The sequence below is a fragment of the Chitinophaga fulva genome, from assembly GCF_012927205.1.
Classification (GTDB): Bacteria; Bacteroidota; Bacteroidia; order Chitinophagales; family Chitinophagaceae; genus Chitinophaga; species Chitinophaga fulva.
Map to the genome: position 1 here is coordinate 403,700 of NZ_JABBGC010000004.1, position 115,343 is coordinate 519,042.

General features: G+C 48.8%; 79 protein-coding genes and 3 tRNA genes (1 of these 82 cut by a window edge). 62 read left to right on the forward strand and 20 right to left on the reverse strand.

Going from position 1 to position 115,343, the window contains the following annotated elements; translation table 11 throughout:
- Positions 1 to 76: 76 nt before the first annotated feature.
- From rplL to HHL17_RS30180, 9 genes are all read left to right on the forward strand, one after another.
- Positions 77 to 448: a 50S ribosomal protein L7/L12 gene (gene rplL / locus HHL17_RS30140; protein ID WP_113617224.1), complete on the forward strand. Its 372-nt coding sequence runs from the start codon at positions 77 to 79 to the stop codon at positions 446 to 448.
- A gap of 220 nt (positions 449 to 668) precedes the next feature.
- Positions 669 to 4,478, forward strand: a complete 3,810-nt coding sequence (gene rpoB / locus HHL17_RS30145; protein ID WP_169228538.1) for a DNA-directed RNA polymerase subunit beta — start codon at positions 669 to 671, stop codon at positions 4,476 to 4,478.
- 120 nt (positions 4,479 to 4,598) lie between these two features.
- A complete protein-coding gene (gene rpoC / locus HHL17_RS30150; RefSeq protein WP_169228539.1) occupies positions 4,599 to 8,894 on the forward strand; it encodes a DNA-directed RNA polymerase subunit beta' in 4,296 nt (1,431 codons plus the stop codon).
- Positions 8,895 to 9,219: 325 nt separating this feature from the next.
- Complete coding sequence (locus HHL17_RS30155; protein ID WP_169228540.1) at positions 9,220 to 9,909, forward strand: DUF4397 domain-containing protein; 690 nt, start codon at positions 9,220 to 9,222, stop codon at positions 9,907 to 9,909.
- A gap of 138 nt (positions 9,910 to 10,047) precedes the next feature.
- Entirely contained in the window at positions 10,048 to 10,662 is a 615-nt protein-coding gene (locus HHL17_RS30160) for an OmpH family outer membrane protein (RefSeq protein ID WP_169228541.1), read from the forward strand.
- A gap of 87 nt (positions 10,663 to 10,749) precedes the next feature.
- Positions 10,750 to 12,195 carry an APC family permease gene (locus tag HHL17_RS30165; RefSeq protein WP_169228542.1) on the forward strand — a complete coding sequence of 482 codons (1,446 nt, stop codon included), beginning with the start codon at positions 10,750 to 10,752 and terminating at the stop codon, positions 12,193 to 12,195.
- A gap of 655 nt (positions 12,196 to 12,850) precedes the next feature.
- Complete coding sequence (locus tag HHL17_RS30170) at positions 12,851 to 13,456, forward strand: DUF4254 domain-containing protein (protein ID WP_169228543.1); 606 nt, start codon at positions 12,851 to 12,853, stop codon at positions 13,454 to 13,456.
- A gap of 9 nt (positions 13,457 to 13,465) precedes the next feature.
- On the forward strand, positions 13,466 to 14,506 hold the full coding sequence (locus tag HHL17_RS30175) for a glycosyltransferase family 9 protein (protein WP_206156223.1): 1,041 nt from the start codon (positions 13,466 to 13,468) through the stop codon (positions 14,504 to 14,506).
- A 106-nt stretch (positions 14,507 to 14,612) separates the two neighbouring features.
- Positions 14,613 to 14,683 (forward strand) — tRNA-Gln (locus HHL17_RS30180).
- 82 nt (positions 14,684 to 14,765) lie between these two features.
- Here the strand turns inward: HHL17_RS30180 and HHL17_RS30185 are convergent.
- Positions 14,766 to 15,110: a winged helix-turn-helix transcriptional regulator gene (locus HHL17_RS30185; protein ID WP_169228544.1), complete on the reverse strand. Its 345-nt coding sequence runs from the start codon at positions 15,108 to 15,110 to the stop codon at positions 14,766 to 14,768.
- A 119-nt stretch (positions 15,111 to 15,229) separates the two neighbouring features.
- Here HHL17_RS30185 and HHL17_RS30190 point away from each other — a divergent pair, with 119 nt between their 5' ends.
- The 3 genes from HHL17_RS30190 (at position 15,230) to HHL17_RS30200 (ending at position 18,728) form a co-directional block, all read left to right on the forward strand.
- On the forward strand, positions 15,230 to 15,982 hold the full coding sequence (locus HHL17_RS30190; RefSeq protein ID WP_169228545.1) for an SDR family NAD(P)-dependent oxidoreductase: 753 nt from the start codon (positions 15,230 to 15,232) through the stop codon (positions 15,980 to 15,982).
- A gap of 73 nt (positions 15,983 to 16,055) precedes the next feature.
- Positions 16,056 to 16,454 (forward strand): acyl-CoA thioesterase, encoded by a 399-nt coding sequence (locus HHL17_RS30195; protein ID WP_169228546.1) that lies wholly within the window; start codon positions 16,056 to 16,058, stop codon positions 16,452 to 16,454.
- 309 nt (positions 16,455 to 16,763) lie between these two features.
- Positions 16,764 to 18,728, forward strand: a complete 1,965-nt coding sequence (locus tag HHL17_RS30200) for a LuxR C-terminal-related transcriptional regulator (protein WP_169228547.1) — start codon at positions 16,764 to 16,766, stop codon at positions 18,726 to 18,728.
- A gap of 118 nt (positions 18,729 to 18,846) precedes the next feature.
- On the opposite strand, the gene HHL17_RS30205 is transcribed toward HHL17_RS30200, so the two are convergent.
- Positions 18,847 to 19,176, reverse strand: coding sequence for a DUF4870 domain-containing protein (locus tag HHL17_RS30205; RefSeq protein ID WP_240976002.1), 330 nt, complete (start codon positions 19,174 to 19,176; stop codon positions 18,847 to 18,849).
- A 355-nt stretch (positions 19,177 to 19,531) separates the two neighbouring features.
- On the opposite strand from HHL17_RS30205, the gene HHL17_RS30210 reads away from it, so the two are divergent.
- The 9 genes from HHL17_RS30210 (at position 19,532) to HHL17_RS30250 (ending at position 31,973) form a co-directional block, all read left to right on the forward strand.
- Complete coding sequence (locus HHL17_RS30210; protein ID WP_169228548.1) at positions 19,532 to 20,698, forward strand: MFS transporter; 1,167 nt, start codon at positions 19,532 to 19,534, stop codon at positions 20,696 to 20,698.
- A 16-nt stretch (positions 20,699 to 20,714) separates the two neighbouring features.
- The gene (locus tag HHL17_RS30215; protein ID WP_169228549.1) at positions 20,715 to 21,200 is read left to right on the forward strand and encodes a DUF4126 family protein; all 486 of its coding nucleotides are present in this window, start codon (positions 20,715 to 20,717) and stop codon (positions 21,198 to 21,200) included.
- A gap of 159 nt (positions 21,201 to 21,359) precedes the next feature.
- Positions 21,360 to 21,935 carry an RNA polymerase sigma-70 factor gene (locus HHL17_RS30220; protein ID WP_169228550.1) on the forward strand — a complete coding sequence of 192 codons (576 nt, stop codon included), beginning with the start codon at positions 21,360 to 21,362 and terminating at the stop codon, positions 21,933 to 21,935.
- Positions 21,936 to 22,015: 80 nt separating this feature from the next.
- Positions 22,016 to 23,152: a FecR family protein gene (locus HHL17_RS30225; protein ID WP_169228551.1), complete on the forward strand. Its 1,137-nt coding sequence runs from the start codon at positions 22,016 to 22,018 to the stop codon at positions 23,150 to 23,152.
- A 73-nt stretch (positions 23,153 to 23,225) separates the two neighbouring features.
- On the forward strand, positions 23,226 to 26,588 hold the full coding sequence (locus HHL17_RS30230) for a SusC/RagA family TonB-linked outer membrane protein (protein ID WP_169228552.1): 3,363 nt from the start codon (positions 23,226 to 23,228) through the stop codon (positions 26,586 to 26,588).
- 25 nt (positions 26,589 to 26,613) lie between these two features.
- Entirely contained in the window at positions 26,614 to 28,035 is a 1,422-nt protein-coding gene (locus HHL17_RS30235; protein WP_169228553.1) for a RagB/SusD family nutrient uptake outer membrane protein, read from the forward strand.
- Between the two features lie 8 nt (positions 28,036 to 28,043).
- Positions 28,044 to 29,165, forward strand: coding sequence for a TlpA disulfide reductase family protein (locus tag HHL17_RS30240; protein WP_169228554.1), 1,122 nt, complete (start codon positions 28,044 to 28,046; stop codon positions 29,163 to 29,165).
- Positions 29,166 to 29,285: 120 nt separating this feature from the next.
- Positions 29,286 to 29,356: transfer RNA gene (locus tag HHL17_RS30245), tRNA-Gln, on the forward strand.
- Between the two features lie 241 nt (positions 29,357 to 29,597).
- On the forward strand, positions 29,598 to 31,973 hold the full coding sequence (locus HHL17_RS30250; protein WP_169228555.1) for an ABC transporter permease: 2,376 nt from the start codon (positions 29,598 to 29,600) through the stop codon (positions 31,971 to 31,973).
- 13 nt (positions 31,974 to 31,986) lie between these two features.
- Here HHL17_RS30250 and HHL17_RS30255 read toward each other — a convergent pair whose 3' ends face one another.
- Positions 31,987 to 33,678, reverse strand: a complete 1,692-nt coding sequence (locus HHL17_RS30255; protein ID WP_169228556.1) for an ATP-binding response regulator — start codon at positions 33,676 to 33,678, stop codon at positions 31,987 to 31,989.
- Between the two features lie 150 nt (positions 33,679 to 33,828).
- Here HHL17_RS30255 and HHL17_RS30260 point away from each other — a divergent pair, with 150 nt between their 5' ends.
- The 4 genes from HHL17_RS30260 to gap all read left to right on the forward strand — a co-directional run bounded on the left by HHL17_RS30260 (position 33,829) and on the right by gap (position 40,158).
- The gene (locus HHL17_RS30260) at positions 33,829 to 35,175 is read left to right on the forward strand and encodes an SWIM zinc finger family protein (protein ID WP_169228557.1); all 1,347 of its coding nucleotides are present in this window, start codon (positions 33,829 to 33,831) and stop codon (positions 35,173 to 35,175) included.
- A gap of 22 nt (positions 35,176 to 35,197) precedes the next feature.
- Positions 35,198 to 38,032, forward strand: a complete 2,835-nt coding sequence (locus HHL17_RS30265; protein WP_169228558.1) for a DUF6493 family protein — start codon at positions 35,198 to 35,200, stop codon at positions 38,030 to 38,032.
- A gap of 35 nt (positions 38,033 to 38,067) precedes the next feature.
- The gene (locus HHL17_RS30270; RefSeq protein ID WP_169228559.1) at positions 38,068 to 39,066 is read left to right on the forward strand and encodes a GlxA family transcriptional regulator; all 999 of its coding nucleotides are present in this window, start codon (positions 38,068 to 38,070) and stop codon (positions 39,064 to 39,066) included.
- Between the two features lie 84 nt (positions 39,067 to 39,150).
- Positions 39,151 to 40,158 (forward strand): type I glyceraldehyde-3-phosphate dehydrogenase, encoded by a 1,008-nt coding sequence (gap, locus tag HHL17_RS30275; RefSeq protein ID WP_206156224.1) that lies wholly within the window; start codon positions 39,151 to 39,153, stop codon positions 40,156 to 40,158.
- Positions 40,159 to 40,239: 81 nt separating this feature from the next.
- Here gap and HHL17_RS30280 read toward each other — a convergent pair whose 3' ends face one another.
- The 6 genes from HHL17_RS30280 to HHL17_RS30305 all read right to left on the reverse strand — a co-directional run bounded on the left by HHL17_RS30280 (position 40,240) and on the right by HHL17_RS30305 (position 50,705).
- Positions 40,240 to 41,979, reverse strand: a complete 1,740-nt coding sequence (locus HHL17_RS30280; RefSeq protein ID WP_169228560.1) for a SusD/RagB family nutrient-binding outer membrane lipoprotein — start codon at positions 41,977 to 41,979, stop codon at positions 40,240 to 40,242.
- An 18-nt stretch (positions 41,980 to 41,997) separates the two neighbouring features.
- The gene (locus tag HHL17_RS30285; protein ID WP_240976003.1) at positions 41,998 to 45,672 is read right to left on the reverse strand and encodes a SusC/RagA family TonB-linked outer membrane protein; all 3,675 of its coding nucleotides are present in this window, start codon (positions 45,670 to 45,672) and stop codon (positions 41,998 to 42,000) included.
- Positions 45,673 to 45,862: 190 nt separating this feature from the next.
- Positions 45,863 to 47,026: a FecR family protein gene (locus HHL17_RS30290; RefSeq protein WP_169228561.1), complete on the reverse strand. Its 1,164-nt coding sequence runs from the start codon at positions 47,024 to 47,026 to the stop codon at positions 45,863 to 45,865.
- Positions 47,027 to 47,185: 159 nt separating this feature from the next.
- The gene (locus HHL17_RS30295; RefSeq protein WP_169228562.1) at positions 47,186 to 47,776 is read right to left on the reverse strand and encodes an RNA polymerase sigma factor; all 591 of its coding nucleotides are present in this window, start codon (positions 47,774 to 47,776) and stop codon (positions 47,186 to 47,188) included.
- Positions 47,777 to 47,931: 155 nt separating this feature from the next.
- The gene (locus HHL17_RS30300; protein ID WP_169228563.1) at positions 47,932 to 49,533 is read right to left on the reverse strand and encodes an NAD(P)/FAD-dependent oxidoreductase; all 1,602 of its coding nucleotides are present in this window, start codon (positions 49,531 to 49,533) and stop codon (positions 47,932 to 47,934) included.
- 299 nt (positions 49,534 to 49,832) lie between these two features.
- Entirely contained in the window at positions 49,833 to 50,705 is an 873-nt protein-coding gene (locus tag HHL17_RS30305) for a hypothetical protein (protein ID WP_169228564.1), read from the reverse strand.
- Positions 50,706 to 50,799: 94 nt separating this feature from the next.
- Here HHL17_RS30305 and HHL17_RS30310 point away from each other — a divergent pair, with 94 nt between their 5' ends.
- Both HHL17_RS30310 and HHL17_RS30315 read left to right on the forward strand, forming a co-directional pair.
- Positions 50,800 to 52,491 carry a hypothetical protein gene (locus HHL17_RS30310; RefSeq protein ID WP_169228565.1) on the forward strand — a complete coding sequence of 564 codons (1,692 nt, stop codon included), beginning with the start codon at positions 50,800 to 50,802 and terminating at the stop codon, positions 52,489 to 52,491.
- A gap of 62 nt (positions 52,492 to 52,553) precedes the next feature.
- Positions 52,554 to 52,624: transfer RNA gene (locus tag HHL17_RS30315), tRNA-Gln, on the forward strand.
- A gap of 224 nt (positions 52,625 to 52,848) precedes the next feature.
- Here the strand turns inward: HHL17_RS30315 and HHL17_RS30320 are convergent.
- The 4 genes from HHL17_RS30320 to HHL17_RS30335 form a co-directional block, all read right to left on the reverse strand.
- Entirely contained in the window at positions 52,849 to 53,958 is a 1,110-nt protein-coding gene (locus HHL17_RS30320; protein ID WP_169228566.1) for a serine hydrolase domain-containing protein, read from the reverse strand.
- Between the two features lie 179 nt (positions 53,959 to 54,137).
- Positions 54,138 to 54,356 (reverse strand): hypothetical protein, encoded by a 219-nt coding sequence (locus HHL17_RS30325; RefSeq protein WP_169228567.1) that lies wholly within the window; start codon positions 54,354 to 54,356, stop codon positions 54,138 to 54,140.
- A 177-nt stretch (positions 54,357 to 54,533) separates the two neighbouring features.
- Positions 54,534 to 55,142 carry a hypothetical protein gene (locus HHL17_RS30330; protein WP_169228568.1) on the reverse strand — a complete coding sequence of 203 codons (609 nt, stop codon included), beginning with the start codon at positions 55,140 to 55,142 and terminating at the stop codon, positions 54,534 to 54,536.
- On the reverse strand, positions 55,118 to 55,312 hold the full coding sequence (locus tag HHL17_RS30335; RefSeq protein WP_169228569.1) for a hypothetical protein: 195 nt from the start codon (positions 55,310 to 55,312) through the stop codon (positions 55,118 to 55,120). Before HHL17_RS30335 ends, HHL17_RS30330 begins: the two co-directional genes overlap by 25 nt.
- A 312-nt stretch (positions 55,313 to 55,624) precedes the next feature.
- Here HHL17_RS30335 and HHL17_RS30340 point away from each other — a divergent pair, with 312 nt between their 5' ends.
- Complete coding sequence (locus HHL17_RS30340) at positions 55,625 to 56,425, forward strand: ATP-grasp domain-containing protein (protein WP_169228570.1); 801 nt, start codon at positions 55,625 to 55,627, stop codon at positions 56,423 to 56,425.
- 36 nt (positions 56,426 to 56,461) lie between these two features.
- Here HHL17_RS30340 and HHL17_RS30345 read toward each other — a convergent pair whose 3' ends face one another.
- Positions 56,462 to 56,827, reverse strand: coding sequence for a DUF779 domain-containing protein (locus HHL17_RS30345; RefSeq protein WP_169228571.1), 366 nt, complete (start codon positions 56,825 to 56,827; stop codon positions 56,462 to 56,464).
- A gap of 36 nt (positions 56,828 to 56,863) precedes the next feature.
- Entirely contained in the window at positions 56,864 to 58,399 is a 1,536-nt protein-coding gene (locus HHL17_RS30350) for an aldehyde dehydrogenase family protein (protein WP_169228572.1), read from the reverse strand.
- Between the two features lie 156 nt (positions 58,400 to 58,555).
- On the opposite strand from HHL17_RS30350, the gene HHL17_RS30355 reads away from it, so the two are divergent.
- The 5 genes from HHL17_RS30355 to HHL17_RS30375 all read left to right on the forward strand — a co-directional run bounded on the left by HHL17_RS30355 (position 58,556) and on the right by HHL17_RS30375 (position 66,303).
- A complete protein-coding gene (locus tag HHL17_RS30355) occupies positions 58,556 to 59,476 on the forward strand; it encodes an AraC family transcriptional regulator (RefSeq protein ID WP_317166643.1) in 921 nt (306 codons plus the stop codon).
- Between the two features lie 88 nt (positions 59,477 to 59,564).
- Entirely contained in the window at positions 59,565 to 60,122 is a 558-nt protein-coding gene (locus HHL17_RS30360; protein ID WP_169228573.1) for an RNA polymerase sigma-70 factor, read from the forward strand.
- A gap of 44 nt (positions 60,123 to 60,166) precedes the next feature.
- The gene (locus HHL17_RS30365; protein WP_169228574.1) at positions 60,167 to 61,138 is read left to right on the forward strand and encodes a FecR family protein; all 972 of its coding nucleotides are present in this window, start codon (positions 60,167 to 60,169) and stop codon (positions 61,136 to 61,138) included.
- A 184-nt stretch (positions 61,139 to 61,322) separates the two neighbouring features.
- The gene (locus HHL17_RS30370; RefSeq protein ID WP_169228575.1) at positions 61,323 to 64,766 is read left to right on the forward strand and encodes a SusC/RagA family TonB-linked outer membrane protein; all 3,444 of its coding nucleotides are present in this window, start codon (positions 61,323 to 61,325) and stop codon (positions 64,764 to 64,766) included.
- A 10-nt stretch (positions 64,767 to 64,776) separates the two neighbouring features.
- Positions 64,777 to 66,303, forward strand: a complete 1,527-nt coding sequence (locus HHL17_RS30375) for a SusD/RagB family nutrient-binding outer membrane lipoprotein (protein WP_169228576.1) — start codon at positions 64,777 to 64,779, stop codon at positions 66,301 to 66,303.
- A 45-nt stretch (positions 66,304 to 66,348) separates the two neighbouring features.
- On the opposite strand, the gene bla is transcribed toward HHL17_RS30375, so the two are convergent.
- Together bla and HHL17_RS30385 are read right to left on the reverse strand one after the other, a co-directional pair.
- On the reverse strand, positions 66,349 to 67,227 hold the full coding sequence (gene bla, locus HHL17_RS30380; RefSeq protein ID WP_169228577.1) for a subclass B3 metallo-beta-lactamase: 879 nt from the start codon (positions 67,225 to 67,227) through the stop codon (positions 66,349 to 66,351).
- Positions 67,228 to 67,275: 48 nt separating this feature from the next.
- Positions 67,276 to 67,671, reverse strand: a complete 396-nt coding sequence (locus tag HHL17_RS30385) for a winged helix-turn-helix transcriptional regulator (RefSeq protein ID WP_169228578.1) — start codon at positions 67,669 to 67,671, stop codon at positions 67,276 to 67,278.
- A 79-nt stretch (positions 67,672 to 67,750) separates the two neighbouring features.
- Here HHL17_RS30385 and HHL17_RS30390 point away from each other — a divergent pair, with 79 nt between their 5' ends.
- Positions 67,751 to 68,635 carry an NAD(P)H-binding protein gene (locus tag HHL17_RS30390; RefSeq protein WP_169228579.1) on the forward strand — a complete coding sequence of 295 codons (885 nt, stop codon included), beginning with the start codon at positions 67,751 to 67,753 and terminating at the stop codon, positions 68,633 to 68,635.
- 55 nt (positions 68,636 to 68,690) lie between these two features.
- On the opposite strand, the gene HHL17_RS30395 is transcribed toward HHL17_RS30390, so the two are convergent.
- Positions 68,691 to 71,405, reverse strand: a complete 2,715-nt coding sequence (locus HHL17_RS30395; RefSeq protein WP_169228580.1) for a T9SS type B sorting domain-containing protein — start codon at positions 71,403 to 71,405, stop codon at positions 68,691 to 68,693.
- A 150-nt stretch (positions 71,406 to 71,555) separates the two neighbouring features.
- On the opposite strand from HHL17_RS30395, the gene HHL17_RS30400 reads away from it, so the two are divergent.
- The 15 genes from HHL17_RS30400 (at position 71,556) to HHL17_RS30470 (ending at position 92,726) form a co-directional block, all read left to right on the forward strand.
- A complete protein-coding gene (locus tag HHL17_RS30400; RefSeq protein ID WP_168871883.1) occupies positions 71,556 to 71,936 on the forward strand; it encodes a PH domain-containing protein in 381 nt (126 codons plus the stop codon).
- A 365-nt stretch (positions 71,937 to 72,301) separates the two neighbouring features.
- Positions 72,302 to 72,856, forward strand: coding sequence for an RNA polymerase sigma factor (locus HHL17_RS30405; protein WP_169228581.1), 555 nt, complete (start codon positions 72,302 to 72,304; stop codon positions 72,854 to 72,856).
- Positions 72,857 to 72,921: 65 nt separating this feature from the next.
- On the forward strand, positions 72,922 to 74,013 hold the full coding sequence (locus tag HHL17_RS30410; RefSeq protein ID WP_169228582.1) for a FecR family protein: 1,092 nt from the start codon (positions 72,922 to 72,924) through the stop codon (positions 74,011 to 74,013).
- 111 nt (positions 74,014 to 74,124) lie between these two features.
- The gene (locus HHL17_RS30415; protein ID WP_206156225.1) at positions 74,125 to 77,484 is read left to right on the forward strand and encodes a TonB-dependent receptor; all 3,360 of its coding nucleotides are present in this window, start codon (positions 74,125 to 74,127) and stop codon (positions 77,482 to 77,484) included.
- A 12-nt stretch (positions 77,485 to 77,496) separates the two neighbouring features.
- Positions 77,497 to 78,900: a RagB/SusD family nutrient uptake outer membrane protein gene (locus tag HHL17_RS30420; protein ID WP_169228583.1), complete on the forward strand. Its 1,404-nt coding sequence runs from the start codon at positions 77,497 to 77,499 to the stop codon at positions 78,898 to 78,900.
- A gap of 24 nt (positions 78,901 to 78,924) precedes the next feature.
- Positions 78,925 to 79,968 carry a cyanophycinase gene (locus HHL17_RS30425; protein ID WP_169228584.1) on the forward strand — a complete coding sequence of 348 codons (1,044 nt, stop codon included), beginning with the start codon at positions 78,925 to 78,927 and terminating at the stop codon, positions 79,966 to 79,968.
- 72 nt (positions 79,969 to 80,040) lie between these two features.
- The gene (locus HHL17_RS30430) at positions 80,041 to 81,078 is read left to right on the forward strand and encodes an isoaspartyl peptidase/L-asparaginase family protein (protein ID WP_169228585.1); all 1,038 of its coding nucleotides are present in this window, start codon (positions 80,041 to 80,043) and stop codon (positions 81,076 to 81,078) included.
- Positions 81,079 to 81,424: 346 nt separating this feature from the next.
- Positions 81,425 to 82,024, forward strand: coding sequence for an RNA polymerase sigma factor (locus tag HHL17_RS30435; protein ID WP_169228586.1), 600 nt, complete (start codon positions 81,425 to 81,427; stop codon positions 82,022 to 82,024).
- A gap of 85 nt (positions 82,025 to 82,109) precedes the next feature.
- Positions 82,110 to 83,258, forward strand: a complete 1,149-nt coding sequence (locus tag HHL17_RS30440) for a FecR family protein (protein WP_169228587.1) — start codon at positions 82,110 to 82,112, stop codon at positions 83,256 to 83,258.
- Between the two features lie 97 nt (positions 83,259 to 83,355).
- Positions 83,356 to 86,805: a TonB-dependent receptor gene (locus HHL17_RS30445; protein ID WP_169228588.1), complete on the forward strand. Its 3,450-nt coding sequence runs from the start codon at positions 83,356 to 83,358 to the stop codon at positions 86,803 to 86,805.
- Positions 86,806 to 86,815: 10 nt separating this feature from the next.
- A complete protein-coding gene (locus tag HHL17_RS30450; RefSeq protein ID WP_169228589.1) occupies positions 86,816 to 88,324 on the forward strand; it encodes a RagB/SusD family nutrient uptake outer membrane protein in 1,509 nt (502 codons plus the stop codon).
- 8 nt (positions 88,325 to 88,332) lie between these two features.
- The gene (locus HHL17_RS30455) at positions 88,333 to 89,172 is read left to right on the forward strand and encodes an endonuclease/exonuclease/phosphatase family protein (protein WP_169228590.1); all 840 of its coding nucleotides are present in this window, start codon (positions 88,333 to 88,335) and stop codon (positions 89,170 to 89,172) included.
- An 8-nt stretch (positions 89,173 to 89,180) separates the two neighbouring features.
- A complete protein-coding gene (locus HHL17_RS30460; RefSeq protein WP_169228591.1) occupies positions 89,181 to 91,229 on the forward strand; it encodes a DUF5689 domain-containing protein in 2,049 nt (682 codons plus the stop codon).
- Between the two features lie 112 nt (positions 91,230 to 91,341).
- Complete coding sequence (locus tag HHL17_RS30465) at positions 91,342 to 92,292, forward strand: ankyrin repeat domain-containing protein (protein ID WP_169228592.1); 951 nt, start codon at positions 91,342 to 91,344, stop codon at positions 92,290 to 92,292.
- Between the two features lie 95 nt (positions 92,293 to 92,387).
- Positions 92,388 to 92,726, forward strand: a complete 339-nt coding sequence (locus tag HHL17_RS30470; protein WP_169228593.1) for a TfoX/Sxy family protein — start codon at positions 92,388 to 92,390, stop codon at positions 92,724 to 92,726.
- Between the two features lie 2 nt (positions 92,727 to 92,728).
- Here the strand turns inward: HHL17_RS30470 and HHL17_RS30475 are convergent, their stop codons facing one another.
- On the reverse strand, positions 92,729 to 93,190 hold the full coding sequence (locus tag HHL17_RS30475) for an Lrp/AsnC family transcriptional regulator (RefSeq protein ID WP_169228594.1): 462 nt from the start codon (positions 93,188 to 93,190) through the stop codon (positions 92,729 to 92,731).
- Positions 93,191 to 93,342: 152 nt separating this feature from the next.
- Here HHL17_RS30475 and HHL17_RS30480 point away from each other — a divergent pair, with 152 nt between their 5' ends.
- From HHL17_RS30480 to HHL17_RS30505, 6 genes are all read left to right on the forward strand, one after another.
- Positions 93,343 to 94,548: an aminotransferase class V-fold PLP-dependent enzyme gene (locus HHL17_RS30480; RefSeq protein ID WP_206156226.1), complete on the forward strand. Its 1,206-nt coding sequence runs from the start codon at positions 93,343 to 93,345 to the stop codon at positions 94,546 to 94,548.
- Positions 94,549 to 95,189: 641 nt separating this feature from the next.
- Positions 95,190 to 98,387, forward strand: a complete 3,198-nt coding sequence (locus HHL17_RS30485; RefSeq protein WP_169228596.1) for a SusC/RagA family TonB-linked outer membrane protein — start codon at positions 95,190 to 95,192, stop codon at positions 98,385 to 98,387.
- Between the two features lie 20 nt (positions 98,388 to 98,407).
- Positions 98,408 to 100,327: a RagB/SusD family nutrient uptake outer membrane protein gene (locus HHL17_RS30490; protein WP_169228597.1), complete on the forward strand. Its 1,920-nt coding sequence runs from the start codon at positions 98,408 to 98,410 to the stop codon at positions 100,325 to 100,327.
- Between the two features lie 28 nt (positions 100,328 to 100,355).
- Complete coding sequence (locus tag HHL17_RS30495; protein ID WP_169228598.1) at positions 100,356 to 101,576, forward strand: DUF5000 domain-containing lipoprotein; 1,221 nt, start codon at positions 100,356 to 100,358, stop codon at positions 101,574 to 101,576.
- A 14-nt stretch (positions 101,577 to 101,590) separates the two neighbouring features.
- The gene (locus tag HHL17_RS30500) at positions 101,591 to 102,313 is read left to right on the forward strand and encodes a DUF4998 domain-containing protein (RefSeq protein WP_169228599.1); all 723 of its coding nucleotides are present in this window, start codon (positions 101,591 to 101,593) and stop codon (positions 102,311 to 102,313) included.
- Between the two features lie 367 nt (positions 102,314 to 102,680).
- Positions 102,681 to 103,820, forward strand: coding sequence for a glycoside hydrolase family 88/105 protein (locus HHL17_RS30505; protein ID WP_317166645.1), 1,140 nt, complete (start codon positions 102,681 to 102,683; stop codon positions 103,818 to 103,820).
- A 91-nt stretch (positions 103,821 to 103,911) separates the two neighbouring features.
- Here the strand turns inward: HHL17_RS30505 and HHL17_RS30510 are convergent, their stop codons facing one another.
- Positions 103,912 to 104,214 (reverse strand): hypothetical protein, encoded by a 303-nt coding sequence (locus tag HHL17_RS30510; RefSeq protein ID WP_169228600.1) that lies wholly within the window; start codon positions 104,212 to 104,214, stop codon positions 103,912 to 103,914.
- A gap of 242 nt (positions 104,215 to 104,456) precedes the next feature.
- On the opposite strand from HHL17_RS30510, the gene HHL17_RS30515 reads away from it, so the two are divergent.
- The 7 genes from HHL17_RS30515 to HHL17_RS30545 all read left to right on the forward strand — a co-directional run.
- Positions 104,457 to 105,056 carry an RNA polymerase sigma factor gene (locus HHL17_RS30515; RefSeq protein WP_169228601.1) on the forward strand — a complete coding sequence of 200 codons (600 nt, stop codon included), beginning with the start codon at positions 104,457 to 104,459 and terminating at the stop codon, positions 105,054 to 105,056.
- Between the two features lie 105 nt (positions 105,057 to 105,161).
- Positions 105,162 to 106,160, forward strand: coding sequence for a FecR family protein (locus tag HHL17_RS30520; RefSeq protein ID WP_169228602.1), 999 nt, complete (start codon positions 105,162 to 105,164; stop codon positions 106,158 to 106,160).
- 416 nt (positions 106,161 to 106,576) lie between these two features.
- The gene (locus HHL17_RS30525) at positions 106,577 to 110,221 is read left to right on the forward strand and encodes a SusC/RagA family TonB-linked outer membrane protein (protein ID WP_169228603.1); all 3,645 of its coding nucleotides are present in this window, start codon (positions 106,577 to 106,579) and stop codon (positions 110,219 to 110,221) included.
- A gap of 10 nt (positions 110,222 to 110,231) precedes the next feature.
- The gene (locus HHL17_RS30530; protein ID WP_169228604.1) at positions 110,232 to 111,719 is read left to right on the forward strand and encodes a RagB/SusD family nutrient uptake outer membrane protein; all 1,488 of its coding nucleotides are present in this window, start codon (positions 110,232 to 110,234) and stop codon (positions 111,717 to 111,719) included.
- Between the two features lie 26 nt (positions 111,720 to 111,745).
- Positions 111,746 to 112,645, forward strand: coding sequence for a zinc-binding metallopeptidase (locus tag HHL17_RS30535; RefSeq protein ID WP_169228605.1), 900 nt, complete (start codon positions 111,746 to 111,748; stop codon positions 112,643 to 112,645).
- 12 nt (positions 112,646 to 112,657) lie between these two features.
- Positions 112,658 to 113,959 carry a DUF4302 domain-containing protein gene (locus HHL17_RS30540; protein ID WP_169228606.1) on the forward strand — a complete coding sequence of 434 codons (1,302 nt, stop codon included), beginning with the start codon at positions 112,658 to 112,660 and terminating at the stop codon, positions 113,957 to 113,959.
- 38 nt (positions 113,960 to 113,997) lie between these two features.
- Positions 113,998 to 115,343, forward strand: partial view of an Ig-like domain-containing protein gene (locus tag HHL17_RS30545; RefSeq protein WP_169228607.1) — the 5' end (the start) only. Its footprint extends 7,591 nt past the window's final position; 1,346 of the gene's 8,937 nt are visible here — the first part of the coding sequence; the start codon lies at positions 113,998 to 114,000; its stop codon lies beyond the right edge, outside the window.

A 115,343-nucleotide genomic window follows, 5' to 3' on the forward strand; every position in this document is an offset into this window, starting at 1 on the left:
TTTCACAATAACAATGGCTTCCAAGTCACAATATAATTAACAAACATTACAAACATTACATTAAAACATTATAAAAATGGCAGACGTAAAAGCATTAGCCGAACAATTAGTAGGTTTAACTGTTAAGGAAGTACAAGAACTCGCAGACGTACTGAAAAATGAGTACGGCATTGAACCAGCTGCTGCTGCAGTTGTAGTTGCTGCAGGTGGTGGTGAAGCTGCTGCTGCTGAAGAAAAAACTGCATTCAACGTAGTTCTGAAATCTGCAGGTGCTTCCAAACTGAACGTTGTTAAGGTTGTAAAAGACCTGACCGGTCTGGGTCTGAAAGAAGCGAAAGAACTGGTTGACGGCGCTCCTAAATCTGTGAAAGAAGGCGTTAGCAAAGCAGAAGCAGAAGATCTGAAAGCTAAGCTGACTGAAGCAGGTGCTGAAGTTGAAATTCAGTAATTCTTTGCTTAGTATACATCTTTTAAAGGTCAAAAGTGCCCATGGTACTTTTGGCCTTCTTCCCTTTGGGAAAGTGTCTTTTTCAGAGAGTCAAAACGGGGAAATCACCCAAGGTGACTTTGACCATGTGCAGAAGGCATATCTTAAATTAGGATGGATATTGGTAAAGAAATCTTAATTTCCCTAATTCTTACAAGTCATATAACTGCTAACTTCGAATATGTCTCTAAAAAAAGCCCAAACAAGCGAAAGAGTAAATTTTGGAAAGATCAAACAAGTTACTGAGACACCGGATCTGTTGGCTATCCAAATCCAATCTTTCAAGGATTTCTTCCAATTAGAAACCACACCAGACAAACGAAATAACGAAGGCCTTTTTAAAGTATTTAAGGAGAACTTCCCGATTACGGATACCCGCAATATCTTCAATCTGGAGTTCCTTGATTATTTCGTAGACCCTCCGCGCTATACCATTGAGGAGTGTATTGAACGTGGGCTTACCTACTCTGTACCGTTGAAGGCGAAACTGCGTCTCAGCTGTAATGATGAGGAGCATGTGGATTTCCAGACAATTGTGCAGGATGTGTTCTTAGGTAACATTCCCTACATGACCCCAAGAGGTACTTTCGTTATTAATGGTGCTGAGCGCGTAGTTGTTTCCCAACTGCACCGCTCTCCTGGTGTATTCTTTGGTCAATCTGTTCACCCGAACGGAACGAAGATCTACTCTGCAAGGGTGATCCCGTTCAAAGGGGCCTGGATGGAGTTTGCAACCGACATCAACAACGTGATGTACGCTTACATTGACCGTAAGAAGAAGTTCCCTGTTACCACCCTGCTGCGTGCCATCGGTTATGAAACCGATAAGGACATCCTGCAGCTGTTTGGTATGGCTGATGAAGTAAAAGCAGACAAAAAAAGTCTTGATAAATATGCCGGCAAAAAGCTGGCTGCCCGTGTTTTAAGAAGCTGGGTGGAAGACTTTGTGGATGAAGACACCGGTGAAGTGGTAAGTATCGAGCGTAATGAAATTATGCTCGAGCGTGACAGCATTCTGGACGAAGCAAACATCGAGACCATCGTAGATATGGGCCTGAAGAGCGTTTTCGTACAGAAAGAAGAGGTGAGCGGCGATTTCTCCATCATCTACAATACATTAAATAAGGATACATCCAACTCCGAGCTGGAAGCCGTTCAGCACATCTACCGCCAACTGCGTGGTGCCGATGCGCCGGATGATGAAACAGCAAGGGGTATCATCGATAAATTATTCTTCTCCGACAAACGTTATGACCTCGGAGACGTAGGCCGTTACAAAATCAACCGGAAACTGGGTCTGTCTACTCCGCTGGACATGAAAGTGCTGACGAAAGACGACATCATTTCCATCATCAAATACCTGGTACAGCTGACCAACGGTAAAGCAGAGATCGACGATATCGATCACCTGAGCAACCGTCGTGTACGTACCGTGGGTGAGCAGTTGTACGCTCAGTTCGGCGTAGGTCTGGCCCGTATGGCCCGTACCATCCGCGAACGTATGAACGTACGCGACAACGAGGTGTTTACACCGGTAGACCTGATCAATGCGAGGACCCTGTCTTCCGTGATCAACTCCTTCTTCGGTACCTCCCAGCTGTCACAGTTCCTCGACCAAACCAACCCGCTGTCTGAGATCACGCACAAACGTCGTATCTCCGCCCTCGGTCCCGGTGGTCTGAGCCGTGAAAGAGCAGGCTTTGAGGTGCGTGACGTTCACTATAGCCACTATGGCCGTCTGTGTACGATCGAAACACCGGAAGGTCCGAACATCGGTCTGATTTCCACCCTTTGCGTACACGCGAAGGTGAATGAAATGGGCTTCATCGAAACACCTTACCGTAAAGTAAACGCGGGCAAGGTAGACATGGTGAAAGTAGAGTTCCTGAGCGCTGAAGAAGAAGATACCGTGAAGATCGCACAGGCTAACGCTCCGCTCGATGACAAAGGCAACTTCCTCAACGATAAAGTAAAATCCCGCGAAACCGGTGACTTCCCGATCCTGGACAAACAGGAAGTGGAATTCATGGACGTAGCGCCTAACCAGATCGTAGGTCTGAGTGCTTCCCTGATTCCGTTCCTCGAACATGATGACGCCAACCGTGCGTTGATGGGATCAAACATGCAACGTCAGGCCGTGCCGCTGCTGAATCCGGAAGTGCCCATCGTGGGTACCGGCCTCGAAGCAAAGGCAGCACGCGACTCCCGCCTGCAAATCACTGCAGAAGGCAAGGGCGTGATCGAATTCGTAGACGCCAAAGAAATCCATGTTCGTTACGAGCGTGACGAGCTGCAGAAACTGGTGAGCTTCGAAGATGATCTGGTGATCTATAACCTGACCAAATTCGTTAAAACCAACCAGAGCACCTGTATCAACCTCAGACCTTGCGTGAAGAAAGGTCAGCGCGTGGAAATCGGAGACTTCCTCACAGAAGGCTACGCTACCCGCGGTGGTGAACTGGCACTGGGCCGTAACATGAAAGTGGCGTTCATGCCATGGAAAGGTTACAACTTTGAGGATGCGATCGTAATCTCTGAGCGTGTAGCACGTGAAGACCTCTTTACCTCCATCCACATTGACGAATACGAACTGGAAGTACGTGACACCAAACTGGGTGAAGAAGAACTGACCCCGGATATCCCGAACGTGAGCGAAGAGGCTACCAAAGACCTCGACCAGAACGGTATCATCCGTGTGGGCGCCCACATCAAGGAAGGTGACATCCTGATCGGTAAAATCACACCGCGTGGTGAATCTGATCCTTCTCCGGAAGAAAAACTCCTCAGAGCGATCTTCGGTGACAAGGCATCTGATGCGAAAGACGCTTCCCTGAAAGCACCTCCGTCTACAGAAGGCGTGGTGATTGACAAGAAGCTGTTCAGCCGCGCTAAGAAAGATAAAAACTCCAAGACCCGTGAAAAAGCGGCGATCGAAAAACTGGAGAAAATACACCAGAAGAATACAGAAGACCTGCTGGAAGTGCTGATGAGCAAACTGCTGGTATTGCTGAAAGACAAAACATCTCAGGGCATTACCAACACTTACGGTGAAGTACTGATCTCCAAAGGTTCCAAGTTCTCTCAGAAAAACCTGGTGAATATTGATTTCATGAACGTGAACCCGCTGGGTTGGACTACCGACGAGGTAACCAACGACCAGATCAATACCCTGCTGCACAACTACAACATCAAGTACAACGAAGAGCTGGGCCGTTACAAACGTGAGAAATTCAACATCTCCATTGGTGACGAACTGCCTGCCGGCGTACTGAAACTGGCGAAGGTATACCTGGCCAGCAAACGTAAGCTGAAAGTAGGGGATAAGATGGCGGGCCGCCACGGTAACAAGGGTATCGTAGCAAGGATCGTGCGTGATGAAGATATGCCGTTCCTGGCAGATGGTACACCACTGGACATCGTACTGAACCCGTTGGGCGTACCTTCCCGTATGAACCTCGGACAGATCTACGAAACCGTACTGGGCTGGGCTGGGCTGAAACTGGGTATGCGTTTCGCTACTCCGATCTTTGACGGTGCTACTACTGAAGAAATAGCCGGATATATCAACGAAGCAGGCCTGCCAAGCTTTGGCCACACTTACCTGTATGATGGTGAGACCGGTGACCGTTTCCACCAGAAAGCTACCGTGGGCGTGATCTACATGCTCAAACTGAGCCACATGGTGGACGACAAAATGCACGCCCGTTCTATCGGACCGTACAGCCTCATCACGCAACAGCCGCTGGGTGGTAAAGCCCAATTCGGTGGTCAGCGTTTTGGTGAGATGGAGGTGTGGGCACTGGAAGCTTACGGTGCAGCCAACATTCTGCAGGAACTGCTTACTATCAAATCCGATGATATCGTTGGTCGTGCCAAAGCCTATGAATCCATCGTTAAAGGTGACAACATCCCGAAAGCCGGTGTGCCTGAATCCTTCAACGTATTGATCCATGAATTGCGTGGTCTGGGTCTTGATCTGAAATTTGACTAAGAGCTTTTAGCTACCAGCCATTAGCCCCGGGCTAATGGCTGATAGCTTGGATATTTCGCAGGAATAAAATTTTTGTCGCTGGCTTAACACCAACGGCTAACAGCTAAAAGCTAATAACAGATGGCTATCAAAAAAGAAAATCGTCCTAAATCAAATTTTAACAGCATCACCATTAGTCTGGCTTCTCCTGATGTAATTCTGGAGCGTTCATACGGTGAGGTGCTGAAACCTGAAACCATCAACTACCGTACTTACAAGCCGGAACGTGATGGTTTGTTCTGCGAAAGAATATTCGGGCCTGTAAAGGACTACGAATGCTATTGCGGAAAATATAAGCGTATCCGTTATAAAGGTATCGTATGTGACCGCTGTGGTGTGGAAGTAACGGAGAAAAAAGTACGTCGCGAAAGAATGGGCCACATCCGTCTGGTAGTGCCTGTTGTACATATATGGTATTTCAAATCCCTCCCTAACAAGATCGGTTACCTGCTGGGAATGTCTTCCAAAAAGCTGGAAACCATCGTTTACTACGAAAGATACGTAGTAATCCAGGCGGGTGCGAAACAGGAAAAAGGCATGAACTATGGTGACCTGCTCACTGAAGAAGAATACCTCGACATCCTGGATACCCTGCCAAAAGACAATCAGCTGTTGCCGGATGAAGATCCCAACAAGTTCATTGCCAAAATGGGTGCTGAAGCGGTGGAAATGATGCTGGCCCGTATTGATCTGGACAGCCTTTCTTACCAGCTGCGTAACCAGGCTGCTACTGAAACGTCCCAGCAACGTAAAGCGGAAGCGCTGAAACGTCTGAGCGTAGTGGAAGCTTTCCGTGAAGCCAATACCCGCGTAGAAAACCGTCCTGAATGGATGGTCATGCAATATATCCCTGTAGTACCGCCTGAACTGCGTCCGTTAGTGCCGCTGGATGGTGGCCGTTTTGCGTCTTCTGACCTGAACGATCTGTACCGCAGGGTGATCATTCGTAACAACCGTCTGAAACGTCTGATCGAAATTAAAGCACCGGAAGTGATCCTGCGTAACGAAAAACGTATGCTGCAGGAAGCGGTGGATTCCCTGTTCGACAACTCCCGTAAATCCAATGCGGTGAAAGCGGAAGGTGGTCGTGCACTGAAATCCCTCTCCGACGTGCTGAAAGGTAAACAAGGCCGTTTCCGTCAGAACCTCCTCGGTAAACGTGTGGACTACTCCGGTCGTTCCGTTATCGTGGTAGGCCCTGAACTGAAACTGCATGAGTGCGGTCTGCCGAAAGATATGGCTGCCGAGCTGTTCAAACCGTTTATCATCCGTAAGCTGATAGAAAGAGGCATCGTGAAAACCGTGAAATCAGCGAAAAAGCTGGTTGACCGGAAAGAAGCGGTGGTTTGGGACATCCTGGAAAACGTGCTGAAAGGTCACCCGGTATTGTTAAACCGTGCTCCGACCCTGCACCGTCTGTCTATTCAGGCGTTCCAGCCTAAACTGGTGGAAGGTAAAGCGATCCAGTTGCACCCGCTCGTGTGTTCTGCGTTCAACGCCGACTTCGATGGTGACCAGATGGCGGTACACGTGCCGTTGAGCAACGCTGCTATTCTGGAAGCCCAACTGCTGATGCTGTCTTCCCACAACATCCTCAACCCGCAAAACGGTACGCCGATCACCCTGCCTTCTCAGGACATGGTTCTCGGTCTGTATTACATCACCAAGGGTAAGAAAACTATGGGCGATGTAGTGGTAAGAGGTGAAGGCAAAGCGTTCTACTCTGCTGAAGAGGTGATCATTGCACTGAACGAAGACAGAATTGACCTGCACGCTCACATCCGTGTAAAAACAACTGTGAGAACTGCTGAAGGCAACCTGGAAAACAAACTCATAGAAACTACCGTAGGCCGCGTACTGTTCAACCAGTTCGTACCGAAGGAAGCAGGTTATGTAAATGCCCTTCTGACGAAGAAATCACTGCGTGAAATCATCGGTGATATCATCAAATACACAGATATTCCAAAAACTGCCAAATTCCTGGACGACATCAAACAATTAGGTTTCCGCATGGCGTTCCGCGGTGGTCTGTCATTTAACATCAATGACTTGATCATTCCGGAAGTTAAGCAGGAAATGATTGATGCTGCTGCCGGTGAGGTGGATGAAGTTTGGGACAACTATAACATGGGTCTGATCACCAACAACGAACGTTACAACCAGATTATCGATATCTGGTCCCGCGTGGATACGAAGGTGACTGAAACCCTGATCCGTGAGCTGGCAACAGACAAACAGGGCTTCAACTCTGTGTACATGATGCTTGATTCCGGTGCGCGTGGTTCCAAACAGCAGATCAAACAGCTGGCTGGTATCAGGGGTCTGATGGCCAAGCCGCGTAAGAGTGGTTCTACCGGTTCAGAGATCATCGAAAACCCGGTATTGTCCAACTTTAAGGATGGTCTTAACGTATTGGAATACTTCATCTCTACCCACGGTGCCCGTAAGGGTCTTGCGGATACGGCGTTGAAAACGGCGGATGCGGGTTACCTGACCCGTCGTCTGGTGGACGTTGCGCAGGACGTGGTGATCAATGAAGAGGATTGCGGCACCCTGCGTGGTATTGCAACTTCAGCGTTGAAAGACAACGAAGAGGTGATCGAAACACTGTACGACCGTATCCTTGGCCGTACTTCCCTGCACGACGTGTTTGAGCCTCATACCGAGGAGCTGCTGGTGTCTGCTGGTGAACAAATCACCGAGGATATTGCCCATAAAATTGAATCCAGCGCGATCGAAACTGTAGAGATCCGTTCCGTACTGACTTGCGAAAGCCGTCGTGGCGTATGCGTAAGATGTTATGGTAAGAACCTCGCTACCGGTTACACTGCACAGCGTGGTGATGCTGTAGGTATCATCGCTGCACAGTCCATCGGTGAGCCTGGTACACAGTTGACACTGCGTACGTTCCACGTGGGTGGTGTTGCGGGTTCCACTTCCGTTGAATCCGGCCTACTGGCTAAATTTGACGGTACTATCCAGTTCGATGGCTTACGTACTACCACCTACGAAAACAACGAAGGTGAGAAAGTACAGGTGGTTATCGGCCGTACCGGTGAGTTGCGTATCATGGACGTGAAAAATGACCGTCTGCTGGTAACCAACAACATTCCTTACGGTTCTACCCTGCTGGTGAAAGACGGACAGAAAGTGGCGAAAGGTGACCAGATTTGTACCTGGGATCCGTTCAACGCCGTTATCGTGTCTGAAATACCGGGTAACATTCGTTTCGACAGCATCATTGAAGGTATCACCTTCCGTGAAGAAGCGGACGAACAAACCGGTCACCGTGAGAAAGTGGTTATCGAGACCAAAGACAAAAACAAGATCCCGTCTATTTATGTAGATGGTAATAAAGAGGTGAAATCCTACAACCTGCCGGTAGGTTCCCACATTGTGATCTCTGAAGGTGATCATGTGAGAGCTGGTCAGGTAATCGTAAAAATACCGCGTATTATCGGTAAACTGCGAGACATCACCGGTGGTCTGCCACGTGTAACTGAGCTGTTTGAAGCACGTAACCCGAGCAACCCTGCCATCGTTTCTGAAATCGACGGTGTGGTAGCCTTTGGTAACATCAAACGTGGTAACCGTGAGATCATCATCGAAAGCCGTGAAGGTCAGATCAAGAAATACCTCGTGCCTTTGACCCGTCACATCCTGGTACAGGACGGTGACTTCGTGAAGGCCGGTACTTCCCTGTCTGACGGTTCTACTACTCCTGCAGACATCCTGGCTATTAAAGGTCCGTTTGCCGTACAGGAATACCTGGTAAATGAAATCCAGGAAGTATACCGTTTACAGGGTGTAAAGATCAACGACAAACACATCGAGGTGATTGTTCGTCAGATGATGCGCAAAGTAAACATCGAAGATCCTGGAGATACCCGCTTCCTCGAAGGCGATACCGAAGACAGGTTCGACTTCTTCGAAGAGAACGATATGATCTTTGATAAGAAAGTGGTAACCGAAGCTGGTGAATCCGCTGTACTGAAAGCTGGTCAGATCGTGACCCTGCGTCAGGTACGTGAAGAAAACTCCCTGCTGCGCCGCGCCGACAAGAAACTGGTAGAATTCCGTGATGCACAACCGGCTACATCCAGCCCGCTGCTCCAGGGTATTACCAAAGCGTCTCTCGGTACTCGTAGCTGGATTTCCGCTGCGTCCTTCCAGGAAACTACGAAAGTACTGTCTCAGGCAGCGATCAACGGTAAGATCGACGATATGACCGGTCTGAAAGAAAATATCGTTACTGGTCACCTGATCCCTGCTGGTACAGGTCTGCGTGAATTTGAAAACATGATCGTAGGTTCCAAAGAAGAATACGACATCCTGGCATCTTCCAAAGAAGTGTTCCAGTTTGACGAAGAAGAATAACTGTGATGGTCATGATTACTGCTGATTCGCCTGATTTGCGAAGACCGGTAATACCTGATCAGCGTAAATAAAAGAGGAAACCCTCATTGATGAAAATCGATGAGGGTTTCCTCTTTTTTATCTTTGATCGGGCCGGAGAAATGAGTCAGGATAAGATGCAAACGGTAAAATGCAAACGGTAAAATACATCTGGCAAACCAAATCGTGTAGCATACACAAGGTAAAATGTATGTGGTAAAATGCATCAGGGGAATCAGCAGTAATCATGGCCATCACAGTTCTTTTTAGTACTTTACATCCGGTTTTAAAAACGATCCGGAAATTCATGAAAAAACTGCTTATTGTAGTATTGGGATGGCTGATAGTGATGACGGCTTGTAAGAAAAATAGTGATTCTGCCATTCCTGTGACCTCTTCCAGCTTTATGTTTTTTAATGGTGTCCCGGATAAAGCCTATGATATCTGGCTGGACACCACACAAGTAGCTACAGCGGTTACTTTCGGAAAGAACTCTCCCTACCGGTCCATGCGGGCGCAATTGTATACCATGTACATGGTGGACACGAGTGCCCCGGGTAATAAAAGGCGGATCGGGCAAATCAATCTGCGTAATAATCGTTTTTTCTCGGCCTATCTGGGGTATGACTCTGCCAACAAGATACTTGTATTCAATACCCTGGAAGATGACCTGACCGCTCCGAAGCCAGACAGTATGAAACTCCGGATAATAAGCCTCAGCTATGCTTTCAAGTCTAATGGACAGGCTGTGGGTATGGACCTGTTTTCCCAGAACAACAAGATCTTCAGGGGGATTGGATTTACGCAGTTCACCCCGTATGTCACGCTGTTCGGGGACAGCATCTATCATTTTAATTTCCGGCGTACCGACGACACTACCATTATTCCCCACAGGTCTGATTTTGTGGCACGGCCCGGGAAGATCTATACCATGGTGACTGTTGGAAATTTGCTGGATTCGGCCACATTCAAGACTTTCACGATCACCCATAATTAACACGAAAGGGTTGTAACGCAATGGGCTGTAGCAAAAAGCTTCGTTAAAAATGGGAATCCGGATTTGAAAATCCGGTAAAAGCTTTATTTTAGCCCTTCAATTTTAAAACCTTAAAAGGAGTTAAATCTACCTATCAACATGCGCACTTGTAAACAATTCGTGTCAAAAGGATTATTAGCGGCATTAGCAGCCGGTTTATTTATGGCCTGCAATGGCAACAAGGCTGGCAACAATGCGCCTGCTAGCACTCCCGCAGCGGGTACGAACGCTCCGGCAGCGGGTTTCAAAATTGCTTACGTAGACCTGGATTCTCTGGAAGCGCATTTTGAATATTTCAAACAAAGGAAATCCGAGTTGGAGCAAAAGCAGCAGGGGATGGACAATCAGCTGAAAGCCAAAGGCAGGGCTTTACAGGCTGAATATCAGGACCTGCAGCGTAAAGCATCCACGCTCACACAGGAGCAGGGCGAGACGGCACAACGCAGCCTGATGGCCAAACAACAACAGCTGGAGCAGGAAGCGCAGAATATGCGTGCAGAGTATGCCCAAAGCGAAACCAAATTCAACGAAGAACTGCAGAAAAGGCTGGACGATTTCCTGAAATCATTTAATGCAGACAAACGTTATTCTTATATCTTCTCTTACCGTACCGGTCAGAGCAACATTTTGTATGCTGATCCTGCATTTGACGTAACGGCTGATGTGATCAAAGGCATGAATGAAAAAGGCGCTGGAGCACCTGCTGCCAAATAAAGAAAATAACAGGCAAACATTAAAAAATTTGTCTACCTTATAGTCCCGGTTCCCAAAAGAGCCGGGATTTTTAATTTCTACCGTTATATGGACATCAACCAAAACAATTCATTTAAGCCTACGCTTGGCTTATTAGACGCCACCATGATAGTAGCCGGTTCCATGATAGGTTCCGGTATTTTTATTGTCACCGCAGAAATAGCCCGCAGTGTGGGCGGTGCCGGATGGGTAACCGCCATGTGGGTATTGGCAGGTGTAGTGACGCTCATCGCTGCGCTCAGTTACGGTGAATTATCCGGCATGTTCCCCAAAGCTGGCGGACAGTATGTGTATCTGCGGGAGGCCTACAATCCTTTTATCGCCTTTTTATTTGGCTGGACGCAGTTCGGCGTTATCCAGACCGGCACCATCGCTGCTGTGGCTGTGGCTTTCGCCAAATTTACCGCTTACCTGATACCGGGATTTAGCGAGAAAAACATCCTGTTGTCCTTTAATGCCGAGCTAAAGCCGGTATTTCAGATATCCGCTGCGCAGATAGTGGCGATTGTTTCCATCATTCTGCTCACGTATATCAATACACGTGGGGTAAAACATGGCAAAGTGATACAGACCGTGTTTACGATGGCCAAACTGTTATCCCTGTTTGGGTTGATCGTTTTTGGCTTGTTGCTGGGCGCTAAGGCAGAGGTCTGGAATGCCAACTGGCAGGACCCATGGAATCACTTTTCCATGGAAGCGATAAACGGAGAGACCATTATCAAATCCTTGTCAGGACTGGCTTTCTTTGGCGCCATCGCTGTGTCCATGAAAGGGTCTTTATTTTCCAGCGATGCGTGGAATAACGTGACCTTCATTGCCGCAGAGATTAAGAACCCGGCCAAGAATATTAGCCGTTCGCTGTTTCTGGGCACACTGATCGTGACCATTATTTATGTGAGCTGTAACCTGATGTACCTGGCCGTATTGCCACTGCATGATATCGCCTTCGCCGCCAATGACAGGGTGGGAGTAGCAGCCGCGGAGAAGATCTTCGGCGGCATTGGTTCAGGTATTATAGCCGTGATGATCATGATTTCCACTTTCGGTTGCAATAACGGGCTGATCTTATCCGGTGCCCGTATTTACTATACTATGGCGCAGGATGGGCTGTTTTTCCGCAAGGCCGGAGAGCTGAACAAAAACGCTGTGCCTGCCCGTGGGTTGTGGATACAGTGCTTCTGGGCATCATTGCTGTGTCTTACAGGTCGCTACAACGACTTGCTGGCGCTGGTGATATTTGGGGTACTGATTTTTTATGTGCTGACCATCCTGGGTATTTTTATCCTGAGAAAGAAGCGTCCTGATCTGGAAAGGCCTTATAAAGCAATAGGTTACCCGGTGCTGCCGATGATATATGTAGTGGTGGCGCTTTCACTGGCTGCACTGCTGCTGATTTTCGAAACCAACTATACTTTACCTGGTCTGGGGATCATTTTATTGGGTATTCCACTTTATTTTTTGGCTATGCGGAGCAAGGGAAAAGCGCTCTCCTAGCTAAAAAGGACAACAAAAAGGCAAATTTAACACGAACGTTGTATAAGATTTCGGGGCCACTGCGGTTTTATTAGCAGTGGCCCCTCTTAATTTGCACTAAGACAAATGAACGGACTTGTGCAGTTGAAACCCTACTGGATTGCAGAAAACCCTATAGCAAAAAAAGCTAGAAAAAAAATGGCATTGCCACATCACAACGGAGTAAACGCTGCATGCAGCATCAGTTTTTATTGAACTATGAAATGTATGCCCTGGAGTATTTGTTAGACAGTTGTATGTTATTTTATGGACCCTCAAATAATATAAGCCATCGGAGTATTATATATATTTCTACATCTAAAGAAATTACCAGAAAAATATTTATTGCCAACAATGGTGTTCTATGGACATCATTCTCATAGAGTATGAAAAATATCAGGCGATAGAAAGGTATCTCAACCCCAAGATAACCATTAAAAGCCTACACGATTTGCATTCTCGAACATTCACATGACAATCTTTTACAACAAGCGTATGGTCTCTACCATGCGCTTCTTTTTTTATCTAAGGACTTTTTGATTTACGATGTGGGAGATTTCGGGGATCGGGCGAAGAGATAACGAAATATCAAAACCGTAAATCAAAAAATCGTAAATATTTGTCTTTATTTTGCAGCATGTTTACAACTACCTCCAACAGCATATTTGACCGGAGCATACAGGATTACCACCGGTACAATGATGTGCATCAGGCCATCAGCAATCCCTATGAAAAAAGCAGTATCGAGCACTTGCTGTATATGAAAAACTGGATCGACACCGTACAATGGCATCTGGAAGATATTATCCGTGATCCGCAGATCAACCCTGTAGAGGCACTGGATATCAAGCGGTGGATTGACCGTTCGAATCAGGAGCGTACCGATATGGTGGAGTACATTGACAGTTATTTCCTCGACAAATACAAAGACATAAAACCTGCCGCAGATGCGGAAATCAATACCGAGAGCCCGGCATGGGCGATAGACCGGTTGTCTATCCTGGCTTTGAAGATATATCATATGCAGGAAGAGGCTACCCGTGCAGATGCCACACCGGAGCATCGTGAGGCTTGTCAACGTAAGCTTAACATCCTGCTGGAGCAGCGCACTGATCTGAGCACAGCGATAGAGACGCTGCTGGCAGACATTGCAGCGGGCAAAAAATACATGAAAGTGTATAAGCAGATGAAGATGTATAATGATCCTTCACTGAACCCTGTGTTATACAAGGGTGAAAAATAATCGGCTTCCTTGGCAATTACTACCACTATACTGGTCACCCGTTTTTCCGCCCTCGGAGACGTAGCGATGACTGTGCCGGTCATGAAACAGGTACTGGACGAAAACCCGCAGGTCCGGATCATTTTTGTGACCAACAAAAACTGGGGCGCCCTGTGTGCCGGTATTCCCAGGCTGGAATTTTTTCCTGCCGATGTAAAAGGGGAACATAAAGGCGTGCCCGGATTATACCGCCTGTTCCGCAGCATCAGCCGTCAATACCGGATTGATGCTGTAGCAGACCTGCACAATGTGCTGCGGTCCCGGATCGTGCGTACCTTTTTCCGCCTGACCGGCAAGCCGGTAGCCATCATCGACAAGGGACGCGCAGGCAAAAAAGCCCTTACCCGAAAGGAAAACAAGGTGTTGCAGCCGCAAACCAGCACCATTGAGCGTTATGCGATCGTTTTCCGGCAGCTGGGGCTGCGCTGTACCATGGGCACACAGCCTGTTTTTGCACCGCGGCCGCTTCCGGAGCGGGTATTAGCCGTTACAGGCGCCAAAAATACCCGGCAATGGATAGGGCTGGCACCCTTTGCCACTTACCGGGAGAAAATGTATCCGCTGGCAAAAATGGAAATGGCGCTGGCAGCACTGGTAAAAGACGGTACCTATCGTGTATTGCTTTTTGGCGGCGGCAAAGCAGAAGTGGAACAGCTGAATGAGCTGGCAGCACGTTATCCACAGGCTATATCCGTTGCCGGCCGTTTTACCCTGGAGGAGGAACTGGCACTTATCAGCCAGCTGGATTTGATGATCAGCATGGATTCAGCCAATATGCACCTGGCCTCCCTGTATGGGGTACCGGTGGTTTCCATATGGGGCGCCACCCATCCGTATGCCGGGTTTATGGGCTATGGGCAGTCTGAGCAGTATGCTGTGCAGATCACTGATCTGACTTGCCGGCCTTGTTCCGTTTTTGGCAATAAACCCTGCTTCAGAGGAGACCATGCCTGCATGGAATGGATCAAACCGGAACAGATAGCAGAAAAAGTAATAAGTCTTATCCGTTAAGATGCTTTGTTACAGCGGGTTTTGAAGGATATTTTAAAAATATTGCAAGTTTTTTTTGCAGAAATAAAAAAAGTTATACTTTTGCCATCCCAAACAACAAAGTGATTGCCCAATAGTATAATGGTAGTACGACAGATTTTGGTTCTGTTTGTCTTGGTTCGAATCCAGGTTGGGCAACAAAAAAAACGAAAAAACCGCTCATCGAGCGGTTTTTTCGTTTTTGCATTTTAGCATCAGTCAATATGTTTAACTGCTTCTATTAAAGTTTCCTGTTCTCTTTTTCAATTTGCCTATCGCCCCACTGTCTGAGATGATCAATGAACGGAATTAATTCTCCTCCCGTTTCGGTCAGGGAGTATTCTACTTTGGGAGGTACTTCGTGATAGACTTTTCTAATGATTAAATTGTCAGTTTCCAGCTCCCGCAAAGTTTGTGTAAGCATCTTTGTGGTAACATCATAAAGTATCCGTTTGAGGGCGCCGTAGCGCAGTGTCTTATGGTCATGCAAATACCAGAGTATTCTTCCCTTATATTTTCCTCCTATACGCTTGAAAGCATAATCTACCGAACAAGTCGGTAGACAAATTTCTGATTTATTTTCCATGCAACTAATTCATTATCAATATTAGATTCTTTCTGGTGACTAAGGTACAAAAAAGTACATACTTGCCTTAGGGGCGTTAATATTATAATATTGCCTTAAACATTTAAATCGATTTAATAATGGGACTTAAACTAAAGAATAAGGTGATTATTGTTACGGGAGGTTCAAAAGGAATTGGAGCCGGAATAGCAAAAGAACTGGCTTCGGCAGGAGCTAATGTTGTTGTTAATTATGTATCTGGTGAAACTGATGCTAATGCAGTGGTAAATTTCATTCAGTCAAACGGAGGTGTGGCAGTTGCCATTCAGGGTGATGTATCTAAACAAAAGGATGTCCAGCAATTGTTCAGGCAAACAATGAATGAATTCGGGAAAATAGATGGTGTAGTGAATAACGCGGGGGTTTATCTTTTTAACACTATAGAGAACATAACGGAGGAAGAGTTTCATAAGCAATTCGATATTAATGTTCTTGGGACAATATTGACTGTCCAGGAATCGCTGAAGTATTTTAAGGACGGTGGTAATATCATCAATATAGGTTCTATGGGAACAAGGAATGTGGATGCTGGTACTGCTGTTTACACGGCCACAAAAGGAGCTGTTGATGTGCTTACAAGTGTTTTCGCTAAAGAATTGGGAAGCAGAAATATCAGGGTGAACTCCATCATTCCTGGTTTGACGGAAACGGAAGGTGCTCACAAAGTCGGAATATTCGAAAGTGGCCTTAGTCAAAAGATTATAGATAATACCTCTTTAGGCAGATTAGGACAGCCGGCAGATATTGGGAAAGTAGCTGTATTTCTGCTTTCTGATGATGCATATTGGATTACAGGAGAAAAAATTTCTGTTTCAGGAGGCTATTTGATGTAATATTTTAAGATAGCCGGTCATCAGGAACCAGTGAGAAAATTACCTAGTTTTACATCTTCAAAAACGAGGACGCATGAATTTCTACACACGCAAATGGGTAAAACCGGAAGATCTCAATGCGCATGGTACTTTGTTTGGAGGCAGTTTGCTGCGGTGGATCGATGAAGAGGCGGCCATTTATTCCATTATTCAGTTAGGCACGAACCGTTGTGTGACCAAGTACATGTCGGAAATCAATTTTATCAATTCCGCCCGGCAGGGGGATATTGTGGAATTAGGTATTAAGGCGGTACATTTTGGCCGGACATCGCTGACGCTGACCTGTGAGGTACGGAATAAGATCACCCAGAAGAGTATCCTGACCATCGACAAGATCGTGTTTGTCAGTGTGGATGAGAAAGGGCAGCCAGCACCACATGGCAGGACGAAGATCACCTACACCGATGAGCGGCTGCGGGAAGATGAAGCATAAAATAAACGACGTTTCAATAAACTAAAAATGCAGCAGCGGGGGGACCACTGCTGCATTATCTTTTTTATTCCGTTTAAAAAAGAGTGGGTAAACTACAACGGATCAGGCCGGTTAATTATTCGCTCGTGGAGTTCAGCATCAGGCAGGAGGTTTTTCAATCCAATATTCTTTCATGATCACTGCATATGAACTCTGTGAAGCAAAAGTACTGACCTGTAGCGGATCTTCGGCATTTGTAGCATCTACATGCCTACTACAATCTGTTTTTTTACCTATCTACAAAACCTCTACAAGTTGTATTTTTGACGCATGAACCATATCCTAAAAATGAGGGTAGTAATAGTGTTTGTAGCCCTGTTCACCCTACTGACGGCCAGTAGTTTTGCACAAACAGTGCGGGATTCCCTGAAACAGGTATTGCAACAGCCGGGATTAACACCAGAAGAGCAGGTGATGACCCGGATCAGGATGGGAAGGGCATTGGTAGATGGTAGCCGGAAAGATGCCATTGCCAGTACACAAACGGCCTTGCAGATGAGCCGTACACTTAAAGACCGCAAATATGAAGCACTGGCGCATTCTGCGCTGGTATCGCTGGAATATACTGCAGAAGACACCGCCCTGGCTTCACATCATCTGGACAGCGCCTTCCTGTTTGCCCGGGAGTCAGGCGATCAGTTGACACTGGCCAGCGTATGGTACCGTAAAGGATGGCTTGAAAACCGCACCGGCAAGCCGCATGAAGCCGTGAAAAGCTTCCAGGAATCGCTGAAGTTGGGTAAAGGCCTGCCCGGCAACATCTACGAAACCAATGTATATTATAACCTGGCGTCTATTTATGCAGATTGGAATGATACAGAAACCCAGTACCGCTATGCGAAAGCCTGTCTGACTTCCGCCATGACCCGTTCAGACCCGGACGATATCTGCAACGGTTACCAGGCCATGGCCACCAGTTTTGAATACCAGTTTAACGGCGACAACAGCAAACGGGAACTGCTGGATTCTTCCCTTTACTACAACCGTAAAGCCATTGCCATATATGAAACGAATGCGTCCCGTATCAGTTTCCACAGCATGGTTGCCCTGCTGGCACTGAATACTGCCAACCTATATGATCAGTATTTTCCACGTACCTATCGGGACAGTGCACAGCATTACCTGGACATTGCCCTGAAGATTGGTAAGGAAACCGATCAACAGGAAGTGGTGGCCAGTTGCTATGGCATGATGAGCACCTTTGCTATGAACGATGGCAACTACAACCGGGCATCTGACCTGTTGCTGGCGGGACTGTTAGCGTTAAAGACCTATCCCGCTCCGGACAACCGGCTGATGGCCCACCTGATGGAGGCCTTGTCAGACGTGGCGGAGAAGAAGGGGGACCTGCCCAAGGCACTGGAATACGCGAGGGAATACAGCCGGTATTATGCCAAGGCTTTTGATGTAGACCGTATGGCGATTGCCAAAAAGCTGGAGGCTCAATACCAGGCACGGCAAAGAGAGCAGGAGCTGGTAACACTCCAGGAAAAAGCTGCGTTTAACCGTAAACTCAATATTGTATATATCGGATTGATTGTAGCCTGCCTGGTTGCGTTATTGTACCTGTTCCGGTCCTATCACTTCCGTTTACAGTCCACCATTCAGCAACAGAAGCTGCTGGAGAAGGAGAAGCATGACGGCGAATTACTGATACGCCTGAAAGAAGAAGAAGCCCTGCGCCTGCAGCTGGAGAAACAGGAAGCAGAATTGCAGGCCCGTTTACAGACGGAGGAAGCCGCGCGCTTGCAGGCAGAACAACAGCTGATACAAACGCAGAAGGAGCAGTTGCAGAAAGACCTGCTGGCAGGCACTTTACAGGTGGAACAGAAGAATGAACTGCTGGAATCGTTGCAGGAAAAGCTCCGGGAGAAAGCCGTACAGCCCGACCTGGCCAAACAGATCACCCGGATGATTGAGACGCATAAACGGATGGACAAAAACTTTGAGACTACACGGACAGAGTTTGAGAACATTCATCCGGAATTCTTCCGGAAGTTGCAGGAAAAAGCCAGCAACAGCCTTACCAAACTGGATTTGAAGCATTGTTCCTATATTTCGATCGGGTTGTCTACCAAAGAAATTGCCTCCCACCTTGGCGTGGCGCCGAAGAGCATTCTGATGTCGCGGTACCGTATCAAACAAAAGCTGGGACTGGGTAAAGAGGAGGGGCTGGATGCCTATCTGATGGCCTGGAGAGAAAATAACCCGCTGAGTGAAGACGCAGCGGGTTAAAAGAATTGGGGCCGGATGAAACGGGGTCAGGATGAACCTGGGGTTAGGATGAAAATGGGGAATGGATGAATTGGGGTTTGGATGAAAGTTGGGGAATGGATGAAATGTTCGGGCAAGTCTATTGTTGCAGGAAAACAAAACGGTTCTCAAAAAACTTTCCGATTACCGGCACCGGCTTTTGTACACCGCTGTTGGCGTTGATAATACCAAATACCATAAATATCAGCGGCAGCAGGCCCAGTACGGAGAAAACCGCAGACAGCGCGGGGATAATGCTCAACAGAACGCCTGCCGCCACAGACCATAACAGACCTGCTACAGCCAGGCCCAGTGCCTGTTCCAGATGGTAGTTAACAAAAGTGTCTTTGTTCTCCTTATTTTTTACATATGCGATAATCCATCCGATGATCGTAATGTAAGCGACGATAGCCCATTGTTTTGTCTTCATAGTTGCGCTGTTGATTTTTAAAAAATGATAAAAGGATAAAATGGAAACAGCACAAAGGTAGGCCGGGGTAAAATCGTTCCTGCTTTTGTAGATACTACAGTGGGTCTACAGGTGGTACAGAAGGGTATCTACAAAAGATCTACAGTCTGTATAACTATTTAATAATCAATTTATTGTATTGTATATTTTAAAGTGTGTTACCCCATTCTGACAGTTGATTGCAGACAAGTACCAGTGATTTTTCCTCTTTCCTTTTACTAAGGACTTACAATTTTGTTAGTTCCATACAATTAGTTGTAGCTACCGTTGTGGAGATATTTACTATCTAATTTCGCTGGAAAAAGGAGCATATTCCATGAAGAAATTAGCATATATCGGTTGTCTGGGCGTAATTGGCATTATCACAACAGAATTTGGCATTATCGGGATATTGCCGCAGGTAGCTGCCCATTATCAAATTACTATTGACAAGGCAGGCGTGTTGCTGAGTGTTTTTGCGCTGGTCATTGCGTTGACGGGTCCGGTGATGACCCTGCTGACATCGGGGGTGGACCGGAAAAAGGTGATGTTGTGGTCAATGGGGCTGTTCATCCTTTCTACACTGGGATCAGCGATGGCGCCGCCGTTCTGGTTACTGCTGGTGCTACGAATGTTGCCGGCGTTTTTGCAGCCGGTGTATATCTCTAACGCCATTGCTGCGGCAGTGGCGGTCGCGCCACCGAAACAGGCCCATCGTACGATGTCTGTTGTGATGGGGGGCATCAGTATTGCCACCGTGACAACGGTGCCGCTGTCCACATGGCTGGCTGCTCATATCAACTGGCAGAGCGCTTTTATGATGCAGACTTTAGTGAGTATTATAGCGTGTTTGAGTATATGGTTGTTGCTGCCACCTATGCCGGTGAAGGAGAAAAAATCTTATGGTGACCAGCTGAAGATCTTAAAGCGGGGTGATTTCCTGCTTACTTCTTTTATCAATTTTATGATGATTGCCGCCTGGTTCAGTACTTATAGTTATTTCGCCGATTATCTCGGCCAGGAGAAACAGATGAGCGAGACGATGATCAGCAGCATGATGTTGTTGTTTGGGCTCACCGGTGTGGCGGGCAACTGGCTGGCAGGGAAAGTGATCGGTAGTCATATGGCGGCGGTGACACTGTTGTTGCTCAGTGGCACGATCGTGATCCCGTTTGCCCTGGCATGGTGTGGATATGAAGGGGTGCCGGTGATGGGCGTCATCGCTTTGTGGGGACTGTGGTATGCACCTTCCATTCTGGCCGGAGCGGTCAATATGATCTCAGCCGCACCGGATGCGCTGGAATTTGCCAACAGTCTGTCTGTCTCAACGGGAAACCTTGGGGTATCGGTAGGTACCGCCGTGAGCGGCATGGTGATAGCGACACATAGTGTGGCCTATGCGCCATGGGTAGGCATGGCCTTTGGCGTGGTTGCCATAGTGGCGGTATTGCTGCGGACCTTTCTCCGTACACGGACCTCAGCACCGGTATGCGTGGCACAATGATTGTGCCCTCGCCAGTATGAAAAGCTCCATTCTTTCCACATTAGTACGGGCCATTGGCCTGGGTATGGTGTCTGGCATGCGCAGTGCCATGGGACCCGCGTTTGCGAGCCAGTATGCCAACCGTCACCCGTCGCGGCAGCTGAAAGGTAGCCCGTTGGGTTTTATGCAACGGGAAAATGTCATGCGCGGCCTGCAGACCATGGCAGCCGGTGAGATGGTGGTAGACAAAGTGCCTGGCATAAAAGACCGTATCATCCCTGGCGCGCTCGCAGGAAGGGCCGCAGCCGGAGGGCTTGCCGGCGCTACCCTGTACCAGGCCAGCGGAGACAAAGCCTGGCGTGGCGCGTTGGTAGGGGCCATCGCCGCAGTGGCTGCATCTTACGCTTTCTTTTACCTGCGTAAATATGCGGGTAAAAAATACAAAGTGAAAGACGGTTTCGCCGGAGGTATGGAAGATCTCCTGGCAGTAGGCATTGGCGCCGGTTCTACCACCGGGAAATAGATATTCGTATAGTCTTTTAAGTTATAATGCCCGGTAACACCGGGAGAGTTGTACCGTGTTTTGCACACGGATACAGGAACCAGGCCCTGCTGCCCACAACGGTAGCAGGGCTTTTTGATTTTAATTTATATATTTGATGTATTCCTTTCTAGTATTAATTTGAACCAACTGAACCAATCGGAAAATTACTCCTGGGAGCAACTGCAACGCGATCCGGCCGCTTTTGAACGATTTTTTAAAAGTACGGCAGCGGGTTTGTGTGCTTATGCCTTGCGTATTGTAAAGGATAAACAGGCCGCGGAGGACATTGTACAGGATTTTTTTTCGCGCTTATGGCAGAAGCGTAGCCGGATCAGTATCCAGGTCCCTCCCCAACGTTATGCCTACCGGGCTGTACACAATGCCTGTCTGAATTACTTAAGAGATAACCATACTATTTCAAATGACGCACTGCCGGAAAATATGCCGGCGGAAGAAGATGCCATGGAGCAGGAATTGCAGTTACAACATCGTGTACAACAGCTGGAACGGGTGATCGCCGGACTACCGCAACAATGCAGGATCGTATTTGAAAAAGTATGTCTTGAGCAGAAAAAATATAAAGTAGTAGCGGAGGAACTGAGGATATCTGTGTTTACCGTCAGAAACCAGGTGGCGAAAGCGTATGATATATTAAGGAATAATATTCTTTTGGAGCTGATTTGCCTGCTGGTGCTGGATTTGCTGGGGAGATAAAAAAGTTTTCAAAAAAAATCCCTTACCGGCGTAGTACATTCTTAAATTATTCGTGTCATCATTATAACGGTCCTTCATTGATGGAACAGGCAGACATTCACATATTATCAGCAATACTGAGCGGGGAACTTCAACCGGAAGATCCTGTTGTACAGTCGTGGTTGCAGGAAGACCCTGCCAGGGCGGTGCTGCTGGAGGAACCGGAGCAACTGCGCCGGGTAGTGGAGGAGTGGCGTCTGCAGCAGTCTTTCGATACCAGCCGTATGTGGGCACATATTACGCAGGACACCGCACCAACCGTGGTACGGCATCGTCCTTTCCGGATGCTCTGGCGCGCAGCCGCAGCCGTTTTGTTGCTGGCAGCAGGTGCTTATTGGTTCATGCAGCGGACCAAACAAACGGTACCGGCAACGGATGCGCTGGTTGCTGCCACACAGAAGCCTGCCGGCAATTTCGCCATATTACAGGCTGGGGGCGAAGAAGTATCATTGCACGGGAAAGACAGCAGTTTTGTACTGGGAGGCAACCAGGTGAATGTGCACAACGGCCATATGCAGATAGCGACAGGGAAGCCGGAGCAATACACCCTGCGTACGCCACGGGGCGCCAACTACCAGGTACAATTGCCCGATGGCTCCAAAGTCTGGCTGAATGCCCAGTCCAGCATTGCTTATCCTTCCGTTTTTACCGATAGGGAGCGCACTGTGATCGTCACCGGGGAAGTTTATTTTGAAGTGGCAGCCAAAGCGGAACAACCATTTGTGGTGCATGCAGGCGCACAGGAAATAACGGTGCTCGGAACGGCGTTTTGTGTCCGCCATTATGAAGAAGAACAACAGGGGCTTACTACGCTGGTCAGTGGAAAAGTAAAAGTACAGACGACGGCGGGAGAAGATCAGGTGTTACAACCAGGCCAGCAGGCTATTGTGGCCGGTAGTGAACTACACGTAGTACAGGTAGACACTGAAGATTTTACTTCATGGAAAGACGGCTGGATACGTTTCCGTGATAAACCGCTTAAGACCATATTACAGACCATTTCAAGGTGGTATGATATTGATATAAAGGCAGATGAACAACAACTAACAGGACAGTATTTCACTTGTTATATTAATAAAGAACAGGGACTGGGAGAATGTATCCAGTCATTGAATAACAGCACCAACCAATTTTCGTTTTCGTTGCAGGGATCAACCATAACAGTGACAAAAAAATAGACTGCGGGTATTTAGTACTCAACCGATTTTTTATTAACCAAAATTAATAGTGATGAAACTAAAGGGGATACCTATGCCTTTTCGCAAAGGCTGGTCACTGCGTTTCCATGCCGTATTGCTCTGTTCCTGTCTGACTGTTTTCGCAGGAACAACGACCATCAGCGCCCAGTCGCCCAAAGCCACCATTACTTTGTCAATGAAAGACAGAAGTGTGAAAGCTGTTTTGAAAGAGATTCAACAGAAAACCTCCTATGAGTTTTTTTACAGTGATACTGAAGTGGACCTGAACAGGCATATTTCTGTCAACCTGCAACAGGCATCCTTACAGGAAGCCTTGCAGACAGTACTCGGAAAACAGTACAACTGGCGCGTGCAAGGGAAAAATGTGTACATCACCGCCCTGCAGCCAGCCAAAGGCAGTCATCAGGGCGCCACGCCCGAACAACCGGCAGATAACCAGCTGGTGAGTGGTACGGTTACCACCGTCTCCGGTACACCACTGACAGGTGTGACCATCCGGATAAAAGGCACCGCCAACGGCGCTGTAACAGACGGCAGCGGCCACTTTCAATTGTATGCCGGCAAAGGTCAGCAGCTGGACTTTTCTTTCATCGGTTATGACAGCCGGAAGATAAAAACAGATACCTTAAGCGGGCCATTGTATGTAGTGTTGCCTGAAACGCCGCGTGCCCTGAACCAGGTAGTGGTAACCGGTTACAGCAACAAACGCATGGGAGAACTTACCGGAGCCGTATCACAGGTAACCGCAGAAGAGTTGCAAACGACTACCACACAATCCATCTTCGATAATTTACAGGGAAAAGTGGCTGGTATGAACGTATCGCTCAGTGGTGGTAATACCGGTTCCAATACCTCTTCCACCATCGTTATCCGCGGTAAGGGATCTATGGGATATAATGCCACGCAGCCGCTGGTGGTGATTGATGGTATTATCCAGGACTATAGTACAGATACTGACCCATTCAGTAATATTTCTCCTACAGACGTAGCTTCCGTTACTGTACTGAAAGATGCTGCTTCAGCTGCTCTGTATGGATCAAGAGCGGCCAACGGTGTATTGGTGATCACCACCAAACGCGGCGGCGCCGGTGGTGGCACAAAAATAGGCGCCAACGTTACCTACGGCGCCAACAAAGCATCCCTCGGGAAATTCCGCGTGATGAACAGCCGGGAACGTTTTGATTTGCAGCAGCAGATTTACCGGAATCAATATCTGGATGCCAACCCCGGCGCCAGCGATGCTGCGGTAAATGATTATGTACATACCATGGTGCCGGACAGCGTGCTGAAATACAACACTAACTGGAACGACCTATTTCTGCGGACAGGGCAGACACAGGATTACAACGTGTGGATTTCCGGTGGAGACCAGCGTGTGAAATATTATGCTTCCGGAGATTATTTCAATGAGATTGCTCCGCTGATAACAGACAGCTACCGGAAATACAATTTCCGCTTTAATGTGGATTTTCAGGCCACAGAGCGGTTATCGCTTTCTTCCAATGCCAGTATTTCCAATTCCAGTATGAAGTCGGGTGGTTTTTATAATCCCTATAGCGACGCATTTAATATCATGCCGTGGGATACACCTTTTTACAGCGATGGCACGCCCAAAATCGGTGGCCCAAATGAAAAGGGATGGTATAGCGGTGCAAACTTCAGTCCCATGTACGGCAAGGGTTTGAGCGATGCCACCAACAAAGCGACGATTGGTGCTTTCGATCTGACGCTACGTTACAAGCTGACTGACTGGCTTACGTTCAATTCACGGAACCGCTACAGTTTCATTAATATGGACAGGGAGCGTTATGTGAATCCGGCTGACCCGACAAGTTTTTTCAATACCCGGGGCGGTCTGTATTCCTTGTCTCCTGGCAACACTAACAATATTATCACCACCGAGATGATACAGGTGGATAAATCTTTCAACAGGCATCGTATCACTGGCCTGGCGGCATTTGAATTTAACCAGGTGACAGAAAAGAATACGTCTGTTTCTGTGTATGGCCTGAAACCCGGTATACGCGCCATTAACGCAGGAGACCCCAAGACACTGAACTTCAGGAATGAAATCACCGAAACCGCCTATCTGTCCCTGTTCTCAGAACTGAACTATAGCTATGATGGAAAATATTTTGCCACGGCCAGCTTCAGAAGGGATGGCTCTTCCAAGTTCGGGCAAAACAACAAGTATGGTAACTTCTATGCTTTCAGCGGCGCGTGGCAGTTGAGCAAAGAAAACTTCCTGCGTAATGCTAAAAATATAGATCTGTTTAAACTTCGTTTCAGCTACGGTGTTTCCGGAAATGACCTGCCTCTGGGGCCTTACCAGTATCTCTCCCTGTACAGCTATGCGCTAACTGATGAACTGTATGACGGACAGACTACTACCCAACAAAGCGCACAGGGAAACCCCAACCTGCACTGGGAAATGCAGTATACTACCAATATCGGTATCGATGCCGGTTTCTGGGACAGGGTATCCGTTTCCGTGGAGTTGTACAATAAGCTGAATAAAGGGCTGCTGTTGCGTGTTACTCCGCCAGCGACCAGCGGTGGTAACGCCTACTATCAGAACATGGGCCGTATCCGTAATCAGGGTATTGAGGTGACCATGAACACCCGGCAGTTGAAACATACCGCCGTGAAATGGTCTACAGACCTCACTTTCGCGTACAATAACAACAAGGTGCTGGAACTGCAGCCAGGCGCTAATTTGCTGTATGATGGTCAATATACCGGTACCGCGAAGATCGTGGGCAGCCCGATGGAAAGCTACTATATGCCTGTGTATGCCGGTGTAGACGCTAATACAGGAGAGTCCCGCTTTGAAGTCCTGGAGAAAGATGCCAGCGGCAACTTTACCGGAAAGGTTAACTACACCAATAATCCCGGCCAGGCCACCCTGCAGGTATTGGGCAACAGCAATCCCAAATACATTGCCGGCATGTCGAATAATCTCACTTATAAAAACTTTACCCTCAGTGTAATGCTTAGTTATTTCGGCGGTCTTAAGATACTGAACCGTACCCGTGCTGATCTGGACCTGGATGGCGCTGACGTACAGGCCAACAATGCTGCACCTGCATCCGGGCAGGTAAGATGGCAGCATCCCGGCGATATCGCTGATCTGCCGAAAGCTGGTAATAAGGTGGACTACTATTTCCCCACATCAAGATATGTGGAAGACGGCAGTTTCCTGCGGTTGAAGAATGTGCGGTTAGGTTATACCCTCTCTGAGCAGGTGGTGAAGAAACTGGGCGTATCTAAAATCAATGTTTTTGTTTCCGGAGATAATCTGGCCACCTGGACGAAGTTTACCGGTATGGACCCTGAGAACAATTTCGGAGAAGAAAATGCGGGCAAGGTACCTTTTACCAAAAGGTTTCTCGCAGGTATACAGGTAACATTTTAATCTAACACAGTAAAAACAAATGGCTATGAATATAAAACGGTTGAGCATCATCGGTATTACTTCGCTTATGCTGATCTGTTCCTGCAAAAGTTCGCTGGACCTCAAGCCTAAAACTGACCTTGATGCCGAAACAGCGTTGAGCGGTTATGAAAACCTGAAATCGGCGTTGAGTGGCGTGTATTCGCTGGTAAATAATTACAAGTACCTCACCCCTTATATGAACCTGGTGGAGCTGAGTACTGATAATGTGGAAGTGATGAAAGCCGGGAATAACGCCACTACCGCGGGTATTGAATGTTATTCCTTTAAACGTACCGCTTCAATGATGGACATACAGGCGTGGCAGAATGCTTATAAGCCTATCTATCACGCCAATATGGTGATCAACGCCGTTCCCGATGATGCAGCGCCCCGGCTGTTGCAGTTGAAGGCAGAGGCGCTTTTTCTCCGTGCCATGCTGCACATGCAGCTGGTACAGGCATTTGGCAGACCATATGTACAAAATGCAGGCGCCAATGCAGGTGTGCCCTATGTGGTTTCTACCGATCCGGCTTTACTGCCTTTCAGAAATACCGTGAAAGAAGTGTATGCCCTTGCCGCAGCTGATTATGAAAAAGCGGCCGGTATGCTTTCTGAAACAAAGTCGAACGCCTATGCCAGTAAGGCCGCTTGTTGGGCTGCCCTGGCTGATCTGTACCTGAATGCGGGCGATAATGCCAAAGCGATCACCTATGCTGAGAAAGTCATCAACAGCAATCAATATTCCCTGGTGACGGGCAGCACTTATCTCACTTATTTCAATACAGACCATAGCGGTGCAGCAGACAAAGAAACCATCTTTACCATTAAAAGTGTGGATGGACAGGGCAAAGGATTCTATGGCCTGGGTTATAGCTACACGCAGACAAAATATGCAGCGGTGTCAGCTCCTTTGCTGAGTTTACTCACCGAAACAACCGGTGATGTGAGACTAACATTTTACAGTAAATTATCCACCGCCAGTGGTGACAGGTATTTCACTACCAAATTTGTGCAGAACGGCAATGCCGCTGTTAGCTCACCGGTGATTTACCGTTTGGCCGATATGTACCTGATACGCGCAGAAGCCAATGCCAAAACCAATCCACAGGCAGCACTGGACGACGTGAACCTGTTGCGTAAGCGTGCAGGCATTACCGGTAGCGGCCTGTATCAGTTGTCAGATCTTCATGGGCGGACGGATGTTTTGCAGGTGGTGCTGGATGAAGCGAGAGTGGAGTTTGCCTTTGAGAACGGCCGCCGCCGGGCAGCACTGCTGCGCAATGGTTTGCCGGTCATCCGGGATTATGCCGGCAGCACGGTGCCAGGCAGTCATATCAATATTCCCGCCACAGACAACAGTATGATCTACCCGCTTCCCGCGACAGAGGTCACTGTCAATCCTAATCTTACACAAAATCCATTTTAATCCGTCATATGAAAAAGATTACCACCACCATTATCGGGTGTATGGCGCTTACCGCCTTCGCTTATGCTCAGGAGAAAAAACCTTTTGTGCTTAATGGGAAAATTACCGGTCAACCTACCGGCAAACTGTATGTGATGTATGAAGATGCTGCCGGTAACAGGACCTTTGACTCCCTGGTGCTGAAGAACGGCAGTTTCACCGTGAAAGGAGAGATTGCCGGTGCTGCTATCGCTTATGTTCGAAGTGCCAGGCGGGAAGACAGTCCGGCTACAGTAGTGCTGTTGCCCGGTTCCCAGCAGTTCATCGCAGCCGGAAATAAACTGAACCTCGCTAAAGTGACCGGTAACAATGCCAATGCCGGCGTATGGGATTTAGCGCAGGAGAAAGCACTCATCCAGCAGAAACATCAGCTGAGACTGGATTCCCTGCGGAAGGAAAAGGACCATGACAAGGCAGCGGATATCCGTGAAAGACTGGCGCCTTATTTTGAAGAAAACGACCAGGCTGACTACCACTATTTCCGGAAGTATCCTACGTCCGCGCTGACGGCTTATATGCTGCGTTATCATGTGGCAGACCTTCCGCTTGATACCCTGCAACACTACTATGATCAACTGGGGGCAGCTACTCAACAGACCGGCTTTGCCAAATACATCGCCGATGAGCTCAACAGGCTCCGTCATGGTTCACCAGGAGCAGTAGCAACAGATTTTACTGCAAGGGATATACAAGGAAAAGACTTGTCGCTGCGCGATTACAAGGGGAAATATGTGCTGCTCGACTTCTGGGCCAGCTGGTGTGTGCCCTGTCGCAAAGGCAATCCACACCTCAAAGAATTGTATGCCCGTTACCAATCCAAAGGATGGGAAATCATCGGCGTCTCTGATGACGACAGAAACGAGAAAGCCTGGAAAACAGCCGTAGCCAAAGACGACCTGCCATGGAAACATGTGCTCAGAGGCGCAGACATGTCCAGGCTGGAAGATAATCCGAATGATATTTCACTCAAATACGGTATTCATTCGTTGCCCACAAAAATCCTGATTGACCCGAAAGGCGTGATCATCGGGCGTTACGGCAGCGAAGGCGATGAGCTGGACAAGAAACTGAAAGAGATATACGGAGAATAAGCAAAAACCAATCATCCTGTAAAGGCTGGGCGGCAGGGCCGTTCAGCCTTTTTTTAAAGAAAATTTTTGCGATAGTTGTTTTTTATAAAAAAAATTCTACTTTTGCGACCCATTGGTGATTGCCCAATAGTATAATGGTAGTACGACAGATTTTGGTTCTGTTTGTCTTGGTTCGAATCCAGGTTGGGCAACAAGAAAGAGAGTAACTACCTCCCATTGAAAACTCTCAAAAATCTCAAGACCGCTACAGCTATGTAGCGGTTTTTTTGTTTCCCGGTATAACCCAATGGCATGAAAACCAATTGTCCATAAATGAACAAGGCTGCATTAAAAGCGGACAAAAGAACTTTCTTATAGTATTGATTGTCATTATGTTATTTCAATGGCATTTTATTGGTACCCTGGAAGTATCTTTCAAAAAAAACATCCCCCATGTTTCGTAATTATCTGAAAACAGCCTGGCGTAATGTAGTTAACAATAAAGTTTACAGCACGCTGAACATTTTGGGATTGGGTACCGGTATGGCCGTGGGTTTGCTGATCACCCTGTGGGTGGTAAATGAATACTCCTATGACCGTTTTTTACCTGGTCATGAACATCTTTACCAGGTGATGAAGAACAACCCCGATAACAACGGGGGCGTGAGAACGGTGAGTACCGTATCGCTTCCACTGGTAGATGCTTTGCGGAAAGATATTCCCGGTATCCGGTATGTGGCGGTAACAGACTGGCCTATCAATCACGGGTTGATTGCCGGGGATAAAAAACTTTATATCCGGGGCAGTGGCGTAAGTGAGGACTATTTGCGGATGTTCCGCTTTACCATGTTGGAAGGCGATGCCACCAAAGCACTACAGGACCCTTACTCTATTGTGTTGTGTGCTTCTACCGCCAGAACATTGTTTGGGACAACAGATGCTATAAACAAGATTGTCCGTATCGATAATCAGCATGATTTGAAAGTGACGGGTATTATTCAGGATGTACCGGCCAATTCCTCCTTACAGTTTCAGTACCTGATACCGTTTTCTTACCTGATACAGACGCAGCCCTGGATGCAGGCGGCACGTAACGACTGGGGTGACAATTCTTCCCAGGCCTTTGTGGCGTTAGAGCCGGGAGTATCTTACGAAAAAGTATCAGCACAGATAAAAGATATTATCCATCGTTATAGTCCTCGCAGGACAGAACCGATTTTCCTGCATCCGATGGACAGGTGGCGGCTCTACAGCAATTTTGAGAATGGGAAGGAGAGTGGCGGCTTTATCACTTATGTGAGGATGTTTACATTGATTGGTGTATTGGTATTATTGATTGCCTGCATCAATTTTATTAACCTGTCGACTGCCCGTTCGGAAAAGCGCGCCAGAGAAGTGGGCGTGCGTAAAGCTATTGGCTCCGGGCGGCGCGACCTGGTGATACAGTTCCTGTTGGAATCATTGGTGCTCACCAGTCTGGCTGCGGTATTGAGCATTGGTATTTTGCAACTGGCGTTGCCGGTTTTCAACCGCGTAATTGATGGTGATTTGTCTGTTCCTTATGGTGAGCTGTCAGCATGGGGTATATTGGTGTTATTTATTATTGTTACGGCTGTATTGGCAGGAAGCAGACCAGCGTTTTATTTATCCTCCTTTGAGCCGGTGAAGGTGCTAAAGGGTGGTCAACAGGCGGGCAGGTCAGCAGCGCTTCCCCGCAAGGTATTGGTAGTGGCGCAGTTTGCAGCATCGGTGGCATTGATCATCAGCACCATCATTATTTATCAACAGATCCAGTATGCAAAAAAACGACCGGCAGGTTACAGTACTACCGGCTTGCTGTATACTTACATTAGTGAAGATATGAAGAAGAACTACCACGCGCTGCGGGAGGAACTGCTGCAGAGCGGTATGGTGGAAAGCGTGGTAAGAGCTTCCAATCCGGTAACGTCCATCTGGTCACGCACGGTGGTGGAAGAGTGGAATGGACGGCAGGGTAATCAGCCGCTGGTGGTGTCAGAAATTGGGGTGTCGCGGGGCTATTTCTCAGCGATGGGTATGCAGTTAAAGGAAGGGCGCGATTTTCAGGAATTACAGGCGGCAGATTCAGGTTATGTGATCATTAATGAAGCGGCCGTAAAGCGAATGGGGCTTAGTGCTCCTGTGGCTGGTCAGCATATTAGCTGGAGAGGGAAGGAGCGTGTAGTCGTTGCCGGTGTAATAAAAGATGCGGTGATGGAATCTCCGTTCAAACCGGTAGAACCGGCCGTATTTACCCATCAGGAAGAGGATGCAACCACCCTGTTATACCGCTTGTCGGAAAAGGCGGATATACATACTGCACTCGCGAGGATCACCCCGATTTTCAATAAATATAACCCGGGGTATGCCTATGACTATACCTTTGCGGCTGACAGTTATGATAAGAAGTTTAAGCTGGAGACGCTGTCTGGTAAACTGGCGGCTGTTTTTGCTTCGCTGGCTGTTTTTATTTCCTGCCTGGGTTTGTTTGGCCTGGCTGCATTTATGGCGGCACAGCGGACACGCGAAATCGCTATCCGCAAAGTGATGGGGGCTTCCCTGGTGCAATTGTGGCTGTTGTTATCGAAAGATTTTGTAGCGCTGGTATTTATTGGTTGTTGTATAGCCGTGCCGGTTGCTTTTTACAGTCTGCAATACTGGCTGGATAAATACGCCTATCGCATCGATATTGGCCCGGGCGTATTTGTGGTAGCCGCAGGCGGCGCATTGGTCATCACCATCTGTACTATCAGTTATCAGACTATTCGTGCGGCGCTGATGAATCCGGTGAACAGCCTGAAAGCAGAATAAGCCCGTACAGCAGTTAGGTAAGTGGTTTCATCAGTTTTATGCTCGGCAGGTGTTTTCGGATCATATCCACCAATTCCTTTCTTGTAAAAGGTTTGAGCAGAAAGTCAGTTGCGCCGGCGGCCATAAATCCTTCCTGTTCCTGCAGGAATGTTTCTCCTGAAGAGACGATAGCGGGGATATATCGGGTAGTATCATCATCGGTAGCGCGCAATGCCCGGAGGAAGTTTTTTCCATCCATGACAGGCATTTTACCATCGGTGATGATCAGGTCTGGCGTGATCATTTTTAGTAGTTCCAGTGCCTCCTCGCCGTTTTCCGCAAAGTAAGGTACCGCGCCCATACTTTTAATGGCAGCGCGGATAGAGGCCTGATTGAGTTTATCATCTTCCAGCACCAGGATGATATAGTCCTGGTATATTTCTTTTACCGGCTCAAAATTGCTGCTCTCCTGCACTTTATAGCCTTCTTTCAGTGGTATGCTCAATGTGAAGCTGGTAGTGGAACCAGCGGTAGCAGCAGTGAGTGTGCCTTTTATTTTTTCCACCAGTTGTTTGGTGATGGACAGTCCCAGCCCGGTGCTTTCCACTTTGTTCTCCCTGTTGGCATGGGATACAAAGGGGAGGAAGATCTCATTCAGCTGTTCCGGATTCAGTGAACTGATATTATGTGTTTCAATGTGGATTTGTTCACCGGCTTTTAATACGTTGAACCGGACAACGGTATTTTTGGCGGCGTATTTCAGGGCATTGGATGCCAGGTTGTTGATAATTTTGCTGAGGATCGTGTTGTCGGAGAGAATGTACTCCGGTAGTTTGGCGTCGTAGTTCAATACCACGTTGATTTTCCGGGAAGACGCGATGGGGCGTTGCATCAGCATACATTCGTTGATACATTCCCGTAAGCTGAAATTTTCGTTTTTGACTTCGTTGAACTGATTTTCTTCTATTTTGGCGAGATCAAGTTGATTGTTGATAATTTCCCTGATGAGCAGGGAGGCTACCTGCAGATGCTCTGTTTCCTTGCGGATAGCAGCCACCAGTGTGCTGTCATTCAGTTGCGCCACTTTTTCGTTGAGCCCTTCAGCGATGCCCATGATAGACGTCAGCGGCGTCCTGATTTCGTGGTTGGTTTCCCGCAGGTATTTGGTTTTGGCTTCGGACGCTTTTTTTAGTTCCGCCATCATCGTGCGTACCTGTTTGATATAGAAATAAAGCATGATGCCATTCAGGGCGGTGCCTGTCAGCACTACAATCAGCCGGATGGCCAGCATGTTGTTGTGGCTGAAAGCGATGGGTTTGAACCAGTGAAATGTGTAATTCAGCTCGAGGAGAACGACCATCGCGCCAACATAAGTCCAGAAAAGGTTCCGTGTTTTTCTGCTGGTCATCAGCAGATCAGAAGCGCCCATGAGGAAGGCGGCAAGCAGGTGTATTTCAGAGATAGGTCCCAGCACAATACCATAAAACACCAGTGCTGCGTCCAGTACCACAAAGAATATCAGGATAACAGTATCCATGCCGATGCGCCGATGCAGGAACGGCAGGCAAAGAAACAGTATGCCGACAAACAGCTCCAGATAAAAGGCGGGTGCGAAATCAATCAGGTAAAACACTGCCATGCCCAGGGTAAGTGACAGCACAGCGAGCAGCAAACAGATCGTATTAAAAAAGGATACGGGTTTATCGGAATAGGCAGCAATTTTCATAGTTATTCAACAGTGGCATGGATAATGTAGCCCGAAATTACTTTTTTCTATTTTAGGAATACTAATCCTTACACTATTTTTGTTCAGATACTCATATTGCCTGTATCCGGAATACCAGATAGCAATGAATGTTCCTTTTTTACCATTGACATGATACCCGAGACCAATACCATCAGCTACAGTTACCCGGCCCCATCGGCTTTTATAGCCGGGGGAGCCCCCCGTTTATTACTGGCGGGATACAGTGAAACAGAAAAAGCCACCGGCCCGGCTTTCTTCCAGGGAAGCCTGGAGCAGCCTTATATCACGGCCCGCTGCCTGATAGCCTTATCTAACGTGGTGAGATCATCGTTTACCTTAACGCCGGCTACCGCCGCGATGATGAAAGACCCGATTGTGACAGCTGGCGCGGAGAAGCTTCGTTTTGAGGGTTTCTCCCAATGTGCCGGTGTGTATGCGCGGGTAGATGTATTGCCGGGAGGCCATAGCGGAACTTTCCCTGCTAATGGCACGGTGAACGTGGATTTTAATCAGCCAATGATCAATGCGTTGCATGCTGTGAGCAGGAACGATACGTTACAGCTGATGGTGAATGCCCGGGAAATCAGCGTACAAAGCCAGCCAGAGGAGAGCATTACAGAAAAGAAGGTGCCGCTGCCGGTGAAATGGATCAAAGGCCTGACGACGGTACAACTGTTCCTGGCGGCATCGGAGAAGGTACATACTTTGAATAAAGTACAACTGCGGCAGCTGTTTCAGGGCATTCCTGCCGGTGCCGTGAAAACAGATTATTACCTCACTGTGCGGGGTAACAGACCTGCGTTTTCCCCGGTGAAAGCAGCCAATGCTGTTTGTGTGGGCGGCATACACCGGTTGCGTTTATTGGAGCCGCTGTTGCCATTGGCCGACGAGCTGCAGGTATTTGTACATCCGGACATGCAGAGCACTACGTGGCAGTTGTATTTCGGTAACGTAAGATTCAGCCTTAGCCTGTCACGCGAAGCGTGGCGTGGCTTTTCGGGGGAGGGCGCGGCACTGGATTCGCTGATCGCTGATGTGCCGGACCGGCTTATCAGCGCGATGGACAAATACGGTCATGTGAACCAGGAATTTAATGCCACGTTGCTGGCCGTGGAAGAGCAGGCTGGTTTTGAGGAGATAGATCAGCTGACAACACGCCTCGCTGCCATGGGGCTGCTGGGATTTGATCTGGACGACAACGTATATTTTTATCGTCGCCTGCCGTTTAAGCTCAACAGGATCATGAGCCTGAATCCGCGTATGAAGGATGCAGAGCAGCTGTTAGCGGAAGATAAGGTGGTTATCATCTCCCAGCAACAAGATAAGGTGGAAGCCCGTGTTGCCGGCAGTGGTGTTACGCATACTGTGATGATCGATGGTGACCTCGCCCGATGTACCTGTACCTGGTTTGCCAAACATCAGGGAGAACGGGGCCCTTGTAAACATATTCTTGCTGTACGAAAAAAGATAAATTGACATTTAACCCAAAAATGATTGTATGACACATCTGGAAGAACTGGAGCAATTGTTAACCACAGAGCGGGATCAGGATATTGTTCCGTTTTTACGACGTTTAACCCCCGAAGAAAGAAAGGCGCTTAAACCAGGCCTGACCAAACTGGATACCTATTACTCCGAGTTTGTAGAGACTGATCAAAAGAACTGGAGGAGCAGAATGACCATACCACAGGCGAAAATACTGGCCATCGCCACATTTGTATGCTACGACAGAAATGCTTTTCAGCGCACTAATTTCCATTTTACGTTGTTCCGTGACGGTTTGCTGGGGAAAGTTATTTCCTGGTATATGCCGGACTGGTTCGATGCATGGATGCAGGAAATGGCAGAAAAAGAAACACTGCCCGGTGACGTGGATTATAGGATGATGATGGAGCTGCAAGCTGGTGGGTTACTTACGCTAACGCCTACACTGGTGGTGAGCCGGTTGCCGATGGCCATCAATGGTAAACACCGCCTGTACGAGCCTGCACGGTTGTTTGAGTCTCCAGTTACCCTGTCAGAACATTTCTGGTACCTGTTCGAATATCCGTCCAACGTACATTTCAGCGATAGCTGGACAAACAGTAAAAAAACAGGCGACTTTGAACCCAACTGGAAAGGGTTTATTCAGCAGTATACCGGTGATGGCACTATCAACCGGAGGCGGGTACTGGAAGAGTGTCTGAAAGCCGTGAACCGGAACTTCAATAAGTTACAGGTAGGATGGTTCGTAGACCTGTTAACGTTACTAAAGCCGGAGAAAGCCGAGTTGGAGCAGTTACAACCTTTGTTGTTGCAGGCATTGAATTCTCCGCAGTCAAAGGCAATCAATACGGCACTTGGTTATCTGAAAGTGCTTGCCGCTGAAAAAAGTTTTGAGCATCAGGCTTTGCTGGACCATCTGCCGCAGGTGATGGCTACCGATAAAAAGAACATTATCACTACCACTATACAGATATTGGAGAAAGCGGGCAAAACACATCCGGAAATAAAACCACAGGCCTGTCTGGAGCTCTGTGCAGCTTTCCTTTCCAAAGATGAAGATGTGCAGACTAAAGCTGCGAAGCTGATCCTGCAATGGGCTGATAAAAATGATGCTGCTTTAAGAGAACAACTTTCCCAATACAGCAGCAGTATGCTCGCCAGTACCCGGAATGTTTTGCAGGAGCTGATGGAGGGCCACGCCGATACGGAAGTAGCAGCGCATGAGGAGGTAGAGAGGCTGCCGCTGATCGGAGAGCATAACCGTATTCTTACAGAAGACCTGATATTCTTTGCCAGTCAGGTTTTTGAAAATAATGCCACCTGGCATTTTGATCTGTTGCCAGCCATGCTGCTGGCGGCACAGGATACTATGACCACAGAAACGTTGTGGCAGCTGGAGCCGGCCTTCCAACGGGCGGCTACTGTCTTAAAACGGCCGTCGGGCAACATGGGCCTGCTGGACATTACCCAGGCTGTTTTTTTCCTGAACTATGGTAAATGGATGGCGGATAATGATGCCGCCTATACGGCAAAACTGAATGAAGTCAAAGGCGCGCAGCACTGGTGGCGTACGCGGCATGAGATGCCTGAACTGGAGCACTGGAAAACTTCCCGTACAGAGAGTGCTGTATATATGCCTCACCGGAAATTGCTGGTCCTGGCTTTGAAAAAAATCCGGGAGAAAGACCCGTTGCCGTTGCTTTCTACACCTAGCCATGAACCGGGATGGATAGATCCGGAGGTATTGGTGCAACGGTTGGCGTTGTACCAGTCTGCCGGTGTATTGCCGGACATGCTGGACATGCAGATCGCTATTGCGCGATGTGCCTTGCAGGACACCGCCGCAGCGTTAACGTTAGTACAGCAATGGCCTGCGGGCGAGTATCAACGATTGTTTACTTTCCTGTTGGATGCCGCTGCTTTGCCACAGGGGCCTTTCTCGATGGAAGTCGCCTGGATGCAGGCAGGGCTGACCAAGGCGCCGTTGACCACTTATGAAGCTTTTGCCGGATTTTCGTATAACCACTTGCCGGTAGCACTGCTGAATGGCGACTACGCCTGGAAAACAGGTGGCAAGCCTTACTTGGCGTATGGCCAATACAACCGGGAAAAAGGAGATTATGACCGGTATATGTCCGAGGAACTGGTGATGGACATTACCTTTCCTGAAGGGGATATTCTCAAAGGAGCGTCGCCATTGTTGCAGGAATACCTGAATGGTGTGGGACAGTACATGTCAGTTTCCATTACGGATGTGGCCAGGCTGTTGTTACTGACGCCCAATCACCCGGATGTATTGCTGGCAAGGGTCATGCAATCCTGTCAGCGTTCTTCCGCGTATTACGAAGTGAATGAAACAGGCATTGTATTAAATACGCTGAAAACGTTGCACAGCCTTGATATACCGCATTCAGAAATGAGGTATCTCTGTATTGCCCTGTGCATGTTGCATGCTGATAAAACCGTCAAGGGATATGCAGCTGAATACTGGAGCAGCCGGATACCTGACCGTATCAGCAGCGAAAAACTGGGACAGACGATCGGTATGCAGCAACGGGTATCCTGGGCACCTATGAAGCGGCTCACTGATCTGATCAGCACACAAACGCAGATCAGCCGTCTGCAAAACGAAGCATTGGAAACATTGCTGACAGCCTGCCTGTCTGTGTTTACGGACACGCCGGTGAAAGACCTGAAAAAGCTGCTGGAAGTGTATGCGGAAGTACTGGCCATCAATAACAGCAGTATCACCAATACTGCGGTGATACAGCTTTTAAATGCATGGCAGGGCAGCAGTACCGTGAAGAAAGCGGTGCAGCAGCTGTTGAAACGGGTAGTACAGCAATAGGCCATTTTTTCTGTGTACTTTTGGAAAAATATCAGATGTCTGCATCCAAAAAACTGGTCGTCATAGTGCCGATGGAAGGTACCTCCCTGCTGGATATTGCCGGTCCCTGCGATGTTTTCGCGCAGGCCACCAAAATACTCCGCAATGATCCACAGCAGGAGCATGAGGGTTATGAGATACTGCTGGCTTCGCCGGGAGAGGAGCATCACCTGAAAACGCAAAGTGGCGTGGAAGTGATATGCCCCGTAACGGTAGCTGAGCTGGACCGGCCTATTGATACTTTGTTGATCGCCGGATTGGGCACTGAATTTTTTGAATATAACCGTCACGATTTTTACAAGTGGCTGAATGACATATATCCCCGCCTGCGCCGTATTGGCTCCGTATGTATCGGGGCTTACGCGCTGGCGCGGGCGGGGCTGCTTAACGGCCGCCGTGCCACCACCCACTGGCAATACAGCCAGGACTTCCAGGAGCAGCACCCCGATGTTCAGGTAGATACCAATCCTTTTTACACGCGTGACGGCAACGTATATACGTCCGGTGGCCTGGCCTCCGGTATTGATCTGGCCCTTGCCCTGCTGGAAGAGGATTATGGCCGCGACTTGGCAGCACTGGTAGCTAAAAAAATGGTCATCTACCTAAGGAAGCCCGGGTACCAGGCACAGTTCGGCGATTTGCTCGATCATCACCAGTTGGCCAATACCCTCGCCGGTAAACTGCGCCCCTGGATGGTACAGGTGCTGCATGAGGACCTGAGCGTGGAGCGCCTCGCTGCACAGGCGAATATGAGTCCCCGTAATTTCGCCCGCGTGTTCCTCAAAGAGTGTGGCCTTACGCCCGCTAAATTTGTAGAGAAATTACGGGTGGAAACCGCCCGCAAGTATCTCGAAGAAAGTGATCTCAGCACAGAGCAGATCGCTGAAAAATGTGGCCTTGGCGGCATGGTGTCCATGCGGCGGGTCTTTCTCCGTCATCTCTCTGTATCCCCCAGCGATTATCGCCGGAATTTCCGCACTTCCCTTCACCATTGATTTGGCAGAAATTGTATATTTTTCGTCATTTGAGACAAGTAGTGGTTGCGGTACTTTTGTACTGTAACCAAAATTATTCAAGCGATGAAAATAGCTATCAATGGATTCGGCCGTATCGGAAGAATGACCCTCAGAGCTTTACAGCATAAAGACAATGTAGAAGTAGTTGCCATCAATGACCTGATGGGTGCAGATATCCTCACCCACCTCTTCAAATATGACACCGCCCATGGAAAATTCCCCGGCACTGTCTCTCATACTGACCAACACCTGATCGTTAACGGAAAAGAAATACTGCTTACCAATGAAAAAGATCCTGCCAATCTGCCCTGGGGTAAACTGGACGTAGATATGGTGATCGAATCTACCGGAAGATTCACGCATAAAGACCAGGCACAGGCGCATATCCGCGCAGGTGCCCGTCGCGTACTGATCACTGCGCCGGCTTCCGGCGGCGTGAAAACTATCGTGGCAGGCGTGAATGAAGATATTATTGAAGCAACAGATGAAATTCTGTCTACCGCTTCCTGCACCACTAACAGTATCGCCCCTCCGCTGTTTTTGCTGGATAAAGCTTTCGGAATAGAATCCGGTTTTATGAGCACGGTACATGCTTTCACCATGGACCAAATGTTGCAGGACGGCCCGCATAAGGATTTCAGAAGAGCCAGGGCGGCCACGCAGTCCATTATTCCTACCACCACTGGTGCGGCCAAAGCTATCGGTGATGTGTTGCCGGCGCTGAAAGGTAAACTGGATGGCTTCTCTTACCGTGTACCCGTGATTGACGGCTCCATCGCTGAATTGTCACTCGTATTGAAACAGCCGGCTACTGCGGCGGACATCAATGCACTGTTCAAACAACATGCGGAAACAGATCTGAAAGGTATCCTCGAATACACAGAAGAGCCTTTTGTATCTGCTGATATTGTGGGCAATACGCATTCTTCCATCGTAGATGGCACCATGACAAGAGTGATCGGCAACCTGGCGAAAGTGGTGGCCTGGTATGATAATGAAGCCGGTATTTCCAACCGCATTGCGGAACTGGTGGCTACAGCATCTTACGCTACAGCCGAAGCGCAGGGATAGTTTAAACATCTTGGGTATAGATAAAAAAATCCCCCATTGATATTTTATCAATGGGGGATTTTTTATGTGATCTGTTATTGTTTACTGGTAATTGTAATTGTTCCAGTAAGGCAGTACGCCACGTTGGTTAGCGGGTACCCAGAAGATCGGGGAAGTAGTATTGTTTTCGTTGGCCACTTTCGCGAAGTTATCCGGATTGTTGGTCAGCTCCACAGTAGGATAGTGCACTCTCTCCGGCATCGGTTTCCATACGGAAGCATGCCAGGTGAAAGGCTCCAGTTTCGGGTGACGGGTCCTTCTCAGTTCAGCCCACAGTTCATATGGTTGCAGCAGGTTGAGGTGGATATATTTCTGCTGCATCAGGATTTCCATTTTGTCTTCCAGTGTAGGCGCTGCCACAAATTTGGCTTTGATATTGTCGCCCCAGCCATAGACGATAGCATCGGTAGGCTTGGAAGGGTACAGTACGGAATCCCGCGTGCCCCGTCCATAGGTGCTGAGCTGGTTGAGGTAGTACCAGAAATTAGTGGAATGCACCACTTCATCTTTGATATGCTCTTCGGCGGCTTTGCCGGTATTACCCAGATTTTTCAGCGCAATCTCAGCCAGCAGCAGGTCCAGTTCACCCAGGGTTACCATATACACCGGCAGGTTTTCATTGCGGTGCAGTGTGATATGGCTATACATGGATTTAGCGTTTGTAGACAGGGAAGAAGCGAGGTTGTCTGCAAATGCATAATACTTCTGTCCGCTGTTGTAGAGTGCAGTCTGCTCTTCGATATTGGCGGAAACACCACGGTAATCTTTGAATTTGGTAGGCATCGCCAGTACCGGCAGGCGTGGGTCATCAATACCAGGTTGATAGGTGGAGTCACCATAGTTCAACCGTTTCATGATGATATTGGGAATGAAAGACGCATAGGTGTTTTCATAAAGGCCACGTTGCCAGGTACCTCCGCCGAGTACATCGATCTTATACCACATGGTCCAGGTAAGATCAGTGGTAGGCAGAGGTTTGCCTAATGCTTCCTGTATCAAAGGTTTGGCATATGCTTCATCTACTCCGGCCATACGTACCAGCATTTTCAGGCGGGTGAAGTTGATGAATGCCACCCATTTATTGATATCTCCCTTAAACGCGTAATCCTGTTGCTGAAAAACTGTTTTGGCGGGATCAGACATCTGGCTGAAAGCAGTCGGCAGTGTGTTGACCAGTCCGCCCAGATCGGCAATGATAGACTGGTATACCTGTTTGGGATCATCATACTTCGGGAAGAGGTATTGTGTACCGCCTTTTACGCCCTGAAAAGCGTCGAAGTAAGGAATGGAGTTGAAGAAATCCACCAGTTTGCCACATTGGTACAACTTCACGAAGGTGGCCAGTTTCAGGTATACATCGCCATCCTGTTTCATTTGACCGGTACGCAGTTCTACGGAGTCTTTAATGACTTCATAGTTTTTCAGTTTAGTATAGCTGTTCTGGAAATAGGACTGGCCGGAGATGGGGAAATCATCGAAGCCGTTGCCGCTGACCAGGTCATTGTAGCTGCTGAACCAATCGTAGCGATAGGAGATGTACCGTTGTGCCACCTGTCCGTAGCCGGTGATGCTGGTACCGCCATTGAGGAGGTAATACCATTCTCCATAGTCCTGCACAAATATTTTGTTGTTGGTGATCAGCTGTGTGAACAACCCGGGTACTACGTCGGTAACGGAGGCGTTCAGTTTGTCCGGGTCATAGAACCTTTTCTCCACATCTTTTTTACAGGCTGTGAAGGTAGCGAGGGCCATCATGGCTATATACAAGTATGATTTTTTCATGTTGTAGTTTTTTATGCGTTAGAAAGCAACGTTCAGTCCCAGGGAGAAAGTGCGCAGTGTTGGATAAATGCTGTTTTCCACATAAGAGTCCGCACCCAGCGCGCCTTCCGGATCGATGTTGGGAATGGATTTATAGAGATAAAACAGGTTACGTGCTGCTGCGGTGATAACCAGTTTTTGCACCTTCGCGCGTCTTACCAGCTCGCGTGGTACCTCATAAGAGAGTGCTACTTCCCTTACTTTGATGTAGTTGTTTTTGTACAGACGGTCCGGCGGGAATGAAGTAGCCAGATCGTTGGCGTAGCTCATGTAGTAGCTGCTGGCGTTGGTCATCTGTGTGTTTGGTACAGATTTGCCGTTGCCATCCAGCATTACACCCGGGAGGACAATACCATCGTGGTATACACGGCCATTGGCTGCGCCGGCGGGAGCGGGCTGGTTATGTTGCCAGGGCACCATACTGCCATTGGCGTCGTAGTAATAAGCAAGACCGCCGTGTGCTTCATCCCTGTATTGGAGCGTGCTTTCCAGTTGACCTACACCGGTGAGGCGGTTGTTGGTATAAGAGAAGATGGTACCGCCGGATTTATAATCGAGACCAATGCGGAGGTTGAAATTTTTATAATTGAAGTCGGATATGATACCACCGTAGAATTTAGGCATGATGTTACCGGCAACGATTGACTTCTGATTGTTAAGTGAATACATGCCGTTGGAGCCTACGATTTTATTACCGGCATCGTCGCGGAGGTAGTCGTACATTACGATTTCGCCGTAGGGGCGTCCTTCATCCGCATGGATAGAAGCGGCGGAGCCATTGATCAGGTTGGAGATCGGGTTGTTGGTTACGCCGGGATAGAGACGCATCACTTTAGAACCCTGGCTGGCAGCGTTCACGGTGATATCCCATCTGTAGTTTTTGCCCATGAGCGGCGTACCGGTAAGGCCCAGTTCAAGTCCCCATGCTTTCACGTCACCCACGTTGATTTTAAGCCCGGTAGAGCTGGAAGCGGGAGAGATAGGGAGGTTGAAGATCTGGTTATAACGGTGATTGCTATACGCGGAGAAATCGATCGTCAGGCGGTTGTCCTTAAAGAAAGAGTTGTTGATACCGATTTCAAACTCCCTTTTACGTTCCGGTTTGAGGGCGCCGGGGAGGATAGCTTCGGGTGGTGTGACAGAAAGCGCGGTGGTATTGGATAACCGGGTGAAGCTATAGAGGTTGTTGGCAAAGTAGCGGCTGGTACCATTGCCCACATCGGCCCAGGACAGGCGGAGGGTACCGCTGTTCATTCCGGGAATAGCGAAACGTTCGGTGTAGTTCCAGTTGAGCGCTACACCGGGATAGAAGTATTTATTGTTTTCCGGAGGCAGGGTAGAGTTCCAGTCCATACGGCCCTGGAGTTCAAGGGTGAGCTCACTTTTCCAGGAGAGGGAAGCAGAGCCCAGCCAGCTATACAGCACGTCATTGCCACGGTTGAAGCTTCTGATTTGATAGAGATTGGCGGCAGAAGGTGTACCGGATTCATTGTTGAAAGAATACAGATCTGCGAAGTTAAGACCACCGATGGTGGAGCTGCCGAGATAATCGGAAGACCGCAGGCGGTAGGCGCCGCCGGTGTAGGCAAACAGGTGCAGCCTGTCCTGCATGAAAGAGCGGTTATAGTTAAGCAAAGCCTGGTAGGTTTGCACGGTAGAATTTTCCTTGGCTATACCGAAAGAACCATTGGCTACGCTGGGCAGTATCCTGGTCACGCTTTTTTCGGTGGTGTAGGTGGTATTGTCGTAGTCAAGACCGGCCTGTCCCACGAGGAAGAGGTGAGGTGTGAAGTTCAGCGTTACTTTGGCAGACGTGATCATATGCACCTTATCATCCTTCAGGGAGTTTTTGGAGCGGTCCCACATAAAGCCACCCAGATTGGAGAAGGCGGTAGGCACACCGGCGAGGGAGAGATCGCGTTTGAATCCTGTCTGATCGGTGTAGAAAGGATAGATCCGGTTGTAGTCATAATCCAGTGGCAGGCCCCATGCAACAGAACCATCGTTGGAACCGCGGCGGTTCATGCTGGTGATGTTGTAAATATTGGAGATCACTTCAAAGCTGGCAAGATTGGATGCTTTGATGTTACCGTTAAAGCTAAAGGTATTCCTTTTCTGCCAGGAGTTGTCGCCATTGATATCTTTATAGTAGTAGTTGGTATAAGAAGCACGCACATTTCCTTTGTCGTTGCTGCCGGCGATAGCTACGTTACCGGTAGTGGAGCGGCCGGTGTTAAAAAGCGACAGGAAGTTGTTGGTATGTGGTGAATTTTTTACCATGGAGCTGTCGTAGAACATGGCGTTAGCGCCATCGAATTTAGGGCCGAAGCTAAAGCGTTTGTTGGGAATGGTCCTGACCTTCTGTCCGTTCACGGTAGCATATACGGTATCATAGATGTCGTCACCGAGGCCGTACTGGTCCTGCAGTTTCAGGTAAGATACCGGTTGTTCATTGGTGTATTGGATAGATCCGGTCATGCCCATGCCGGTGCTGTTACGGCCGCTTTTGGTGGTGATGAGCACCACGCCGTTGGCTGCATCGCTACCATACAATACAGTAGCTTTAGCGCCTTTGAGGATGACCATGGATTCGATATCGGATGGGTTGATATCGTTGATGCCGGCGCCGTAATCGAAGCCCTGGCCTACTGGTCCGCCGATAGATGTTTTACGGTCGCTGAGGATAACACCGTCTACCACGAACATCGGGCGGATGTTCTGGTCGGGGTTCATACTGGCAGCGCCGCGGATATTGATTTTGATACCGCCCTGGGGACCAGAGGCGCCCATGTTCACGCCTACGCCGGCAGCTTTACCGTAGAGGGCGAGGAAAGGGTTCATCGTGGTACCGGCTTTGGTCAGCTCTTCTCCCTGAATGGTGCTGATCGCATAACCCAGTGTGCCTTTGGGACGTTTGATGCCGAGGGCGGTCACCACCATCTCATTGAGTCCGCTGGAGGCGGCGTGCAGTACCACGTTGACAGTGTTGGAATTGCCCACGGTAATGGTGGTGGGCTGAAAGCCGATGGAGGAGAACACCAGCACCACATTTCCCTGTGGCACCTCCACGGAGAAGCGTCCGGAGGGATCTGTAGCACCGCCGGTTTTAGTACCTTTTACGAGGTAGGTAACACCGGGGATAGGGGTGCCGGTGCTGTCCTTTACCACGCCGGTTATTTTCCGTTTGTCCTGTGTTATCTCCGCGGGGGTGATGTCCCGTGTTTCTGCGCTAGCTTGCTTTTCTTTCAGCGCGATCACTTTACCGATGATTTCATAAGAGAACGGCTGGTCCTGGAAAATAGCTGCCAGTGTACGTTCCAGCGTGGCATTTTGCACCTGTATATCTACCGGTTTGCTTTTTTTCAGCATGATGTCTTCATACCAGAAACTGTATCCTGATTGTTTTTTGATGTCTTCAAAAACGCTCAGGAGAGATGCATGTTTCCGGGATAGTGTGATCTGTTGCGACATAGAGCGGGCACTGATTTGCAGGCAGGCTACCGTCAGCAACAAGGTGACTATTTTGAGTTGCATGATCAGTCTTTTTTTGAAGGTGAGATGTGCACCGGATTTGCCTGTAACAAGTGAACGGTCAGGCATAGTTGAGCGTAGCCCTGGCACACGGAAGGGCCTTGCATGCTGGCAATATTTCATACATTTGGGATGTTTGAGTTGATAAAGTTGGATACAGAGAAGTGTCACACCGGCTCAGGCATTTTACCAGGGGCGGGTGAGAGCGCTCCTGGTTTTTTTGCACTGTGCCGGCACAGATCTCTTAGGGACCTTTGTGCATGTCGTACAATTTGATTTTGGTTGTGTTTAAATGATGCTAAAGTTGTTTTTACTACATGACGATTAATTTTTCCGCTTCCAGTTTGAAATGAATCTTGCTGATTTCGAGCAGGCGTAAAAGTGCCGACAGATCTGCTGTTCTTGGGATGTCACCGGTGAAGGTGCGGGTGGGCACGTCTCCTTTAAACACTACTTCGATGTTGTACCAGCGTTCCACCTGTCGCATGATAGTGCGGATATCGGCGCTTCTGAAGGAGATCAGGCCGTTTTTCCAGGCTACAGCGAGGTCGGTGTCTGCATGGTCGATAATTTCCATGGTACCGTTTCCGTTGATCAGTGATTGTTGTCCCGGTTTAAGGAGATGATGTGCCGATTGCCGGCTTACCTTGACAGATCCCTGTAAAAGTGTTGTTCTGATGTTATTTTCATTGTTGTAGGCCATGATGTTGAAGCTGGTGCCGAGTACCGCTACGGCTGTTTCACCGGTGTTGACAAAAAACGGCTGGGCAGCATTGGGTTGGATTTCAAAGTAAGCCTCCCCGTTGAGGGTAACCTGTCTTGTTGGTCCGGTGAAGTTGGTCGGGTATTGCAGGGATGAAGCTGCGTTGAGCCATACCCGTGAGCCATCGGGAAGTACGAGGCTGTATTGCCCGCCTTTAGGTGTGCGGAGCGTGTTCCAGCTGACAGTAGTATTGGCAGGAGCGGATGGCGACTTATAGGTGAGCCGGCCTGCATTGGTTTGCAGGCTTACGGGTCCCTGTTGTGCCACTTGCCCGTTCATATTGCTGTCCAGTTCAATGTTTTGGCCATTGGCCAGGGTGAGGATGGCTTTATCTGAACCAGGCAGGAAGATTTTATGCTGCGCCGTTGCTGCCAGTGTCGGTTTTTTACGCTGGCGTATCCAGAGGACGGTGGCGCCGGCCAGTACCAGCAGCAGAATGGCCGCTGCAGCCCTGTAGCTTCGATAAAACGTTTTAGCCAACGGGCGTTTGGTAGTGTTAGCGGAGAGGATACGGGCCAGCATGGCGTCCGACTGTGTGTCGAATACTTGTTGGTCTGTTTCGGCGGATTGTACCCATGCTTCTTCTATCATCCATTCGAGCTGCGCATCCTGATCATCGGAGCCGAGAAATGTTTTCAGCTCTTCCAGTTCAGCGGAAGTGGCAGTACGGGTAGTGTACTGGCTTAACAGGTATTTTAATCTGTTGTTGTCCATCAGCAAAAGTGAATCTATCTATATAGACAGCGGGAGGGGGTAAAAAGAGGTAATGGAGAAAAAAAAATTTTTTCAGAGTGTAAAAGGTGGTCATCTCCCGAAGGGAAATCGATATAAAAAAGAAAGTCGGGGGTGGTCATCTCCCGAAGGGAAAAACAGTTACTTAGGAAAGAACAATAGCAATAGCAGATTGGTTTCCGGGTGCGTCAGCGCATAACTGCGGATGGCGCGGAGGGCCAATACCATGTGTTTTTTCACGGTTTCCCGGGAGATGGCCATCCGTTCTGCAATTTCAGCCTGTCTCAGGCCTTCATCGCGACTGAGCAGATATACCCGTTGCCGTTGTGCCGGCAGTTCTGCAATAGCCTGATCAATGATACGGCGATAGCGGGCATCCATGGTTTCTTCAAATGGGTTGCCGGTATCAGCGGCGATGGTCATTTCCCATTGTTGTTTATGTTCCAGTTCGCGGCCCAGCTTTTTAAGGAAGGAGTAGGTATAGTTTTTAGCAGTTGTATAGAGGTAGGAATGAAAATGGCTTACCTGGCTGAGTTTGTCGCGCTTTTCCCAGATGCGGATAAATACTTCCTGTACGATCTCTTCCGCCATAGACAAGGAACCGGTGAGCTGATATACAAAGGCGCCGAGCCTTTGGTGGTAGGTATGAAAGAGGCGGGCAAACGCAGCCTCATCGCCTTGCGATACTAATAATAGTAAATCGTGTTCACTATTTAATTGTTTATTGTCCAAGTGAAAAAACTATAAACGGCTCTCTGTTTTGGTTGACTACGCGATAAATATAGACAATTACGAATTACCAACATCGAAAAGCGAAAAAAAGCGCATAAAAAAACGAAGATCATGCAGAGATTATCCGTATGATCTTCGCTATGGTTAATTGGAGGTTATTTTTTCTCTTCGTGATATTCCTGTTCGGTATTGATAGACCATATATTGGCTTTATCGGTGATACCGGCAGCGATATTGTCTACCGCCACCATGGCCGTTAGCATGGAGTGGTCGGAGTTATTGTATTTGTGCATGCCATTGCGGCCTACGAGGAAGAGGTTACCGAAAGTGTCGAGATAGTGGCGTATTTCATCGAACCGTGTATAGGTGCCGAAATAAGCCGGATAGGTTTTTTCCATGCGGAGCACGGTGGCATCGAGTACATCTTCCTTCCGGGCCAGCCCTATTTTGCAGAGTTCGTGTATGGCTGTTTCCCTGATTTCATTGTCGGTCAGTTCCCAGAAGTCATCGCCTTTGTTACAGAAATATTCCATGCCTACCCAGGTGGTATCGGGATCTTTTACCATGAATGGGCTCCAGTTGTTGAACAGTTGTAACCGGCCCACCTTCACATCTTTTTCCTGGATATAAATCCAGGTGTCATTGAGGGTGATGGGCTGATGACTACGTGTTTTAGCATCTTCGAAGCTGAGGTTCTTCAGCAGGATGCCGATGGTGATAAAATCGCGGTATTGCAGGCCGGCAGCTATTTCGCGGACATTGGCCGGTACATCGGCTTTGATGCCTGCCACCAGTTCCTGTACCGGCATGGTGGAGAAGAAATAATCACCTTCCAGTACGGTTGTTTCGCCGGTGGTTTTATCCAGCGCTTCGATAGCAGTGATGCGGTTGCCTTCCGTGCGGATGCCCACCACATCGTGTTGCATGAGCAGTGTGGCGCCCTGTGACGTCACCTGGCGGGCCACTTCTTCCCACAGTTGGCCGGGGCCATGTTTGGGATAAAGGAACTGTTCGATGAGGCTGGTCTCCACATTTTTCTGTTTGATGTCTTTGGGTTTGCTGGCATTCCAGGCGGCCTTGGCGGCGTGTGCGATCGCTTTACCGATAGAGATGCCTTTGATGCGTTGTGCGCCCCACTCTGCGGATATTTCATTGCAGGGAACGCCCCATACCTTTTCTGTGTAATGTTTAAAGAACAACAGATAGAGTGTTTTCCCGAAGCGGTTGATCATAAAATCTTCCAGCGACTTTTCCGGTTTTTTAGGGAACAGCTGTGCATACAGGTAAGAGATCATGATCCGGATGGTGGTGATGATGCCCAGTTTGCGCAGCGTATCGATCGACAGCTGTATGGGATAGGTAAAGAATTTTTTAAGGAAGTAGATACGGGACAGGCGTTTTCTGACCAGCATCACCAGGTCGGGGTTTTCGGCGACGAGGGTATCTGTTTCTCCGTTTTTCTGCGGCACTTTTACTTCCCTTGTTTTTTGCTGATAGCTGATGGTGAATATTTCAGCCGCTTCTTTGTCCAGCGGCATGACGGTCATCCACCAGTCCATGACGCGGTCAGATTTTGAGAAGAACCGGTGCCCGCCTATATCGATACGGTTACCTTTATAGTTGACCGTTTTGGAAATGCCGCCAATATCTGTGCTTTTTTCCAGGATGATGGGCATTATATCTGTGCGTTGGAGAAGTTCATAGGCAGCAGTAAGGCCGGCAGGCCCTGCACCGATGATAATGGCTTTCTTTTGCATGAGATAACATCGATTGATGGTGAATAGTTATTTGGAGGGGGTAGTAAGTAGCGCGTTTCGGTTATACCGGCGTATTTTGGGGTATTGGAAAAAGCGGGGGCGCCCCCCGAACATGCAAAAGAATAGTGGTGAACGCTTGAGCTGGCATAGTAAAATGGTTTATCTCAGGCTATTCCTTGTTTTAACGGAGAGCCTGGTTTTTGAGGGTTTATTACAGGGTCACGCGGCAGCGCTTATTTGCCACGTATACAATTATAAAAAACAGTACTGAAATAGCGGTTCAGCAACGGTTATGGTTCTCAGAATGTCCACTTGTAAAAGTACACTGGTGTGTCTTCTCCTTCGCTGATAGTGACGTAACCATCATTGCCGGGTGTGATGGTGATACCTTCGCCTTGTTTTTCGATGGTGTAGGGGAGAAGCTGTGCTGGTCTTGCCATGGCTTGTTCCACGGTTTCGTTGGGATTACGGTGCCAGTAGTAGATATCTGTCAGTGTTTTAATCACGATATGCTGGCCGTCTTTAGAGATATCGCCGGAAGTAACCCAGGTGTAGGGAAGGGTGATGAGTTTCTCCAGCGCGGCTTTATCACCGTCTTTAAAAAGCAGGTTGTTGGTTTTGTAAAGGCTGACTTTTGATTCTCTTTTGCTGACGATATAGATCTTTTTGCCGATGGGATCGATGAGTAATGTTTCCGCATCTCTTGGGCCGTTGGGATATTTGAGGGTGAGCACATCCGGGCGGATATGCAGCGATTTTTCTGTTACGGCCGTGGGTTCTTCAAAGCGATAGATACGGATATGTTTACGTACCCCTTTGTTGTCGCCGATATCCGCCACGTACACGTAATGTTTGCCTTTCACAGGGCCCATGCCTTCTGCAATATCTTCCATATCACGATTGCTGACATCATCCAGTTTGACGGTGCAGACGAGATGGGCCTGATGGTCCAGTAGAAAGGCTTCTGGTTTGTTGCCGCTGTCGTTGTGTGTCCAGTAATAACCGGGCATCGTGCTGCTGGAGGCAATACCTGATGCTTCCGTGATTTTATCGGAAGTGACATGGCCCAGTACAATGGGTTTGACGGTGGTATTGTCTTTGGTGGCCTGAGCGAAAGTGGCGGAGCATACGCCGGTCAACAGCAGGGCAGTCAGCAGAACAGGTAATCGCATAGGGCAATTTACTTAAAAATCTGATGTCGTTTTTCTAATCCTTTTATAATGAAGATTAGAAGAAAGCAGGGGTACCTTCGGCCAATATTTGCTCATGAAACACTTGCTATACTGTGTGACCCTTATGGGGACCCTGCTGGCCCGGCCAGCCTTTGCCCAGTCGGATTATATCAACCTGGGCAACAAACAATACCAGCTGCTGGACCGGCTGGACGTACTCACCAGAAACGATACCCTGTTAGGCTTCACCACCGTGAAACCATATGACCGCCGGAAAGTAACAGAGCGGGCATTGTACCTTGATTCGCTGGACAAAGCCGGGGCATTGCCGTTTACCTTAACAGCCACTGACCGCTACAATATACGCCACCTGTTGATGGACAATTGGGAATGGGCGCCGGCCTATACCGATTCCTTTGCCGTAAAACCGGTACTGAAACATTTCTACCGTACACCCGCTTCGTTATATGCTGTAAATACGAGCAATTTTAAGTTGTCCATCAACCCTTTGCTGAACCTGCAATACGGCGGCGCCAATGATGGCACCGGCAGTATTTTCATCAACAGCCGGGGGCTGGTGCTGAGAGGTAATATCGCTGGTAAACTGGGATTCTATACTGTGCTGACAGATAACCAGGAGCGTGACCCTGCTTATGTACGTGATTTTGTAACCCGCTATGATGCTGTGCCTGGCGCGGGTTTCTACAAAAATTACCATCATAACGGCTACGATTATTTCGATGCCAGGGGAGGTATCTCCCTCAACGCAGCCAAATATTTTGATATCCAGTTTGCCTACGACAAACTGTTTATCGGCAATGGTTTCCGCAGCCTTTTCCTCAGCGATTTCAGCAGCAATTTCCTGTACCTGCGTATCAGTACCCGTATCTGGAAATTTGACTATGAGAATATTTTCGCGCAGACCATTGCGCCATTTCCGCCTTATGGCTCAGACGGGCGCCAGATGCGGCCCCGCAACTATATGATGATACATCACCTGAGCCTGCAGGTGACTAAATGGCTGAACCTCGGTTTCTATGAAAACGTGATGGAAGACGGAAAAAATGGTTTGCAGTTGAGTTATCTCAATCCGGTTATCTTTTACCGGTCGGTGGAGCAGCAACTGGGCGCCGCCGGCAAAGCCAATGTAGGCTTTGATTTCAAGGCCAATATTACACGGTCGGTACAATTATACGGACAACTGTTGATCAATGAATTTGTGACGAAAGAGGTGTTGCATTATAGTCGTGGTGCTTTTGTCAACAAGCAGGGAGTGCAGCTGGGCGCCAAATATATCAATGCTTTGGGTGTACGTAACCTCGATTTGCAGGCGGAAGCCAATTATATACGGCCATTTACTTACACCAATTACGATAGTATTACTAACCTGGTGCATTACAATCAGCCGCTGGCGCATCCGTTGGGCGCCAATCTGAAGGAGTTTATCGGTATTGCCCGTTATCAGCCGTGGCCACGGCTGTATCTTACCGGTAAACTGATGTATCATCTGCAGGGATTGGATTCTGCTGGTGTCAACTTTGGCAGTGATGTGTTCCGCAGTTATAACACCCGGCCGCGGGACTACGGATTCCATATCGGCAGCGGTATCCCGGTGAATAGTACTATGGCAGCCCTGAGTGCATCATGGGAGATTTTTGAGAATATGTTCATCGATCTGAATACCACTTACCGTACCTATAACGTGCAGGACCAGCCTAAGTCGAATACTTTCTTTTATACCGTAGGATTCAGGGTGAATATGCAGTCGCGGGAGTTTAATTTCTAGATTTTCAAAAAAAATTTGGCAAATGGGGGAAATGTTATACCTTCGCGTTCCTGAATTGACGATGCCCGATAGTATAACGGTAGTACAAGCGACTCTGACTCGCTTTGTCTTGGTTCGAATCCAGGTCGGGCAACAAAAGCTGAAATTCTTCTTAGGAAAGGGTTTCAGCTTTTTTTATTGCTCCCCTGTCAATACCGAAAACCATCTTGAAAAGGTAAAATCCAGCAATTTTTGGAATGGCTGAGAAAAAGCACATGAATATGTACTTTGTCATGGTTGGAAGGTAATAAATTAATTACGCTCTATTTTTATGAGGAGTAATTAATTTATTACCTGCTATTGGTTAAACAATTGAGTTTATTTCTTCACCGCCCCCAATACATCTCTCACCAACACCTGATTTGCCTGATCCGTTACATCATTGTAATAACCGGCTGTCATCACTATTTCCAGGTCCAGCGAGGGTATCATAGCGATGGTTTGTCCACCGTTGCCTTCCGCCTGGGCCATATCTACCTGTTGACCGGCGACCTGTGGCTTTGAGCACCAGAACTGGAAGCCGTAGCCGACGTTCTTTTCATCGGAATCAACGGTCCATTTGGTGGATTGGGTGATCCATGTGGCGGGGATAAGCTGTTGTCCTTTCCATTGTCCCTGTTGCATGTACAGGCGGCCTACGCGTGCCATGTCCAGTGGACGCATACGCAGCCCTGAAGGCATCCAGTATACGCCATCAGCGCGTGCGCTCCAGAGGAATTTTGTGATACCCAGTGGCTGGAAAAGGTAGCGGTTGGCGAAATCGCGTATACTCATGCCCGTAGTCCGTTCAACGATTTGTCCGAGCAGGTGGGTGTTGCCACCGCTGTAGTTGAAAACGGTGCCGGGTTTGGCGGCGCTTTTACATTGCAACACGAATCCAGTGGGGTCTTGCGCTTCCAGCATCTGCCGTTCAGCGTTGGCAGGATCATCGTAAGACACGCGCTCGTTCCAGTCGAGGCCTGAGCTCATAGTTAGTAAATGCCGTATAGTGATATCGGCTTTATCACCGGTAGCATATTGGCGGTAGGTAGGAAAGTAATCGAATATTTTATCATCTACGCTTTTGATTTTCCCTTGTGCCAGCGCGATGCCTACACAGGCAGATACGATGCTTTTAGTCACGCTCCGGCAGTCATGAAGGCTGTCGCGTGTATGTGACACTTTCCCAACTGGTGTGGGGAATACAGCGTCCTCTCCTGCAAAGTACTGTTCGTAGATGAGTTTGTTTTTTCGCAGGATGATAAGGCTGTGTATGTTGTATTTGCCGTTGTTAATTTCGTTTTCCAGCGAGATGATTTTATTCTTGTCTATGTTGGCTTCTTCGAAAGTGCCCGTTTCCTGGTCTGGTGTTTCAGGAATGGGCAGATCATCATTGTTATGACAGGAGCAAAATAAAATGGCTAAGAGAATGGGAATGAAGTTTCTCATGATAGATAGATTTTTCAATAGTGATGTGGGAATTCCCTTAAAATATAAGCATGCTGTAATACGACGGGGAGCGGAAAATTTACCCCTATGGGCGGAGGGAGATTATTTAGAGATTTTGGGGACAAGGAAAGATGGAGTTGGCAGAGGTGGTGTGGCTCAGGATTGATGAAAAGCCATTATCAAGCCTGATTTTGAAGAGTACGCAGGCGTCTGTAAGGAGCTCTGAAATTGCCTTTTTCTGTAAGGATACCTGCTGCGACCAGAAAGGCTTTGGCCGCTTTCGGATCTTTGGCTAGTTCCGCTGTAAATTTTTTGATTTCTTTGGATAGCTCCTTTGTTTCCTTTGATACGTAGGTTAATCGTGAGTTTTTCATATAAATGGTTTGTTGTTGAGGCATGGAAATTTGTTTGACAGCTTTCGAGGCAGTGAAAGATCGCGTGAAGGGTCAACCAAGAGCTGTCTCCTTCAGAAATTTGGAAGGCAGCTCTTTTAGAGGAGGTCACTTTTTTCTTTGAGCCAGCAGTTCATCTTTAATTTGTTGATATTTTGCATCAGTCATATCATAACTAAATTTTCATGGCCATTGAATTTTTTGCCGTGGATGGAAAAACCCTTTGATGCAATTAGGGTTTCTAATGCATATCTGTATATGATTTTTTTCACGGAAACCTGCATTAGGATATAATTCTTCCCCTTCCCAGAATACACCCCGGACAGAATCAAATGGCCGTATATTTTTCTGTTGTTGGAAGTGGTGTACCATTTCTATTACTGCACAATCCAATTCACGTAATAATAAATCCTGATTTCCAGATGCGGGTTTATTTATCGGCATTTTCTTCCCAACTGCACTACAGGAGTCGCGCAGCACGCCATAAGCTATTTTTAATAACCTTAAGTTGTGATAATCGAGTAAATCCAAGCATAATCCAAGGTTAATAACTGCACCTACTATAGCTGGTCGCGAGATTACTTTTCTTCTCCTGCCGGGATTTTGATTCAGGAACCTCGCAAATTCAAATGCTCTGGAAGGGCTGCTGTCCCAGAAATAGATGCCGTGGCCTATCCAATCATATTTGTTGTTGCTGCTTCGGAGCTCGGTCTGTCCCGATACTACTTTGTGAACGAGGCTTTCATCACATCCATGAAAAGCTGTTATCAAGCCTGGTCGAGAAGAATACATAAGCCTTTATATGGTGCTCTGAAATTTCCTTTTTCTGTAAGAATACCTGCTCCAACCAGAAAAGCTTTAGCTGCTTTAGGGTCTTTAGCCAGTTCTGCCGAAAATTTTTTCATCGCCTTGGATAGTTCCGTTATGTCCATTGATATGTAGGGTGATCGTGATTTTTTCATGTAAATGGTTTGTTGTTGATACAAATGTAACCCGCATTTTTTCTACTTTTTGCAAATCAATTGTTAATGGAATACAGTTTGTTATAATGATAAATTAATTATCATGTAATTTCTATCTTCATTTAATCTCCTCTTCATTTTCCGGGGTTTTTTAAGAAAGAGAAAATTTTTGTGAGTCAGGCCGGATTATCGGTAGTGAGAATAAAAGAGCTTTTAGAGAAATGATAACCGAAAGCCCCTTTGCGATAAAATATCTTACATTTGATAGTATCATTTGATACTATCAAATGATACTATCAAAACCGCTAACCTATGCCCCGCCGCTATCAAGACATTCAATGGATCATCCAGCAAAACCTGACCAACACCGCAGATCTCGAACAATTAAAAACAGCCTGCAACAACATTGGCGTACGTCATCAGGAAGTAATGGTGATCCCTTTCACGGAGGCACTGCCGGAATTTGACCGCAGCTACCGCAGCATTTTCTATGGATCAGTGACATTCAGCCAGATGGCGCTGGCGGAGCCTTCGGTGAGCAGTGGCCTGTTTATGGATAATACCATCTTTTCTATAGAAAACTACTTCGAACGTTGGGGCAGGCATATGCTGAACTATGGCGCTATGCTGACCACCTTCGAAGCGCTGGTGCAAATGGACCTGCCGGCAGATAAGTTGTATTTTATCCGTCCGGATAATGACCATAAATCTTTTGCAGGGGAAGTAAAGTCTTTCGGAGATATTGGTATTTGGTATGAACAACTGAAAGCAACGGATATATCGCTGGACAGCAGGATCGTTGTGTCAGAACCATATAACATCCGTTATGAATGGCGACTTTGGATCGTTCATAAAAAAGTAGTGGCTGCTTCCAAATACAGGGAATATTTTCAGCTGACAAAAGAACGGGGATGCCCTGAGGAGGTTATCCATTATGCGGAGGCGCGTTGCCGTGAGTATACACCACATGATGTGTTTGTGATGGATGTGTGCCGTTGCGGGGATGAATATTTTATTGTGGAATGTGGCTGTATGAATTCGGCTGGTTTTTATGCGGCAGATATTGCTGCGATTGTTGCAGCGGTGACAGATTATTTCGCTGACAAAAAATAAAAAAAGCAGGCCGTCAAACGGCCTGCCTGCGATATACTACATTACGGGCTCAAGATCATTTAGTTCAGCTGTTGTAAAAACTTCCGACCTGATATAAAATCGCACGCCCAGCGGTATTTCCAGCGAGAAGCTGCTACCTCTTCCGGGTGTGACATCCAAAATCAACCGGGTATGTTTCCAGTATTCAAACTGGTCACGATGCATATAAAACCGGCAGCCTTCCACTTCTCCCAGGCATACGTCACTGCTGCCGGTAATAAATTCACCTGCTTTGAAACACATAGGCTGGCTTCCGTCGCAACAGCCGCCGCTTTGATGGAACATCAGCGGACCGTGGCTGCGTTGTAATTCGTGAACCAGGGCGACAGCCTTTTCGGTAGCGATAACACGGGCTACACTCATATTCGTATGTGATTACAGGTGGATGGTATGTCACTATCAAAAGAATCCGAGCTTGTTTTTGCTATAAGAGATCAGCATGTTTTTAGTCTGCCGGTAATGAGATAGCATCATCTTATGATTTTCCCTGCCGAAGCCTGATTTTTTATATCCGCCGAATGGTGCATGTGCAGGGTAGGCATGGTAGCAGTTGACCCACACACGGCCGGCCTGAATGGCCCTGGGCACCTGGTACAGTTCATGTGCATCGCGGGTCCATACGCCGGCGCCAAGGCCGTATAAGGTATCGTTGGCAATGGCGATCGCTTCTTCGGTGGTACGGAAGGTGGTCACACAGCTAACGGGGCCGAAAATCTCCTCCTGGAAAACACGCATCTTGTTATGGCCTTTGAAAAGTGTTGGCTGGATATAATAACCATGTTCCAGGCCACTGTTCTGATGAAACGCTTCACCACCGCAGAGTACCTGCGCGCCTTCCTGTTTACCGATTTCGAGGTAGCTGAGAATTTTATTGTACTGATCTTCTGAGGCCTGTGCGCCCATCATCACAGTAGCATCCAGTGGATTACCCATTTTAATGGCTTTGGTGCGACTGATGACTTTTTCCATGAACTTATCATAGATATTTTCATGTACGAGGATGCGGCTGGGACAAGTACATACTTCGCCCTGGTTGAGGGCAAACATTACGGCGCCTTCCACAGCTTTGTCAAAAAATTCATCGTCGGCATCTGCTACGGATTCGAAGAAGATATTCGGGCTTTTACCGCCCAGTTCCATGGTGACCGGTATCAGGTTTTCGGAGGCATACTGCATGATCAGGCGACCGGTAGTGGTTTCGCCGGTGAAGGCTACTTTCTGCACCCGGGGCGACGATGCCAGCGGTTTTCCTGCTTCCGGGCCGAAGCCGGTAACGATATTGAGTACGCCGGGAGGGAGCAGGTCGCCGATCAGCTCCATCAGGCACATGATGCTGGTGGGGGTCTGTTCTGCGGGCTTTACTACTACACAGCAGCCGGCAGCCAGTGCGGGCGCTATTTTCCAGGCGGCCATCAACAGCGGGAAATTCCAGGGAATAATCTGGCCTACCACGCCAATAGGCTCGTGGATATTAATGCAGACGGTGGTTTCATCATGTTCGCTGATGCTGCCTTCTTCGCTGCGGATGACGCCGGCAAAATAACGGAAATGGTCCACTACCAGCGGCAGATCGGCGGCACGCGTTTCCCGGATGGCTTTACCATTATCAATCGTCTCTATAGTGGCCAGGTGTTCCAGGTTGTCTTCTATTACCTGCGCTATCCGTATCATCAGATTGCTGCGGTAGGTGGGCGCTGTTTTGCTCCAGCTGGTAAAAGCCTGGTGGGCGGCGTCTATGGCTTTCTCTATGTCTTTGGCGTTGCCCCGGGCGGCCTGTGTAAATACTTTACCATCAATGGGTGATATATTGTCAAAATATTCCCCGCTATCGGGTTTTACCCATTGCCCGTTTATATAATGATCGTACCTGGCTTTAAACTCAGGTCTCTGTGCCACGTTGGATGCCGGTGCGGCGGTGGTGGTAGTATCTTTCATAACGGAACGATTTACGTGAAACAATAAGCTAATATGCTAAACCTCCCGGGGTTGACCGGAAACTTTCGTACTTATCTATAGCACAATCGTACCTGTCTTTTACGGCCGACAAAAAAAATCAGTAAATTGTAGATAGTAAATATGATGGTAGCGCCGGTGAAAAAGTATTTAAACCATATCGATTTTACGCATCCGAAATTCCTGCAACAGCAGGTGGAGAACCGGCGTATCTATAACCTGAAAAACTGTGAGCTGAATATCTTTGAGAGTTATCAACAGGCGTACCAGGTACCCTTATCATTTGGCGATTTCGTTATCACCAGTATGGTACAGGGCAAAAAGATCATGCACCTGCCGGAGCAGCCGGCTTTTGAGTACGTCCCCGGCGAATCGGTGATTGTACCGGCCAATGAAACCATGACCATCGATTTCCCCGAAGCTACGCCTGATAACCCGACGCAGTGTATAGCCCTGACCATAGATGATGCCTATATCCGCCATACCCTGCAGTATCTGAATGAACACTATAACAGCGATCATGCAGAGAAGAGCGACTGGCGCCTGCATTTCAGTAAATATCATTTTGATAACGATGCCGACGTGGCTGATACCATCAATAAACTGGTGCGCATCTGCCACGGCTCCGATCCGGGCAAGGACATTTATGCGGACCTGAGCATGAAGGAGCTGCTGGTCCGGATTCTACAAAGCCAACACCTGCAAAGGGTTTCGAATGAATATGCCGTCAGCAGCAACAACAGCCGCCTGCATTTTGTATTACATTATATACAGGAACATCTCACGGAAAAAATAGCGGTGGACACGCTTTGTAAAAAAGCATACCTGAGCCGCAATATCTTCTTCAAATGGTTTAAAGAACAGTTTGGTATCACCCCACTTGAATACATTAACAAAGAGAGAATCAAACTGGCCAAACAACTGCTGGCTGACAACAGTCACTCTATCAGCCAGGTAAGCATGCAATGTGGCTTCAATGATACCAACTATTTCGTGCGTCTCTTCAAAAGCACGGAAGGCATTACTCCCGGCGCTTATCAGCTCATCTGCCGGAAATAAAAGATAATCCACTCCCTGCAATTAAAAATACTTTGTACTTTGTAGCCAACTGATACGTAGCATGTCATAACCCTATGCTTTTTAAAAAATGACGCAACACGACCGGACTATCTCCGCAGCGCAGTTGACAGCGGGCTTGCGTAACCACGATAAAGACCTTTTCCAGCAACTGTACAACACTTACAGCAGGGAACTCTATCTGCTGGCTTTCCGCTGGGTACAGGATGAAGGCCTGGCGAAAGACATGGTGCATAACCTGTTTGTATACCTGTGGGAAAAAGGACACGATCTCACCATCACGGGAGAGGTACGCCATTACCTGTTCCGAGCCATCACCAACCGCTGCATCAATGAGCTGAAACGCCGCTCCCGCACCGTCAGCGAGGAGCTGCTTCGCTTTGAATCCGACACCGCTTCTTTTTATGAGATAGCGGATTATATCCTGTTTCAACAGGAGCTGCTGCAACACCTCGCGCCACTGCCACCCCGCTGCCGCGAAATATTTATCCTGAGCAGGGTACATGGCCTTGAGCCTTCCGAAATAGCAGAAAAGCTGGGCATCACCCTCAATACCGTCTATTATCAACTGTCTGTAGCCCTGAGCACCTTGAGAACAGCACTGCTGCCGAAAAAAAAATTACGCTGACATCAAAGTTTATTATTTCCCAATTGTCATAATAGTATAGCGCCATGAAAAAAGAGGAAGTATCAGGATTTATCATAGCCTGTTTGTCTGAACCGGACAACGCAGCGAAACAGCAACAGTTGCAGGACTGGCTGCTGGAAGATGAAACACATCCTGCTATTTTGGAAGAATACCGCCAGTTGTGGCAGGCAACTGCCCAACTCCCGGAGAATGATTTTGACATGGCAACAGGATGGGAAAACCTGCAACAGGCCACGGTGTCGCGCCAATCGCCGCTGAAGACGGCCTACCGCCGCTACTGGTGGAAAGCAGCCGCCGTGCTGTTACCCGTCATCCTGATGACAGCCTGGTGGAATCACCACCGGCAACAAGGGGAGATGGTCACCTACATCGCGCAGGGCAGCCTGAAAGACAGCCTGCATTTGCCCGACGGCTCAAAAGTATTCCTGCGGCCAGGCACAGTGCTGCGCTATAACAAAGCCTTCGAAAGCCGTACCGTGGAATTGCAGAGCGGAGAGGCTTTCTTTGAAGTGGTGAAAAATGAACAGCAGCGGTTTACCGTGACTGTCTTTCATGCGGCAGTAGAAGTGCTCGGTACCTCTTTTAACATCAAAACATCCACGGAATACACCGATGTGGCCGTATGGGATGGTAAAGTACGCCTCAGCGCTGATAACAGCCGCCAGGGAGTGATACTAACGCCGGCGACTATGGGAAAAGTAGATGCCTATACCGGCCAGGTGGAAAAACTGGCTGGCGCTTTTGAATACCGCTGCGGATGGGCCAACAACGACGTGAGTTTCAGTAATCAGTCGCTCGGCACAGTGCTCAATACGCTGTCTTCCATTTACCAGGTAAGGCTGCGGACAGCAGATACAACGCTGCTCCAGGAAAATATCACGGTCAGATTTAAAAATATCACGTTAAACGAAGCGCTAGCGGTCATCAGGGAAATGCTCGACCTGAAAGTGGACCAGGTGTCTTCCGCTGAATATATACTGAAAAAAATGAAATAGTTACCAGCATCACAGTATCCTGATTCTTCGTTATCGGTTGTAACAACCCATACCGGGCCATCGGCCTGTGACCTTGTTATGCCTGTAATCTACAGATGTTGCCTTTTCCCGGGGAAGGCGGCGGGCGTGCTGTTCCCAGGGGCGAAGCCCTGGAATAATATATCAACTAAAATCAATTTATTGCATGAAAACACTCAAGTTTTACTGCACGGTCATACTGATCGTATTTACCTGTGCCTATGCAGCTGCGCAAGATGCTGCATCCGTACTGTCGAAGCGGGTGTCACTGGACGTGACGGAAAAACCCGTTCCTGAAATACTGGGCATCATAGAAAAACAACTCTCCATCTCCTTTGCCTATCCCAACGAGATCGTGAACGGAAGGGGTAACTTCTCCTTCAAAGAAAAAAGCATCCCGCTGGAAAATGTGCTGAAAGTGTTGTTTCCTGCCGGCAGTTTCCAGATCAAAGCCATGGGCACCCATGTAGTGATCAAACAACTGAATAAGCCACAAGGCGCCGTCATACAGCTGAAAGGCCGTGTGCTCGATAAACAGACCGGCGAAGCATTGCCCGGCGCCGTGATCACAGACCGGGAAAGCAACAAGTCGGTCGTATCCGGTGAAGACGGCTCTTTTACCCTGTCCATTTCCCAGGGAAGCACTTACAGCGTGGCTTTCATTGGCTACGAAACTACCTCCCGGACCGCCAGCAGCGCCAAAGCGGCAGACGTACTGCTGCCCCGCCGTATCTCCGAAATGAATACCGTGGTGGTAACGGCACTAGGTATTGGCCGGCAGCAGCGCTCTCTCGGTTACGCCTATACGGACCTGAAAGGCAACGAGTTCACCAAAGCACGGGAAAACAACCCCATCGCGTCACTGAGCGGCAAGGTAGCTGGCCTGGATGTGAGTATGACTAACAGCGGCGTAGGCGCTTCCGTGAAAGTAACGCTGCGCGGCGTGAAAGTAGTAGGCGGCGATAATCAGCCCCTCTACGTGATTGACGGGGTACCGATTAATAATTCCTCACCCGGTCAGGCCGATAAATACGGCGGTTACGACCTCGGTGATGGTACCAGTATTATCAATCCGGATGAAATTGAAACGATGTCTGTGCTGAAAGGTGGCGCCGCTACGGCGTTGTATGGCAGCCGCGCTTCCAACGGTGTCATCCTCATCACCACCAAAAAAGGAAATAACAAAGGACTGGAAGTGGAAGTGACCTCCAACGCGGTACTGGAAAAGCTGAACAACAGCTACGATTTCCAGGAGGAATATGGAATGGGCCGTACTGGTCAGTTGCCCCGTGATGCGGCTACTGCCCGTACCTTCTCCCAGTCCAGCTGGGGGCCCCGTTTTAATGCCGACAGCCTCACCTGGTTGTGGAACGGCCAGAGAATGCCTTATGTGAAAGCGGCTAACCCTATCCAGAAATTTTTCCGCGAAGGGCTTACACTGTCTAACTCCGTAGCATTGGCCACCGGCAATGATAAAAGCCAGCTGCGCTTTACCTACACCAACCTGCACAACAAAGACATCGTGCCCACCAGTGGACTGGACCGTCACAACTTTGCGTTGCGTGGCTCTTCCCGCCTGACGGATAAACTGAGCATCGACGCCAAGGTGGCCTACCTCAATGAGAAGGTGAATAACCGTCCGGCTTTGTCTGATAACCCCAATAACGTAGGGTATGTGCTCAGTGGCATCGCCCCCAATATTTCCATCGACTGGTTAAAAGAATACAAAGACCCTGTTACCGGTAATTATATCGACTGGAACAATGACCAATACCAGGTAAACCCCTACTGGGCGCTCAACGAACAACCCAATAACAGTAAACAGGACAGACTGACCGGTTTCGCGATGCTCAAATATCAGCTCACCCCTTATCTCACGATTCAGGGCCGCACCGGTACCGATTATTCCAAATTCAGCTTTCGGGAGTTCATCGAATTATCATCCCCTTTTAACACCACCGGCGGCATCAATATGAAAGACCGCACGCTCCGTGAAACCAACTCCGAGCTGCTGCTTACCTTCAGCAAACAGGTGAAAAACTTTCAGATTGGCGCCAACCTCGGTACCAACCGCATGGATTATGAAGAAACTGTACTCAACACTACCGGCCGGGATATCAGCACCAGAGGCGTAAAGAGCATCAATAACTTCCAGACAAAACTCAGTAATGAACTGATCAACCGCAAAAGGATCAATTCAGTATATGGCGCGGTGAGCCTGTCTTATAAGAATTACCTGTATCTTGACATCACCGGGCGTAACGACTGGTCATCCACGCTGGCTGCGGGCAACAACTCCTTCTTTTATCCCTCTGTTTCCACCAGCTTCGTTTTCTCCGAGTTGATGCCGCAGAACGAGCTGCTGAATTTCGGGAAGATACGGCTCTCCATAGCGCAGACGGGAGCGGATGCTGTTGACCCTTATCAGCTGAAACTGACTTATGCCAGCAATCCGGATATTCCTGCCATCGGTGGTTATTCCATTGGCGGCGTAGGGGTGGACAGGGTACCGTATGAAGCCCTGAAACCCAGTATCAGCAAGTCTTACGAGGCTGGCCTCAACCTGGTGATGTTAAAGAACAGGGTGAACCTGGATGTGACTTTCTACCAGTCCAATACCCGCAACCAGGTGCTCTATGCGCCCATCTCTTCTACCAGTGGTTATACGACAGCAGTGATCAATTCCGGCAATGTGCAGAACAAAGGCGTGGAAATAGCGCTGGGCCTGAAGCCGGTCACCACTAAAAATTTCAGTTGGGATGTAAACCTCACCTGGGCACGCAACGTCAACAAAATTCAGGAGCTGAGCCCGCTGGTGTCCGGCTTCTATACACTGGCATCTGCCCGTTGGGCCAATGCTTCCATCGTGGCGCAGGAAGGGGAGGAATATGGCATCATCGTGGGCCGCAAATTCCTGCGGGACGATCAGGGCAATATGGTGCTGGATGAGAAGCTGCTGCCCCGCTACGATGCCGCTGATACCCGCATTGGCGGTGGTCAGTACAAATGGATCGGAGGCCTCAACAACCGTTTCGTGTATAAGAACTTCGCCTTGTCTGTTTTGCTGGATATAAAACAAGGCGGTAACATCTACTCTATGACCAACCTGCGCGCTTATGCCACCGGCCGTCATAAAGGTACGCTGGATGGCCGTGAAGGTTGGGCCCAGTCCGAGAAAGAAAGAATAGCAGCCGGCGTGGAACCGGGTAACTGGAAGCCTACGGGCGGTATCCCGGTGTCTGGTGTACAGGAAGACGGTGTGGATGGAAGCGGAAACAAAAAATACAAACCGGTGTCTGGTTTTGTTAGTCCGCAGGTATACTGGGGCACCATCACCGACAATATACCCGAGGCCTTCATCTACGATGCCTCTTTCGTGAAGGTACGCCAGATCACGCTGGATTATCGTCTCCCGCAAAGCGTGTTGCGTAAAACCATGATACGCGATGTGACCATTTCGCTGGTAGCACGCAATCCGTTTATAGTGAGCAAACATGTACCGAACATCGATCCACAGTCGAGCTACAACAACAGCAACGGACAAGGGTTTGAATACGGCTCACTGCCTACCCGCCGCTCTTATGGTATCAACCTATATGCAAAATTCTAAATCCATGAAGATGAAAAGATTTATTCTGCTGATAATAACCGTATTGCTGCTAGGCAGTTGTACGAAAGATTTTGACACCATCAATGAAGACCCTACGAAGGGGAAGACCATTGCGCCCGGGCAGCAGTTGGCCGGTGCCGCCTACTTCCTCAGCGGTGGCCGTGAAGCCGGATATCCCAATATGTTCCTCTTTCAACCGATGGTGCAGTATGTGAACGGCGCCTACGGCCAACGGGCGGGCACTAAGTTTGTCCGGAATGATTTTTTTAATGAGAGGGTATGGGAGATCTTCTACAACCGCAGTCTCAAACAGCTGACAGACATGATGCAGCGCAGTGAAAAAGACCCGCAACTGGTGAATTATATCGCTGCGGGCCGTATCCTCCGGGTGTATATCTTCTCCATCCTTACCGATACCTATGGCGATGTGCCTTACTTCGAGGCCGGACTGGCATTTTATAAACACATTTATACCCCGCGGTATGATAAGCAGGAAGATATTTATAACGACCTGTTTAAGGAGCTGAATGAAGCTGTTAAACAATTTGACGACAGTAAAGACAAAATACAGAACGATATCGTCTATAAGGGAGACCCTGCAAAATGGAAGTTGCTGGCCAATTCCCTGCGTTTGAGACTGGGCATGCGCCTTACCAAAGTGAATGAAGCAAAGGCTAAACAGGAAGTGCTAGCCGCCATAGCCGGTGGTACCTTTACCAGTGCAGACGATAATTTTAAAATGATCCATGAAGATTTTGCTTACCCGGACCTTCGTGGGAATGGTTATTCACAGGCGTTACAGGAAGTACAGACCTATGACTACGTACACGGCACTACGACGTTTGTGAATTATCTGAAAACGGAAAATGACCCCCGGCTGGCGTCTTTCTTTATCAACAGGGATGCCAACGGGAAGGATATTACCCATCTGACCAACTATCTGCCTATTGCACCCGGTTTATACTGGTATGATGAATGGGCTGCTTTTAAAGCTGCTGATGGCACCATGATCCCGCAAGGCAACAAGTTCTGCAAGATCAATGCGCCGTTTTATCAGCAGAAAGCACCTTTCCTGCACCTGGGATACGCCGAAGTAGAGTTCCTGAAGGCAGAAGCTGCAGCCCGTGGCTGGTCCGGCGCCGATGCCAACCAGCACTATCAGCAGGCTATCCGTGCAGCCATGAAACAGCTGGAGCTGTATCCCGGTATGACGCCGGTTGGTACACAACAAGTGACCGACTTCGTCAACGCACATACGCTGACAGCTGGCAAAGAGCTGGAGCAGATCAATATGCAGAAATGGGTGGCGCTGTTCCCCAACGGTTACGAAGCCTATGCCAATATGCGCCGTACAGGTTTCCCGGTAACGCAGCCGGTGAAAGACCCGCAGGGTGAATCAGTGACTGGCAGGGTAATGCCCCGCAGGCTGTTTTACCCGGGCACAGAGGCGTTCAACAATACCAAAAATTATCAGGAAGCCATCGACAGGATAGGAGGGAAGAACGATTGGCTGAAAAGAGTATGGTGGGATAAATAACACGTTGTGACAAAAAAAGGACGTCTCATTGGAGACGTCCTTTTTTTATTCTGCTGACAGTTTCTTTTGATAGGCAGCTTTGAGATCTGCCAGTTGTTTATCATAATCTTCTCTGCCTGCAAAAGCTGCGGGGTTATACGGATCTCCGTCTTTATGTTTTTTATGCAGATTGAACTGGCTGGCGTGTGCAGCCAGCCACAGATCGAAGTTTACCTTTGGCATGGTGTCCAGCGTATAGGCGTAGTCTTTAGCCATGCCTGGATAACCCTTCACCGCGGAAAATTTCCCATCGATAATGATGGTAGGCATATTGGCGAGTAGCACTTTATACGTACGATTATCGTCTTTTACATCAAAGATAAAGCTACAGGAACCGATGGTATGTCCCGGATGATGCAGCATCACCAGTTTCATGTCTCCCAGACTGATCGTGTCTTTATCATGTAATACACGATTTACTTTCACTGGTCTGTAGGTGATGCCATACTTGCCCAGTTCATAATCAGTCTTTCCACCGGATTTCGATACGCTGACATCACCAGCATCCACCATAAATTTTGCACCGGTTTTTTCCTGTATGGCCGCCATGGCTCCCATATGGTCATAGTGGGCCTGCATCGTCAGCAGTATTTTGGTGTCTTTGAAGTGAAAGCCCAGGGCTTCGATATTCTCCCTGATACTTTTCTCTGAGGCAGCCAAGCCGGTATTGATCAGGATATTCCCGGCGGAGGTGGTGATCAGGTAACTGGAGAGGTCGTAGGTACCTACATAATAGAGGTTGCCAGCGATCCGAAAAGGTTTTTGTGGCTGGTTCCACTCAGGGTTTACCCGGGTAGGTTCCTGCACTTTCTGGGCATGGGTAATGCCGGCAGTACAAAGTCCTGTCATCAATAAAAAAAGGCTCCGGACAATCTTGTGTTGCATAGATGGATTGGGTTGTGGGAGTTGAATTCCAAAATTAACCGTTAATCCTCAACCCGGAAAATCTTTCATGTTTTTTCTGAAAATTTTTCCGGACTCCTTACTATCCATGGCTGCCCAGTTGGCCATCGCCCAGAGTACATCCCGTAAAGCCTTTCCTGATTTGGTAAGACTATAGGTCACATGTGGCGGGATGACTGGTTCTGCTTTCCGATTGATCAGCTGATCTGCTTCCAGCTGTTTCAGTTGCTGTATCAACACTTTCTCCGTAATGGTAGGTACCGCCCTTTTCAGTTCGCCGTAACGTTTAGGCCCTGACAATAACTGAAACAGGATAATGGGTTTCCAATAACCGCCAATCTTCTCCATCACATAGGTGACGGGGCATTCCTGGTAAGCCAGCTGCTTGTTGGCCTGAATAGTTGAGCTCTCTTTAATCGTTGTCATGGTACATACTTTAGGGTAAGTACTGGTAAATTAGTATGTACAAATATACCTTTGTTGCAGCAATAAAAAATCAATTACTATGAAAATTACAATCACAGGATCATTAGGAAATGTAAGCAGGCAGTTAGCCGCTAACCTGATCAACAAAGGTCACCAGGTTACCATTATCAGTCAGGATGCGAATAAAGCAGCACAAATAGCAGCCATGGGCGCTGTAGCGGCCATTGGCTCTGTAAAAGACATCGCATTTTTGACGTCTGCCTTCAAAGGGGCTGATGCGGTATATACCATGGTTCCGCCATTGGCTGCGTCTGAAGATTATTATGAAGATGTAGCGGTCATCGCGGCCAACTATCGCCAGGCTTTGGCTGAAGCGGGAGTGAAACATGTGGTGAATCTTAGCGGCATCGGCGCGGAACTGCCTGCCGGTAATGGTTTGTCCAGCGCTTTTTACCGCGCGGAAGATACCTTAAACCAGTTACCGGATATACATATCGTGCATCTGCGTCCCGGTATGTTTTACACCAATTTTTACGGTAACCTGGAGATGATATTGCAGCAACAGATCATGGGGAATAACTTTCCGGGAGATATTCCGCTGGGGCTGGTGCATCCGCATGATATTGCTGATACTGCCGCTGCACTGCTTTCGGAGCTGACATTTACAGGCAAATCCTTCCGGTATGTGACCAGCGACGAGAAAACAGGCGCTGAAATAGCAGCGATCTTTAGCCGGCTGACCGGACAGTCCGTTTCATGGATACCTTTCCCCGATGAGGCATTACAACAAGGTGCCATGCAGAATGGGTTTTCTGCCCATATGGCTTCGTTGCTGATGCAGGTAGGTGTCAGCATCCGGGAAGGGAGATTGTTTGCCGGTTATGCAAATAATAAAGTGATAACTGGTAAACGAAAATTTGAAGCATTTGCGGGGGAGATGATGAATACAGTGGTGAATGGATGAGATGATATAGGATTAAAAACGGCGGGCATTTCCTGACAGGAAGTACCCGCTGTTTTTATAGCACAACTGTCACAGCTCCTGTTTTCTTTATAACATCCGGGAAGTCGAAGCTTTCGTATTCGAGCGTCCATATGTAGCTGCCGATCCCTGCTTTGTTCCCGCCTGGTAAGGTACCATTCCAGCCTTCGCCGGGATTGGTGGTGCTGAAGATCAGCTGGCCCCATCTGTTATATACCCGGAACCGGAATTTTTTAGTGACACAATACAACACGGGTTTGAAAATATCATTCTTCCCGTCACCGTTTGGAGAGAAGGCTGTAGGCAGATATACGTCACAGCCACAGTATTTTTCCTGTATGTTTACATTGTCAGACGCTTTGCAGCCCCATTCATTCTTCACTGTGATTTTATAGACGCCGGGCCCGCTTGTGGTGAAGTGTGTTTCTGTGTTGAATGGGCCGTCCTGCCAGCTAAAAGTAGTTACATCGCTGCTGTAACGGGGATGCAGCATTAACTGTAGCCCCCGGCAGATAAGCGTATCACTGCCAAGGTCTACTGTTGGTAATTCCCGCACTACTGCAGGCCGGGGCACAGTTACTTCCACCGGTCCGCAAGCGCTGATGACAGAATATTTCACCGGGTATACTCCCGGTTTGTTCCAGATGGCAACCAGTTTGTCCTGTGTGCCCTGTATATGCGGGCTTCCTGCGATCTGCCACTGAATAGTGTCGCCGGAATAATCTTTTACTTCGATTTTCAGCGATTCTCCCGGACATGCGTTGTCCTTAAAACTGATTGTTCCGGGATCGGTTACTTCCTGTATGATTACCTGTGTATGGGCTGTGGAAGTACAACCATCGGTATTGGTAGCAGTGAGTACATATTTCCCCTCATTTTGGGCAGTGGCAGTGTTCGTGACCTGCGCGTTCAATCCATCGTACCTGGCGCCGTTGGGGCTTTCCCAGGTGGCTTTTGCCAGCGTAGCTGTTGTTGATGCCTGCATGATCAGCGGTTTCCCGTTGCATACTTTGATGGCATCAGTGACCGTCATTACCGGAGGGGCTTTGGGCCGGAGAACTACCACCGCGGAAACCGCTTCTTTCATACAAGGGCCGGAATTGTTTTCTTTTATCTGAACGCGGAATTGTCCGGTATCGGCTGACGTGAGATCGCTCAATATAAAAACTTCTCCCCGGGCATTGGGAATATCTTTCCACTGTCCATCTGCTTCGTCCAGCTTCTGCCATGAAAATACCGGATTGTTCAGGGAAATGCCTGTACGGTCGGCCGTTAGTGAAACCGTGCTGCCGATACAGGCTGCAGCAGGACTGTTGTTGCCGTTGATCTTAACCGGAAGTACCGGTTTACAGGTACTTAACAGGATATCATCTATCGCGAGGTCATTACCGCATCCACCGGGGGCGTCGTTCAGCAACACTATCTGTATGTTCTGCACATTCTCCGGCAAGGTGAAGATCATTCCGTAGTCCTTCCACCTGCCTTGCGGATCGGGGTCCGCGGGGATATATCTTTCGGACAGCTGCCCGAGGGTATTACCGTTTTCATCCTCTATGCGAAACCTGATACGGGAGGGTACAGGCGTGGTATTGGGTCCGCACGACACAGCAGGAGAAATAACAGAACAGGCACTTACGGCGAGTGCATATTGCAGTCCGCCGCAGAGACCGGTGATTTTCTTCCTGTAAAATTCACCGGGAAGGAAGGAACCATTGACTACCATCATGCGTCCGCCGGGCTTTCCGCTGTGGTCTGTCATTTGTTTCCATGTGGAATTACCCTGCGCTAACTGCGGATCACTTACAATCGTATAATAACCTTCCTGTAGCGGAGCTGTTGTAGAAAATTTGTATGCTCCGTTGCCCAGCTCCTGTAACGGGTCGCCGAATCCGTTGCCCACCCCGAAATCTTCCCTGAATATTTCCCTGCTTTCTGAATTACAGGTGCCACGCGACAGCCGGCACGCCATGTCGTCGCCATCTGTGTGGCCATTATGGTCGTCATCAATACCATTCCCGCATATTTCGATGTCCCTGTCGTTTCCACCTTCTCCTTCCATAGCAATGCCCCACACATCTCCCATGTCGCCTTTTATATTGCTGATGACGTAGGTAGTGGCATCTTCCAGATCTATCAGCGCCAGTTCTTTTGCGGTACTTATCAAATAACAGATACCATATTGATTAGACCCAATACTATATACACTTCCTCTTACGTTCAGTCGCCCTGCTTCCCGTTGAGATACAATACTGTTCCTGTCGGTCGATAAAGTGATCTCTACCAGTGTATTGGAAATTGTTACCATATACAGTTTTCCGTCACTGAAACATAAATCACCCCCAGGAGAAGCGATCATGTTTCCTACAAAAGATGCTGCGCCAGCTTTTAGATCAATTTTATACAGCATATTGCCGTTGCCTGCCACAAACAGGTTCCCGTTTCTGTCGCTGACCATGGAGTTGCCGAGGCCAAATGAAGGATTGATCAACACAGGTGTACAGGCGCCTGTGACAGGATTCACTTCATAGAGTGATCCCCCATATATGGCATAAAATTTCCCGTCGGGCGTAATGGCAAGGTCGGTGAATATTGTTGGTAACGTAACCATTTTCTTATAGGTGTAGTCTGCCATGTCTACATAGCCGAGTTCGTATCCGTTAACTACATACAGTTTGTCCTGAGAATAACAGCGACAAAAGACCGATAAAAGCAGTGCAAGCAGGGATAGGTAACGCAATGGTAGAGCTTTCATGGGGTATGGGTATTGTCGATACACCAGCAAAACTAGAGCAATAGTTTGTCCTTTTTGATGATATACAACAACAGGTAATGCTACATGATAAGTATTTACTTTTTCTTCTGAGATATATCTTTTTTATATCTTGCCCCCAAATGATTACCTATGGGATTTTTTTCAGCACTGCTGGGCAATGCAGGCACCGTTAGTCAACAGGAACTGGTAAAAGACTACGGCAAATTATTGACAGACACAGAAGTGATCGAGTTAGGCTTTAAGCTGTTCAGGGATACTTTTATATTTACGAATAAGCGGTTGATACTAGTGGATAAACAGGGCATTACCGGCAGTAAAACGGAATACAAAAGTGTATCGTATAAAAGCATCAGCCGCTTCAGCGTAGAAACAGCCGGTACTTTTGATCTAGATGCGGAACTGAAGATATGGGTGAGCAGCGAGGTACAGCCCAGTATTGTGAAGACATTCAACAAATCTGTGAATGTGTATGAAGTGCAGAAAGTGTTGGCGCATCACGTATTAGGATAATCATCACTCCACTATCTCTTTAAAAAAATCCGGCGCCTATATAGACGCCGGATTTTTTGTTGGCGGCATTTGCTGGATAATTTTATGGGTATTTTTTATGGGGTGACTGGGGGATAAGGTTGTTTCATGTCCCTTAATAAGCAGGGGAAGCTGTCTGTAATATGCCGACAGCTAAAATTTTTTTTTGGATGACTTACCTATGAAAGAGGACACAGCTATCTGATACGTTGTACACTGTGTCAAGCAGAAAGGGGCGCTTTTTCCAGGGCGGCCTGTTTATCCTCATCGTCATGGAGTGACTGGCAAATCCGGATAAAAAAATATAATTTGGCCACCTGCCGGCATTATATTCTTAAAACCAGCCCATGTCAACCGAAGAAGATCATCATAGCCTACAATGGGAGCGACTGCGGAGCGGCGACAAACAAGCACTGTTTGCGCTGTACAACAGCACATACCCCCATTTGCTGCGCTTCGGGCTGAAGCTGTGTGGCAATGATGAACTGGTAAAAGACTGTATCACGCAGCTGTTTCTACAGCTTTGGAGCAAACAGGCGCAACTGAAACCGGTGACTAACGTGCCCGCCTATCTGTTTACAGCGCTGAAACGGCAACTGCTGGACCAGCTGGCCTACCAGGCACGCATGCACGACGCTATCAGCCGCATGACCGGCAAAGAGGCCGAAAACGAATTATCCTATGAAGAGATCATCATCCGGGTGCAGCAGGACGATGAAATAAAACGGCGCCTGTATGAGGCCATGAAAGCCCTGACACCCCGGCAGACAGAGCTGGTGCGCCTTAAATTCTTCGAGGGGCTTAGTTATGAAGAGATCGCCGCACAGACTTCCCAAACCGTGAAAACAGCCTACAACACTATTTACGACGCCATCAAAACCCTCCGGAAAAAACTTTCCTGAAAAAAATGCTTTTTGTCTAGGAAAAACAGCCCATCCTGCCGTCTGTATAGAAAAGGGTTAACTGCATGAACTTCCAGGATTACGAGGCAATAGATTTTGCCTGTGATGAGTCTTTCCAGCGTTATTGCCGGGAGGAGCATGAGGCGGACATGGCTTTCTGGACCGAATGGGCCGGGCAGCATCCCGGCAAAACAGCCGTATTGGAAGAAGCCCGTCAGCTCGTAACCTTGCTGTCTGCCCGTCAGGGTGGACGTATGGAGCAGCTGAAGCACCTCCAGGACGGGCTTACGCAATACGAGCGGCTGCAACAGGCGCTGGAAGGGACTTTGCCGGTGCTACAGGAAGAGCCGGTGGCGGTTAGCCGTCACCGTTATTTACGGTATGCCGCTGTGATAGGCGGCGCCATTATCCTGGCCGCCGGCGGGTATTTCTTCAGCCGGCAGCGTACGGCGCCGGTATCCGGTGAAGTGGCCGCGGCCACTATTATCTCTGCCGGTGATGAGCCGCGTAAATCTGTGATACTGCCTGATGGTTCCTCTCTCGTATTGCGGAAAAACAGCAGGATAGAGCTGGCAGAAGGGTTTAACCGTGTAAACCGTGATCTGACGCTGACCGGCGAAGCTTTTTTTGATGTTGTACAAGACGTGCGCCGGCCGTTTATGGTGCATACCAGCGCCTTCGATATTAAAGTACTGGGCACCGTGTTTAACGTGAGCGCCTATACGGGCCATCCCCTGATGGAAGCCGCCCTTTTTCGTGGAAAAGTAGAGATCACCTGCGCACAGGAGCCTGCGCGGAAAATAGTACTGCAGCCCAATCAAAAACTGACCGTAGCAGCTCCCGCAACGGGGAAAACGGCCGCTGCGGCGGTATTGAAGGTAGTGCCCCTGGATGCCGACCCTGTCAACCATAAAGCCCGGGAAATAGCCTGGGTCCGCAACCGGCTGGAGATAGAGAATGAGCCGTTGTCTGATATCGCCGGCAAACTGGAAAAATGGTACGGCATCCGGATAGCCTTCGCGGATGATGCGGTGAAACAATACCGCTACTCCGGTACGTTCGAGAGTGAAACTGTATTGAAAGCACTGGACGCCCTGCAGCTGTCCTATCCCTTCAACTTTAAAATGGTAAACGACACAATTATAATCAGTAAATAAAATATCAACCAGTACAACCAAAATAAAGAAGGGGAAGTGTTCGCACCACTTCCCCCGGAATTAGGCCAGATAATGTCCTGAATGATCATTAACTAAACCAACATCAAAGGTATGGTAAAACTTGTATTCCTGAAATGGAAAGGGAAGGCTGTTCCCGCCGGCAAACTGCTGCTCACTATGAAATTGACGATCTTTCTTTTTTTAACCTGTCTGCAAGTGCAGGCGGTATGTCTGGCTCAGGAAACGATCACCGTGCAGGTGAGAGAAACCAGTATCAAGCAGTTCCTGAAAACACTGGAACATCAGACTTCTTACCGGTTTGTTTTTCATGACAAAACATTACCCGAAAACAGCAAAGTGTCTGTTACCGCTAAGGGCGCCTCGCTCGATGCCGTGCTGACACAGGCGCTGGCCGGTACCAACCTGGCCTGGTCTCAACGGGAAGACGGCCTCGTGGTGCTGTATGCCGCCGATGCCAATAATAAACCCGCTGTTGATATCACTATCCGTGGAAAGGTGCGGGGCATCGATAACCTGCCACTGCCGGGTGTAACTGTAAGGGCCGTAGGCTCCAACGCCGGCGCACTCACCGCAGCTGATGGCAGTTATACGCTCACTGCCCCCGACCAGGTCCGCGTACTGCAATTCTCCCTGGTGGGATATACCACCCGCCAGGTGGATATCAACGGCCGCCGGGAAATCAATATCACCCTCGAAGAAGATGTGAAAACACTGAACGCGGTAACGGTTACCGGTTATACGAACTATGCCCGTGATAAGTCTACCGCTTCAGCTGGTATTGTAGGCAGCGATAAAATCACCCAGGTGCCCATGGCCAGCTTCGAACAGATATTACAGGGACGTGTGCCCGGCATGGTGATATCCGCAGGCTCCGGTCAGCCGGGAGCCGCTGCCACCGTGACTGTTCGCGGCGTAGGTACGATCAACGGCAGTTCTTCTGTGCTATACGTGATGGATGGTATCCCCATTGAAGCCGGACAGTTCCAGGGCATCAACCCCGAAGACATTGCTTCAGTAACAGTGCTGAAAGATGCTTCTGCTAAAGCATTGTACGGCTCCCGCGGCTCCAATGGCGTTATCGTGATCACCACCAAAAAAGGTCAGGCAGGTAAACTGTCTTTCTCCTATAAATCACAGTACGGTTTCTCTAATATGACCACGCCGAAGTTCAAAATGATGAACTCCACGGAACACCTGCAGTTCGAAGAAGAGATAGGGCTGGAAACCGGTTCTGATATCGGCCCGGGCTGGAAATTCTCCCCCAAAAATCCCGACTACGCTACCAAAACCCCGGAAGAAAAAAGACAAGCCGATCATATACTCGACAGTCTGCGTAATACCAACACCGACTGGCGCAAAATGTTCCTGCGGACCGGTAAGTTCCAGGAGCATCAGCTCAGCGCCAGCGGCGGTAATGACAATATCCGCTTTTATAGCTCACTCAACTATTTTGATCAACAGGGTATCGCACTGCGCTCCGGTCTGAAACGTTACAGCCTGAAGAACAATGTAGACTTCAATGCCGGCCGGTTGACCGGTAACGTGAACGTAGGACTGGCTTATTCCGAATCTTCCTTTATTGAGCGGGAAGCTTCCAGCAGTGGCTCCAATCCGCTGGCTGCCGTGTATTATGCACTGCCCTATGAGTACCCATACCTGCCTGACGGCACGCTGGTCACCAACTGGAACGACGACGTTTATCCTGTATATGACCTGCGTGAAGGCAGCAACGCCCTGGAAGCACTGCTCAACACCAGCAATAAAGACAATCAGCTGAAAAGCATTATCGGTACCTCACTGAACTTCACCATCGCCAAAGGGCTTGTTGCTAAAACGAGACTGGGTCTGGATTTCAGAGAGACGACCACGGAGCGCTATGTAAACCCTGACTCTTATTCCGGTTACAAGGTAGATAATGGTGAAAAAGGCAGCTTCGGAGAAGGCACTACCCGTAACTTTACACTGGTGACCACTTCCGGCCTGACCTATTCCAAAAATATCGCTGACCGCCATGATTTTGAAGTGTCTGGTTATTTTGAATTCACGAAGAACAACTACCGTGCTTTCAACTATACCGGCTTTGATCTCGATGGCCGTCTGCCGGCCACACCGGCCGCTATTACGCCCGGTTCTCCTTTTGCGCCGGTAGTAGGCGGCAGCCGCACCCGCAGCGCACTGGCTTCCTATATCGCTGTGGGCCGTTACACTTTTGATGAAAAATATACACTCAACGCCTCCTTCCGTTATGATGGCGCTTCTACCGTGCCGCCTTCCAACAGATGGCATGGTTTCTATTCTGTGGGTATCGGATGGGAAGTGAAGAAAGAAAATTTCCTCAAAGACGTGAGCTTTGTGGATAACCTGCGTTTCCGCGCCAGCTACGGTACTTCCGCTAATCCGTTTTCCACGCTCGGGCCCTTCGCCTATTTCCGCACCTACGGTACCGACCAGTATGCCGGCCGCCCGGCTATTGTGCCTGCACAACCCGGTAATCCTGGCTATGACTGGGAATATGCCAAAGAGCTGAACATCGGCTTCGATCTGGGTATCTGGAACAACCGTATCCGCGTGGTGACAGATGTGTATAACAAAATCACCAACAACCTGTTCATCGAACAGCCGCTGTCCATCACCTCCGGCTTTAGCAGCATGTTCCTCAACTCCGGCGCTATGCGCAACCGCGGTATCGAGATGGACGTGCAGGCAGACATCATCCGTAAGAAAGATTTCACCTGGAACGTGGGCTTTAACTTCGCTTACAATAAAAACGTGATCACAGACCTGGGCGGCGCGAGCGAGTTTACACAGGGCGATTCAAAAATTGTGCGTGTAGGCCTGCCTTATGGCTCCCACTACGCTCCCAAATGGGCCGGCGTAGATCCGCAGACCGGCGACCCGCTGTATTATGACCGTACGGGTAAAACCACCAGCGATTACAACGAAACCGCGTTGAGTGTAGCAGAATTTGGTACTTACATCCCGCCTTTCACCGGCGGTTTCAATACCGGTATTACTTATAAAGGTATTTATCTGAATGCGCTGTTCACTTTTGCAGATAAAACCATGCGTTATCTCAACGAGGATTATTACACCGAAAACCCGGCCTTTGGCAGCAGCAACCAGTCTGTACGGATGTTGTACAACCGCTGGAAGAAACCCGGTGACAATGCCATCCTGCCCCGTTTTGATGCCAAACGCGGTTACTCTTCCCGCGACATCCAGGATGCATCCTATCTCCGTTTGCGTAATGTTAGCATCGGATACAACTTCCCGAAGACATTGTTATCGCAGCTGAAATTTATACAGGGCGTGCAGGTTTTTGCACAGGCGCAGAACCTTATCACCTGGACCAAATGGAAAAGTTTTGATCCGGAAAACAACAATGGCGAGGGACGTTTCGACTATCCCGCTGCCCGGACTTACACCTTCGGCCTGAATGTTAACTTTTAAATCCTGCTGTTCATGATCCGTTATATTCAACATACTGTTAAATACCTGGCGCTGATGCTGCCGGTATGCCTGCTTTCGTGCAATAAACAACTGGACCTGTCGCCCACCGATAATATCATAGATCCGGGAAGAACGTTCCGTAATGTAGCCGACCTGAATGGCGGTCTGCTCGGCGCTTATACGCGGCTTACCTACAATACTATCTATAATGTATCGCTGGTGACCGATGAGTGTACGTTGCCCAGCGAGAACGGTACCGGTGGTGGCGTAGCTTCCTACCGTTGGCAGATAGATCCCAGCAATGGCACCATTACCGCTTCCTTTAGTGAATACTACGTCACCATTGACCGTGCCAACCGTGTACTGGCAGCGCTGCCGCAGGTGCCTGCCAAAGGAGATGAAGTAGCGAAACGTGACCAATACCAGGGAGAGCTGCTCGCATTGCGGGCATATTGCCACTTCCAGCTGTTACAGAGCTACGCGCAGGACTATACGCCCAATGCACTGGGCGTGCCTTACATGGATATCTCCAAAATCAGTTCACCTGCCCGTAATACTTTTGCAGAAGTGATGGCGCGCATTGAAGATGACCTTAAAGCCGCTAAGAAACTGATTCCTGCTTCCTTTGATGATAATACCCATATTACCCTGGCGGCAGTTTCAGCTATACAGGCACGGGTAGCCCTGTACGAAAAGAAATGGAACGATGCCATGACCTATGCCACCGAAGCCATTCAGGCTATGCCGCTGGCATCACGGAGTAAGTTTCCTGCTATATGGAAAGATTCCGATGAATCTGAAGTCATCTGGAAACTGAAACAGATGGCCGGTACCAACGATGACCTGATTGGCGGTGTTTATTTCAAAAAGCGTGTAGCCTTATACGTTCCTTCCTTTGAACTGATCAAATTGTTTGACAAAGACAATGACGTGCGTTATCCGGCTTATATACAGTTTGATGACAGCCGTGGTGCCGGTAAATCTGCTTACACGGTCAATAAATATACGGGTAGCGATGGTAACCCCGGTCTGGCGGACCTTAAGCTGTTCCGTACCGGGGAGATGTATCTCATCCGTGCAGAAGCAGCGGCCGAATTGGGCCAGAACGGTGATGCGGCCAATGACCTGAACGGTCTGCGTGCTGCCCGTATCGATGGTTATACGCCACAGGTGTTCGCTGATAAAGATGCTTTGATCACCGCTATCTATACAGAGCGGTTTAAAGAACTGGCATTTGAAGGCCATCGTTTGTTTGACTTGCGCAGGCGTTCCTTACCGGTTACACGCGAACCGGAAGACGCGGTGAATGCGTTGGGAGCGGTGCTGCTGAAGCCAGGCCAGCGGGGTTATGTGTTCCCTATACCGGATGCTGAAACCAAGGCCAATAAGAACATGCAGCAGAACCAACCTTATTAAATGACGAATTAAAATGATTGGCAGATGAAAGGAGATAAAATGATGGGATTACTAACAGTAATGGCTATAGGCTTACATGCATGTAGCCAGTCAGGGAGTAGTCCGAAAACTATTCCGGGCCGTCCGGCTTCTATTGGCATTGTTGGTGATACGGCCGATGTTATTAAACCGGTAACAGCAGGTGTGGCGTTGATAGGTGGCGGTGGCAATGTAGACGGTGCTTTCCGGTGGATGATAGCCCGCAGCGGAGGCGGCGACGTGGTAGTACTCACTGCCTCCGCCAACGCGGGTTACAATGTGGATATCGATTCGCTGGGCAAAGTGAATTCTGTGGAAACGCTCAATATCACCAGCCGGGAACTGGCTAATAATGATACCGTGGCGCGTATTATCCGGAATGCAGAGATGTTGTTTATCGCTGGTGGTGACCAGTCCCGTTATATGAACAACTGGAGGGGTACCAAAACAGCGGAGGCCATCAATTACCTCCTGACGGAGAAAGGTGTACCGGTAGGCGGTACCAGTGCCGGTTGCGCTGTGCTCAGCGGACTGTACTACAGCGGGGAAGGCGGCAGTGCGGTGTCTGACAGTGTGTTGGCCAATCCATATGATACGCTGGTAAAAGTATATAATAACGACTTTTTGCACGCGCCTTATCTGTCCGGGACAATCAGTGACCAGCATTATGTGAAACGCGGCCGGCAGGGCAGGCACGTGACTTTTATGAGCCGTATTATCACAGATTATGGTATTTTCCCGATGGGTATTGCGCCGGATGAAAAGACGGCTGTCTGCATCGACGAGCAGGGAGTTGCGACTGTTTTTGGCGTGAGCAAAGCTTATTTTATTCAGACAGATAGTTCCAAAAAACCAGAACTTTGTGTAAAGGGACAGCCTTTACAATGGAATTGTAACGGGCAGGCCCTCAAAGTATATGAAATACCTGCTTCTGCTACCGGCAATGGCCGTTTCCCGTTGTCTGTCAATGATACCACTGCCGCCAGTGGCGGTACCTGGTACTGGTGGTGGGTAGAAAATGGTGTATTGAAAACCAAGCAGGCCCCCTGATAGACATGATTGTTGCTGATTCTCCTGATATGGGGAGATGGAAGCGATTTTACGAATTATAAAATAGTTTACATGAAAAGAGGTTTTTGCTACTTGTTACTGGCCTGTTGCCTGATGATGTCCCGGAATATAGCGTCTGCCCAGAAAAAAGCGGGTCAGTATGTACTGGTGATACATGGTGGCGCAGGCACTATCCTGAAAAAGAACATGTCGCCCGAGATGGAGGAGGCCTATAAGGTATCCCTGAAGCGGGCGCTGGAGAAGGGTTATGGCGTGCTGCAATCCGGCGGCAGCAGTCTCGATGCGGTAGAGGCAACCGTGCGGGTGCTGGAAGATGATTCTCTTTTTAACGCCGGTAAAGGCGCGGTATTTACCCATGATGGACGTAACGAGCTGGATGCTGCCATCATGAACGGCAAAACAAGAGCAGCCGGTGCGGTAGCTGGTGTGACCGTGATAAAGAACCCGGTCAGCGCTGCCCGTGCAGTGATGGAGAAGTCCGAGCATGTGATGATGATAGGTCCCGGCGCAGAGAAGTTCGCTAAAGAAGCCGGACTGGAAATTGTGGACCCTTCTTACTTCCGCACGGAGTCCCGCTGGAAAGGGCTGCAAAAAGCATTGAAAGAAGACTCGCTGGCCGCAGCGAAATCTAACGCCTATACGAATCCCGGTAAATTCGGGATTATCAACAAGGATAATAAATTCGGCACGGTGGGCGCTGTAGCGTTGGACAAGCAGGGTAACCTGGCTGCCGCTACTTCCACCGGCGGTATGACCAACAAAAAATACGGCCGTGTGGGTGACTCCCCGATTATTGGCGCAGGCACTTATGCGAATAATAACACCGTGGCCGTGTCTTGTACTGGCTGGGGCGAGTATTACATCCGCAACGTAGTGGCTTATGACCTTTCAGCGCTGATGGAATACAAAGGACTGTCTGTGCAGGATGCCGGTAAAACCGTTATCAAAAAAGTAGGTGATATGGGCGGCGACGGCGGCCTCATAGCGCTGGACAAAAACGGTAATATGGCCATGCCTTTTAATACAGAAGGCATGTACAGAGGAGCAGTGACGAAAGACGGGAAAATTGAAATTTATATTTATAAATAACTGTTTGTCCTAAGAGATATCCGATTTGCAGGGGCTGGCCGAAAAGGTCGGCCCTTTGTTTTTACATCGTCATTGATTGCTTTCTCCAGGCCCCAAATGGTTTTTAACCACTGTATTGCTTTTAATTATCTAGTTGTGTATTTTAAAGTTTTTAAAGATCTTGTTTTATATTTTAAGCGTCTTGTTGGAGGTCGTTGAATGAAGAAAAATCCCAATTCGTGATTCGTTATTTGTCATTCGTAATTGGGCTTAAATGTTATTTAATTATGAAATCCAGCCGCAGCGGGCATTAGGAGAAAGTGATAAAAGCATCACCATATTATATTTGTGACCAAAATCTATTTGGATGACCGCCCACGAGCTACATACTGAGAACAACCTGTTCCGGGCGATTGCCAACGGAGATGAGAAAGCATTTGAGACGCTTTTTCATCAGTACCGCAATAAAGTATATACCATTGCCTGGAAGATCACCGGCTCTGAAGCGGTGGCGGAGGAGATCGTGCTGGACGTATTTCTCAAGGTATGGTTAAAAAGAGCGCAGCTGCCGGAGCTGGAGTATTTTACCGCCTGGCTGTTTACGATTACCCGTAACCGTGTGTTCAAGACATTGAAGCAACTGGCACAACAGGCTACCAGTCATGCTATTTCTGATCAGGAAGAGTGGTTGTTGCCACCGGTGGCTTCTTCCAGTGAGCTGTTGCAGGAAAAAGAATACCGTCAGATATTACATGATGCTGTCTCTCGTTTGTCGCCCCAGCAACAGAAAGTTTACCAGCTGATCAAAGAGCACGGCATGAAGCGGGAGGAGGCAGCCAAAGTGCTGAACCTTTCGCCCGAAACCGTGAAACGCCATCTGGCAGAGGCGATGCATTTTATCCGCACCTATTGTAGCTACCATCTGGGTACCTACGCCACCTTGCTGATTATTAAGGAATTGTTATGAAGCAGATTTTTTCTGTTTTCCACTGACCCATTTTTCTTTTTAAGGGATTTCTTTTGATATACCCGGCACAAAACCGGTCTACAGGATGTCCCGATTTGAATCATTATTCCGCAAATCGCTGGAGAAAACCAGCACCGAAGCTGAGCAACAGGAGCTCATGCAGCTGATTGCCCGATCGCAGCACGACGAAGAGTTGTTGCAGCTGCTGGACAAGGTGATCGCCGCATCCGGTGAGGAGAAGGCCATGCCTGAGCACCGTGCCCGGGAGGTATTGGCCATCATCCTGCAGGCCAGAACGAAGCCGCGCGCTGCCAGCAGGGCCGTGCGCATGCGCTGGTGGGCTGCCGCTGCTTCGCTGCTGTTGCTGGCAGGCGCCGCGTGGTACCTGCTGCGCCGCCCTGTTGCCCATACTACTGATACCGCGCCGGCATTGGCCATGCAGGACATACGGCCTGCATCGCAAAGTGCTATCCTCACCCTCGACGATGGCAGCCAGGTGGTGCTCGATAGTTTGCATCAGGGCAGCATCCGCAATGCTGCTGGTACGATGATCCATCTCGGTCAGCATACATTGGCTTACAGCAGTAGTAAAGACGCCGATCCGGCTTACAATACCTTGTCCACTCCCCGCGGAAAACTTTTCCATCTTATCCTACCCGATGGTACGGAAGTATGGCTTAATGCCGCCAGTTCGCTGCGTTATCCGGTCAGCTTCAATACTGCTGAGCGGGTAGTAGAGCTGAACGGCGAAGCCTATTTTGAAGTGAAACAGGCTGCTACAAGGCCTTTCCGGGTAAAGACCGTGCAGGAGAGCGAGATCAGGGTGTTAGGCACCGGGTTTAACGTTAACGCTTATACGAACGAACCGGCCGTTACCACTACTTTATTGCACGGTCGTGTGCAGGTGCTGGCGGCACAGCAACAAATATTGCTGAAACCGGGCCAGCAGGCGGCTGCGGCGGGTGCAGGCATCAAAGTACAGGCAGCTGATACCAGCCAGGTGACAGCCTGGAAAGAAGGCATGTTCCAGTTTGATAACGCCGGTATTCAACAGGTGATGAACCAACTGGAACGGTGGTACGATATCACTGTCATCTATGAGACCGGTGTTCCGGATATCCGTTTCGGCGGTAAAATGGAGCGGGACCTCGATCTGCGCAGCATATTGAGAATACTGGAAATATCTAACGTACACTATCGTCTGGAGGGAAGAAAACTAATCATCACACAATAACGGAGAAAAGATTGTCATACCAGCCATTCCTGCGCCCCGGGAGCGCAGCAGGGCGTTGTATGCCTGTAATGATCCTTTAAATTCTGAAATCACCATAATGATGTCCAAACAGTTTTACGCAACAAGACCTTCTATTCCGCCAGGCCCTATGCCCCGGCAGGTCCGCAGCCGTGCGCTGTGGCCATGTATGCTGCTATTGTCTGCTATCCTGTGTCTTCAGGTGCAGGCGCGCACCCTGGGCCAATCCATCACCCTGTCAGGTAGAAACCTCTCTTTTAAAGAGATCTTTCAGGCATTGGAAAAACAAACAGGCTATGTGGTCTTTTACAACACGGCCATGTTAAGCAGAACAACACCAGTGACTGTTACCGTGAAAAACATGAACATCACGGAATTCCTGCGCACCGTCATGGCTGATCAGCCGATAGATTTCGAGATCAGCGCTAAAACCATTACGATCAAGGAAAAGGCGAAACCCCGGACGGAGGCAGCACCGGAACAACCTGGTAATACATTCGCCAAAGACCCGCCGGTAAAAGGGAGAGTGCTGGACAACGAAGGAAATCCCCTTCCCGGCGCTACGGTGGCTGTTGCCGGGAGTACTCATGGCGTGCAGACCAACGAGAAAGGAGAATTTACCATAACAGCAGGTAAAAATGCATCGCTGCTCATCACTTATATTGGCTTTGAAAGAAGAGTGGTAGCCCTTGCCCATGAACAACAACCACTGAACATACAACTCACACCTGCTAAAAAAGATATCAATGAGGTGGTCGTGATCGGCTACGGTGCTGTCGCAAAAAAAGACCTTACCGGCGCGGTATCCATCGTTCGCCCCGCGGATATTGAAGGTATCCCTGTCACCCGTGTGGACCAGATGCTGCAGGGCCGCATTGCCGGTGCGGAAATCGTTTCTACCGACGGTGAGCCAGGCGCGGGTACCTCCGTGCGCATACGCGGTACACGCTCTATCACTGCCAGCAACGAACCGCTTTATATCGTAGATGGACTGATGGACGGGATCACCAGTCTCAATGAACTGAACCCTTCTGATATCGCTTCCATCAACGTGCTGAAGGATGCTTCTTCCACGGCGATCTACGGTTCCCGCGGCAGCAACGGCGTCATCATCATCACCACTAAATCGGGCGCCAACAGGGCTGGAAAAACAAATTTCACTTTCCGCTCCGATCTTGGTAGTTCAGTACTGCCCCGTTACCTGGACCTGATGAATGCTACGGAGTTCGCACAACTGCAGAACGACCGTTTTTATTTCAGTAATTCCACCAATCCCACCCGGCCGCTGGAAGAGTATCCCTATCCCAATCCGTTGTCCCTGGGAGAAGGCACCAACTGGACCAAAGAAATCACCCGCGTTGCACCTTATCAGAACTATACGTTGTCGGCCAATGGCGGCGACAAAGCCACGCAGTATTACTTCTCCGCCAATTACAACGATAACCAGGGGATCATCAAAAACAGTGGCCTTAAGCGTTACCAGGTACGCCTTAATCTTGACAGGACCATCAGTCGTTATGTGAAAGCAGGGGTACGTTTCAACTATTCGCAGATCGCCCGTAAACTCAATAACGCCGACGTAGGTACGAGCACGTTATGGTACCGCTCCACCATCTTCCTGTCGCCTACCATGCCGGCATATAAGCCGGACGGCAGCTTCAACGACTGGAACACGCAATGGTACAGCGGTACCCTGTTCGATTCTCCGCTGGCCAATGTGGAGCTTAAACAAAACGACGCATTGGAAAAAAGCCTGAGCTCCATGGGATATATTGAAATCACCCCGATAAAAAATATCCTGATCAGGTCCACCGTATCGTATACGGACTACAGTAAGAATGACAACCAGTTTACTCCCTCTACCATGCCGTCCCGCGCCAACGCCAATACCGGCGCGTATGCGTATAAGCGCAGCTACTTCGACAATAACATCCTGAACGAGAATACCATCACCTATAAAAACACCTGGAACCGCGTACACAACTTCGATGCGATGTACGGCTTCACTGTACAGAAGAAAAAATTCAATAACATGTCCGCCAGCGGAAACGGTTATTTTATCGATGACATCGGCACCAACGACCTGGGTGCATTGCCTTCCAAAGAAACGATCAACATCGGTTCGTCGCTGGAAAACCTGGGCCGTATGTCGCATCTGGCGCGTATTAACTACAACTATCGTAACAGGTATTATTTGACCGCTACGGGTCGTGCTGATGGCGCCTCCAACTTCTCGCAGGACCATAAGTGGGCTTATTTCCCTTCTGCTGCCGTGAAATGGAACATCGCCAACGAACCGTTTATGCGCCGTTTCCGGGATATCAGTGAGCTATCTGTCCGCCTCAGTGCTGGTACTTCCGGTAACGACGCTATCTCCCGGTACCAGTCGCTTTCCCGTCTTAATTCCACTTCTTCCGGTTACCTGTTCGGTGGCACACAACCGGTGGCTTACTATCCGGCGCGTATCGAAAACGAGGGGCTCACCTGGGAAAAGACCACGTCTTACAATGCCGGATTGGATTTATCCTTTCTTAACAAAAGGGTGGACATCTCCCTGGAAGTATATAAAAGCAATACGTCAGATTTGTTGCTGACCGTACAACTGCCTACCCACACTGGTTTTGGATCGAGGTTGGCCAATATCGGAAAGACTTCCAACAAAGGCATCGAGTTGACTGTAAACACGGAAAACATCCGCCGGAAAAATTTCTCCTGGTCTACCACTTTTACCATCGCGCGTAACAAGCAGCTGGTAGAAGATATCGGCGGACTGGACAGGGTATCCGTATATGATAACCCCTACGGTGCGCAATACATGATGTATGGTTATGTGAAAGGACAGCCGTTGAATGCCTTGTGGGGCATGGAATACGCCGGTGTCTGGAAAAGTCAGGCTGAAATAGACCAGGATAAAAAAGATAAAAAATATGCCTCTGCGGCTGTCAACTTCTATTCACCTGGCCGTCAACGTTACATCGATCAGAACCACGATGGTATCCTCGATAACAACGATATGAAGTATCTCGGAAACGCTGATCCTGACTTCTATGGTGGCATTCAGAATACGGTGAGATTTAAAAAGCTGATGATCTCTTTTTATTTCAACTATAGTGTAGGAGGGCAGATTTATAATCCCACAGAACTGTTTATGGGCACCGGCACTTACCTGAGCAATCAATACCGCTATATGGTAAATGCATGGCATCCCGTGCGCAATCCCAATTCCGACTATCCAAGGGCCGATTCAAAAGATGATATTCCCAACGACCGGTTTGTACATTCCGCGACCTTCCTGCGGTTTAAGAATTTCTCTGTTGCCTATCCTTTCGACCTGAGCAAGATCACGCGTAAACGGTTACAGTCCATTTCCCTGTCGCTGGGCGGTAACAACTTGGTGCTGTGGAAACATTACAACGGCTACGATCCGGAAGTGTCTACACAGAGCGGCGGCTCTACCATGCGCCGTATGGACAACGGCGCCTATCCATCCAGCCGCACGATCACTTTCGGTGCTGAATTAAAATTTTAAAGTATTGGGTATGAAAAGAAAACTGAATTATATCATTGCCATGCTGTTGTTGGCCGGAGCTACGGGGTTCACCGGTTGTAAGAAGTTGCTGGAAGAAGAGCCCAGTAGTTTTGTCAGTCCCGGTGATTTTTTCAAAAATGAAAATCAATGTATCGCCGCGTTGAACGGTTGTTACATGCCGCTCAACAGTATCTATATCTCTGATCTGATCATTCCGCTGGAAGGATCTACTGATCTGGCTTTTCTCAATTCCTCACAACTGGATGCCAAGTTTGAAATCTCTCCGGCCAATCCCGGTATGGGCGACAATATCTGGACTGCCTGTTACAATGGCGTAATGTATTGCAACGCCGCCATTGATGGCATTGAAAGGGCTACCATTGCGGCAGATAAGAAACCGCCGTTGAAAGCCGAAGGTGTGGTGTTGCGGGCTTTGTACTATTATATCCTCACCAGTACTTTCAACGATGTACCTTATTACACCCAGAATATCAACAGTCTGACCGCCCTCAATGAAGTGATGAAGCTGGGCCGGATGAGCGCTGTAGAAACGAGGGACAAACTGATAAAGGAACTACAGGAGTATGCACCGAAACTGCCACAGGCACGTACTTCCGAAGTACCACAGAACCGTGTTTCTGCCGCCATGGCGTATATGCTTATCGGTAAGCTGGCTTTGTGGAATAAACAGTACCAGGTGTGCGTGGATGCCATGGAAGCCATCCGCAAGGTGTATGGCCAGCTGGCGCAATATCCATTACAGGACACCTGGTTCCGCAATAAAAACACGCCGGAATCCATTTTTGAAGTGCAATACATATGGTCGGCCACAGGCCTGAAAAAGACCACCAATGTGGCTGCATTCTTCACGCCCACCAAGGCCTCCGGTACCAGCACTTACGACGGTGTGAACATTCCCGAGCTGGGCACCAAAGCCAATCCTTTTAACTCCGTAACACCTACAGAATACTTCATGAAGCTGTATGACTATGCCGATCCGCGCAGGGAGATGATATTGGCCTACAGTTACAACGGGGCCTATTTCAAACGTCCGATGCAGAACAACGGCACTGGTAAAGCCTGGATGGGACCTAAGTTCTGGTGCCCTGCTATGGATAACATTGCAGATGGTAACAACCAGAAAGTATTCCGTTATGCCGATGCCTTGCTGATGTTGGCGGAAGCAGCCAACGAAACCGGTGATGCAGGCCTCGCACTGCAATGCCTCAACGAAGTAAAAGGTCGTGCTTATGATGCGCTGAAACTGCCGGCTTATCCCGGTAAAACGGAGTTCTTCGAAGAAGTGAAAAAGGAACGTGCCCGCGAACTGATGGGGGAGTACGGCCGTAAATGGGACCTCGTAAGATGGGGTGTGTTCTTTAAGGCAGTGAGTGAAACTGCCGGCACGGAGTATGAAACCATCAAAAACAACCTGCGGCCTTATCACGAATATTATCCGATACCGGACAAAGAAGTATTGCGTTCCGGTGGTATTCTTACTAATCCAGCTTATAAATAATTGTTATCATGAATCGTTTTTTAGTATCGCTGTTTTTATGCCTGTATATAGCCGGCGCACAGGCGCAGGCACCGCTCCGTGTATTGAGTTACAACATCCTGGAAGGCATGGTGACCGACACCACCAAAGGGAAAGAAGTATTTGTGCAATGGGTGAAACAATTCAACCCCGATATCGTTGCCTTGCAGGAGTGCAATAAGTTCACCCAGAAAACACTGGAGGAGCTGGCAGCCACCTGGGGACATCCTTACGCCGTGATCGTAAAAGAGAACGGATACCCTACGGGGCTGACTTCCCGGTACCCTATCACCAACATCCGTAAAGTGAACGAAAACATGACCCATGGCTTTATCATGGCCAATGTACTGGATTACAATATTGTGGTACTGCATCTTAATCCGCATAAGTTCCGCAAGCGTCGGGAAGAGATCTCCAATATCCTGGCTAATGTAGCACAAACGAAAGATAAGCATGGCTGGATACTCATGGGGGATTTTAACTCCAATACCGCACAGGATATGGCCCGGCTGGACACCAACCGCATCAAGTTGGCACACCTCAATGCGGTAAAGAAAAATCCCAATATCGAAAACCTGGATAATGGCAGCATCGATTTTGAAGTGCAACAGCGTATGCTGGATGCCGGTTTTGTAGATGCGCTTTTCGAGCATGACCGGCTGGAACGGGCTACTGGTGGAAAAGATATCATCCGCAGTACATCCCGGATCGATTACATCTACCTCAGCAAAGACCTGGCGAAGAAATTAAAGACCTGTCACTTTATCTATGATGATTTCACTGCGAAGTACTCCGACCATCGGCCGGTTTACATGGAGCTGAAAAAATAAACGCTGTCATGAAGAGATATTTATTCAACTGTTATACACTCATTGCGGCAGCTATTTTGCTGATGGTTGCGGCATGCCGTAAAAGCGAAGACTATCGTTTCAGCACACCGCTGGCGATTGACTCCCGCATTATCCGGCTGGGCGCTGCTGCCGATACTACCCGTTTCATTGTGTATGCTGATGGCGACTGGAAACTGGAACTGACAGAAGAGGCGCCGTGGCTGCAACTGCAAACCACCAGCGGGCATGGAAAAAGCGATGCGCTGGTGGAAGTAACGGACAACAGCGGTCAGCTGCCCCGTGCCGCTAAGCTGGTGGTAAAAGGTGGTGGTAAATCAGACACCATCGTGCTGCAACAGAAGGGGCTTACCCCGGCACTGGCCATCACCGATGAAACAGCGCAGGCCATCGCCAACGGCGGTACCTATAAATCCGGCATCAATACCAACGTGCCATTGGAGCTGATGACCGTTGGCTACGGTTACGACTCTACGGGAGCTGTCAACTGGGTGTCCGGTCTCCAGGTAAAAGACGGTTACCTGTTCTTCAAGGTAGATACCAATCAGCTGCCTGTCGCGCGGACGGTGATGCTTCGCCTCAGTTATCTCGATGCATTAGGCACTACCACCAAAGACAGTATGTTGATCAAACAGCAGCCGGGTATGAGCTATGAAGGGGCTGTGCAGAAAGACTTTGCCTATGTAAAACAGGCGTTGGCCAATGGTGTTGTCAACGAAAATATTTTTGTGGAAGGTGTTGTGATCAGCGATAAAGGGCATCCGAATATCGCGCAGAACCTTAATAAATCTACCGACAAACACAGTCTCGATAAAACGGAAAACAGTATAGCCGTTTACGTACAAAGCCTGGATGGCAGCAGTGGTCTTTACTTCAAGACTAAAACACCTGGGGATAATATTTTCAATTTCAACGACCGGGTGAAGATATGGCTGAAAGGTGTTACGGTGCAGCAATTGCAAAATCCTTCGCGGACTATTATCTCCGGTATTGATGTGATACACATCATGAAAAAAGACGTCGGTACCGGTGTGCTGCAACCTAAAGAGAAATATATCTCTGCTTTAACAGACAATGATCTCTACACTTATGTGAAGCTGAAAGAGGTGGAAATCTCCGTTCCAAGCGGTGCTTTCACAAATATCAACGAAGGGTATACCGCACGGATGGACTGTTATCCGACCAATATCCGTGATATACAGGGCAGCAGTATGCACCTGCTCACCAACCTGGATGTGCAGTACCGCCGCGATGGTAAACGGGTGCCACAAGGCTCCGGTTCCATTACCGGTATAGTGGTACATGAAGAGTATGACCGCTACGGTAGCGATATCGGCCGGTATTCTATCCGTCACCTGAAACGCGAAGACATTGCGCTCAATGAAGACCGCAGTAATGGCTTCTCTAATGTACTTGTGGAATGGAGCCGGTTTAAAACAGAATTTTCCGCTACGCCTACAGAGTCGCAGAATCCGTTGACCCCGGATGTGGGCAGTGGCCGTATGTATCAGAGCGGCAAAAAGTATCTCGATTTCACGGCTAACGGTATTACCCCTACGACGGACTATAACGGGCTGCTTCAGGAGCCCACCACCAATAAAGGCGCCGTAAGCAATGGTGGCTGGGGCTGCAAAGGCTGGTGGAATTCCACTACCAATACCGGCGAATCCTGGATCATCGAGGTGTCTACGGCTGGTATCAGTTCCCCGGTGTCATTACAGGTAGAAGGTAATAGCGATATCGGTGGTCCGCGTAATTTTGTAGCCGAGTGGTCGGTGAACAATACCGCATGGAACAGTCTTGGTAGCTTCACCTTCCAGGACGTGGCCAACTGGTCCAATACGTTATTAACACAGGTAGCGGGGCAGAAGGTGCTGAATTTCCAACTGCCGCAAGCTGCATCCGGACAAGATAAGTTGTATGTCCGGTTGCGGGTGGCTAACAAAACCGCCGGTACTACCAATGCTGCGACTGGAGGGACGATAGCGGCTACGGCTACGTGCAGGTTGTCGCATGTGTCGGTGAAGTATAATAAGTAGGATTTTGCGTCATACATGATAAAAGGAGAATACCTAAAAAGTATTCTCCTTTTATTATTTACTTTATAACTTTAGCTCACTTCGATTGTAACCTATATAATAACAGAAAGGTATGTCTAAAAAGAAACTGGACACATTCAAAAACCACCTTGGGTACGACGGAAAAAAGATCAATGAGGAAAAAGCATGGGCTATTTTAGAAGAAATAGGTGTCAATGTAGTAAGTGATACCGGAGAAACACCACTGATTATTGCCGCTTACTTAGGACGGGTGGAGACCTTAAAGCGAATTATCAATGAGGTGGAAGATGTGGATTTTAAAATGCCCGGTAAAATAATGGAGTCAGCACTTTTGGAAGCTTGTGCACAGCGTCGCCTGGAAAGCATCAGGTTATTGATCGAAGCAGGCGCCGAACTGGAACAACAGGACAAATACGGACTAACCCCGCTTGCAAAGATTTTTACCAATGTTTTTTCTGACCCGATTCCGTGCGCTGTTTATTTAGTTGGCCAGGGCGCAAAAATCACTGATCGGGTAATTAAGGTAGGCTCGTCCTGGAATGCGGAAAAGTTTAATGCTTTTCTGGGAGGACAGGACATTGTGCCGGCAGCGGTGGAAGTGTCTGTGGAGAAGAAAACGTTGCCGTCGCTGGATATTGCGTATATACATCACAGCGTTAACAAAGGGAACTATTTTGAAACGGCGAAGCTAATCTGGCAAAAGCTGGTACCGAAATCCGGGCAGGCAGAAACAGTCCAGGGGGAGTTGTTAAGAGCTGTTGAAAAGTTAAGGGATGAGGCGCAAAGGAATGGTAATGGTAATTTCCATGAGAATTGTCACGGTATATTGGTGGCGTATTTAAGAAAATATCTGACTGAGGAAAGCGGCTTTGAAAGAGAGATTATCGCAGGAATAGATGAAGACCTGGATAAATTATCATCAAAAGGTCGACCCTACACCGATGATGACCTTTACGACCGTATTACCAATAGGATTGTTGATTGGTGCGCACAACAAACAGCACTCATATCACATGTGAAGAACATGGCGTTGTATTGTTGAGATTGCTGAGTGTGTCCGGGTAAGAAAATCTTTGCAATATGCCTGATGCCCGCCACCTTCTTAACCATCCTCCGAACTTTTCTTACCTTCGCACCATGAACGAAGAACAACTGATCTCCTGGGTGAGAAAATGTATACAGCCTATTGGCCCTATCAGCACGCGGCCAATTATGCAGGGACAGGCTATTTATCTGGAAGGTGTTCTCTTCGCTTATGTGGCGGGAGAGCAGCTTTGGTTCCGGACAGATGATGAAAGCGACCTGGTATGGGATGCTGCTGGCAGCGAATGGTTGCGGGGCGCGAAGAAAGATGGAACGCCTACGTATGAACCTTACCGCAGTGCGCCGGAATCGGCCTATACCGATGAGAAGGAAATGCGTAAATGGGCCAAGCAGGGGATGGCTGCCGGAAGACGCGGCAAAACAAAGCTGTAGTGCTAAAGCGGCACGTTGTAGCTCACCTTCACTTTGTCCATCACTACGTGCGTATAGAAATGTTTCAGGTTTTGATTATCCATGAGATGTTTTTTGGAGAAAGCCTCAAAATGCGCCATATCCCGGGTATGCACGATGAGCACAAAATCATATGTACCGGTAACATAATAACACTGCGCCACCTCGGCGCAGTTTTTCATGGCGGCCTTGAATTTGTCTATTGACTTAGAGCTGCCTTCATGTAATACCACGTCCACTACACAAGTAATACCTACGCCTGCCGCCAGGGGAGAAACGATGGCCACATCGGCTTCGATGACTTTTTCATTACGGAGCTTTGTCAGCCGCCGTTGTACGGCGCTCTGGCTCAGGTTCACCTCTTCGGCAAGCTGCTCCGTGGTGAGCCGGTTGTTTTGCTGTAACAGGCGGAGCAGGGCTTTATCGTAATCATCCAGTTGAAACATAATTTACCCGTTTATAATAGGAAAATAGGTAAAATATGCCGGTTATGGATAGATAATGCGGAAATTAGTCACGAATGCGCAGGTATTTTTGCATAGAGAAAAACAATAATGCCATGACGTCTGTTTTATCTATTCAAACCCCGGTCGATACTATGTTTTCACAAGAAGAAATACATCGGTTCAGAGAGGAGACTACCGGTACCAGGCATGTAGTGCACCTGAACAACGCAGGGGCTGGCCTGATGCCCGATGTGGTGACACAGGTGCAGCTGGACCATCTCACGCTGGAATCCCGCATCGGCGGCTATGAAGCCGCGGCTTTACAAGCGGAAGCTATCAAGGCTTTTTATCAGCAATGTGCGCTGTTGCTGAACTGCAAACCCTCCAATATTGCGTTTACGGCCAGCGCCACGGATGCCTATACCAGGGCCTTGTCGGCTATTCCTTTTGAAAAAGACGATGTGATACTGACAGACCGCGATGATTTCGTGTCTAATCAGATCCAGTTCCTTTCCTTGCAGAAAAGAATAGGCGTCAGGATTGTTCATATTAACAATGCGGCTATCGGTGGGGTGGACCTGGACGATCTGCAGGAAAAGCTGCACCGCCTCCAGCCCCGGCTGCTGGCGATTACACATATCCCCACCAATTCCGGACTGGTGCAGCCTGTGGAAGATATCGCCGCTATTTACGACAGTTATTCAAAAACACATCCCGGTAAAACCTGGTACATACTGGATGCCTGCCAGAGCGCCGGACAAATGAAGCTGGATGTAAAAACATTGCAATGCGATTTTCTGAGCATGACCTGCCGTAAGTTCCTGAGAGGGCCCCGTGGCACCGGCGCGCTCTATATTAGTGACAGGGCTTTGCAGGCTGGCCTGGAGCCGATGTTCATCGATATGCGGGGCGCTGAATGGACGGAGAAAGATACTTACCAACAACAGCCCGATGCCAAACGGTTTGAGGACTGGGAGTTTGCTTACTCCACGGTGATAGGTACCAAAGCGGCGATTGAATATTGCTTACATATCGGAGAAGAACGTATCTGGCAGCAGGTGCGGTTCATGGCTGCATTGACAAGGGAAAAGTTAGCTGCGCTCGACAAGGTAAGGGTATTGGACCGTGGACCGGAAAGAGGCGGACTGGTGACCTTTCATGTGGCAGGCAATGATCCCGTGCATATCGTGAAGGAGCTGTTACAAAGAAAGATCAATGTAGTGCCCAGCTACCGCGCCTTTGGGGTGCTGGACTTTGATGAGAAAGGTGTGAAATGGGCGGTGAGGGCTTCGCCGCATTACTATAATACCGTAGATGAGATAGACTTTTTCATTGAGTCATTAAAGGAAATCATATAAACGATAGGAGGTGTCTCAGAAAAAGGGACACCTCTTTTTTTATTAAGCGTATGTTTTACCCTCACAGCGAAAAAAGTATGCGTCTTTGTTAAAATCAAATGAACAACCTATACTATTTTTCTCCATATTTGCTATAAGATTCAACCGAAATTTAAAGACCTTGAGCGAACAGGAAGCAGAAAACCGTGACTCCCGAAAAGTGCTGTAAAATCAAAACAGAACTGTATTTCCACTAACTGAAACTAAAGCTGATCCTTGTACTGACGAGCGTTATGAAATCCTGAAGACGACCACGTTTCCACTGATTTTTTTGCCGACAAATGATGACTGACTAAAGATGTTTTTACTGCTATTTTAATGCAAACGATTGCATTTCAAATGGTTAACTACTGCCAATCTGATCAGGAAGATAGCAGTGGTAATGCTTTTCCTGGCAATTTTAATGCAAACGATTGCAGAATAAAACAACTATTTATCAACCATAAAACCAGTACGCATGTACGAAAATTTACCAGTACCATAATAAAAACAATACAACACTGATATCAACCAAAGCAGTTTAATTACCAGCAGGAGCTATTACAGTGCCCTGCCTGAGAGACCTATGCCCATGGCCCACGGTCTGCCTAAATAAATTTCACATGAAAAACAGAATCCTCTTTCTCCTATGTTGCATAGGGGTGTCATTGCTGGTACTCCTGCCGGGAAAAACACCTGCACAACAGACGGGCGCCGTCACGGAAAAAAAAGCGGACCTTAAAAAGGAAGTCCGCGGACAAGTGACGGATACTTCCGGTTCACCCATGCCCGGTGTCACCGTACTGGTGAAAAACAGTCCCAATATCGGTACCACTACCGACATGAACGGCCGATACACCCTCGTAGTGCCGGACAACACTACCGTGATCGTATATACGATGGTAGGCTATACACCACAGGAAATACCGCTCAATACCCGCGGTATCATCAACGTAAAACTAAAAGCCTCTTCCAGTCAGCTGAATGAAACGGTCATCGTGGCCTATGGTAAACAGAAAAAAGCTTCGGTCATCGGCTCTATCACCACCATCAATCCGGGTGAACTGAAAGTACCTTCCAGCAATCTTACCACGGCACTGGCGGGGCGCCTCGCCGGCGTAATCGCCTACCAGCGCAGCGGCGAGCCAGGCATGGACAACGCGGAATTCTTTATCCGCGGCGCCACTACCTTCGGCTACAAAAAGAGCCCGCTCATCCTCATCGATGGTATCGAATATGATGTAACGGAACTGGCCCGCCTCAACACAGATGACATCGCCAGCTTCTCTATCATGAAAGACGCTACGGCCAACGCCCTCTATGGCGCCCGCGGCGCCAACGGCGTAATTCTCGTCACTACAAAAGAAGGCAAGGAAGGCAAAGCTAAATTCAACCTCCGCCTGGAAAACTCCATCTCTGCCCCCACCCGCGACGTGGAACTGGCAGACCCGATCACCTATATGGAGCTGAACAACGAAGCAGTGCTCACCCGTAACCCACTGGCACCGGTCACCTACCCGCAAAGCAAAATAGACAACACCAAAGCAGGCACCAATAAAGACGTATTCCCTACCACCAACTGGAAAGAGATGCTCTTTAAAAAACAAACGGTGAATAAACGCGCTAACTTCAACCTCGGCGGCGGCGGACAAATAGCAACCTATTTCGTGTCCGGCGGCTATACGAAAGATAACGGCATCCTCAACGTGGACGGCCGCAACAACTTCAACAATAACATCGATCTCACTACCTATACGCTGCGTTCCAACGTCAATATCCGGGTTACCAAATCCACCAGTGCGATGGTACGCCTGCACGGCACCTTCGATGAATATAAAGGCCCGATAGACGGCGGCGAAAAACTCTATCAGAAAATGATCTGGTCCAACCAGGTGCTTTTCCCGGCGTATTACCCTGCGGACGATGCCCACCAGTTCGTTTCCCACCCGCTCTTCGGCAACTTCAACAACGGTGAATACCTGAACCCCTACGCTGACATGGTGAAGGGATACAAACAGTACTCCCGCTCCCTCATGCTGGCGCAGTTTGAAATAAAACAGGACCTGTCTTCTTTCATCACGAAAGGATTGTCTGTCCGCGCTATGATGAACACCAACCGGCAGGCTTACTTCGATGTGTCCCGCCAGTATAATCCCTTCTGGTATGCTGCCAACAACTACGATAAGCTCAACAACACTTACGTATTGCGGGACATCAACCCTGACCAGGGTACAGACTACCTGAACTATGTACCGGGCAAAAGGACCGTGGCTTCTACCTTCTACCTGGAATCTGCAGTTGACTATAACAGGACTTTCGATAAACACGGTCTGGCTGGCATGCTCATCTTCATTGCACGCAACAACCTCCAGACGATCGATGATATTTCCAATCCTTCTGTGAACCTGTTGCAGAAATCGCTGCCCTCCCGTAACCTGGGACTGTCCGGCCGCGCCACCTATTCCTACGATAACCGTTTCTTCGGTGAATTTAACTTCGGCTACAACGGCTCCGAACGTTTCTATAAAACAGAACGCTACGGCTTCTTCCCCTCCGCAGGGGCGGCCTGGTTCGTGTCTAACGAAAAATTCTTTAAGCCGTTGGAAAGGGTGGTCAATAAGCTGAAGATCAGAGCGAACTACGGCCTCGTGGGTAATGATGCCATCGGTAACGAAGATGACCGCTTTTTCTACCTCTCCAACGTGAACATGAACGATAGCAAGAAAGGCGCTACTTTTGGCGTAAATGGCGGCTATTCCCGTTCAGGAATCTCCATCGGCCGCTATGATAACCAGGCCATCACCTGGGAAACGGCCAGGAACTCCACCTTCGGACTGGAGATCAGCCTTTTCAATAAACTGGACATCATCGCGGAATATTTTACGGAACAACGTTACAATATCCTGATGGACCGTGCTTCCACGCCCAAGACCATGGGCTTGCAGGCTACGCCCAAAGCCAATGTGGGCAAAGCACAATCCAATGCTTTCGACTTCACGGCGGATTTCAATACCAACATCGGCAAAGAGTTTTTCCTGACCATGCGTGGTAACTTCACCTTCGCACGCAATAAATTCCAGGCCTACGAAGAGCCCCGCTATGATGAATGGTACCGTTACCATGTGGGCTACCCGATTTCCCAACGCTGGGGATACATCGCGGAGCGCCTCTTTATCGATGATGAAGAAGTAAGAAGCTCTCCCCAACAGGCTTTCGGCAACTTCAAAACCATGGGCGGCGATATCAAATTCCGTGATGTGAACGGCGACGGCCAGATCACTCCCAGCGATATGGTGCCCATCGGTTATCCTACTACACCGGAAATTATCTATGGCTTCGGCTTCAGCGCCAAATACAAAGGCGTGGATTTCTCCGCTTTCTTCCAGGGTTCTGCCCGTTCTTCCTTCTGGATCGATGTAAACGCAACTTCGCCTTTTATCGATGTAGATGACAACGGTGCGGTGACTTCTGAAACACAGCTGCTGAAAGCATATGCAGACAGCCACTGGTCTGAGGAGAACCGCAACCTGTACGCTCTCTGGCCCCGCCTCAGCCCTGTGCTCAACACCAACAGCACCCAGAGCAGTACCTGGTTCATGCGCAACGGCGCCTTCCTCCGCCTCAAACAGGTGGAACTGGGCTACACCGTGCCACAGCGTCTTATACAGCGTATACACATGTCTAATCTGCGTATATACGCCAACGCTACCAACCTGATCACTTTCTCCAAATTCAAACTGTGGGATATCGAAATGGGGGGTAAAGGCCTCGGTTACCCGATTCAGCGTGTGGTCAATTTCGGGTTGATGGTCGGCTTCTGATAACTTATAAAAATTCAATCATGAGATATAAAATATTGATCGCACTGGTATGGATAGGCGCTTTCTGCTCTTGCAGCAAGTACCTCGATGTGGTACCGGATAACGTGCCTACGATCGACAATGCTTTCACCCTGCGCTCTTCCGCAGAGAAATACCTGTTCACCTGTTTCTCCTACATGCCTAAAAACGGGCATTTCAACGATAATGTGGCTTTCAACGGCGCCGATGAAGTATGGTACGATGATCCCATCCGTGATGTGGACCCTACCAATTTCAATATTGCCAAAGGGCTGCAAAGTATGACCAGTCCGCTGGCCAACTACTGGAGCGGATCGGCCCGTGGTACCTCCCTGTTTATTGGCATCCGCGACTGTAACACGTTCCTGGCCAACATTGACAAAGTGAGGGAGCTGCGCCAGTACGAGCGCGAAAGATGGATTGCGGAAGTGAAATTCCTGAAAGCATATTATCATTTCTTCCTGCTCCGTTGCTATGGCCCAATTCCATTGATCAAAGAAAACCTGCCCGTTTCTGCCGGTTCAGAGGAAGTACAGGTATACCGTCAACCGGTAGATACCTGTATCAACTACATCGTGCAGCTGTTGGATGAAGCAGCCGGCAACGAGTTCCTGCCAGCTAAACTGGAAGGTACAGAGAACACCGAGCTGGGAAGGATCACCAAATGCATCGTGCTGGCGCTGAAAGCCAAAGTACTGATGACTGCCGCCAGCCCGTTCTTCAACGGTAACCCCGACTACAGCCGGATGATAGATAACCGGGGCGTACAGCTGTTCTCTCCCAACTATAACGCGGAAAAATGGAACCGTGCGGCACAAGCCTGTAAGGAAGCCATTGAGCTCTGTCACGCAAATGGATACACGCTGTATCATTTCCCGGGCAACTTCGGCTACAAGATCAACGACACTTTACAGACGCAGCTGGATATTCGTGCAGCCATGACCGATAAACAGAATAATACAGAAGTAATATGGCCCAATACCAACAGCACCGCAGGAGATATTCAACGCTGGTCCATGCCGCTGATCGCCAACGGCGCCAGCACCTCCGGACCTAAAGGCATCATCGCGCCCACGCTGAAGATGATCGAAATGTTCTATTCCAAAAATGGTGTGCCTATCACGGAAGACAAGAATTGGGATTACAGCAAACGTTACACGTTACGTACCGCTGCAGCTCCTGATAAATTCTACATCAAAACCGGTGAGCAAACCGTGGAACTGCATTACGACCGTGAGCCGAGGTTCTATGCCGATGTGGCTTTTGACCGTGCGGTATGGTTCGGTAACTGGATATTGAACTACAACAAAGACAGCGCCCTGTATTTCGTGAAAGCCCGCGCCACGGAAATCGCTTCCAGAAGAGGTATCAGCAACTACTCCGTGACTGGTTACTGGGTGAAGAAAACAGTGAACATAGAAAGCAGCGCCGCCACCGATGGTAATATTGCCAACGGGCTGGTAGCCTATCCATGGCCGGAAATGCGGCTGGCAGACCTGTACCTGCTGTATTCCGAAGCACTGAATGAAGTGAATGGCCCCGGCGGCGGTACCACCCAGTGGATCAACCAGGTAAGGGCACGTGCCGGGCTCAAATCTGTGGAGGAAGCATGGACCAACTTCTCCAAGAACCCTACGAAATACACCACCAAAGAAGGTATGCGGGAGATCATCCAGCAGGAGAGAGGCATCGAGCTGTGTTTTGAAGGACAACGTTTCTGGGACCTGAGAAGATGGAAAACCGCGCACGTAGCCCTCAACAACCCCATCAAGGGATGGGACATCACACAGAATGCAGCGCCTTCCTATTACAAGGAAGTGCTGTTGTTCAACCAGCGCTTTGGTATGCGTGACTACCTGTGGCCGATAGAAAACGCAGAGATGATCATCAACAAAAACCTGGTGCAGAACCCGGGCTGGTAATCTTTTTATGATGCTAAAACTTACTGAAATGAAACGTTTTCATATCCTCTTATGTATGCTGGCTGCATGTAGCGCCTGCAAACAAGATCACATAGGGCCTATCTCTGACGATAAAGCACAACCTAATCCGGTCATGAATGCGACGGCCATAGGCATGGCAGGCGCAGCGGAGATATCCTATTCCCTTCCTGATGATCAAAACCTGTCCTACGTAAGGGCGGAGTTTGAAATCAATGGGGTGAAAAAAGAAGCTAAATCTTCCTACTTCAAAAGATCGGTACGGGTGGAAGGTTTTGGCGATACTGCCGAACATACCGTTACCCTGTACACGGTCAGTCGTGCGGAAGTAGCTTCCACACCGGTGCAGATAAAGGTGAAACCTTTGCCGCCGGCCATCTGGAAAGTGTATAAGTCGCTGGATGTGGCGGAAGCTTTCGGCGGACTGCAGGTGAAGTTCAGCAATGAAGACAAGGGGAAGATCGTGATCGTTACCCTGCTCTATGATCCTGCTGCCAAAGAGTGGCGTAATGTGAACAACTTCTATTATGGGCTGGATTCCGGTAAGTTCACCGTACGTGGGCTGCAGCCGGTGAAACAGCGGTTCGGCATCTATATCAAAGACCGGTGGGACAACAAAAGTGATACCCTCCGGTTTGAACTGACACCCATATACGAAGAAGAACTGGACAAAACGAAGTTCGTAAGCGCCATGAAGAAAAAATACCCGATACCGCAAGTGGCGCCGTTACCGAAAACGCCGGGTGTGCAGATCGTGGAGCCGGGCAACCTGTCGTCCTGGCCTATTGAAAACATGTGGAACGGTATCATTGGCAACGAAGGATATCATACCACCGAAAACAAAGATGTGCCTATCTGGGTACCGATTGATCTTGGTGTAAAAGCGGTGATCAGCCGTTACAAGATCTGGCAGCGGCAGGCAGGATATATCTACAACCACGGTAATCCGCATGAATGGGAGCTCTGGGGCACCAATACCCCCACAGATGTGAACAGCTGGGTGAAGCTGGACCACCAGATCATGGAGAAGCCTTCCGGACTGCCGCTGGGGCAGAACTCCAACGAAGATATTGATGCCGCCGCCGCAGGGCAGGAATATGAGCTGCCCATTGGTTCACCGGCGGTACGGTATATCGCCTGGAAACATATCGACAGTTGGGCGGCTGTGGATGGTATTATCGGGCATCTCCATATCAGTGAGATATCTATCTGGGGACAAATCAAAAAATAATTAAAACAGTTATCATGAAACCTATCAAAAGCAGATGGCTGTTGGGGGCTATGTTAGTGCTGCTGGCAGCCTGCAGCAAAATGGACGACACCTACAAGAATTTTCTGAACGGAGGGGAGATCATTTATACCGGTAAGGTGGATTCCCTGAAAGTGTTTCCGGGCAAAAACAGGGTGTTGTTGTCCTGGTACCTGATATCGGACCCGAAGATCACCAAGTGCCGCGTGTACTGGAATCAGCGCAGCGATTCAACAGAGGTGGCAGTAAAACGTACAGGCGGTACCGATACCATTCGGTTGCTACTGGATAAGCTGTCGGAGAATATCTATACGTTCCAGGTGTATACCTATGACAATGCCGGCCATTCTTCCGTGAGGGAGGAGGTGATTGGTAATGCTTACGGTGACGCCTATGTGGCTACATTGTCTAACCGGCCGGTACGCTCCGCCAAATATGACGCTGCCAAAAAGGAGACGACCATCTGGTGGTTTGGCGTGAATAACCAGGTGCAGAGTGTAGAGGTGTTGTATACCAATACCGCCGGCGTGGAAACTAAAATTGTCCAGGTGGCAGACAGTGTGCCGGCTGGGCCCCGTGACCCGCTCGAGTTCCGGGCATCGCTGAAGTTGCCCAATTACCAGGCAGGCACATCCCTGAGATTCAGGACCGCCTATAAACCGGTAAAAATTGCCATTGACACATTTTATACTGCTTATGAAACGCAGGCTGTTCAATAACGTTTGCGGTTTTCGGGAAAATTGGGGATTTGCCCGAATCCCCGGATTCCCAGGGCTAAAGCCCTGGGCTACGTTGTTGTTCAATTTCTTTCGTTGATAGGTGCTATCGTCTATATAAAAATGTATCAAATCTCAAAACAACCTTATGTTTCTTCGTAAACGAAAGGATCTATGACTTAAAAGAACCTGAACAACAACGTAGCCCAGGGCTTTAGCCCTGGGGCTCCGAGTAGATATTAATAAACGAGGATAGCATTTTACGCCCGGATGATGTATTTTGGAAAACCATGCTGACGGAAACCAGGGGCGTCGTTCGTCGTATAGCTTTTCCCGTTAGAAACCACTGAAAAGAAAAACAATCCACAATATGAAAGCAATGATGGCAGGCCTGTTGACACTGCTGGTGATCAACACAGAAATGGCCGCAGCACAAAAGAAATCCGGGGACGCGGACCTTACGCATTTCCCGAAAGGCAGTACACCCAGGGAAATCGGCAAAAGGGTGGCCGATCGTTTTGTGGCCACGCCGCATCCCAATTTCGGGAAGCCTGCGCCTCCGAAGCAAATCACCTATCCCGAAGTTTGCGCGTGGTATGGAGCGCTAACGTTTGCACGGGAAAGTGGTGATAAAGCACTGGCCGGGAGCCTGGTGCAGCGTTTTGAGCCTTTCTTCAGCACAGAAGCCTCGTTGGTGCCTAAGGCTGACCATGTGGACCATACTGTTTTCGGTGCTGTGCCGCTGGAGCTGTATATGCAGACAAAAGACAAACGTTATCTCGATATGGGCAAAACTATTGCGGACAAACAATGGGGCACACCGGAAGGTCCGCACGTAAAACCAGAATCACAAGGTTATAAAGACCGCGGGCTTACCTGGCAAACACGCATGTGGATTGACGATATGTTCATGATCACTGCTGTACAGTCGCAGGCTTACCGTGCTACCGGTGACAAAGCGTACATCAATCGCGCTGCACAGGAGATGGTGGTTTATCTGGATTCCTTACAGCAACCCAATGGCCTTTTTTACCACGCGCCGGACGTACCGTACTTCTGGGGCCGCGGTGATGGCTGGATGGCCGCAGGCATGAGCGAACTGTTGCGTTCCCTGCCTAAAGACAATCCTGACCGCGAACGCATCATGAAAGGATACAAAACCATGATGGCTTCGTTGCTGAAATACCAGGCGCCGGACGGTATGTGGCGTCAGTTGATCGATGATCCGGAGGCGTGGCCTGAAACGTCTGCCACTGGTATGTTTACCTTCGCTATGATCACCGGTGTGAAAAACGGTTGGCTGGATGCGGCCACGTATGGCCCTGCTGCGCGCAAAGCCTGGTTGGCACTGGTGAAGTACATCGATGAAAATGCCGATGTGCGGGAAGTCTGTGAAGGCACCAATAAAAAGAATAACCGGCAATATTATCTCGACCGCGGCCGTATTACCGGTGACATGCACGGCCAGGCGCCCGTGTTATGGTGTGCCACGGCGTTGCTCAGAAAATAATATCACTTGGTTATTTTGATATTTTGTTATTGAGTGGGGCCGCTGTCAGGAAAGGTATTTGAACAGGTCACTCAATAACAAAATATCAAAATCAGTAAAGTTTCAAATGAGTTACTTCATCAGTGATCTCATCCTCATCCTCGTCCTCTTCCTGTTCCCTGTCTTTTTCTGCCTCCTCTGCTGCGGCATCCCTTCTGTCTTCTTCCTCCATTAATTCGTCGATTTCGAGATCGTCCTCTTCTTCATTCAGAATATCTTCGGAAGTGCCTGCACGGCGCGATTGCTCGTCCTGGTTACCGCGTTGAGGTACCGGTTCCTGTTGATGATTGATGACTTCATCCGGTTGGATATCATCTTCACGCAGGGGTCCTATGGGTGTTTTCTGCGTTGTCATATCGGATAGTTTGCATGGTTACACCCCAAAGGTACGCCGTATTTTCGCAATGGTTTTTTGCTATTAATTCTAACTACGTATATAACAATTTATAATTATATCTAATACGAATTTAATTATTAAATAATAATATTTGTTACTAATTTATACGGTCGAATGAATGGCCATTGTATGAGAAACCTGGCTTTTTCTTTAGCCATATAAATTGTATTCCACGGTATGATTTATATAAAAGAAAAGATATGAACACAACAGATGCTGAATTGGTTATACGGCTCCGGGACAGCGACGTGAGCGCTTTTGACAGCCTATATGGGAATTATCATCAGGCCGTATACCGCAATATTCTAAAGTTTGTAAAAGATGTTGCCGTTGCAGAAGACATCTTACAGGAAGTGTTTGCCAGATTGTGGGAAAAACGCCGCGAAATAGAGGCAGCGCAATCGGTCGGCGGCTGGTTGTTTGTGATCAGTTTTAATCTGTCTGTCAGTTGGGTACGCCGGAAACTGAAAGAGCAGGCACTACACAAAAATTTGCTGGACCTCGGACCGGAAGATCAGCTGATGATCGACCGGAAGAACATGGACGAAGAACAGTACAGCCTCCTGGAGCAAGCCATCGCGCAGTTATCTCCCAAAAAAAGGACCATTGTGACCCGCTGTAAGCTGGAAGGCAAAACCTATGATGAAGTGGCCAGCGAACTTAATATTTCCCGCAATACCGTTAAAGAACATCTTTCTGCTGCTATGGTCAAGCTGAATGACTATATGCTTCGCAATGGCGATCATAAATACATCGTCCTGTTTCTTTTTTTCTTTACCTGTCACAACGCTTCCAATTAAGTTTCTAATAAGAAATGAATTAGGATAAAATAAATATGTTTTTTCTGCGGGATTCACCCACCCACTTTTTATCAACCTGCGTATTTAAATTAAACCGTCACGATAGTGCACAACAGAAAGGAATACCTCAGACAACTGCTACATACGAAGAACTGGTCTGCCACAGAGCAGGAATGGATGCTACAGTACCTGGAAGAAAACGATCTGTCTGACCTGGAAGCGGTAGCTAAAGAATACTTTCAGGCAGAAGGTCCCGAAATAAAAGATCTGTTGGACGAACGATTATCTGCACAACTGCTGAAAAAAATACATCGCCGTGCAGGTATTTCGCAGCCGAACGTGTTCACGCTGTATGGACGGAGAATAGCAGCGGCTGCCGCTGTAATACTGCTGGCAGGTGCATCCTGGTATCTGCTGGCACGTCTGCAGGTGAAACAACTGGTCATGAACAGTGGAACACAAAATAGAACAGTCACACTGCCTGATGGCTCTCTGGTATATCTGGAAAAAAGTTCCAGTATCACTTATCCCGAGAATTTTGGAAAAAAAAACAGAACGCTGCAACTCAACGGTGAAGCCTTCTTTGAGGTGAAGCAGGATAGCAAACATCCCTTTGTAATATCCTCTGCACTCATCAATACTACTGTACTGGGCACCTCCTTCAATATGGAAGCCCGTAGCAACGGTGTAGCAAAAGTTGTAGTAGTATCCGGCAGCGTTCAGGTAAATACCCATACCGGTAAAACCAACCCGCAGCATCAACTGGTGCTCAGTGCCAACAAGAGCGCAGTGTATCACGCGGCTTCCAAAGGACTGGAACTGATAGATGCTACTGACGATGCACGCTTTTTCCGGCAGAAACAAACCGGCGTATTTACTTACAAAGGACGACCGTTGTCCGCGGTGCTCAACGACCTGCAACGCTTTTACGATGTGCCGGTCAGTACCGATAGCAAAATGGAACAGTGCCCCGTCTTTGGAGACTTTAATACCACAGATGATTTGCAGAAAACATTAACCATCATCGCCGGTTCCCTGAACGCCAGGATTAAAAAGGATGCCAACGGAAACGGATATGTAATAGTTGATGGCAATTGCCACTAATAACCGATTAAAGAAGAAAATACCGTTAACCAAAATCAATATGCAAGATGGAAAACTTGTTTTGTAGCTATTGACCTGACTTATTTTAGAGAAATAAAAGTTGTATTGCTGGTAAGCTATCCTGTGTAACTTTTAGCCTGGAAATGGTTCTCATCCCCGGTTATCTGCCATTGATTGAATACGCTTGTATTCTCTCAACAGGGCTCCTATTGCCAATACATTCCCGATATTTTTTCATTTCACAACCAAACTAAATTGCGATTATGGATCATACTGTCTCTTTCTCTTCAGGTTAATAATTGTCATATAGACACTAAAAAATAACACTGCACAGCAGAAGGCCCTTTATTGCCCGGTTTTCCAGCGAAACCGGATCAGGATTCCTATTACCCGGAATGAACAAACATTTATTCAATATGCATAGTAAAACCCGATATTACATTTGTTGTCTGACGCTCTTCCTGTCGCTATTCCACCTGCAGGCGGGCGCTGTGGACCTTCAGGATGCACTCGACAAAAAGATTACCCTCCACCTGCACGACGTTGTGCTCAAAGATGCATTGGAGAAAATCAGTAACCTCGCGGAAGTATCCTTTGTATACGTAGGCAACGAGGTACTGAATGCCAACAAAGTCAGTATATCTGCCCACAATGAAAAAGTAGGCGATCTGCTGCATAAAATATTAACACCCTACGCCCTGTCCTACAGCGTGATCTACGATCGTATCGTGATCAGGCGCGACGCTTCAAAGAAACTGACATCCCTCACCACCGTCAGCACACCACGCCAGGTAACACCACGGTTTACCGACGTGAAAGGCATCGTTATTTCTGAAAAGAAAGAACCGTTGCCAGGCGTAACTGTGCTGGTGAAAGGATCTTCCAGAGGCGCCACCACCAATACTAAAGGCGAGTTTGAAATTCAAAGGGTGCCCGGCGATGCCATACTGGTGTTCAACTTCACCGGCTACAAAATGGAAGAAGTACACTCCAGCGAATTTAAAAACGGTAGCATCACCATCATGATGAAAGAAAAACCGACACGCCTGCAGGAAGTGGTGGTGACAGGCTTTCAGAGCATCGATAAAAGTAAATTCTCCGGCGCCGCCACCCGCCTCAAAGGCGATGATGTGAAGATGGACGGCGTGACAGACGTAAGCCGCATGCTGGAAGGGCGCGTGGCTGGTGTGGCCATACAGAACGTGTCCAGTACTTTTGGCACTGCACCGAAAGTAAGGGTACGTGGCGCTACATCTATCAACGGCGATAACAAACCGCTCTGGGTCGTAGATGGTGTGGTACTGGAAGATGTGGTGAATATCTCCAACGATCAGCTGTCCAGCGGAGACCCTACCACCTTGCTGGGCTCTGCGGTGGCAGGCCTCAACGCCAACGATATCGAAAGTTTCGATATCCTCAAAGATGCGGCTGCTACTGCTTTGTATGGCGCCCGCGCCATGAACGGGGTAGTGGTGATCACTACGAAGAAAGGCCGTGCAGGCAAACCCGTTATCGCTTACAGCGGCAACTTCAGCACGCAACTGAAACCGAACTACAACAATTTTAATATCATGAACTCCGGCCAGCAAATGTCTGTGCTGGCGGAGTTGGAACGTAAAGGTATCCTTACTTCGGATATCCTTTCCCGTGGTGATATCGGTGTTTTCGGTAAACTGTATGAGTCGCTGGATGCAGATGGCAATGGCAACTTCCCCGTGCAGAACGATCCTGTGGCCATGAAAGCTTTCCTGCTGCGTTATGCCAATGCCAACACTGATTGGTTCGGCCTGTTGTTCCGCAACAACTTCGTGCAGGAACACTCCCTCAGTATCTCTTCCGGTACTGACAAATCGCAATCCTATTTCTCTACCAGCTTCTATAGTGATAACGGCTGGACACTGGCCGATAAAGTAAACCGCTACACCCTCAATTACCGTAATACCTATAAATTCTCTGACCGGCTTAGCGCCGGTTTCTCCGCTTTGGCATCGGTGCGGCAGCAAAAAGCACCGGGAGCACTTACCCGTAGCAGTAATCCGGTAGAAGGGCAATATGACCGCGATTTTGACATCAATCCCTTCAGCTACTCACTCAATACCAGCCGTACCCTCACAGCGTATGATCAGAACGGTAACCTTGAGTATTTCCGGAGAAATTTTGCGCCATTCAATATCATCAATGAGCTGCGCAATAACTCCCTCAACCTGAACATGATGGACCTGCGCCTGCAGGGCGACCTCGGTTGGAAGCTCACCCGCAACATCCGGTATGAATTCACCGGCGCTATCCGTTATGTGAAATCTTCCCGCGAACATCAGATCACAGAAAACGCGAACATGGCCAACGCTTATCGCGCCGCCGGAAACGCTACTATCGCGCGGAACAACAAGTTCCTCTACCGTAATCCTGATGATCCGGATGCACAGCCTGTTATTGTGCTGCCGGCCGGCGGTTTCTACAACCGTACCGAAGATCAGCTCATGAACTTCGACTTCCGCAATGGCCTTACCTATACAGATACGTTTGCACAAAAGCACAACGTTAACCTATTGGTAGGGCAGCAGGTTAAGTATGCCGACCGCCAGAGTGCGTCCAACACCGGCTACGGCTACCAATATGAAAACGGCGGAACTCCGTTTGTGGATTACCGTATCCTGAAACAAACCATTGAGTCCAATTTCCCATATTACAGCATGGGCCGCGACTATGACCGCTTTGCGGCTTTTTATGCGTCCGGCACCTATGCTTACAACAACAAGTACAACCTCACCGCTACCGGTCGTTATGACGGCTCCAACAGGCTGGGACAGTCCCGCAAAGCCCGCTGGCTGCCTACCTGGAGCGTGGCAGGTTCGTGGAACATGGAACAGGAGCCTTTCCTGCAGAAAGTAGGTTGGCTCAACTACCTCACGCTGCGTGCCAGCTACGGCCTTACCGCCAGCATGGGCCCAGCTACCAATTCCAACATCGTTTTCCAGACCATCAACACCCGCAGGCCGCACCTCAATGAAGTGGAATCAGTGATCAGTCTCGCGCATCTGCAAAATGATGATCTTACCTGGGAAAAGCTCTATACGACCAACCTCGGATTGGATGCGGGATTCTTCAACAACAGGCTTAACGTTTCCCTTGATCTCTATACGCGCAAGAGCTTCGACCTTATCAGTATCATCAAAACATCCGGCATAGGTGGCGAAATGTATAAAGCGGCCAACTATGCCGACATGACTTCCAAAGGAGTGGAATTGCTGATCGGAGGGGATGTGGTGCGTAAAAAGGACTGGGGTTGGAAATCCAATATCACTTTCGGTTACAATACCAACAAGATCACCAATGCCAAAAACATTCCGGCCATTTTTGATCTGGTGGTAGCAGAGGGCGGCAACAAAGAAGGATATCCGGTGCATAGCCTGTTTTCCTTACAATACAAAGGCCTTTCTCCGAAAACAGGCATGCCCTCCTTCATCAACCAGGATGGTGTTGTAAGCCCCGATGTGAACCTGCAGGACCTTAAAACGGCGCAGCTGGTATATGAAGGCGCGGTAGATCCTCCGGTGACTGGCGGGTTCTCCAATACTTTCCGTTATAAAGCCCTTTCACTTAATGTCTTCTTTACCTATCAGTGGGGTAATAAAATCCGGTTGTATCCGGCTTTTAAAACCGCCTATTCCGATCTGGATGCCATGCCCAAAGAGTTTTATGACCGTTGGGTAATGCCGGGAGATGAGAACACCACCCGTGTACCATCCATTCTTGATGCCTATGAGCAGACGCTGATCCGCGGTGCTTATCCGTATAACAACTACAACTATTCCACTGAACGGGTGGCCAAAGGCGATTTTATCCGGTTGAAAACCGTATCACTGACCTATCAGCTGCCCGTTTCCCTGATCCGGCGTGTAGGCTTCAACAGTATGTCTGTGAGCGGCGCCGCTATCAACCCATGGCTCATCTATGCCGATAAAAAGCTGCATGGCCAGGACCCGGAATTCTTCAACTCCGGTGGCGTGGCACAGCCTATTCAGAAGCAATTCACCCTGTCAATAAAAGTTGGTATTTAAAAATGGACCTATGGAACTGAGATATATAACTGTTTCGACTACACGTTTTATAAGACCTTTTGTAACAGCCGCACTGACAATAGGCCTGCTCACACTGGGCAGCTGCCGTAAGTACCTGGAACAGGTGCCGGACAGCACCTGGACAGACCTGAGCACACCTGATAAGGTATCTAAGCTGCTGGGCACCGCTTATCCACAGTCGTCTTACGTGGCGATGTGTGAAGCGATGACGGATAATGTGGCCGACAAAGGAGCCGGCGTTATCAGCCGCCCGAACCAGGACGCTTACTTTTTCCGGGACATACAGTCCATCGAGCAGGATTCTCCTGAAGCCTACTGGACAGCCTGTTACGTAGCTATTGCGGCCGCCAACCAGGCACTGGAAGCCTGCGATAAGGCCGTCGACAAAAAAGCGTATACCACCCAGCGTGGAGAGGCGCTGATTGCCCGTGCCTACGCACACTTTATGCTGGTGAACATTTTCTCCCGGATGTATGATGCGGCCACAGCCGCCAATGACCCGGGGATTCCTTATGTGACCGTCCCTGAAACGGTGGTGATCAAACAATACGACCGCAAAACAGTGTCCTATGTGTATGATATGGTGGAGAAAGATTTGCTGGAAGGATTGCCGCTGATCAGTGATGATGCCTATAAAGTACCGCGTTACCATTTCAACCGCAGCGCTGCCTATGCTTTCGCTACCCGTTTCTATCTCTATAAAAAAGACTACGCAAAAGTAGTGCAGTATGCTGATCAGGCTTTTGCCAACAACGACGTGGCCAACAATATGCGCGGCTGGAATACCACTTACAGCAGCCTTTCGCCCGAACAGCTCTTCGAGATCTATGCCAACGCTAAAGAAAATGCGAACCTGCTGCTGGTAGAAACACAATCGCTCTATGGCCGCAATGTGGGGCAATACCGCTATGACCTGGATAATGCCAGGCAAGTGCAGGTCCTGGGCTATAACGTTACCGGCGGACGCTGGGCTTACCCTATATACTACACCGGCTCCCAGAACTATTTTGTGCCCAAGCTGACGGAATACTTCGTGAAATCCTCTGTGAACGCCACTATCGGCCAGCCTTATGTGATGGTGCCTTTATTCACCACCGAAGAAGTGTTGTTCAACCGTGCGGAAGCTAATGCACAGTTAGGTAAATCCGCCGCTGCACTGAAAGACCTCAACCTCTTTGCCAGCAAGCGTATCCGCAACTACGATCCGTCTGTACATACGATCACTACCACTTCTATCAGGAATTTCTACGGTATCAGCAATGAAAAGGATGGCCTGATACACACCGTCCTTGATTTCAAGCGCGCAGAGTACTTGCAGGAAGGTATGCGCTGGTTTGACCTGCAACGCTATAAAATGACCGTGGTGCACACCACCCGTGAAGGAGACGTACTGGAGCTGAAACCGGGAGACAACCGATGGGTGTTCCAGATCCCGCAATCCGCCACTACATCAGGCATCGCATTAAATCCAAGATAAATATCAACCAAACAAAATCGCTGCATATGAAACTTTTTCTTCTCGCTTTATCCTTCCTGTTGCTGATGTCCTGCAGCAAGAAGGATGACCTGGGCAAGGTAGACGACATTCCCGGACTGGGAGGCGATACCTGGGTGAAAGGCCCGCTGGACCGGTGGCTGTTCGATACGCTCACCGTGCCCTATAACATCGCTGTGAAATATAAATGGGACCAGTTCGAATTTGAACTGAATAAAACGTTGGTGCCTCCCCGTGAGGAGAAAGTCATCCCCGTGATGAGCGCCATCAAAAAAGTATGGATGAGCACCTACATCGCGGAAGCCGGGGACCTGTTCTTCCGCCGCTACTGCCCCAAGTACTTTATCCTTAGCGGCAGTGCCAGCTGGAACGAGAACGGCACTATCACCCTCGGTACCGCGGAAGGCGGCCGCAAAGTGGTGCTGTACCTCGTCAACGATTTCGTGACCCGCGACATGCCCAATTACAAACCCGGTGACTCAGCCAACGTAAAGCAGATGTTCCATGTAATTGAACATGAATTCGGTCATATCCTCCACCAGACAGTGATGTATCCGGTGGAATTCAAACGGATATGCGCCGGTCTGTATACCGCCAACTGGAACAATATCGATGATATATCAGCCTATCAGGACGGCTTTGTAACACCTTATGCCATGTCTGGTTATGACGATGATTTTGTGGAGATGATATCCACCATGCTGGTAGAAGGCCGTGCCGGATTTGACAAGATCGTCAACAGCATCCCTCCGGGATATAGCATCAATGGCACACCACAGGCCGAAGCCAAGGCAAGGCTCCGCAGAAAAGAAGCGATGGTGGTCAGCTATTTCCAGACTGTATGGCATATAGATTTTTATAGCCTGCAATCCCGCACCAGAAGAGAAATCAACAAGCTATTGTATTAATCGTTTATGGGTATGAGAAAGAAACTTTTGTATTTATTACTGGTCCTTGCAGGTATCTATTCCTGCAAGAAAGAATCAGACCCGGTATTTGATAAGTCGCCGGATGAGCGGCTCAACGATACATTACAGCAATATCAGCAGATACTGACACACGCGCCTTACGGTTGGAAAGCCATGGTATACCCGGGCGGTTCTCCCAAATCGGTGTACAGCTTTTATTTCCGGTTCAACGATTCCAACCGTGTACGGATGTACAGCGACTTTGAGCAGTCTTCTACTGTTACGGCCAAAGAAAGCAGCTGGCGGCTTAAAGCGTTGCAGCAGCCCAGCCTGTTGTTTGATACCTATTCTTACCTGCACGTGCTCTGCGACCCTGATGCGGGCCAGAATGGCGGTGGCTTTGGTAAAGGGCTGGGGTCGGACTTCGAGTTTTCCATCAATGGCATGACCGGCGACACAATGGTGCTGACCGGCCGCTTCAACAGGAGCCGCGCCATATTGGTAAAAGCCACACAGCAGGAGCAGGCCGATTATTACCAGCAGCATATCAACCGTAACATCGACAGTGTACGGAAAATACTGACCTATTTCCACAGGCTAACCGTTGGCAACACCCGCTACGATGTAGAGGTGAACACGCTGACACACCGCATCACCTTTACGTGGGTAGTTGGCGGACAGGTGAAAACCGCTACTACCGGTTACTACTATACGTCTAAAGGAATTGCGCTGTCGCCGGCCTTTACAGACGGTACCAATACCATCAGCAGCTTCGACGACGTGAAGTTTGAAGATGGTGCAGTAAAAGGTACGATCAACGGTCAGCCTGCCAGTATATCCGAAACCGTTAAGCCGCTGGCGATGGATATCGCCGCGCCCAAGCGCTGGTACCAGGCAGCCCTTAGTCTGCGCCGTTACTGGGTTGCAGCAGAAGGGTTCCACGTCAATGGCGTAGACGATGCTTACGGCCTTAAGACACTGCCCGATTTTTTAGAGGCCACCTTCTGGCCCGAGGCCGGCGGCCCCGGTTCCGGCATCGATGCCTTTGGCATCATCGTACCGGAGGAAGGCCAGCCGACGCTGATGTATGGCGTGATACATACTGCGCCCACTTTCACCAGTGACGGCCGGGCCATCTTTCATGATACCAGGTTGTTTGGCGACCTGCCTCCGGACGTTACGCCGTTGTTGCGTACCCGTGCGCTGATGGCAGACCAGACAGGTTTTTTCCTTGTACAGACCAGCGCCTACACCTACGATATGGTAAGCGCCAAAGATGGTAAGTCCTGGATTACCTGGATACTCCCAAGATAAGGTTTAACCCCATCTGAAAACCAGCAAATGTTTTCTATATGAGAAATTATACGCTTTCATTTATTCACAAAACCATCCTCGTGGCAGGTATGCTACTGATGCTGGGTAGCCGTCTGCTGGCGCAGACTGATATCAGCATCGGTACCGGTACTACCGGGAACAGTGATATCGGATATCCCTGTCCGTTACAGGACTACTATGAGGGCAACAGGGCACAGTACCTGTTTACCGCAGCAGAGCTCACCGCTGCCGGTATGGGCCCTGGATTTATTACCGGTCTTAAGTTCGTTGTTAAAAACCTGAACAATGCCGATGTGATCGAACAATATGGTATCAGCATCGGCACTACTACTGTGAGCACCCTCGATGAAACCAGCTGGGTACCCGGTACTACCGTGGTGCGCACACCGGCAGACTATACCATCCTCAATGGTGTCAACAACTTCCCTTTCGGCAGTAACTTTTTCTGGAACGGAACAGACAACATTGTAGTGGAAGTATGTAGCGGCGCACTAGTCACCGATCCAGGCACCTTCTATTCCCACAACCCGGAAGTGGCCTTCACAACCGGTTTGGCGTTTAACGGCTCACATACTTATCGCGCCGATAACGAAAATAACCTCTGCGGGACCATCGAAACCGATAACACCGGTACCATGACCACCCGTCCGAACGTCACCTTCTCCTGGATACCCGCCACTGCCTGCACCGGTACACCTACCGCCGGCACTGCTGTGTCCAGTATGAGCACCGTATGTCTCAACGGTACTTTCGATCTTCGCCTCAATGGCGCCACCGTGGCTTCCGGACTGACCTATCAATGGCAGCAGTCTGCTGATAATGTTACCTGGACCAACATCAACGGTGCAGACAAAAGTATGCTGACGACCACACAGACCGCTACTACCTGGTACCGCTGTATCGTCACTTGTACTGCCAGCACACAGAGCGCTACCTCCACCGCCGTCAGCGTTACATCGCCTACATTGGTGTCTGGTACATTCACCATCAATAAAGCATTGCCAACATCAGGCACCAACTTTGCCTCCTTCAACGATGCCTATAACTATCTCAAATGCGGTATCAACGGCCCCGTGGTGTTCAATGTGGTGGCTAACAGCGGCCCCTATACGGAACAGCTCCTGCTGAAACCCGTGCCCGGCGCGTCAGCTACCAATACCATCACGTTTAACGGTAACGGTGATACGCTGAGATTTAATGCAACTTCTGCCAACAGGGGCGTTATTCAACTGGATGATGCCGACTATTTCACCTTTAAAAACCTGGTGATCAAAGCAATGGGCAGCGGCGCTTCCGGTTATGGCTACGGCGTTTTCCTGACCAACGACGCGGATTTTAATACCATCAGCAACTCCACCATACT

Coding starts and splice junctions, on each gene's coding strand:
- HHL17_RS30375 (WP_169228576.1), top strand. CDS start 64,777: ATGAAAAGATTTATTCTGCTGATAATAACCGTATTGCTGCTAGGCAGT.
- HHL17_RS30460 (WP_169228591.1), top strand. CDS start 89,181: ATGAAGAGATATTTATTCAACTGTTATACACTCATTGCGGCAGCTATT.
- HHL17_RS30385 (WP_169228578.1), bottom strand. CDS start 67,671: ATGACAACGATTAAAGAGAGCTCAACTATTCAGGCCAACAAGCAGCTG.
- HHL17_RS30270 (WP_169228559.1), top strand. CDS start 38,068: ATGTCTGCATCCAAAAAACTGGTCGTCATAGTGCCGATGGAAGGTACC.
- HHL17_RS30325 (WP_169228567.1), bottom strand. CDS start 54,356: ATGCCTCAACAACAAACCATTTATATGAAAAACTCACGATTAACCTAC.
- HHL17_RS30420 (WP_169228583.1), top strand. CDS start 77,497: ATGATCCGTTATATTCAACATACTGTTAAATACCTGGCGCTGATGCTG.
- HHL17_RS30470 (WP_169228593.1), top strand. CDS start 92,388: ATGAACGAAGAACAACTGATCTCCTGGGTGAGAAAATGTATACAGCCT.
- HHL17_RS30155 (WP_169228540.1), top strand. CDS start 9,220: ATGAAAAAACTGCTTATTGTAGTATTGGGATGGCTGATAGTGATGACG.
- HHL17_RS30260 (WP_169228557.1), top strand. CDS start 33,829: ATGATACCCGAGACCAATACCATCAGCTACAGTTACCCGGCCCCATCG.
- HHL17_RS30515 (WP_169228601.1), top strand. CDS start 104,457: ATGAACACAACAGATGCTGAATTGGTTATACGGCTCCGGGACAGCGAC.
- HHL17_RS30410 (WP_169228582.1), top strand. CDS start 72,922: ATGAACTTCCAGGATTACGAGGCAATAGATTTTGCCTGTGATGAGTCT.
- HHL17_RS30415 (WP_206156225.1), top strand. CDS start 74,125: ATGGTAAAACTTGTATTCCTGAAATGGAAAGGGAAGGCTGTTCCCGCC.
- HHL17_RS30285 (WP_240976003.1), bottom strand. CDS start 45,672: ATGAAATATTGCCAGCATGCAAGGCCCTTCCGTGTGCCAGGGCTACGC.
- HHL17_RS30440 (WP_169228587.1), top strand. CDS start 82,110: ATGTCCCGATTTGAATCATTATTCCGCAAATCGCTGGAGAAAACCAGC.
- HHL17_RS30395 (WP_169228580.1), bottom strand. CDS start 71,405: ATGAAAGCTCTACCATTGCGTTACCTATCCCTGCTTGCACTGCTTTTA.
- bla (WP_169228577.1), bottom strand. CDS start 67,227: ATGCAACACAAGATTGTCCGGAGCCTTTTTTTATTGATGACAGGACTT.
- HHL17_RS30500 (WP_169228599.1), top strand. CDS start 101,591: ATGAAACCTATCAAAAGCAGATGGCTGTTGGGGGCTATGTTAGTGCTG.
- HHL17_RS30215 (WP_169228549.1), top strand. CDS start 20,715: ATGAAAAGCTCCATTCTTTCCACATTAGTACGGGCCATTGGCCTGGGT.
- HHL17_RS30425 (WP_169228584.1), top strand. CDS start 78,925: ATGAAAGGAGATAAAATGATGGGATTACTAACAGTAATGGCTATAGGC.
- HHL17_RS30250 (WP_169228555.1), top strand. CDS start 29,598: ATGTTTCGTAATTATCTGAAAACAGCCTGGCGTAATGTAGTTAACAAT.
- HHL17_RS30190 (WP_169228545.1), top strand. CDS start 15,230: ATGGGACTTAAACTAAAGAATAAGGTGATTATTGTTACGGGAGGTTCA.
- HHL17_RS30200 (WP_169228547.1), top strand. CDS start 16,764: ATGAACCATATCCTAAAAATGAGGGTAGTAATAGTGTTTGTAGCCCTG.
- HHL17_RS30210 (WP_169228548.1), top strand. CDS start 19,532: ATGAAGAAATTAGCATATATCGGTTGTCTGGGCGTAATTGGCATTATC.
- HHL17_RS30320 (WP_169228566.1), bottom strand. CDS start 53,958: ATGAGAAACTTCATTCCCATTCTCTTAGCCATTTTATTTTGCTCCTGT.
- HHL17_RS30475 (WP_169228594.1), bottom strand. CDS start 93,190: ATGTTTCAACTGGATGATTACGATAAAGCCCTGCTCCGCCTGTTACAG.
- HHL17_RS30310 (WP_169228565.1), top strand. CDS start 50,800: ATGAAACACTTGCTATACTGTGTGACCCTTATGGGGACCCTGCTGGCC.
- HHL17_RS30170 (WP_169228543.1), top strand. CDS start 12,851: ATGTTTACAACTACCTCCAACAGCATATTTGACCGGAGCATACAGGAT.
- HHL17_RS30360 (WP_169228573.1), top strand. CDS start 59,565: ATGACGCAACACGACCGGACTATCTCCGCAGCGCAGTTGACAGCGGGC.
- gap (WP_206156224.1), top strand. CDS start 39,151: ATGAAAATAGCTATCAATGGATTCGGCCGTATCGGAAGAATGACCCTC.
- HHL17_RS30480 (WP_206156226.1), top strand. CDS start 93,343: ATGTTTTCACAAGAAGAAATACATCGGTTCAGAGAGGAGACTACCGGT.
- HHL17_RS30280 (WP_169228560.1), bottom strand. CDS start 41,979: ATGAAAAAATCATACTTGTATATAGCCATGATGGCCCTCGCTACCTTC.
- HHL17_RS30195 (WP_169228546.1), top strand. CDS start 16,056: ATGAATTTCTACACACGCAAATGGGTAAAACCGGAAGATCTCAATGCG.
- HHL17_RS30350 (WP_169228572.1), bottom strand. CDS start 58,399: ATGAAAGATACTACCACCACCGCCGCACCGGCATCCAACGTGGCACAG.
- HHL17_RS30445 (WP_169228588.1), top strand. CDS start 83,356: ATGATGTCCAAACAGTTTTACGCAACAAGACCTTCTATTCCGCCAGGC.
- HHL17_RS30205 (WP_240976002.1), bottom strand. CDS start 19,176: ATGAAGACAAAACAATGGGCTATCGTCGCTTACATTACGATCATCGGA.
- HHL17_RS30485 (WP_169228596.1), top strand. CDS start 95,190: ATGAAAAACAGAATCCTCTTTCTCCTATGTTGCATAGGGGTGTCATTG.
- HHL17_RS30495 (WP_169228598.1), top strand. CDS start 100,356: ATGAAACGTTTTCATATCCTCTTATGTATGCTGGCTGCATGTAGCGCC.
- HHL17_RS30160 (WP_169228541.1), top strand. CDS start 10,048: ATGCGCACTTGTAAACAATTCGTGTCAAAAGGATTATTAGCGGCATTA.
- HHL17_RS30185 (WP_169228544.1), bottom strand. CDS start 15,110: ATGGAAAATAAATCAGAAATTTGTCTACCGACTTGTTCGGTAGATTAT.
- HHL17_RS30165 (WP_169228542.1), top strand. CDS start 10,750: ATGGACATCAACCAAAACAATTCATTTAAGCCTACGCTTGGCTTATTA.
- HHL17_RS30450 (WP_169228589.1), top strand. CDS start 86,816: ATGAAAAGAAAACTGAATTATATCATTGCCATGCTGTTGTTGGCCGGA.
- HHL17_RS30365 (WP_169228574.1), top strand. CDS start 60,167: ATGAAAAAAGAGGAAGTATCAGGATTTATCATAGCCTGTTTGTCTGAA.
- HHL17_RS30435 (WP_169228586.1), top strand. CDS start 81,425: ATGACCGCCCACGAGCTACATACTGAGAACAACCTGTTCCGGGCGATT.
- HHL17_RS30430 (WP_169228585.1), top strand. CDS start 80,041: ATGAAAAGAGGTTTTTGCTACTTGTTACTGGCCTGTTGCCTGATGATG.
- HHL17_RS30300 (WP_169228563.1), bottom strand. CDS start 49,533: ATGCAAAAGAAAGCCATTATCATCGGTGCAGGGCCTGCCGGCCTTACT.
- HHL17_RS30340 (WP_169228570.1), top strand. CDS start 55,625: ATGCCCCGCCGCTATCAAGACATTCAATGGATCATCCAGCAAAACCTG.
- HHL17_RS30290 (WP_169228561.1), bottom strand. CDS start 47,026: ATGGACAACAACAGATTAAAATACCTGTTAAGCCAGTACACTACCCGT.
- HHL17_RS30525 (WP_169228603.1), top strand. CDS start 106,577: ATGCATAGTAAAACCCGATATTACATTTGTTGTCTGACGCTCTTCCTG.
- HHL17_RS30400 (WP_168871883.1), top strand. CDS start 71,556: ATGGGATTTTTTTCAGCACTGCTGGGCAATGCAGGCACCGTTAGTCAA.
- HHL17_RS30510 (WP_169228600.1), bottom strand. CDS start 104,214: ATGACAACGCAGAAAACACCCATAGGACCCCTGCGTGAAGATGATATC.
- HHL17_RS30505 (WP_317166645.1), top strand. CDS start 102,681: ATGAAAGCAATGATGGCAGGCCTGTTGACACTGCTGGTGATCAACACA.
- HHL17_RS30465 (WP_169228592.1), top strand. CDS start 91,342: ATGTCTAAAAAGAAACTGGACACATTCAAAAACCACCTTGGGTACGAC.
- HHL17_RS30370 (WP_169228575.1), top strand. CDS start 61,323: ATGAAAACACTCAAGTTTTACTGCACGGTCATACTGATCGTATTTACC.
- rpoC (WP_169228539.1), top strand. CDS start 4,599: ATGGCTATCAAAAAAGAAAATCGTCCTAAATCAAATTTTAACAGCATC.
- HHL17_RS30540 (WP_169228606.1), top strand. CDS start 112,658: ATGAGAAAGAAACTTTTGTATTTATTACTGGTCCTTGCAGGTATCTAT.
- HHL17_RS30255 (WP_169228556.1), bottom strand. CDS start 33,678: ATGAAAATTGCTGCCTATTCCGATAAACCCGTATCCTTTTTTAATACG.
- HHL17_RS30405 (WP_169228581.1), top strand. CDS start 72,302: ATGTCAACCGAAGAAGATCATCATAGCCTACAATGGGAGCGACTGCGG.
- HHL17_RS30345 (WP_169228571.1), bottom strand. CDS start 56,827: ATGAGTGTAGCCCGTGTTATCGCTACCGAAAAGGCTGTCGCCCTGGTT.
- HHL17_RS30530 (WP_169228604.1), top strand. CDS start 110,232: ATGGAACTGAGATATATAACTGTTTCGACTACACGTTTTATAAGACCT.
- HHL17_RS30335 (WP_169228569.1), bottom strand. CDS start 55,312: ATGAAAAAATCACGATCACCCTACATATCAATGGACATAACGGAACTA.
- HHL17_RS30265 (WP_169228558.1), top strand. CDS start 35,198: ATGACACATCTGGAAGAACTGGAGCAATTGTTAACCACAGAGCGGGAT.
- HHL17_RS30535 (WP_169228605.1), top strand. CDS start 111,746: ATGAAACTTTTTCTTCTCGCTTTATCCTTCCTGTTGCTGATGTCCTGC.
- HHL17_RS30305 (WP_169228564.1), bottom strand. CDS start 50,705: ATGCGATTACCTGTTCTGCTGACTGCCCTGCTGTTGACCGGCGTATGC.
- HHL17_RS30230 (WP_169228552.1), top strand. CDS start 23,226: ATGCCTTTTCGCAAAGGCTGGTCACTGCGTTTCCATGCCGTATTGCTC.
- HHL17_RS30330 (WP_169228568.1), bottom strand. CDS start 55,142: ATGTATTCTTCTCGACCAGGCTTGATAACAGCTTTTCATGGATGTGAT.
- HHL17_RS30240 (WP_169228554.1), top strand. CDS start 28,044: ATGAAAAAGATTACCACCACCATTATCGGGTGTATGGCGCTTACCGCC.
- HHL17_RS30390 (WP_169228579.1), top strand. CDS start 67,751: ATGAAAATTACAATCACAGGATCATTAGGAAATGTAAGCAGGCAGTTA.
- rpoB (WP_169228538.1), top strand. CDS start 669: ATGTCTCTAAAAAAAGCCCAAACAAGCGAAAGAGTAAATTTTGGAAAG.
- HHL17_RS30225 (WP_169228551.1), top strand. CDS start 22,016: ATGGAACAGGCAGACATTCACATATTATCAGCAATACTGAGCGGGGAA.
- HHL17_RS30235 (WP_169228553.1), top strand. CDS start 26,614: ATGAATATAAAACGGTTGAGCATCATCGGTATTACTTCGCTTATGCTG.
- rplL (WP_113617224.1), top strand. CDS start 77: ATGGCAGACGTAAAAGCATTAGCCGAACAATTAGTAGGTTTAACTGTT.
- HHL17_RS30455 (WP_169228590.1), top strand. CDS start 88,333: ATGAATCGTTTTTTAGTATCGCTGTTTTTATGCCTGTATATAGCCGGC.
- HHL17_RS30490 (WP_169228597.1), top strand. CDS start 98,408: ATGAGATATAAAATATTGATCGCACTGGTATGGATAGGCGCTTTCTGC.